The 111,989-nt window shown below is 64.6% G+C and carries 115 protein-coding genes and 5 tRNA genes (1 of these 120 cut by a window edge); 41 read left to right on the top strand and 79 right to left on the bottom strand.

From position 1 onward, the window contains the following. Positions 1 to 41: 41 nt before the first annotated feature. The 15 genes from rpoC to C380_RS02045 all read right to left on the bottom strand — a co-directional run bounded on the left by rpoC (position 42) and on the right by C380_RS02045 (position 14,850). Positions 42 to 4,277 (bottom strand): DNA-directed RNA polymerase subunit beta', encoded by a 4,236-nt coding sequence (gene rpoC / locus C380_RS02115; RefSeq protein ID WP_015012236.1) that lies wholly within the window; start codon positions 4,275 to 4,277, stop codon positions 42 to 44. Between the two features lie 21 nt (positions 4,278 to 4,298). After that, the gene (gene rpoB / locus C380_RS02110) at positions 4,299 to 8,411 is read right to left on the bottom strand and encodes a DNA-directed RNA polymerase subunit beta (RefSeq protein ID WP_015012235.1); all 4,113 of its coding nucleotides are present in this window, start codon (positions 8,409 to 8,411) and stop codon (positions 4,299 to 4,301) included. 266 nt (positions 8,412 to 8,677) lie between these two features. Then, positions 8,678 to 9,055: a 50S ribosomal protein L7/L12 gene (gene rplL, locus C380_RS02105; protein WP_015012234.1), complete on the bottom strand. Its 378-nt coding sequence runs from the start codon at positions 9,053 to 9,055 to the stop codon at positions 8,678 to 8,680. A gap of 40 nt (positions 9,056 to 9,095) precedes the next feature. After that, positions 9,096 to 9,620 carry a 50S ribosomal protein L10 gene (gene rplJ / locus C380_RS02100; RefSeq protein WP_015012233.1) on the bottom strand — a complete coding sequence of 175 codons (525 nt, stop codon included), beginning with the start codon at positions 9,618 to 9,620 and terminating at the stop codon, positions 9,096 to 9,098. A 240-nt stretch (positions 9,621 to 9,860) separates the two neighbouring features. Further along, positions 9,861 to 10,556, bottom strand: coding sequence for a 50S ribosomal protein L1 (gene rplA, locus C380_RS02095; protein WP_015012232.1), 696 nt, complete (start codon positions 10,554 to 10,556; stop codon positions 9,861 to 9,863). Beyond that, positions 10,557 to 10,988 (bottom strand): 50S ribosomal protein L11, encoded by a 432-nt coding sequence (gene rplK, locus C380_RS02090; RefSeq protein ID WP_008907082.1) that lies wholly within the window; start codon positions 10,986 to 10,988, stop codon positions 10,557 to 10,559. 162 nt (positions 10,989 to 11,150) lie between these two features. Then, the gene (gene nusG / locus C380_RS02085; protein ID WP_015012231.1) at positions 11,151 to 11,747 is read right to left on the bottom strand and encodes a transcription termination/antitermination protein NusG; all 597 of its coding nucleotides are present in this window, start codon (positions 11,745 to 11,747) and stop codon (positions 11,151 to 11,153) included. Continuing rightward, complete coding sequence (gene secE / locus C380_RS02080) at positions 11,744 to 12,130, bottom strand: preprotein translocase subunit SecE (RefSeq protein WP_015012230.1); 387 nt, start codon at positions 12,128 to 12,130, stop codon at positions 11,744 to 11,746. The genes nusG and secE overlap by 4 nt, the downstream gene beginning before the upstream one ends. Before the next feature lie 91 nt (positions 12,131 to 12,221). Further along, positions 12,222 to 12,297: transfer RNA gene (locus tag C380_RS02075), tRNA-Trp, on the bottom strand. Positions 12,298 to 12,312: 15 nt separating this feature from the next. Continuing rightward, entirely contained in the window at positions 12,313 to 13,503 is a 1,191-nt protein-coding gene (gene tuf / locus C380_RS02070; protein ID WP_015012187.1) for an elongation factor Tu, read from the bottom strand. Positions 13,504 to 13,577: 74 nt separating this feature from the next. Then, positions 13,578 to 13,652: transfer RNA gene (locus tag C380_RS02065), tRNA-Thr, on the bottom strand. 60 nt (positions 13,653 to 13,712) lie between these two features. After that, a tRNA-Gly gene (locus tag C380_RS02060) sits at positions 13,713 to 13,786 on the bottom strand. Between the two features lie 73 nt (positions 13,787 to 13,859). Next, positions 13,860 to 13,945, bottom strand: a tRNA-Tyr gene (locus C380_RS02055). Positions 13,946 to 14,048: 103 nt separating this feature from the next. Next, a tRNA-Arg gene (locus tag C380_RS02050) sits at positions 14,049 to 14,124 on the bottom strand. 69 nt (positions 14,125 to 14,193) lie between these two features. Then, a complete protein-coding gene (locus C380_RS02045; protein ID WP_015012229.1) occupies positions 14,194 to 14,850 on the bottom strand; it encodes a TetR family transcriptional regulator in 657 nt (218 codons plus the stop codon). Positions 14,851 to 15,038: 188 nt separating this feature from the next. Between C380_RS02045 and C380_RS02040 the strand changes: the two genes are divergently transcribed. From C380_RS02040 to C380_RS02025, 4 genes are all read left to right on the top strand, one after another. Next, positions 15,039 to 16,334 (top strand): efflux RND transporter periplasmic adaptor subunit, encoded by a 1,296-nt coding sequence (locus tag C380_RS02040; protein ID WP_015012228.1) that lies wholly within the window; start codon positions 15,039 to 15,041, stop codon positions 16,332 to 16,334. 13 nt (positions 16,335 to 16,347) lie between these two features. After that, positions 16,348 to 19,503, top strand: coding sequence for an efflux RND transporter permease subunit (locus C380_RS02035; RefSeq protein WP_015012227.1), 3,156 nt, complete (start codon positions 16,348 to 16,350; stop codon positions 19,501 to 19,503). Continuing rightward, positions 19,496 to 20,929 (top strand): efflux transporter outer membrane subunit, encoded by a 1,434-nt coding sequence (locus C380_RS02030; RefSeq protein ID WP_043565932.1) that lies wholly within the window; start codon positions 19,496 to 19,498, stop codon positions 20,927 to 20,929. Before C380_RS02035 ends, C380_RS02030 begins: the two co-directional genes overlap by 8 nt. 154 nt (positions 20,930 to 21,083) lie before the next feature. After that, positions 21,084 to 21,944: a cytochrome c5 family protein gene (locus C380_RS02025; RefSeq protein ID WP_015012225.1), complete on the top strand. Its 861-nt coding sequence runs from the start codon at positions 21,084 to 21,086 to the stop codon at positions 21,942 to 21,944. Positions 21,945 to 22,094: 150 nt separating this feature from the next. On the opposite strand, the gene C380_RS02020 is transcribed toward C380_RS02025, so the two are convergent. The 4 genes from C380_RS02020 to C380_RS25210 all read right to left on the bottom strand — a co-directional run bounded on the left by C380_RS02020 (position 22,095) and on the right by C380_RS25210 (position 24,352). Beyond that, a complete protein-coding gene (locus C380_RS02020; protein WP_015012224.1) occupies positions 22,095 to 22,643 on the bottom strand; it encodes a DUF2946 family protein in 549 nt (182 codons plus the stop codon). After that, positions 22,636 to 23,649 carry a YheT family hydrolase gene (locus C380_RS02015; protein WP_015012223.1) on the bottom strand — a complete coding sequence of 338 codons (1,014 nt, stop codon included), beginning with the start codon at positions 23,647 to 23,649 and terminating at the stop codon, positions 22,636 to 22,638. The genes C380_RS02020 and C380_RS02015 overlap by 8 nt, the downstream gene beginning before the upstream one ends. A gap of 67 nt (positions 23,650 to 23,716) precedes the next feature. Then, the gene (locus C380_RS02010; RefSeq protein ID WP_015012222.1) at positions 23,717 to 24,169 is read right to left on the bottom strand and encodes a nuclear transport factor 2 family protein; all 453 of its coding nucleotides are present in this window, start codon (positions 24,167 to 24,169) and stop codon (positions 23,717 to 23,719) included. Between the two features lie 6 nt (positions 24,170 to 24,175). Continuing rightward, positions 24,176 to 24,352: a hypothetical protein gene (locus C380_RS25210; protein WP_168162342.1), complete on the bottom strand. Its 177-nt coding sequence runs from the start codon at positions 24,350 to 24,352 to the stop codon at positions 24,176 to 24,178. A gap of 33 nt (positions 24,353 to 24,385) precedes the next feature. On the opposite strand from C380_RS25210, the gene C380_RS02005 reads away from it, so the two are divergent. The 5 genes from C380_RS02005 (at position 24,386) to C380_RS01985 (ending at position 27,715) form a co-directional block, all read left to right on the top strand. Then, entirely contained in the window at positions 24,386 to 24,997 is a 612-nt protein-coding gene (locus C380_RS02005) for a LemA family protein (protein WP_043565926.1), read from the top strand. A gap of 32 nt (positions 24,998 to 25,029) precedes the next feature. Further along, complete coding sequence (locus C380_RS02000; protein WP_015012220.1) at positions 25,030 to 25,950, top strand: YgcG family protein; 921 nt, start codon at positions 25,030 to 25,032, stop codon at positions 25,948 to 25,950. A gap of 104 nt (positions 25,951 to 26,054) precedes the next feature. Next, entirely contained in the window at positions 26,055 to 26,492 is a 438-nt protein-coding gene (locus C380_RS01995; protein WP_015012219.1) for a TPM domain-containing protein, read from the top strand. 548 nt (positions 26,493 to 27,040) lie between these two features. Then, positions 27,041 to 27,328: a hypothetical protein gene (locus C380_RS01990; RefSeq protein WP_015012218.1), complete on the top strand. Its 288-nt coding sequence runs from the start codon at positions 27,041 to 27,043 to the stop codon at positions 27,326 to 27,328. Between the two features lie 90 nt (positions 27,329 to 27,418). After that, the gene (locus C380_RS01985; protein ID WP_015012217.1) at positions 27,419 to 27,715 is read left to right on the top strand and encodes a hypothetical protein; all 297 of its coding nucleotides are present in this window, start codon (positions 27,419 to 27,421) and stop codon (positions 27,713 to 27,715) included. 301 nt (positions 27,716 to 28,016) lie between these two features. On the opposite strand, the gene C380_RS01980 is transcribed toward C380_RS01985, so the two are convergent. The 9 genes from C380_RS01980 to C380_RS01940 form a co-directional block, all read right to left on the bottom strand. Continuing rightward, positions 28,017 to 28,433 (bottom strand): F0F1 ATP synthase subunit epsilon, encoded by a 417-nt coding sequence (locus tag C380_RS01980; protein WP_015012216.1) that lies wholly within the window; start codon positions 28,431 to 28,433, stop codon positions 28,017 to 28,019. A 75-nt stretch (positions 28,434 to 28,508) separates the two neighbouring features. Beyond that, positions 28,509 to 29,915 (bottom strand): F0F1 ATP synthase subunit beta, encoded by a 1,407-nt coding sequence (atpD, locus tag C380_RS01975; RefSeq protein WP_015012215.1) that lies wholly within the window; start codon positions 29,913 to 29,915, stop codon positions 28,509 to 28,511. Between the two features lie 33 nt (positions 29,916 to 29,948). Then, positions 29,949 to 30,815 (bottom strand): F0F1 ATP synthase subunit gamma, encoded by an 867-nt coding sequence (atpG, locus tag C380_RS01970; RefSeq protein ID WP_015012214.1) that lies wholly within the window; start codon positions 30,813 to 30,815, stop codon positions 29,949 to 29,951. A gap of 18 nt (positions 30,816 to 30,833) precedes the next feature. Next, a complete protein-coding gene (gene atpA / locus C380_RS01965; protein WP_015012213.1) occupies positions 30,834 to 32,387 on the bottom strand; it encodes a F0F1 ATP synthase subunit alpha in 1,554 nt (517 codons plus the stop codon). A gap of 42 nt (positions 32,388 to 32,429) precedes the next feature. Beyond that, complete coding sequence (locus tag C380_RS01960; protein WP_015012212.1) at positions 32,430 to 32,972, bottom strand: F0F1 ATP synthase subunit delta; 543 nt, start codon at positions 32,970 to 32,972, stop codon at positions 32,430 to 32,432. A gap of 10 nt (positions 32,973 to 32,982) precedes the next feature. Then, a complete protein-coding gene (locus tag C380_RS01955; protein WP_015012211.1) occupies positions 32,983 to 33,453 on the bottom strand; it encodes a F0F1 ATP synthase subunit B in 471 nt (156 codons plus the stop codon). Between the two features lie 34 nt (positions 33,454 to 33,487). Then, positions 33,488 to 33,757, bottom strand: a complete 270-nt coding sequence (gene atpE / locus C380_RS01950; RefSeq protein ID WP_015012210.1) for a F0F1 ATP synthase subunit C — start codon at positions 33,755 to 33,757, stop codon at positions 33,488 to 33,490. A gap of 55 nt (positions 33,758 to 33,812) precedes the next feature. Next, entirely contained in the window at positions 33,813 to 34,691 is an 879-nt protein-coding gene (atpB, locus tag C380_RS01945) for a F0F1 ATP synthase subunit A (protein ID WP_015012209.1), read from the bottom strand. A gap of 19 nt (positions 34,692 to 34,710) precedes the next feature. Beyond that, on the bottom strand, positions 34,711 to 35,184 hold the full coding sequence (locus C380_RS01940) for an ATP synthase subunit I (RefSeq protein WP_015012208.1): 474 nt from the start codon (positions 35,182 to 35,184) through the stop codon (positions 34,711 to 34,713). Between the two features lie 287 nt (positions 35,185 to 35,471). Between C380_RS01940 and C380_RS01935 the strand changes: the two genes are divergently transcribed. The 5 genes from C380_RS01935 (at position 35,472) to C380_RS01915 (ending at position 39,305) form a co-directional block, all read left to right on the top strand. Further along, a complete protein-coding gene (locus C380_RS01935; RefSeq protein ID WP_015012207.1) occupies positions 35,472 to 35,789 on the top strand; it encodes a YbeD family protein in 318 nt (105 codons plus the stop codon). 22 nt (positions 35,790 to 35,811) lie between these two features. Then, positions 35,812 to 36,507, top strand: a complete 696-nt coding sequence (lipB, locus tag C380_RS01930) for a lipoyl(octanoyl) transferase LipB (RefSeq protein WP_015012206.1) — start codon at positions 35,812 to 35,814, stop codon at positions 36,505 to 36,507. 15 nt (positions 36,508 to 36,522) lie between these two features. Then, positions 36,523 to 37,503: a lipoyl synthase gene (gene lipA, locus C380_RS01925; protein ID WP_015012205.1), complete on the top strand. Its 981-nt coding sequence runs from the start codon at positions 36,523 to 36,525 to the stop codon at positions 37,501 to 37,503. Between the two features lie 39 nt (positions 37,504 to 37,542). Further along, the gene (locus C380_RS01920) at positions 37,543 to 38,256 is read left to right on the top strand and encodes an AraC family transcriptional regulator (RefSeq protein WP_015012204.1); all 714 of its coding nucleotides are present in this window, start codon (positions 37,543 to 37,545) and stop codon (positions 38,254 to 38,256) included. Between the two features lie 215 nt (positions 38,257 to 38,471). After that, positions 38,472 to 39,305, top strand: a complete 834-nt coding sequence (locus C380_RS01915; protein ID WP_015012203.1) for a DMT family transporter — start codon at positions 38,472 to 38,474, stop codon at positions 39,303 to 39,305. 115 nt (positions 39,306 to 39,420) lie between these two features. Here C380_RS01915 and ptsP read toward each other — a convergent pair whose 3' ends face one another. From ptsP to C380_RS01890, 5 genes are all read right to left on the bottom strand, one after another. Continuing rightward, a complete protein-coding gene (gene ptsP / locus C380_RS01910; RefSeq protein WP_015012202.1) occupies positions 39,421 to 41,190 on the bottom strand; it encodes a phosphoenolpyruvate--protein phosphotransferase in 1,770 nt (589 codons plus the stop codon). Between the two features lie 53 nt (positions 41,191 to 41,243). Beyond that, complete coding sequence (locus C380_RS01905) at positions 41,244 to 41,513, bottom strand: HPr family phosphocarrier protein (protein ID WP_015012201.1); 270 nt, start codon at positions 41,511 to 41,513, stop codon at positions 41,244 to 41,246. Then, positions 41,482 to 41,934: a PTS sugar transporter subunit IIA gene (locus C380_RS01900; protein ID WP_015012200.1), complete on the bottom strand. Its 453-nt coding sequence runs from the start codon at positions 41,932 to 41,934 to the stop codon at positions 41,482 to 41,484. Before C380_RS01900 ends, C380_RS01905 begins: the two co-directional genes overlap by 32 nt. 85 nt (positions 41,935 to 42,019) lie before the next feature. Next, entirely contained in the window at positions 42,020 to 43,300 is a 1,281-nt protein-coding gene (locus tag C380_RS01895; RefSeq protein ID WP_015012199.1) for an MFS transporter, read from the bottom strand. Next, on the bottom strand, positions 43,297 to 43,830 hold the full coding sequence (locus C380_RS01890; protein ID WP_043565070.1) for a hypothetical protein: 534 nt from the start codon (positions 43,828 to 43,830) through the stop codon (positions 43,297 to 43,299). Before C380_RS01890 ends, C380_RS01895 begins: the two co-directional genes overlap by 4 nt. A gap of 181 nt (positions 43,831 to 44,011) precedes the next feature. Between C380_RS01890 and C380_RS01885 the strand changes: the two genes are divergently transcribed. Next, complete coding sequence (locus tag C380_RS01885; protein ID WP_015012197.1) at positions 44,012 to 44,515, top strand: TlpA disulfide reductase family protein; 504 nt, start codon at positions 44,012 to 44,014, stop codon at positions 44,513 to 44,515. A gap of 150 nt (positions 44,516 to 44,665) precedes the next feature. On the opposite strand, the gene C380_RS01880 is transcribed toward C380_RS01885, so the two are convergent. Beyond that, a complete protein-coding gene (locus tag C380_RS01880) occupies positions 44,666 to 45,121 on the bottom strand; it encodes a cytochrome c (RefSeq protein WP_015012196.1) in 456 nt (151 codons plus the stop codon). Between the two features lie 170 nt (positions 45,122 to 45,291). On the opposite strand from C380_RS01880, the gene C380_RS01875 reads away from it, so the two are divergent. Both C380_RS01875 and C380_RS01870 read left to right on the top strand, forming a co-directional pair. Next, positions 45,292 to 45,969, top strand: a complete 678-nt coding sequence (locus tag C380_RS01875; RefSeq protein WP_015012195.1) for a cytochrome b/b6 domain-containing protein — start codon at positions 45,292 to 45,294, stop codon at positions 45,967 to 45,969. Positions 45,970 to 46,003: 34 nt separating this feature from the next. Further along, entirely contained in the window at positions 46,004 to 46,507 is a 504-nt protein-coding gene (locus C380_RS01870; RefSeq protein ID WP_015012194.1) for a GNAT family N-acetyltransferase, read from the top strand. Positions 46,508 to 46,576: 69 nt separating this feature from the next. On the opposite strand, the gene C380_RS01865 is transcribed toward C380_RS01870, so the two are convergent. The 21 genes from C380_RS01865 to C380_RS01765 form a co-directional block, all read right to left on the bottom strand. Beyond that, positions 46,577 to 47,086, bottom strand: a complete 510-nt coding sequence (locus C380_RS01865; RefSeq protein WP_015012193.1) for a peroxiredoxin — start codon at positions 47,084 to 47,086, stop codon at positions 46,577 to 46,579. Between the two features lie 197 nt (positions 47,087 to 47,283). Further along, positions 47,284 to 47,553: a 30S ribosomal protein S17 gene (gene rpsQ, locus C380_RS01860; protein WP_015012192.1), complete on the bottom strand. Its 270-nt coding sequence runs from the start codon at positions 47,551 to 47,553 to the stop codon at positions 47,284 to 47,286. Positions 47,554 to 47,562: 9 nt separating this feature from the next. Further along, positions 47,563 to 47,760 carry a 50S ribosomal protein L29 gene (rpmC, locus tag C380_RS01855; RefSeq protein WP_015012191.1) on the bottom strand — a complete coding sequence of 66 codons (198 nt, stop codon included), beginning with the start codon at positions 47,758 to 47,760 and terminating at the stop codon, positions 47,563 to 47,565. 17 nt (positions 47,761 to 47,777) lie between these two features. Beyond that, the gene (gene rplP / locus C380_RS01850) at positions 47,778 to 48,194 is read right to left on the bottom strand and encodes a 50S ribosomal protein L16 (protein WP_015012190.1); all 417 of its coding nucleotides are present in this window, start codon (positions 48,192 to 48,194) and stop codon (positions 47,778 to 47,780) included. A 2-nt stretch (positions 48,195 to 48,196) separates the two neighbouring features. Further along, positions 48,197 to 49,078 (bottom strand): 30S ribosomal protein S3, encoded by an 882-nt coding sequence (gene rpsC / locus C380_RS01845; RefSeq protein WP_015012189.1) that lies wholly within the window; start codon positions 49,076 to 49,078, stop codon positions 48,197 to 48,199. Positions 49,079 to 49,093: 15 nt separating this feature from the next. Beyond that, complete coding sequence (gene rplV, locus C380_RS01840; protein ID WP_007847806.1) at positions 49,094 to 49,426, bottom strand: 50S ribosomal protein L22; 333 nt, start codon at positions 49,424 to 49,426, stop codon at positions 49,094 to 49,096. Between the two features lie 9 nt (positions 49,427 to 49,435). Next, on the bottom strand, positions 49,436 to 49,711 hold the full coding sequence (rpsS, locus tag C380_RS01835) for a 30S ribosomal protein S19 (RefSeq protein WP_010467177.1): 276 nt from the start codon (positions 49,709 to 49,711) through the stop codon (positions 49,436 to 49,438). 10 nt (positions 49,712 to 49,721) lie between these two features. Then, positions 49,722 to 50,546, bottom strand: a complete 825-nt coding sequence (gene rplB, locus C380_RS01830) for a 50S ribosomal protein L2 (protein WP_008906426.1) — start codon at positions 50,544 to 50,546, stop codon at positions 49,722 to 49,724. 2 nt (positions 50,547 to 50,548) lie between these two features. After that, complete coding sequence (gene rplW / locus C380_RS01825) at positions 50,549 to 50,863, bottom strand: 50S ribosomal protein L23 (RefSeq protein ID WP_007847815.1); 315 nt, start codon at positions 50,861 to 50,863, stop codon at positions 50,549 to 50,551. Continuing rightward, positions 50,860 to 51,480, bottom strand: a complete 621-nt coding sequence (rplD, locus tag C380_RS01820) for a 50S ribosomal protein L4 (protein WP_008906425.1) — start codon at positions 51,478 to 51,480, stop codon at positions 50,860 to 50,862. The genes rplW and rplD overlap by 4 nt, the downstream gene beginning before the upstream one ends. After that, positions 51,480 to 52,154 carry a 50S ribosomal protein L3 gene (gene rplC / locus C380_RS01815; RefSeq protein ID WP_015012188.1) on the bottom strand — a complete coding sequence of 225 codons (675 nt, stop codon included), beginning with the start codon at positions 52,152 to 52,154 and terminating at the stop codon, positions 51,480 to 51,482. Before rplC ends, rplD begins: the two co-directional genes overlap by 1 nt. Before the next feature lie 220 nt (positions 52,155 to 52,374). Then, entirely contained in the window at positions 52,375 to 52,686 is a 312-nt protein-coding gene (gene rpsJ, locus C380_RS01810; protein WP_005796953.1) for a 30S ribosomal protein S10, read from the bottom strand. Between the two features lie 24 nt (positions 52,687 to 52,710). Next, complete coding sequence (gene tuf / locus C380_RS01805) at positions 52,711 to 53,901, bottom strand: elongation factor Tu (protein ID WP_015012187.1); 1,191 nt, start codon at positions 53,899 to 53,901, stop codon at positions 52,711 to 52,713. Between the two features lie 142 nt (positions 53,902 to 54,043). Then, positions 54,044 to 56,146, bottom strand: a complete 2,103-nt coding sequence (gene fusA / locus C380_RS01800; RefSeq protein WP_015012186.1) for an elongation factor G — start codon at positions 56,144 to 56,146, stop codon at positions 54,044 to 54,046. A 147-nt stretch (positions 56,147 to 56,293) separates the two neighbouring features. After that, positions 56,294 to 56,767: a 30S ribosomal protein S7 gene (rpsG, locus tag C380_RS01795; protein ID WP_005798541.1), complete on the bottom strand. Its 474-nt coding sequence runs from the start codon at positions 56,765 to 56,767 to the stop codon at positions 56,294 to 56,296. A gap of 175 nt (positions 56,768 to 56,942) precedes the next feature. Next, positions 56,943 to 57,320, bottom strand: coding sequence for a 30S ribosomal protein S12 (rpsL, locus tag C380_RS01790; RefSeq protein ID WP_015012185.1), 378 nt, complete (start codon positions 57,318 to 57,320; stop codon positions 56,943 to 56,945). A 271-nt stretch (positions 57,321 to 57,591) separates the two neighbouring features. Then, a complete protein-coding gene (locus tag C380_RS01785; protein ID WP_015012184.1) occupies positions 57,592 to 58,761 on the bottom strand; it encodes a D-alanyl-D-alanine carboxypeptidase family protein in 1,170 nt (389 codons plus the stop codon). Between the two features lie 97 nt (positions 58,762 to 58,858). After that, a complete protein-coding gene (locus C380_RS01780) occupies positions 58,859 to 59,509 on the bottom strand; it encodes an alpha/beta hydrolase (protein WP_015012183.1) in 651 nt (216 codons plus the stop codon). An 87-nt stretch (positions 59,510 to 59,596) separates the two neighbouring features. Next, a complete protein-coding gene (locus tag C380_RS01775; protein ID WP_015012182.1) occupies positions 59,597 to 59,956 on the bottom strand; it encodes a ferredoxin in 360 nt (119 codons plus the stop codon). A gap of 98 nt (positions 59,957 to 60,054) precedes the next feature. Further along, positions 60,055 to 61,158 (bottom strand): VanZ family protein, encoded by a 1,104-nt coding sequence (locus C380_RS01770; RefSeq protein ID WP_015012181.1) that lies wholly within the window; start codon positions 61,156 to 61,158, stop codon positions 60,055 to 60,057. Between the two features lie 18 nt (positions 61,159 to 61,176). Continuing rightward, complete coding sequence (locus C380_RS01765; RefSeq protein WP_015012180.1) at positions 61,177 to 61,605, bottom strand: CopD family protein; 429 nt, start codon at positions 61,603 to 61,605, stop codon at positions 61,177 to 61,179. A 288-nt stretch (positions 61,606 to 61,893) separates the two neighbouring features. On the opposite strand from C380_RS01765, the gene hemB reads away from it, so the two are divergent. Further along, positions 61,894 to 62,901: a porphobilinogen synthase gene (hemB, locus tag C380_RS01760; protein ID WP_015012179.1), complete on the top strand. Its 1,008-nt coding sequence runs from the start codon at positions 61,894 to 61,896 to the stop codon at positions 62,899 to 62,901. A gap of 58 nt (positions 62,902 to 62,959) precedes the next feature. Further along, positions 62,960 to 64,204 carry a magnesium transporter CorA family protein gene (locus C380_RS01755; protein ID WP_015012178.1) on the top strand — a complete coding sequence of 415 codons (1,245 nt, stop codon included), beginning with the start codon at positions 62,960 to 62,962 and terminating at the stop codon, positions 64,202 to 64,204. Positions 64,205 to 64,396: 192 nt separating this feature from the next. Here the strand turns inward: C380_RS01755 and C380_RS01750 are convergent, their stop codons facing one another. Then, the gene (locus C380_RS01750) at positions 64,397 to 65,257 is read right to left on the bottom strand and encodes an amidohydrolase family protein (protein WP_015012177.1); all 861 of its coding nucleotides are present in this window, start codon (positions 65,255 to 65,257) and stop codon (positions 64,397 to 64,399) included. Positions 65,258 to 65,364: 107 nt separating this feature from the next. Continuing rightward, a complete protein-coding gene (locus tag C380_RS01745) occupies positions 65,365 to 66,054 on the bottom strand; it encodes a dienelactone hydrolase family protein (RefSeq protein WP_015012176.1) in 690 nt (229 codons plus the stop codon). A 122-nt stretch (positions 66,055 to 66,176) separates the two neighbouring features. Here C380_RS01745 and C380_RS01740 point away from each other — a divergent pair, with 122 nt between their 5' ends. The 4 genes from C380_RS01740 to creC all read left to right on the top strand — a co-directional run bounded on the left by C380_RS01740 (position 66,177) and on the right by creC (position 69,985). Next, complete coding sequence (locus C380_RS01740; protein WP_015012175.1) at positions 66,177 to 66,923, top strand: SDR family oxidoreductase; 747 nt, start codon at positions 66,177 to 66,179, stop codon at positions 66,921 to 66,923. 176 nt (positions 66,924 to 67,099) lie between these two features. Then, positions 67,100 to 67,735, top strand: coding sequence for a MarC family protein (locus C380_RS01735; protein ID WP_015012174.1), 636 nt, complete (start codon positions 67,100 to 67,102; stop codon positions 67,733 to 67,735). Positions 67,736 to 67,741: 6 nt separating this feature from the next. Continuing rightward, entirely contained in the window at positions 67,742 to 68,452 is a 711-nt protein-coding gene (locus C380_RS01730) for a winged helix-turn-helix domain-containing protein (protein ID WP_015012173.1), read from the top strand. A 66-nt stretch (positions 68,453 to 68,518) separates the two neighbouring features. Further along, positions 68,519 to 69,985, top strand: coding sequence for a two-component system sensor histidine kinase CreC (gene creC / locus C380_RS01725; RefSeq protein ID WP_015012172.1), 1,467 nt, complete (start codon positions 68,519 to 68,521; stop codon positions 69,983 to 69,985). Here creC and C380_RS01720 read toward each other — a convergent pair. Then, on the bottom strand, positions 69,982 to 70,521 hold the full coding sequence (locus tag C380_RS01720) for a hypothetical protein (protein ID WP_015012171.1): 540 nt from the start codon (positions 70,519 to 70,521) through the stop codon (positions 69,982 to 69,984). The two genes, creC and C380_RS01720, sit on opposite strands and share 4 nt — an antisense overlap. Before the next feature lie 161 nt (positions 70,522 to 70,682). Between C380_RS01720 and creD the strand changes: the two genes are divergently transcribed. Both creD and C380_RS01710 read left to right on the top strand, forming a co-directional pair. Continuing rightward, positions 70,683 to 72,119: a cell envelope integrity protein CreD gene (gene creD, locus C380_RS01715; RefSeq protein WP_015012170.1), complete on the top strand. Its 1,437-nt coding sequence runs from the start codon at positions 70,683 to 70,685 to the stop codon at positions 72,117 to 72,119. Next, a complete protein-coding gene (locus tag C380_RS01710; protein WP_015012169.1) occupies positions 72,116 to 72,478 on the top strand; it encodes a hypothetical protein in 363 nt (120 codons plus the stop codon). The genes creD and C380_RS01710 overlap by 4 nt, the downstream gene beginning before the upstream one ends. A 105-nt stretch (positions 72,479 to 72,583) precedes the next feature. Here C380_RS01710 and C380_RS01705 read toward each other — a convergent pair whose 3' ends face one another. The 4 genes from C380_RS01705 to C380_RS01690 all read right to left on the bottom strand — a co-directional run bounded on the left by C380_RS01705 (position 72,584) and on the right by C380_RS01690 (position 75,475). Beyond that, complete coding sequence (locus C380_RS01705; RefSeq protein WP_015012168.1) at positions 72,584 to 73,630, bottom strand: sensor domain-containing diguanylate cyclase; 1,047 nt, start codon at positions 73,628 to 73,630, stop codon at positions 72,584 to 72,586. 203 nt (positions 73,631 to 73,833) lie between these two features. Beyond that, complete coding sequence (locus C380_RS01700; protein WP_015012167.1) at positions 73,834 to 74,370, bottom strand: hemerythrin domain-containing protein; 537 nt, start codon at positions 74,368 to 74,370, stop codon at positions 73,834 to 73,836. A 184-nt stretch (positions 74,371 to 74,554) separates the two neighbouring features. Further along, positions 74,555 to 75,136 carry a hypothetical protein gene (locus C380_RS01695; RefSeq protein ID WP_015012166.1) on the bottom strand — a complete coding sequence of 194 codons (582 nt, stop codon included), beginning with the start codon at positions 75,134 to 75,136 and terminating at the stop codon, positions 74,555 to 74,557. 120 nt (positions 75,137 to 75,256) lie between these two features. Next, positions 75,257 to 75,475 carry a CsbD family protein gene (locus C380_RS01690; RefSeq protein ID WP_015012165.1) on the bottom strand — a complete coding sequence of 73 codons (219 nt, stop codon included), beginning with the start codon at positions 75,473 to 75,475 and terminating at the stop codon, positions 75,257 to 75,259. A 370-nt stretch (positions 75,476 to 75,845) separates the two neighbouring features. Here C380_RS01690 and C380_RS01685 point away from each other — a divergent pair, with 370 nt between their 5' ends. From C380_RS01685 to C380_RS01675, 3 genes are all read left to right on the top strand, one after another. Continuing rightward, positions 75,846 to 77,729, top strand: coding sequence for a DUF1800 family protein (locus C380_RS01685; protein ID WP_015012164.1), 1,884 nt, complete (start codon positions 75,846 to 75,848; stop codon positions 77,727 to 77,729). A gap of 8 nt (positions 77,730 to 77,737) precedes the next feature. After that, positions 77,738 to 79,192: a DUF1501 domain-containing protein gene (locus C380_RS01680; protein ID WP_015012163.1), complete on the top strand. Its 1,455-nt coding sequence runs from the start codon at positions 77,738 to 77,740 to the stop codon at positions 79,190 to 79,192. An 86-nt stretch (positions 79,193 to 79,278) separates the two neighbouring features. Then, the gene (locus tag C380_RS01675; protein ID WP_015012162.1) at positions 79,279 to 80,655 is read left to right on the top strand and encodes an NAD(P)/FAD-dependent oxidoreductase; all 1,377 of its coding nucleotides are present in this window, start codon (positions 79,279 to 79,281) and stop codon (positions 80,653 to 80,655) included. 76 nt (positions 80,656 to 80,731) lie between these two features. Here C380_RS01675 and C380_RS01670 read toward each other — a convergent pair whose 3' ends face one another. The 4 genes from C380_RS01670 to C380_RS01655 are packed head-to-tail and all read right to left on the bottom strand — an operon-like array spanning position 80,732 to position 84,442. Next, complete coding sequence (locus tag C380_RS01670) at positions 80,732 to 81,421, bottom strand: ABC-type transport auxiliary lipoprotein family protein (protein ID WP_015012161.1); 690 nt, start codon at positions 81,419 to 81,421, stop codon at positions 80,732 to 80,734. A gap of 56 nt (positions 81,422 to 81,477) precedes the next feature. Beyond that, complete coding sequence (locus C380_RS01665; protein ID WP_015012160.1) at positions 81,478 to 82,446, bottom strand: MlaD family protein; 969 nt, start codon at positions 82,444 to 82,446, stop codon at positions 81,478 to 81,480. After that, entirely contained in the window at positions 82,446 to 83,321 is an 876-nt protein-coding gene (locus C380_RS01660; RefSeq protein ID WP_015012159.1) for an ABC transporter ATP-binding protein, read from the bottom strand. Before C380_RS01660 ends, C380_RS01665 begins: the two co-directional genes overlap by 1 nt. Beyond that, positions 83,318 to 84,442: an ABC transporter permease gene (locus tag C380_RS01655; RefSeq protein WP_015012158.1), complete on the bottom strand. Its 1,125-nt coding sequence runs from the start codon at positions 84,440 to 84,442 to the stop codon at positions 83,318 to 83,320. The genes C380_RS01660 and C380_RS01655 overlap by 4 nt, the downstream gene beginning before the upstream one ends. 286 nt (positions 84,443 to 84,728) lie before the next feature. Between C380_RS01655 and C380_RS01650 the strand changes: the two genes are divergently transcribed. Together C380_RS01650 and C380_RS01645 are read left to right on the top strand one after the other, a co-directional pair. Then, complete coding sequence (locus C380_RS01650) at positions 84,729 to 86,420, top strand: GMC family oxidoreductase (RefSeq protein WP_015012157.1); 1,692 nt, start codon at positions 84,729 to 84,731, stop codon at positions 86,418 to 86,420. A 339-nt stretch (positions 86,421 to 86,759) separates the two neighbouring features. Continuing rightward, positions 86,760 to 87,053, top strand: a complete 294-nt coding sequence (locus C380_RS01645) for an antibiotic biosynthesis monooxygenase (protein WP_051022454.1) — start codon at positions 86,760 to 86,762, stop codon at positions 87,051 to 87,053. 36 nt (positions 87,054 to 87,089) lie between these two features. Here C380_RS01645 and C380_RS01640 read toward each other — a convergent pair whose 3' ends face one another. Together C380_RS01640 and C380_RS01635 are read right to left on the bottom strand one after the other, a co-directional pair. After that, positions 87,090 to 87,419: a hypothetical protein gene (locus tag C380_RS01640; protein ID WP_015012155.1), complete on the bottom strand. Its 330-nt coding sequence runs from the start codon at positions 87,417 to 87,419 to the stop codon at positions 87,090 to 87,092. Between the two features lie 78 nt (positions 87,420 to 87,497). Beyond that, positions 87,498 to 88,850 carry an ammonium transporter gene (locus C380_RS01635; RefSeq protein WP_015012154.1) on the bottom strand — a complete coding sequence of 451 codons (1,353 nt, stop codon included), beginning with the start codon at positions 88,848 to 88,850 and terminating at the stop codon, positions 87,498 to 87,500. 519 nt (positions 88,851 to 89,369) lie between these two features. On the opposite strand from C380_RS01635, the gene C380_RS01630 reads away from it, so the two are divergent. The 5 genes from C380_RS01630 (at position 89,370) to C380_RS01610 (ending at position 93,784) form a co-directional block, all read left to right on the top strand. Beyond that, positions 89,370 to 90,128, top strand: coding sequence for a TSUP family transporter (locus C380_RS01630; protein WP_015012153.1), 759 nt, complete (start codon positions 89,370 to 89,372; stop codon positions 90,126 to 90,128). 262 nt (positions 90,129 to 90,390) lie between these two features. Then, positions 90,391 to 91,155 (top strand): ABC transporter substrate-binding protein, encoded by a 765-nt coding sequence (locus C380_RS01625; RefSeq protein ID WP_015012152.1) that lies wholly within the window; start codon positions 90,391 to 90,393, stop codon positions 91,153 to 91,155. Between the two features lie 127 nt (positions 91,156 to 91,282). Beyond that, positions 91,283 to 92,065 (top strand): amino acid ABC transporter permease, encoded by a 783-nt coding sequence (locus C380_RS01620; RefSeq protein WP_015012151.1) that lies wholly within the window; start codon positions 91,283 to 91,285, stop codon positions 92,063 to 92,065. After that, positions 92,062 to 92,817, top strand: a complete 756-nt coding sequence (locus C380_RS01615) for an amino acid ABC transporter ATP-binding protein (protein WP_015012150.1) — start codon at positions 92,062 to 92,064, stop codon at positions 92,815 to 92,817. Before C380_RS01620 ends, C380_RS01615 begins: the two co-directional genes overlap by 4 nt. Positions 92,818 to 92,896: 79 nt before the next feature. Then, the gene (locus C380_RS01610) at positions 92,897 to 93,784 is read left to right on the top strand and encodes a DMT family transporter (protein WP_015012149.1); all 888 of its coding nucleotides are present in this window, start codon (positions 92,897 to 92,899) and stop codon (positions 93,782 to 93,784) included. An 84-nt stretch (positions 93,785 to 93,868) separates the two neighbouring features. On the opposite strand, the gene mrdA is transcribed toward C380_RS01610, so the two are convergent. The 4 genes from mrdA to C380_RS01590 form a co-directional block, all read right to left on the bottom strand. Beyond that, positions 93,869 to 95,809: a penicillin-binding protein 2 gene (gene mrdA / locus C380_RS01605; RefSeq protein WP_015012148.1), complete on the bottom strand. Its 1,941-nt coding sequence runs from the start codon at positions 95,807 to 95,809 to the stop codon at positions 93,869 to 93,871. A 72-nt stretch (positions 95,810 to 95,881) separates the two neighbouring features. Beyond that, positions 95,882 to 96,400 carry a rod shape-determining protein MreD gene (gene mreD / locus C380_RS01600; protein ID WP_015012147.1) on the bottom strand — a complete coding sequence of 173 codons (519 nt, stop codon included), beginning with the start codon at positions 96,398 to 96,400 and terminating at the stop codon, positions 95,882 to 95,884. Positions 96,401 to 96,443: 43 nt separating this feature from the next. Beyond that, positions 96,444 to 97,367, bottom strand: coding sequence for a rod shape-determining protein MreC (gene mreC, locus C380_RS01595; protein ID WP_015012146.1), 924 nt, complete (start codon positions 97,365 to 97,367; stop codon positions 96,444 to 96,446). Between the two features lie 132 nt (positions 97,368 to 97,499). After that, entirely contained in the window at positions 97,500 to 98,543 is a 1,044-nt protein-coding gene (locus tag C380_RS01590; protein WP_008907364.1) for a rod shape-determining protein, read from the bottom strand. Between the two features lie 207 nt (positions 98,544 to 98,750). Between C380_RS01590 and gatC the strand changes: the two genes are divergently transcribed. The 3 genes from gatC to gatB are packed head-to-tail and all read left to right on the top strand — an operon-like array spanning position 98,751 to position 102,006. Continuing rightward, a complete protein-coding gene (gatC, locus tag C380_RS01585; RefSeq protein WP_015012145.1) occupies positions 98,751 to 99,050 on the top strand; it encodes an Asp-tRNA(Asn)/Glu-tRNA(Gln) amidotransferase subunit GatC in 300 nt (99 codons plus the stop codon). 12 nt (positions 99,051 to 99,062) lie between these two features. After that, entirely contained in the window at positions 99,063 to 100,556 is a 1,494-nt protein-coding gene (gene gatA, locus C380_RS01580; protein ID WP_015012144.1) for an Asp-tRNA(Asn)/Glu-tRNA(Gln) amidotransferase subunit GatA, read from the top strand. A gap of 1 nt (position 100,557) precedes the next feature. Next, positions 100,558 to 102,006 carry an Asp-tRNA(Asn)/Glu-tRNA(Gln) amidotransferase subunit GatB gene (gene gatB / locus C380_RS01575; protein ID WP_015012143.1) on the top strand — a complete coding sequence of 483 codons (1,449 nt, stop codon included), beginning with the start codon at positions 100,558 to 100,560 and terminating at the stop codon, positions 102,004 to 102,006. Between the two features lie 108 nt (positions 102,007 to 102,114). Here the strand turns inward: gatB and C380_RS01570 are convergent, their stop codons facing one another. After that, positions 102,115 to 102,813, bottom strand: a complete 699-nt coding sequence (locus tag C380_RS01570; RefSeq protein ID WP_015012142.1) for a DUF4124 domain-containing protein — start codon at positions 102,811 to 102,813, stop codon at positions 102,115 to 102,117. 5 nt (positions 102,814 to 102,818) lie between these two features. Then, positions 102,819 to 103,517, bottom strand: coding sequence for an orotate phosphoribosyltransferase (gene pyrE, locus C380_RS01565; RefSeq protein WP_015012141.1), 699 nt, complete (start codon positions 103,515 to 103,517; stop codon positions 102,819 to 102,821). Positions 103,518 to 103,527: 10 nt separating this feature from the next. On the opposite strand from pyrE, the gene C380_RS01560 reads away from it, so the two are divergent. Both C380_RS01560 and C380_RS01555 read left to right on the top strand, forming a co-directional pair. After that, complete coding sequence (locus tag C380_RS01560) at positions 103,528 to 104,331, top strand: exodeoxyribonuclease III (RefSeq protein WP_015012140.1); 804 nt, start codon at positions 103,528 to 103,530, stop codon at positions 104,329 to 104,331. Positions 104,332 to 104,356: 25 nt separating this feature from the next. Then, positions 104,357 to 106,264, top strand: coding sequence for a GspE/PulE family protein (locus C380_RS01555; RefSeq protein ID WP_015012139.1), 1,908 nt, complete (start codon positions 104,357 to 104,359; stop codon positions 106,262 to 106,264). 193 nt (positions 106,265 to 106,457) lie between these two features. Here the strand turns inward: C380_RS01555 and C380_RS01550 are convergent, their stop codons facing one another. From C380_RS01550 to C380_RS01535, 4 genes are read right to left on the bottom strand one after another with little or no spacing between them, the layout of a single operon-like run. After that, positions 106,458 to 106,847, bottom strand: a complete 390-nt coding sequence (locus C380_RS01550) for a response regulator (protein WP_043565921.1) — start codon at positions 106,845 to 106,847, stop codon at positions 106,458 to 106,460. A gap of 5 nt (positions 106,848 to 106,852) precedes the next feature. Continuing rightward, a complete protein-coding gene (locus C380_RS01545; protein ID WP_015012137.1) occupies positions 106,853 to 107,350 on the bottom strand; it encodes a GAF domain-containing protein in 498 nt (165 codons plus the stop codon). 51 nt (positions 107,351 to 107,401) lie between these two features. Then, a complete protein-coding gene (locus tag C380_RS01540) occupies positions 107,402 to 108,847 on the bottom strand; it encodes a chemotaxis protein CheW (RefSeq protein ID WP_015012136.1) in 1,446 nt (481 codons plus the stop codon). Positions 108,848 to 108,859: 12 nt separating this feature from the next. Then, positions 108,860 to 110,590 (bottom strand): PAS domain-containing methyl-accepting chemotaxis protein, encoded by a 1,731-nt coding sequence (locus C380_RS01535; protein ID WP_015012135.1) that lies wholly within the window; start codon positions 110,588 to 110,590, stop codon positions 108,860 to 108,862. A gap of 153 nt (positions 110,591 to 110,743) precedes the next feature. On the opposite strand from C380_RS01535, the gene C380_RS01530 reads away from it, so the two are divergent. Further along, a complete protein-coding gene (locus tag C380_RS01530) occupies positions 110,744 to 111,382 on the top strand; it encodes an MBL fold metallo-hydrolase (protein WP_015012134.1) in 639 nt (212 codons plus the stop codon). Between the two features lie 84 nt (positions 111,383 to 111,466). Here C380_RS01530 and C380_RS01525 read toward each other — a convergent pair whose 3' ends face one another. Next, positions 111,467 to 111,989, bottom strand: the 3' portion of a protein-coding gene (locus C380_RS01525; RefSeq protein ID WP_015012133.1) for a M48 family metallopeptidase. Its footprint extends 329 nt past the window's final position; 523 of the gene's 852 nt are visible here — the last part of the coding sequence; its start codon lies off the right edge, out of view; it ends in the stop codon at positions 111,467 to 111,469.

The following is a 111,989-nucleotide window of genomic DNA, read 5'->3' as shown; positions in this document are numbered from 1 at the left end:
GGCGACCGCAGCAGGGCCTGGGGAAGGCCTGCTGTTTGCTATCAGTCTGCCGCTGCGTCGGTGGCAGCGACGCTGCCACTGTCCACATCCGAGGCGTCCGACTGGGCGGCCATTTCGGCGGCTTCGGCTTCGGCGATGGCGCGGCGCTCGGCGTCGTCCATGGCGTCCTTGGCCTTGCGTGCCTGGTGGTAGGCCAGACCGGTACCGGCAGGGATCAGACGGCCCACGATCACGTTTTCCTTCAGACCGCGCAGTTCGTCCTTCTTGCCCATGATCGCGGCTTCGGTCAGCACGCGGGTCGTTTCCTGGAAGGAAGCAGCCGAGATGAACGAGTCGGTGGACAGAGATGCCTTCGTGATACCCAGCAGCAGGTTGCTGTAGGTCGCGGGGATCTTGCCCTCGGCCTGCAGTGCCTCGTTGGTATTGAGGATCTCGGAACGCTCGACCTGTTCGCCGGCAATGTAGTTCGACTCGCCGACGTTCTCAACCACGACGCGGCGCAGCATCTGGCGAACGATCACCTCGATGTGCTTGTCGTTGATCTTCACGCCCTGCAAGCGGTACACGTCCTGCACTTCATCGACGATGTAGCGCGAGAGTTCTTCGATACCCAGCAAACGCAGGATGTCTTGTGGGTCGGCCGGGCCGTCCACAATCGATTCACCCTTGTTCACCACCTGGCCTTCGTGCACCAGGATGTTCTTTTCCTTGGGCACGAGCTCTTCCCACACCTTGCCATCGGGGTCGGTGATCTGCAGGCGGACCTTGCCCTTGGTTTCCTTACCGAACGACACGGTACCGGTCATTTCGGCCAGCGTACCCTTGTCCTTCGGCGTACGGGCTTCGAACAGCTCGGCCACGCGGGGCAGACCGCCGGTAATGTCGCGGGTCTTCTGGCCTTCAACCGGAATACGCGCCAGCACTTCGCCGGGGCCCACGTCCTGACCGTCACGCACCTGGATCAGAGCGCCGACCTGGAAGCCAATGGTCACCGAGTGGTCGGTGCCAGGGATCTTCACTTCGTTGCCCTGGGCGTCGATCAGCTTCACCTGAGGACGCACCACCTTGGCGGCACCACGGCGCTTCGGATCGATCACCACCAGCGTGGACAGACCGGTCACTTCGTCGACCTGCTTGGCCACCGTCAGGCCTTCTTCGACGTTCTCGAACTTGGTCTGACCGGCGAACTCGGTGATGATGGGGCGCGTCAGCGGATCCCAGTTGGCCAGGATCGTACCGGCCTTGATCTGCTGGTCGGCCTTCACGGTCAGCGTCGCGCCGTAAGGCACCTTGTGGCGCTCGCGCTCGCGGCCATGCTCGTCCTGGATGATGATTTCACCCGAACGCGCAATCACCACCAGCTCGCCCTTGGTGTTGCTCACATAGCGCATCGTGGCGTTGAAGCCGATCACGCCGTTGGACTTGGCTTCCACGCTCGACGCGATGGCAGCACGCGAAGCGGCACCACCGATGTGGAACGTACGCATGGTCAGCTGCGTGCCGGGCTCGCCGATGGACTGGGCGGCGATCACACCCACGGCTTCGCCGAGGTTGATCAGGCCACCGCGGCCCAAGTCGCGGCCGTAGCACTTGGCGCACAGGCCGTAGCGGGTTTCGCAGGTCAGGGCCGTGCGCACCTTCACTTCGTCCACGCCAGCAGCTTCCAGCTCTTCGATCAGGTCTTCGTCCAGCATCACGCCAGCTTCGACCAGCACCGAGCGATTCTCGGGGTGCAGCACGTCCTCGGCCGCCGTGCGGCCCAGAATGCGTTCGCGCAGCGATTCGATCACTTCACCGCCTTCGACGATGGCGCGCATCAGCGAACCATTGGCAGTGCCGCAATCCTCTTCGGTCACGACCAGATCCTGCGTCACGTCCACCAGACGGCGGGTGAGGTAACCGGAGTTGGCAGTCTTCAGCGCCGTGTCGGCCAGACCCTTACGGGCACCGTGGGTGGAGATGAAGTACTCCAGCACGTTCAGACCTTCGCGGAAGTTCGCGGTAATAGGCGTCTCGATGATCGAGCCGTCTGGCTTGGCCATCAGACCCCGCATACCGGCCACCTGACGGATCTGGGCGGCAGAGCCGCGGGCACCGGAGTCGGCCATCATGTAGATGGAGTTGAAGGACTCCTGGTCCACTTCCTTGCCGTGGCGGTCGGTGACCTTCTGCTTGGACAGCTGGGCCATCATCACCTTGGACACTTCGTCGCCGGCCTTGCCCCAGATGTCCACCACCTTGTTGTAGAGCTCGCCAGCCGTGACCAGACCGGACACGTACTGCTGCTCGATCTCCTTCACTTCCTTCTCGGAGCGCTCGATGATGCCGGCCTTTTGAGGCGGCACCAGCATGTCGTCGATGGCGATGGAGATACCGGCGCGCGTGGCCAGACGGAAGCCGTTTTGCAGCAGCTTGTCGGCAAACACCACGGTTTCCTTCAGACCGCACTTGCGGAAGGACACGTTGATCAGGCGCGAGATTTCCTTCTTCTTGAGCGCCTTGTTCATGTTAGAGAACGGCAGGCCCTTGGGCAGGATCTCGGACAGCAGTGCGCGGCCCACAGTGGTTTCCACCAGCGAGGTCGAGGGCACGAATTCGCCCGTGGCCTTGTCCTTGGTCCACTCGGTCATGCGCACCGTGATCTTTGCAGCCAGTTCGACCTGGCCGGCGTCCAGCGCACGCTGCACTTCACCGGTGTCAGCGAACACCAGGCCTTCGCCCTTGCCGTTGATGCGGTCACGGGTGGCGTAGTACAAGCCCAGCACCACGTCCTGCGAAGGCACGATGGAGGGTTCGCCCGAGGCGGGGAACAGCACGTTGTTGGAGGCCAGCATCAGCGTGCGGGCTTCCATCTGCGCTTCCACCGACAGCGGCACGTGGACAGCCATCTGGTCACCGTCGAAGTCGGCGTTGAAGGCCGCGCAGACGAGGGGGTGCAGCTGGATGGCCTTGCCTTCGATCAGGATGGGCTCAAAGGCCTGGATACCCAAACGGTGCAGCGTAGGCGCACGGTTCAGCATCACGGGGTGCTCTTTGATGACCTCTTCCAGAATGTCCCACACCACGGGGGTGCCGGATTCCACTTCCTTCTTGGCGGCCTTGATCGTCGTCGCGATGCCCATGGCTTCGAGGCGCGAGAAGATGAAAGGCTTGAACAGCTCCAGCGCCATCAGCTTGGGCAGACCGCACTGGTGCAGCTTGAGCGTTGGGCCCACGGTAATCACGGAACGACCGGAGTAGTCCACGCGCTTGCCCAGCAAGTTCTGGCGGAAGCGGCCCGACTTACCCTTGATCATGTCGGCCAGGGACTTCAGGGCACGCTTGTTGGCGCCCGTCATGGCCTTGCCACGGCGGCCGTTGTCCAGCAGCGAATCGACAGCCTCTTGCAGCATCCGCTTTTCGTTGCGGGCGATGATTTCAGGGGCCTTCAGCTCCAGCAGGCGGCGCAGACGCGAGTTGCGGTTGATAACGCGGCGGTACAGGTCGTTCAGGTCAGACGTGGCAAAGCGGCCACCGTCCAGGGGCACCAGCGGACGCAGGTCCGGGGGCAGCACGGGCAGCACTTCGAGCACCATCCACTCGGGCTTGATGCCAGACTTCTTGAACGCCTCAAGCACCTTCAGGCGCTTGGCGTTCTTCTTGACCTTGACTTCGGAGCCGGTCAGGTCGCCGCGCAGCTTCTCGATCGACAGGTCGATGTCGATGGACTCCAGCAGGTCCTTGATGCCTTCGGCGCCCATCTTGGCGATGAACTCGTCACCGTATTCCTTGCGCTTGGCGTCGTAGTCGTCCTCGGACATGATGCTGAACTTCTTCAGCGGGGTCATGCCGGGGTCGGTCACCACATAGGCTTCAAAGTACAGCACACGTTCGATGTCGCGCAGCGTCATGTCCAGCACCAGGCCCAGGCGCGAAGGCAGTGACTTCAGGAACCAGATGTGGGCGCAAGGTGCAGCCAGATCGATGTGGCCCATGCGCTCGCGGCGCACCTTGGTCTGCGTGACTTCAACGCCGCACTTCTCGCAGATCACACCGCGGTGCTTGAGGCGCTTGTACTTGCCGCACAGGCATTCGTAGTCCTTGATGGGACCAAAAATCTTGGCGCAGAACAGGCCATCACGCTCGGGCTTGAACGTGCGGTAGTTGATAGTCTCGGGCTTCTTCACTTCGCCGAAAGACCACGAACGGATCTTCTCGGGCGAAGCCATGCCGATGCGGATGGCATCGAAATGCTCGTCCGGCGTGAATTGCTTGAACAGGTCGAGTAGCGATTTCATAGTGACTCTTTCCTTTTCTGCTTAGGAGCGTTCCAGCTCGATGTCCAGGCCCAGCGAACGGATTTCCTTGACCAGCACGTTGAACGATTCCGGCATGCCGGCTTCGATGGCGTGTTCGCCCTTGACGATGGATTCGTACACCTTGGTACGGCCCACCACGTCGTCGGACTTCACGGTCAGCATTTCCTGCAGCACGTAGGCGGCGCCGTAAGCTTCCAGCGCCCACACTTCCATTTCCCCGAAACGCTGGCCACCGAACTGGGCCTTGCCGCCCAGAGGTTGCTGCGTCACGAGCAAGTACGGGCCGGTCGAGCGGGCGTGCATCTTGTCGTCCACCAAGTGGTGCAGCTTCAGGTAATGCATGTAGCCGATGGTGGTCGGGCGCTCGAAGCGCTCGCCCGTACGGCCGTCATACAGATACGCCTGGGTGCGCGACTCGGTCAGGCCCTTGCGCTCCTTGATGTCGTCCGGGTAGGCGATCTTGAGCATGTCCTTGATTTCTTCTTCCGAAGCACCGTCGAACACGGGGGTGGCATAGGGCACGCCGTTGGTCAGGTTCTCGGCCATGGCCATCAGCTCGTCGTCGCTGAGCTGCGACAGGTCTTCCTTGCGGCCTCGGGAGTTGTAGACCTCTTCCAGGAACTTGCGCAGTTCAGCTGCCTTGGCCTGCTCCTGGAGCATGTTGCCAATGCGCTGACCAATGCCCTTACCAGCCCAGCCCAGGTGAACTTCCAGCACCTGACCGATGTTCATCCGCGAGGGCACGCCCAGCGGGTTCAGAACGATGTCGGCAGGCGTGCCGTCAGCCATGTAAGGCATGTCTTCGACCGGAACGATCTTGGACACCACACCCTTGTTACCGTGGCGGCCGGCCATCTTGTCACCGGGCTGCAGGCGGCGCTTGACGGCCAGGTACACCTTGACCATCTTCAGCACGCCAGCAGGCAGCTCGTCGCCTTGCGTGAGCTTCTTGCGCTTTTCTTCAAAAGCCAGGTCGAAGCTGTGGCGGGTTTGCTCCAGCGCGTTCTTGATGGATTCGAGCTGTGTGGCGACTTCGTCTTCCGCAGGGCGGATGTCGAACCAGTGGAACTTCTCGACGGAGGCCAGGTAGGCCTTGTCGATCTTCGTGCCCTTGGCCAGCTTTTGTGGGCCACCGTTGGCCACGCGGCCGGTCAGCAGCTTTTCGATACGGTCGAACGCGTCGGCCTCCACGATGCGCAGCTGGTCGTTGAGGTCCAGGCGGAAGCGCTTGAGCTCGTCGTCGATGATCTGCTGAGCGCGCTTGTCGCGCTGGATGCCTTCGCGGGTGAAGACCTGCACGTCGATCACAGTGCCCGACGAGCCTTGGTCCACACGCAGCGAGGTGTCCTTCACGTCCGAAGCCTTCTCGCCGAAGATGGCGCGCAGCAGCTTCTCTTCAGGCGTGAGCGTGGTTTCACCCTTGGGAGTGACCTTGCCGACCAGCGTATCACCAGGCTGCACTTCAGCACCCACGTAGATGATGCCGGACTCGTCCAAGCGGTTCAGTTGCTGTTCCGACAGGTTCGGAATGTCGCGCGTGATTTCTTCAGCGCCCAACTTCGTGTCGCGGGCCATGACCACGAGTTCCTCGATGTGGATCGAGGTGTAGCGGTCTTCCGCCACCACGCGCTCGCTGATCAGGATCGAGTCTTCGAAGTTGTAGCCGTTCCAGGGCATGAACGCGATCAGCATGTTCTGGCCGATGGCGATTTCGCCGAAGTCCGTCGATGCGCCGTCGGCGATCACGTCACCCTTGACCAGCATGTCGCCCTTTTTGACGATGGGACGCTGGTGGATGTTGGTGTTCTGGTTAGAACGCTGGTACTTGATCAGGTTGTAGATGTCCACACCGACTTCACCGGCCACGGCTTCGTCGTCGTTCACGCGCACCACAATGCGGGTGGCATCAACGTAGTCCACCACACCGCCGCGGGTAGCAGTCACCACGGTGCCCGAGTCCACAGCAGCCACGCGCTCGATGCCCGTGCCCACGAGAGGCTTCTCAGGACGCAGCACAGGCACGGCCTGGCGCGACATGTTGGCGCCCATCAACGCGCGGTTCGCGTCGTCGTGCTCCAGGAAAGGCACCAGCGAGGCAGCCACCGACACGATCTGCGCGGGCGACACGTCCATGTACTGCACACGGTCTGCACCGCACAGAATGGACTCACCCTTTTCACGGGCAGAGACCAGCTCACCCGTCAGGCGGCCGTCCTTGTCGAGCTGCGCATTGGCCTGCGCAATCACGTACTTGCCTTCTTCAATCGCCGACAGATAGTCGATGTCGTTGGTCACCTTGCCATCCACCACGCGACGGTAAGGGGTTTCGATGAAACCGTACTCGTTCAGGCGGGCATACAGAGCCAGCGAGTTGATCAGACCAATGTTGGGGCCTTCAGGCGTTTCGATAGGGCAAACGCGACCGTAGTGGGTCACGTGCACGTCACGCACTTCGAAGCCTGCGCGTTCGCGGGTCAGACCACCTGGACCCAGAGCGGACACACGGCGCTTGTGCGTGATTTCGGCCAGCGGGTTGGTCTGGTCCATGAACTGCGACAGCTGCGAAGCACCGAAGAATTCCTTCAGGGCGGCCGAGATCGGCTTGCTGTTGATCAAGTCGTGGGGCATCAGCGGCTCTTGCTCGGCCTGGCCCAGACGCTCCTTCACGGCCTTTTCGATACGTGCGAGGCCCGTACGGTATTGGTTCTCGGCCAGTTCGCCCACGCAACGCACGCGGCGGTTGCCCAGGTGATCGATGTCATCGACTTCGCCATTGCCGTTGCGCAGGTCCACCAGAATCTTGACCACGGCCAGGATGTCTTCGTTGGACAGCACCATGGGGCCGGTGGATTCGTCGCGGCCGATCTTGGCGTTGAACTTCATGCGGCCCACGCGCGACAGGTCGTACGTGTCGGGGTTGTAGAACAGGCGCTGGAACAGGGCCTGCACGGCGTCTTCGGTCGGTGGCTCGCCAGGGCGCATTATGCGGTAGATGGCCACGCGGGCAGCGAACTCATCCACGGTTTCATCGATGCGCAGGGTCTGCGAGATGTAAGCGCCTTGGTCCAGTTCGTTCGTGTAGATGACCTGCAGGTCTTGCACACCAGCAGAACGCAGCTTCTTGAGCAGCGCTTCGGTCAACTCTTCGTTGGCCTTGGCAATGATTTCACCGGTGTCGGCGTCCACAATGTTGCGGGCGACCACACGGCCGATCAGGAAGTCTTCAGGCACGCTGATGTGCGTGGTGCCAGACTGTTCCAGTTCGCGGGTGTGACGGGCGGTGACACGCTTGTCCTTGGCCACGACCACCTTGCCGGACTTGTCGGTGATGTCGAAGCGCGCGACTTCGCCACGCAGACGCTCGGGCACGAACTCCATCTGCGCGCCGCTGTCCATCAGGCGGAAGTTGTCGTTGACGAAGAAGTTCGCCAGGATGGACTCGGGGTTCAGGCCAATGGCCTTGAGCAGGATCGTGACCGGCATCTTGCGGCGACGGTCCACGCGGAAGTACAGGATGTCCTTGGGGTCGAACTCGAAGTCGAGCCAGGAACCACGGTAGGGAATGATGCGTGCCGAGAACAGCAGCTTGCCCGAGCTGTGGGTCTTGCCCTTGTCATGCTCGAAGAACACGCCAGGCGAGCGGTGCAGCTGCGACACGATCACACGCTCGGTACCGTTGATGATGAACGAGCCCTTGTCGGTCATCAGGGGCACTTCGCCCATGTAGACCTCTTGCTCCTTCACTTCCTTGACCACCTTGGACTGCGACGTCGAAGACTCGCGGTCATAGATGATCAATTGCACCTTGGCGCGCACGGCCGAGGCGAAGGTCAGACCACGGGTCTGGCATTCGCGCACGTCAAAAGCCGGCTTGGCCAGGTTGTATTCAATGAACTTCATCTCCACAAAACCGTTGTGGGAGACGATCGGGAAGGCAGCGTCGAATGCAGCCTGAAGGCCTTCGATGGTTCTTTTCTGGGGTGCTGTATCTGCCTGCAGGAAAGCGGTGTATGCGTCCTTCTGCATCTGCAGCAGATAAGGAACTTCGAGCACGCTATCGCGGGTGCCGAAACTTTTGCGAATTCGCTTGCGTTCGGTGTAGGAATAGGCCATGAGATCTCCGGGCAAAGACATGAGTCCTGGGTCTTCGACGACTGACCCGCAAGGAGCGTGGTCCTTGCGGGCTTGGCGGTTGGCCACTACCAACCATGGCGGACGGTGATGCGTTGCACATCACCCGAACCAAGGCGTCTTCTGCTGTCGGGATTGTCAGAAGACACTCGAAAGCCGCGTTGAGAACGGGGCTTGCGGGTGCGCTCTGAAAGCACCAAAGGCTGGAGGCCCTTTGAGGAGCACTCCAGCCCTTGGGCAAGACCAAATTACTTGAGTTCGGCCTTGGCGCCGGCTTCCACCAGCTTCTTGACGGCTGCTTCGGCGTCGGCCTTGGCAATGCCTTCCTTGACGTTCTTGGGAGCGCCGTCCACCAGGTCCTTGGCTTCCTTGAGGCCCAGACCGGTGATTTCGCGCACTGCCTTGATGACGGACACCTTGTTGGCGCCAGCGTCGGTCAGCACCACGTTGAATTCCGTCTTTTCTTCAGCAGCAGCTGCGCCGCCGCCGCCACCAGCGGCAGCAGGAGCAGCCATGGCTGCAGCGCTCACGCCAAACTTCTCTTCAATGGCCTTCACCAGGTCATTGAGTTCCAGGACCGTCATGCTGTCCAGCGCGGTCAAAAATGCGTCTTTATCGAATGCCATTTTGATTTCCTAACAATTGTGTTGGTTGACTGCCCAGCTATCAAGCTGCTGCAGGTTCGGCGGCCGGTGCGGCTACGCCTTCGCCTTTTTTCGCCGCCAGTGCGCCCAGCACGACGGCCGTACGCGACATGGGGGACATAAGCAAGCCACAAATCTGAGCCAGCAAAACTTCCTTGGAAGGAATGTTGGCCAGTTGCTTCACGCCATTGACGTCCAGGGCCTTACCACCGAAAGCGCCACCGCGAATCACCAACTTGTCGTTGGTCTTCGCAAAGTCGGACACCACTTTCGCGGCGGCCACAGCGTCTTCGGAGAAGCCATAGATCAGGGGACCAGTCATCTGGTCTGCCACCACGTCAAACTGGCTGCCTGCCACAGCACGGCGGGCCAGGGTGTTCTTCAGAACACTCAGGCTCACACCCTTGCTGCGAGCATCGACGCGCAGTTTGGTCATGTCGGCGACCGTGATGCCACGGTATTCCGCAATCACAAGCGTTTGAGCTTTAGCGGCGAGGCTGGTCACTTCACTGATGACCGCTTCTTTCTCACTGCGATTAAGACTCAAGGTCTACTCCTTAAATTGCGCATTCGGATTTGCACCCTTTTGCGCGCTCTTGTTGCAGCGACCAACTGTTTCGGAACGGATTCCATCTGCAGCGGGATCGCCATCTGCGTTGGCCCCAAGGAGGGATTAAGTGCGGCGAACCACACACCAACGGTCTTGGATGGCCTGCAGGCAGTTGTTACACCACCCACAGCCCACCACATCAGGCCCTTTGAAAGACCTGAAGATTTCTTATCGCAATTACGCTGCGATGGATTGCGTATCCACGCGGACGCCAACGCCCATCGTGGAGGACACAGCGACCTTGCGCAGGTACAGACCCTTGCTCGAAGCTGGCTTGGCCTTGTTCAGGGCGTCGATCAGTGCAGCCAAGTTGCCTTGCAGCTTTTCGTTGTCGAACGAACGGCGACCGATGGTGCTGTGCACGATACCGGCCTTGTCCACACGGAACTGCACTTGACCCGCTTTGGCGTTCTTCACGGCCGTAGCGACGTCAGGAGTCACGGTGCCCACCTTGGGGTTAGGCATCAGGCCACGGGGGCCCAGGATCTGGCCCAGGGTACCCACGACGCGCATGGCGTCAGGAGCAGCGATCACCACGTCGAACGGCATGTCGCCAGCCTTGACCATGGCGGCCAGGTCGTCCATGCCCACAACGTCAGCACCTGCGGCCTTGGCTTCTTCAGCCTTGGCGCCTTGTGCAAACACGGCCACGCGGGTCGTCTTGCCAGTGCCGTTGGGCAGCACCACAGCGCCACGCACCACTTGGTCCGACTTCTTGGCATCAATGCCCAGCTGCACCGCCACGTCGATGGATTCATCGAACTTGGCCGTTGCGGCTTCTTTCACCAGCGCCACTGCGTCTGCAAAAGCGTACAGCTTGGTGCTGTCAACCTTGCCCTGCAGGGCCTTTTGCTTTTTCGTCAACTTGGCCATTTACAAACCCTCCACCGTCACGCCCATCGAGCGTGCGGAACCAGCCAGCGTACGGACAGCAGCGTCAACGTTCGCGGCGTTCATGTCCTTCATCTTGGTCTTGGCGATTTCTTCGAGCTGTTCGCGCGTGATCTTGCCGACCTTGGTCTTCAGGGCATTGGAAGAACCCTTTTCGAGCTTGATGGCCTTCTTGATCAGAGTCGTCGCAGGCGGCGTCTTGATGATGAAGGTAAAGCTCTTGTCTGCAAACGCCGTGATGACCACGGGCAATGGCAGGCCGGGCTCCACACCTTGGGTCTGCGCATTGAATGCCTTGCAGAACTCCATGATGTTGAGGCCACGCTGACCCAGTGCTGGGCCGATAGGTGGGGATGGATTGGCCTTACCAGCTGGAACTTGCAGCTTGATAAAACCGACGATTTTTTTCGCCATGTTTTACTCCTGACGGGTCATAACGCTTGTGTTGCACAGTGCAACCACCAACTCCCCGGGGTTAACGACTCACTGTGACGATGTCCGCACCGAGCCGAAAAGTGCGGCACCCAAAAATTTTGTCCAGATCACCGAGGTCGAACGCCTCAATGATCACAGGACTTATGTCTTTTCGACCTGTCCGAATTCCAGCTCCACCGGGGTAGAGCGGCCAAAGATCATCACGGAAACGCGCACACGGCTCTTTTCGTAATTGACCTCTTCCACGGAACCATTGAAGTCTGTGAAAGGACCTTCCTTGACGCGCACCAGTTCGCCCACCATAAACTCGATCTTGTGGCGCGGCTTGTCGGTGCCTTCCTGCATCTGGCTGACGATCTTTTGCACTTCGTCTTCCGAGATGGGCGCCGGACGGTTCTTGGCCCCGCCCACAAAACCCGTCACCTTGTTGGTGTGCTTCACCAAGTGCCAGGTGTCGTCATCCATCACCATCTCAACGAACACATAGCCAGGGAACAAGCGACGCTCCGTCGTCTTGCGCTGACCGTTTTTCATTTCGACGACTTCTTCGGTCGGCACCAGAATGCGGCCGAATTTGTCCTGCATGCCAGAGCGGCCGATCCGCTCCTGAATATTGCGCTCCACCGCCTTTTCCATGCCTGAATAGGCATGAACGATGTACCAGCGCAAGTCGGGATTGGCCGAGGCCGAAGCGCCTGCAGGAGCCTGTGCTCCCGTGATTTCCGCAGCGGTCGTCATGACTTTCTCCAACCCAAAATCAAGTCGTACAAGACCCATTCCAGCGTCTTGTCCGTGAACCACAGGAAAAGCGCCATGATCACCACAAAGGCAAACACATAGGCCGTCATCTGCAAGGTTTCCTTGCGGGTGGGCCAGACCACCTTTTTCACTTCGCGCCATGCATCCTTGGCAAACGCGACAAACTGACGCCCGGATTCCGACACCAGAAACACTGCGGCAGCCGCGACCAGTCCGACGATCAGCGCAGCCCACTGCACAACAGCGCCCTGCTTGCCCAACAAATAAAAGCCCGCAACAGATGCAATGACCAAAGCCACCACCGCTGCGAGCTTGGCCTTGTCTGCGCCTGTATTGACAGTTTCAACCTGTGAAGTGGCCATCTTTGAGTATTTCCTGCTTCCGATTCACGGCATCACCTAAGACACCGAAGCCCGCCAGGGTCTGGCGGGCTTGTTGGGGGCCACATTCAAGTGGCAGGGGCAGTAGGAATCGAACCTACAACCTTCGGTTTTGGAGACCGACGCTCTGCCAATTGAGCTATACCCCTGTATACCTTGCTTGATTAAGCAATGATCTTGGCCACGACGCCAGCGCCCACGGTGCGGCCGCCTTCGCGGATAGCGAAGCGCAGACCTTCTTCCATGGCGATGGGGTTGATCAGCTTCACAGTGATCGACACGTTGTCACCAGGCATAACCATTTCCTTGTCGGCTGGCAGCTCGATGGCGCCAGTCACGTCGGTCGTGCGGAAGTAGAACTGGGGACGGTAGTTGTTGAAGAAAGGAGTGTGGCGGCCGCCTTCGTCCTTGCTCAGCACATACACCTCAGCCGTGAAGTGGGTGTGGGGCTTGATCGAGCCGGGCTTGCACAGCACTTGGCCGCGCTCCACGTCTTCGCGCTTGGTACCGCGCAGCAGCAGGCCGACGTTGTCGCCAGCTTGGCCTTGGTCCAGCAGCTTGCGGAACATTTCCACGCCGGTGCAGGTGGTCTTTTGCGTGTCGCGGATACCCACGATTTCGATTTCTTCGCCGACCTTGATGATGCCGCGTTCCACGCGACCGGTCACCACGGTGCCGCGGCCGGAGATGGAGAACACGTCTTCCACAGGCATCAGGAAGGCGCCGTCCACAGCGCGCTCAGGCGTGGGGATGTAGGTGTCCAGGGCTTCGGCCAGCTTCATGATGGCTTCTTCACCCAGCTTGCCCTTGTCGCCTTCCAGGGCGAGCTTGGCGGAGCCACGGATGATGGGGGTGTCGTCGCCTGGGAAGTCGTACTTGTCCAGGAGTTCGCGCACTTCCATTTCGACGAGTTCCAGAAGTTCTTCGTCGTCCACCATGTCGCACTTGTTCAGGAACACGATGATGTAAGGCACGCCCACTTGGCGGGCCAGCAGGATGTGCTCGCGGGTCTGGGGCATGGGGCCGTCAGCAGCGGAGCAAACCAGGATAGCGCCGTCCATCTGGGCAGCGCCGGTGATCATGTTCTTCACATAGTCGGCGTGGCCGGGGCAGTCCACGTGGGCGTAGTGGCGGTTGGCCGTTTCGTATTCCACGTGGGCGGTGTTGATCGTGATACCGCGGGCCTTTTCTTCGGGCGCAGCGTCGATCTGGTCGTAGGCCTTGGCTTCGCCGCCGAACTTGGAGGACAGCACCGTGGCGATAGCCGCCGTCAGCGTCGTCTTGCCATGGTCCACGTGACCGATCGTGCCCACGTTCACGTGGGGCTTGGTCCGCTCGAATTTTCCTTTTGCCATTTTTCCGACTCCGAAAAAAATCTATATCTACACAACAGGATCTCGGCGCAACCAGAACCGGACGCACCAGAAAGTGGTGCCCATGGCGGGAATCGGACCCGCGACCTCTCCCTTACCAAGGGAGTGCTCTACCACTGAGCCACATGGGCAATTGACACTGCTTGCACAGCACCAAAAATTTCTACTCAACAAACCAACGCAATGAACAATGGAGCGGGAGACGGGAATCGAACCCGCGTCATTAGCTTGGAAGGCTAGGGTTCTACCATTGAACTACTCCCGCGCAGACCACCGGCCTTTGCGAACTTGACCCCATCTTGCACGGCCAAGCAACACTCTCAACACTGCTCACTCACTGGTGGAGGGGACTGGATTCGAACCAGTGTAGGCGTAAGCCAACAGATTTACAGTCTGCCCCCTTTAGCCACTCGGGCACCCCTCCGGAGAATTTCGAATTATAGCACCAATTTTTTGCACGTTTAAAAAATTAAACGCACTTGACACCCATCACAAGCACTGGCAATGCTTGCTGCTGAATCTATCGTTGGCGCGGCTGGCGGGGATCGAACCCACGACCCTTGGCTTCGGAGGCCAATACTCTATCCACTGAGCTACAGCCGCACACCTCTGACTTACGCAGCCTTTGATTATTGCACGCGGCAGGATTCCTACCAAACAAAGCCCCAGCGTTCAACCACGACAGGGCCGCACGGACTCCTTCGACCCGTCCAGCGACAAGCCCACCCCCTGAAGAAATGCGTCAGTGCTGGCACCACCCACGCGAACGAGATCGAAGCCACCCTCATTGAGGATCCAGTTGCGAATCAATCCATCAAAAAGAGCGTGCAGGCTGATGGCCGCCTCCATGGCTGACATCGACAGCGCCACCCCCTGCGACTCCGCCGCCAACGCAAAGTCACGCGCTAACTGCTGCGTAAAACCCTCAGAGGCCGCCACGTGGCGCTCACGCAAGCCCATCAGCTCGCTCACGTACTCCACCTTGTACAAAGCAATTTCGAAAACCCGGCGGGTGTGCTCGTCCGAGGTCACACTGCGAAACACCAACGCCATCACCGCCCGCAGCCGCTGCACTGGATCAGCACAAGCACTGTCTTCAAAGCTGGCAAAACCCTGCTCCAGCGGCAGCGTGACCCGATCCATCATGGCGCCAAAAAGATCTACCTTGTCCTTGAAATGCCAGTAGATCGCGCCACGGGTAGCCCCCGCAGCCTGCGCAATATCACTTAGAGACGCCCGGGACACCCCCTTCTCCCGAAACACCAATTCAGCCGCATCGATCAACCCGTTACGGGTGGCGATTGCATCTTCTTTTGTCCGGCGCGCCATAGTCAAACACCTTGTTGAGTCTCCAAAACCCCTACAGCTGCGGAGGGGCATCTGTCGCAGTCAACAATTATACATTCATGTCTGTATGTATAATTTCCGATCAAACTGGCGGGACTTCGCGCAGCGCCCTGAGCCCGGCCTGGCCTAGTGGCTCCCTCCCTTTTCTGACGCACATCCAAAGGACTTCCATGCCCCAACTGCATGACGCATCCGGCACCCCGCAACTGCGTGCCACCACCACCCGACGAGTGCTTTCGCTGGCGGCCATCAGCGCAGCGGTACTGCTGGTATCCGCCTGCGGCAAGGCCGATGGACAGGCCGCCGGTGCGGGTGGTCCCAAACCCCCGCCCGTCGAAGTGGGCGTGGTCACCACCACCCCGGGCGATGTAGGCATGATCACCGAGTTGCCTGGCCGCGTGGAGGCATCGCGCGTGGCCCAGGTGCGCGCCCGGGCCGCAGGCATCCTCCAGCAGCGGGTGTTCAAGGAAGGCAGCGACGTCAAGGCGGGGCAAGTGCTGTTCCGCATTGATCCCGCTCCCTACGCAGCAGCGGCAGAAAGTGCACGCGCCAGCCTCGCCAAGGCACAGGCCAATCTGGCGCAGGCCAGCGCACAGGCAGAACGCTATCGCCCGCTGGTCGCCGCCAATGCCATCAGCAAACAGGACTTTGTGAATGCCGAAGCGGCTGAAAAACAAGCCCAGGCCGACGTGGCGGCTGCCAAGGCCGCTGTGCGCACCGCAGACATCAACCTCAGCTATGCCAGCGTGACCGCCCCCATCTCCGGCCGCATCGGTCGCGCACTGGTCACGGAAGGCGCCCTGGTGGGCCAGGGCGAAGCGACCGCCTTGGCCGTGGTGCAGCAGATCGACCCGGTGTACGTCAATTTCACCCAATCGGCCGCAGACGTGTTCCAGCTGCGCCGTGCCATGGAAAGCGGGCAATTCAAGCGCGCGGGCGGCGGACAGGGGGCCAGCGTCAAGCTGGTGCTCAGCGATGGCTCTGAATACGCACAAGCCGGCAAGCTGCTGTTCACAGATTTGTCGGTGGACTCCACCACCGGCCAGGTCACCCTGCGCGCCGAAGTGCCCAACCCCAAGGGCGAACTGCTGCCCGGCCTGTACCTGCGCGTGCGGATTGAACAGGCGCAGGCCAGCAACGCCATCACCCTGCCCCAGCAGGCTGTCACGCGGACCCAGCAGGGCGACACGGTCAGCGTGGTGGGCGAGGACGGCAAGGTGTCCCAACGCACCGTCAAGATCAGTGCCGCGCAGAACAACCGCTGGGTGGTGCTGGACGGACTGAAGGCGGGAGAAAAAGTGATGGTGGACGGGTTCCAGAAGCTGCAGATGCTGCCTCCCGGGACCCCGGTCAAGCCCGTTCCATGGCAAGCACCAGGCACGCCTGCGCCGGCAGCGGCGACTGCCTCAGCGCCCACCTCCGCAGAGGCGCCGACAGCGCCCGCTTCGGCCGCATCCAAGCCATAAGGGGCAATCCAGCATGGCCAAATTTTTCATTGACCGCCCCATCTTTGCGTGGGTGATTGCGCTGTTCATCATGGTGATGGGCGGCGTGGCCATCACGCAGCTACCCATTGCACAGTACCCGCCGGTGGCACCACCGTCCATCGTCATCAACGCGGCCTACCCCGGCGCATCGGCGCAAACCCTCGAAGACAGCGTGCTGTCGGTCATCGAACGCGAGATGAACGGCTCCCCCGGGCTGATCTACATGGAATCGGTCGCGCAAGCCGATGGTTCCGGCAGCATCACGCTGAGCTTCCAACCTGGCACCAATGCAGACCTGGCACAGGTGGACGTGCAGAACCGGCTCTCGCGCGCCTCGCCGCGCCTGCCGTCTGCCGTGACGCAACAGGGCGTGCGCGTGGACAAGTCGCGCTCCAACTTCCTGTTGTTCACCATGCTGTCGTCCACCAACCCGGCCACGGACACCGTGGCGCTGGGCGACTATGCCTCGCGCAACGTAGTGCCAGAACTGCAACGCCTCAAAGGCATTGGTCAGGCGCAACTCTTCGGCACCGAACGAGCGATGCGCATCTGGATCGACCCGGCCAAGATGCTGAGCTACAACCTGTCAGCCGCCGAGATCACCGCTGCCATCCGCGCCCAGAACGCCCAGGTGGCCAGCGGCACCATTGGCGACCTGCCCAACGTCGCGGGCCAGGGCATTGCTGCCACTGTGGTGGTCAACGGGCAACTGTCCAGCGTCGAGCAGTTCGGCAACATCGTGTTGCGTGCGAACACCGATGGCTCCACCGTTCGCATCAAGGATGTGGCGCGTGTGGAACTGGGCGGCCAGGCCTACGCCACCGCTGCGCGCCTGAACGGCAAGCCCGCCGTCGGCATCGGCGTTCAGTTGTCGCCCAGCGGCAATGCGCTGGAGGCAGCCAAGGATGTGCGCGCCAAGATGGACGAGCTGTCGCGCTACTTCCCGGAAGGCATGAGCTGGAGCATTCCTTACGACAGCTCGCGCTTCGTGGACATCTCCATCAAGCAGGTGGCTGAAACCCTGGTCGAGGCCGTGGTGCTGGTGTTCCTGGTGATGTTCCTGTTCCTGCAGAACTGGCGCTACACCATCATCCCGACCATCGTGGTGCCGATTGCGCTGCTGGGCACGTTTGCCACGCTGCTCGCGCTGGGCTTCTCGATCAACGTGCTGACGATGTTCGGCATGGTGCTGGTGATCGGTATCGTGGTGGACGATGCCATCGTGGTGGTGGAGAACGTCGAGCGCATCATGAGCGAAGAAGGCCTGTCTCCACTGGAGGCCACCCGCAAAGCCATGCGCCAGATCTCGGGCGCCATCATAGGCGTGACGGTGGTGCTGATCTCGGTGTTCGTGCCGCTGGCCTTTTTTGCAGGCTCCACCGGCAACATCTACCGCCAGTTCTCGGCGGTGATGGTGGCCTCCATTGGCTTCTCGGCCTTCATGGCGCTGTCGCTCACGCCAGCGCTGTGCGCCACGCTGCTCAAACCCGTAGAGGCTGGGCATCACCACGAGAAAACTGGCTTCTTTGGCTGGTTCAATCGCGGCTTTTCGCGCACCGCCAAGGGCTATGAAGGTTTTGTGGCGCGCATCCTCCGTCGCGCTGCGCGTTACCTCGTGATCTACGCCGCCATCATCGGCGCCGTGGCAGTGGTCTACATGCGCCTGCCCACATCGTTCCTGCCCAGCGAGGACCAGGGCAACATCATCGTCAACGTGCAGCTGCCACCCGGCGCCACGCAAGAGCGGACGCTGGCCGTGATGGAGCAGGTCGAAGGCTTCATCCTGAAGCAGCCTGAAGTGCAGAGCATGGTGGGCGTGCTGGGCTTCAGCTTCTCCGGCCAGGGGCAGAACGCGGCCCTCGCGTTTGTGACCCTCAAGGACTGGAGCGAACGCCATGGCCCCGGCCAGTCAGCGCAGGACGTGGCCAACCGGGCCTTTGGTGCGCTGATGGGCATTCGCGATGCGTTCATCTTCCCGTTGAGCCCGCCACCCATTCCCGAGCTGGGCAACGCCAGCGGCTTCACGTTCCGCCTGCAAGACCGGGGCGGCGCAGGGCACGAAGCCCTGGTGAAGGCCCGCAACCAGTTGCTGGGCATGGCCTCGCAGAGCAAGGTGCTGACGCAGTTGCGCCCTGATGGTCTGGAAGATGCTCCGCAGTTGCAGATCGACATAGACCGCGACAAAGCCAACGCGCTGGGTGTGCCGTTTGATGCTATCAACTCCGCGCTGTCCACCGCGCTGGGCTCCAGCTATGTGAACGACTTCCCGAACCAGGGCCGCCTGCAGCGGGTGGTGGTGCAGGCCGATGCGCCGGCGCGCATGCAGCCCGACGATCTGCTGCAGATCAATGCCACCAACAGCCAGGGCAAACCGGTGCCGCTGTCGGCGTTCGCAACCACGCGCTGGGTGACCGGCGCGCAGCAAACTGTGCGCTACAACGGCTACCCCGCCATGCGTATTTCCGGCTCGCCAGCGCCGGGCTACAGCACGGGAGCTGCCATGGCCGAGATGGAGAAGCTCGCTGGCCAACTGCCCCAAGGCTTCGGTTTTGAATGGACCGGCCAGTCGCGCGAAGAAAAGCTGGCAGGGTCGCAGTCGCTCATCCTGTATAGCTTTGCCATCCTGGCCGTGTTCCTGTGCCTGGCCGCGCTGTACGAGAGTTGGTCGATCCCGCTGGCCGTGATCCTGGTGGTGCCCCTGGGCGTGCTGGGCGTGCTGCTGGCCACCTTGCTACGCGGCTATGCCAATGACGTGTACTTCCAGGTGGGCCTGATCACCATCATTGGCCTGTCGGCGAAAAACGCCATCCTGATCATCGAGTTTGCCAAGGACCTGCAGGCCCAAGGCAAGGGCGTGATCGAGTCGGCGCTGGCCGCCGCGCACCTGCGGTTCCGCCCCATCGTGATGACCTCGATGGCGTTCGGCCTGGGTGTGCTGCCACTGGTGGTTGCGTCGGGCGCAGGCTCTGCCAGCCAGCGGGCCATCGGCACTGGCGTGCTGGGTGGCATGGTCACCGGCACCGCCCTGGCCGTGTTCTTTGTGCCCGTGTTCTTTGTGGTGGTGCGCAGCCTGTTCAAGGGCAGCGCACGCCAGCAGGAAATGAACCGCCGCCATGCAGAAGAAGCAGGAGTTGGAACCCATGACTAAACACCGCCGTACCCCCCTGGCACTGGCAGCGGCCGCAGCGGCGGCGCTGCTGGCGGGCTGCTCGTTCATTCCGACGTACGAGCGTCCTCAGCCTCCCGTCCCTCCCACTTACGCCGGCGCTGCAGCAACGACGGACGGCGCAGCGGTTCAGCCGGGCGCCACCGTGCCCTGGCAGAACTACTTTGCCGAGCCACGCCTGCAGCAGCTCATCGGCATTGCGCTGGCCAACAACCGCGACCTGCGGGTGGCGATGCTTAACATCGAGCAGGCCCGGGCCACCTACCAGGTGCGCCGTGCCGACCTGTACCCGGGTGTGGGACTGGCCGCCAATGCCAGCCGGGCCCCTGCCACGGGCACGGGCAACCTGACCAACTCATTCAGCGTGGGTCTGGCCGTATCCGCATGGGAAATCGACTTCTTTGGCCGCATTGCCAGCCTCAAGGAACAAGCGCTCGCCCAATACCTCGCCACGGAAGAAGGCCGCAGCGCCGCACAGGTGAGCCTGGTGGCGGCAGTGGCCAATGGCTGGCTGACACTGCTGGCCGACGAGGAGCTGCTGGACCTGTCGCGCCAGACCCTTGCCTCGCGCGAGGAGTCGGTGCGCCTGACCAAGATGCGCCTGGACGCGGGTGTGGCCTCCGAGCTTGACTTCCGCCAGGCAGAGTCGCTCACCCAGGCGGCGCGCGCCACGCTGGCACAGCAACAGCGCCAGCGCGCGCTCGACGAAAACGCGCTGGTTCTGCTGCTGGGCCAAGCACTGCCTCAGGACGTGCGCGCCAGTCTGGCGGGTGGCAAGCTGGCCGACGCGCCTGCGATGGCACCGCTACCTGCTGGCGTGCCGTCAGAGCTGCTCACCCGCCGGCCAGACATCCGCCAAGCGGAGCAGCAACTGATTGGCGCTAACGCCAACATCGGCGCAGCGCGGGCGGCGTTTTTCCCGCGCATCTCCCTGACAGCGCAGGCAGGCACCGCCAGCGGCGAGCTGTCCGGCCTGTTCAAGAACGGCTCCTGGGGCTTCACCATCGCGCCATCGCTGCTGTTGCCCATTTTTGACGCGGGCCGCAACCAGGCCAATCTGGACAGCGCCCGGGTCGGTCGGGAGATTGCCGTGGCGCAGTACGAAAAAGCCATCCAGACCGCGTTCCGCGAGGTCTCGGACGCGCTGGCCGGGCAAGCCACCCTGGGCGAACAGGCCCAGGCCCAGCAACAGCAGGCTCAGGCAGAAGCCGCGCGCCTGCAACTGGCCGACCTGCGATACCGCAACGGCGTGGCCAGTTATCTGGACTTGCTGGACGCACAACGCTCGCTGTTCACGGCCCAGCAGGCCGTGGTGCAAGTCCGGCTGGCGCAACTGCAAAACCAGGTGTCGCTGTACAAGGCGCTGGGGGGCGGAGCACCCGACACCAGCGCCCAGGCCCCCTCCTGACGCCCAGGGCTGAAGCGCGCGCAGCCCCCTGGGGCACTGCGCGCGCTGGGGCAAACCCGTGGTGGTCTGCATCAAGCGGGGATCGGAATAACCATCCCCGCAGATATAATTTAAGGTTGATTACACCGAAGCCCCCGATACACCTGAGGACGACATGAGCGACAACCACCACGAAGAAGCCCATACCGGCCCGATCAAGAACCCCAAGCAGTTGCTGGTCGCGGTACTTTTCTCGTTTGTAGTTCCGATCTTTGCCATCATTGGCTTGGTCCTGTATGTGACGTCGGCGGACAAGCCCGCTGCCGGTGCCGTCAACCCCGAAAAGGCCATCGCCGAACGCATCCAGAAGATCGGCATGGTCGAAGTGCGCGACGCCAACCGCCCCCTCAAGAGCGGCGAAGAAGTCTTCAAGGCCCAGTGCTCGGCCTGCCATGCCTCCGGTGCTGCAGGTGCCCCCAAGTTTGGTGATGCAGCTGCCTGGGCTGCGCGCATTGGCACCGGGTTTGAAGCCCTGGTGCAGTCCGCCCTGAAGGGCAAGGGCGCCATGGCCCCCCAAGGCGGCGGCGACTTCAACGACACCGAAATCGCACGCGCCGTGGCCTACATGGCCAACGCGGGTGGCGCCAAGTTTGCCGAACCTGCTGCTCCCGCCGCTGCGGCCCCTGCCGCCCAGGCAGACGCAGCCCCAGCGGCCGCTCCTGCACCAGCACCTGCCGCAGCCCCTGCAGCGGCTGCGCCCGCTGTAGCGGTAGCTGCCGCACCTGCAGCCGCCGCAGCAGGCGCTGGCGAGGCTCTGTACAAGCAGGCTTGCCAGGTGTGCCATGCTGCCGGTGTGGCCGGTGCTCCCAAGTTTGGTGACAAGGCCGCATGGGCCGCTCGCCTGCCCGCAGGCATCGATGCGCTGTACACCAGTGTCGCCAAGGGCAAAGGCGCCATGCCTCCCCGTGGTGGTACACAAGCCTCTGACGCCGATCTGCGCGCGGCGGTGGAGTTCATGGCAGCCGCCGCCAAGTAAGGCAGCCCCTTCACCCTGCCCAGGCGGGGTAGAAACTCAGTTCCAAAGCCGGTCCTTGCGACCGGTTTTGTCGTTTTGGACCCCATCCCGCTCAGCGATGAGCAGCAGTCAGTGCCTGCAACTCAGGGCGGAGGGCCGTGTAGCAGAGCGTCAGTTTGGCCGCGACGCCCCGGCTTGCGACCTGGCACCCGGGCTGCAGACATACCCGTAGCGCACCGGCAGGTCCTTCGCCTGCACGTCCTCGGGCATCCAGCGCCCATCGGTCACCGCCTCTGCAGCCAGTGCCACGTCCAGCGTGTGCACCAGCCCGAGGCCCAGGTCTGTCTCCAGGTACACACGGCCCAGTTCGTCCAGCAGGCAGCGGCGCACCAACGCCTCCCGACCGGTGTGGCTGACGGCACGCAGGTCCTGCGGCTGCAGGCGCCAGACCCAGGGCGTGGCCTCCAGTTCCACATACACGCGCTGGGGGCCGTTTTGAAAGAACCACTGCCCCTGGTCGTCATGCTCGTAATTGCGCGCGATGAAAGCCAGCAACTTGTCGTGCTGCAGCAGCGTGCCTTTGCTGTGCGGAAACGCGCCCGCCGCCTGCACGGCGTCGTCGCGCAGATACCAGTGGCCGCGCGCATCCAGGCCCAGCCAGCCATAGCAGTCGGGCACGTTGGGCCATTTGGCCAGTGCCTGTTTGACGATGTCATCCATGGGCGGATTGTGCTCCGTGCAGCGCCAGGGCCCCACTGTGCTCGGCCAGCCACCCTCCCACCGCATCGGGCATGGCGCGCACATGCCCGGGTGGCAACCCACGCGGGAACCCCACATGCCCGCCGTGCGCCGGCTGCCAGAGCGTCACATGGCGCCCTACCTCGCGCACGCCCGGCAGGCTGCCAGCGGGCACAAAGGGGTCGTTGCGCGCGTTCACCACCAGGGCCGGAATGCGGATGCGGTGCAGCAGCGGCTTGGCCGACGCGCGCAGCCAGTAGTCCTCGGTATTGCGAAACCCATGGACCGGCGCTGTGAACACGTTGTCGAACGCGTACAGATCCCGCGCGGCCAGCAGCGCCTGCCGGTCAAACAGCCCCGGGTGCTGGGCCAGCTTCTGCAGTGCCTTGGGCACCAGAGTGCGCATGAACATGCGCGTGTACACCAGCCGGTTGAAGCCACGCCCAATGGCATGGCCGCCCGCTGCCAGGTCGATGGGAGAGCACACGGCCGCCACCGCATCTGCGCTGCGCTCAGCGTCAGTGCCCACTTCGGCGGCCCAGCGCAGCAGGGCATTGCCGCCCAGTGACACCCCTACCGCCATCAGCGGCCCCTGGTGGCGCGCGCGCAGTTGCTCCAGCATCCAGCCGATCTCGGCGTAGTCGCCTGAGTGGTAGGCGCGCGGGGCGCGGTTGATCTCCCCACTGCACCCCCGAAAGTGCGGCAGCGCGCAGGCCCAGCCGCGCTCGCGGGCCAGGTCGGCAAAGGCTTCGCAGTAATGGCTGCGCGACGAGCCTTCCAGGCCGTGGAACACCACCAGCAGCGGCCGGGGAGCGTCAGCGACCACACCATCCTGCAGAAAGTCCACGTCGACGAAATCGCCGTCGGGGGTGTCCCAGCGCTCACGGCGGTACTCAGGACGCGGGCCGAACACCCGGCGCGCGTACAGCGCGGGCCAGATCGTTTGCAACTGACCCCCGGGCAGCCAGCGAGGCGCTATGTAGTTCATAGCTGTCAAGGTATGTTTTGTCGGCGCATACAGCCAATTGGGCCCAAAATCCTCACGCAGGAGCCTCTCAATGCAGAACGGGGCGCTGCGCCAGCACATCCACCTGGGCATCGGGCGCCACGCCAGGGCTGGCGTGGTGGGCCACCAAACGCCAGCCTTCGGGAGTCTTGTGGTACACGTTGGTGGCCATGACCACGGCCTGGTGCAGGCCATCGGGCAGCATCACCTCGACCTGCTCGACCACGCTGTGCACGGCACTCGACAGTGCCACCACGCGGTGCACCTGGGCCGGCCGGGCACGCACGGTGCCATGCGAGAACATGGCCTCGAACGCGGCACGGATGGCCGCAGGCCCCAGCAGGCGCGGCCCCCCCGGATGCACGCAGACGATCTCGTCGTCGTCTGCCCAGCACGACATCAGCAGATCGATGTCACCGCGCTGCAGCGCCTCATAGAACGCGGATTCGGTTTCATCCGAAGAGCCACCCAGAGTGGCTGCTTTTGATCGGGCGCGGGGCATGTGGATTCAGGGGGTAAGTGGGTTGGAATGGCGTGACAGGTGCAACGCGAGGCTGCTATTGTGCGGCGGCGGTGCAATGCCTTGCTGCGTACCGATTTTGTACGCGCTCTGGAGGTGCCCCCACTGCGACAGATCCTCCACAAATTTTGCTGTCTTGCGCATCGCGGTTTCTGGCACAGTCATCTCATTTCTCCATCGGCGGACTCCACCATCATGATGATCCAACGTCTACTTGCCCTCCTCACCCTGCTCGCTGCCACACTCACACTGAGCGGCTGCGGTTACAACGACTTCCAGCGCCTGGACGAGCAGTCCAAGGCCGCGTGGAGCGAAGTGCTCAACCAGTACCAGCGCCGTGCCGACCTGGTGCCCAACATCGTCGCCACCGTCAAGGGCGAGGCCAACTTTGAGCAAGAAACACTGACCAAGGTGGTCGAGGCCCGTGCCAAGGCCACCGCCATCCAGGTCACCCCCGAAACCCTGAACAACCCCGAGGCTTTCAGCAAGTTCCAGCAGGCCCAGGGCGAGTTGTCCAGCGCCTTGTCGCGCCTGATGGTCGTGTCCGAGCGCTACCCCACCCTGCAGGCCAACCAGGGCTTTCGCGACCTGCGGGTGACGCTGGAAGGCACCGAAAACCGCATCACCGTGGCCCGCAACCGCTACATCCAGACGGTGCAGGAGTACAACGTGCTGGCCCGCAGCTTCCCCACCAACCTCACAGCCATGGCCTTCAGCTACGCCCCCAAGCCCAGTTTTACCGTGGCCAACGAGGCCCAGATTGCCGTGCCGCCCACGGTGGACTTCTCCGCATCCAAGGCCAAACCCTGAACACCCCTTGCATGGCCTGATGTGAGCCAAAAATGCTGCTAGCGCCCATTCGACATGCCCTGATAGCTATATTTTTGATAGCTTCATGGCCCGTCTTTGGCTGGGCCCAATCGCAGCCGCTGGCGGTGCCCCCGCTGACCGGCCACGTCATGGATCAGACAGGCACGCTCAGCGCCAATGACATTCAGGCGCTGGAGGGCCAGTTGGTTGCGCTCGAAAAATCGCGCGGCTCGCAAGTCGTGGTGCTGATGGTGCCCACCACGGCACCGGAAGATATCGCCGCCTATGCCAACCGCGTCGGCAACCAGTGGAAGATCGGGCGCCGCGACGTGGGTGACGGTGTGCTGGTGGTGGTCGCCAAGAACGACCGCAAGATGCGCATTGAGGTCGCCAAATCGCTGGAAGGCGCCATCCCCGACATCGCAGCAGCGCGCATCATCGACGGCGCGATGAAGCCCCGCTTTCAGCAAGGCGACTTTGCGGGAGGCCTTGGTGCAGCGATCACGCAGATCGGCGCGCGCATCGCGGGCGAAGCCCTGCCCGCCCCGACTGAGGCACCCTCTCCTGCCGCCGGCGGCAGCAGTCATGGTCTGTTCGACTGGACGGACTTTGCCATCTTCCTGTTCTTTGGCGTCATGGTGGCCGGCCCGTTGGCTCGCAGCCTCCTGGGGGCTGCGCTGGGCGGACTGGCGGTAGGAGGCGGCGTAGGCGCCCTGGCGTTTGTGTTCACCTCCAGCCTGCTGCTGTCGGTGGGCGCGGGCGTGATTGCGCTGCTCTACACCTGGCTTTTCGGTGGCAGCAGCGGCCCTATCAGCCTGGGGCATGGCGGCGGAGGTTCCGGGGGCTGGAGCAGCGGCAGCTCGGGCGGATTCAGCAGCAGCGGTGACAGCGGCGGCTTCAGTTCGGGCGGCGGGGGCGATTTTGGTGGCGGCGGTGCATCGGGGGACTGGTGATGGGTGTTGAGAACAGCGGGCAACCAACGCACACGCTATGGCGTTCCATCTGGAGGCTCGTCCACCATCGCTGGCACGACGCCTTCGGCCGATCCGCCATCCCGTTGCAAGCACTGCAGCGCCTCGGCGCGCAGGTCGCTGCCAGCGAGCGGCAGCACACCGGGCAGATTCGCATCGTGGCGGAAGCGGGGCTCCCCTGGAGCTACCTGCGCCGTCACGCCAATGCACGCGAACGCGCGCTGATGCTGTTCAGCAAACACCGCGTGTGGGACACCGAACACAACAACGGCGTGCTGATCTACCTGCTGATGCCGGAACATGCGTTCGAGATCGTGGCCGACCGGGGCTTGGCACGGCATGTCCCACCCACCGCATGGCAGGAGATGGCGACGAAGATGTCGGCCCAGTTTCAGCAAGGCCACTACGAAGAAGGCCTGGCACAGGCCGTGGGCGCGGTAGGTGCCCTGCTGGTGGAGCACTTTCCGCGCGCCACCGATTCGCCTTCCGTCAACGAGCTACCCGACGCGCCGGTCGTGCGCTGAATACCGGCTGGCGGCCATCCCGAGCATCTACAACGCGACGCGAATCAGAGCGCCCAGAGGGCAGCCATTGTGTGTATGGGCGGGCTGCAGCTCAGCCAGACGACACGTGCAGTTCAGCCGCAAACTGCTTTCCATGGGCATTGAATTGAACACCCCACATCCAGCCCCAGCAGGCCACATTGCGGAGCTAACCCGCTGACTCTTCGCAGGTGCGCCCGTCACACGCCTTCGGCTCTACAGCCCTGCAACCCTGCAACCGTCCTGAATATGTATCCGGGTTATCCATCAGCAGGTAACTATCTCCGACCGAACCAGTGCCCCAAGCCAACGGACTGGCCCTCATCCCATCTTCATTGTTTCCAATACTGGAACAGTTAGTTCGCGACCCGGTGGTTTTTCTCTGCACCCCACCGGCGTACAGTTCATCCCATCGATGAGCCGAACCCGCAAGGCGACTCACCGAACCCGGTCCCAGGCAGCTTTCTTTGTTTTTGGCGCTTTGTCCCGGTTTTTTTGAGCCGCTTCTTTAACTTCAAGGATTTTTCATCATGAACAACACCGCACGTTTCCTGTCTATCGCCGCTGTCGCCGCTTTCGCTTCTTTTGGTGCCCAGGCTGATGAAGCCGATGCTTCGCAATTCGCCACCAAGTTTGAAACCAACCGCACCCGCGCTGAAGTGCAAGCCGAAGCCGCTACCGTGGCTCAGACCCGCTCGATCGAACCCGCTGGTTCGCGTGTGGTGACTTACAAGTCCACGGCTGACCGCGCTGCCGTGCGTGCCCAGGCTGCTGAAGCTGTGCGTACCGGCCAGATTTCTTCGGGTGAGCGCGGCTGATTGACCCGGGGCGGCTGAATCTGCCGCCCTGGTTGCGCCGTATCTCTCAGTACCCAAGTCCCTCTTTTTCAGATTTTCCGGAGTTTCACCATGAACAAGTCTGTCCGTTTCCTGTCCGTTGCTGCTGTTGCCGCTTTCGCCGCTTTTGGTGCCCACGCTGACGAAGCCGATGCTTCGCAGTTCGCCACCAAGTTCGAAACCAACCGCACCCGTGCTGAAGTGGCTGCTGAAGCCGCTACCGTGGCACAAACCCGCAGCCAAGAGCCTGCTGGTTCGCGTGTGGTGACCTACAAGTCCACCGCTGACCGCGCTGCTGTGCGTGCCCAGGCTGCTGAAGCCCTGCGCACGGGCCAGATCTCTTCGGGCGAAATCGGCAACGCGATGTAATTGCCACAGGCCCCGTGCGCACGGCATGGGGGCTTCGTGAAAGAGCTGTGCAAATGCAAAAGGCCGGGGCCCTGTGAAGGGCCCCGGCCTTTTTGTTTGTGCGTAAGCCTTTTGGAGCGGAGATCAAGTGACCAGCTTCGCAGAGGCCATTGCTGGTGAGTTGCTACGCCGTCGATAGGCCATACTGCGCCTCCGCTTATAGGAGTATGGCGGTGTACGTCTGGAGCGTTGTCACCGCGACAGAAACAAAAAAACCCGGCAATGCCGGGTTTTTTTGCCGCACCAGAGTGCTCGCGAAAGCTTACTTCTTCTGGCGGAACTTGCGCAGTGCGGCAATCTGGGCAGCCATGACGGCCAGCTCGGACTGGGCCTTGGCCAGATCGATGTCGCTCTTGGCGTTCTTGAGCGCTTCTTCGGCTGCAGACTTGGCCGCGTTGGCCTTCTCGTCGTCCAGATCCTTGCCACGGATGGCGGTGTCCGACAACACGGTCACGCAGTTGGGTTGCACTTCCAGAATGCCACCGGCCACGAAAACGAACTCTTCGCCACCGTCAGCCATTTCGATGCGCACCGAGCCCGGCTTGATGCGGGTGATCAGCGGGGTGTGGCGGGGGTAGATGCCCAACTCGCCAGCTTCGCCAGGCAGAGCGACAAAGCGCGCTTCACCGGAGAAGATGGACTCTTCGGCACTGACCACATCAACGTGGATGGTGTTCATCATTGCTCCTAGGAAAAGGTGGGTTGCTTGATTGCAGAAGGCCGGATCGCCACGGGCTGCCCGGCCGACGGCTCATCAGGCCACCTTCTTGGCCTTTTCGAAGGCTTCGTCAATGGTGCCCACCATGTAGAACGCTTGCTCTGGCAGGTGATCGCATTCGCCGTTCACGATCATCTTGAAACCACGGATGGTTTCGGCCAAGGGAACGTACTTGCCTGGGGAGCCCGTGAACACTTCGGCCACGTGGAAAGGCTGCGACAGGAAACGCTGGATTTTGCGAGCGCGGGCCACAGCCAGCTTGTCTTCAGGAGCCAGTTCGTCCATGCCCAGAATGGCGATGATGTCGCGCAGTTCCTTGTAGCGCTGCAGCGTACCCTGCACGGCGCGGGCCGTGGTGTAGTGGTCTTCGCCCACCACGTTCGGATCCAGCTGGCGGCTGGTGGAGTCCAGCGGATCCACGGCGGGGTAGATACCCAGCGAGGCGATGTCACGCGACAACACCACGGTGGAATCCAAGTGGGCAAACGTCGTAGCAGGCGAGGGATCGGTCAAGTCATCGGCTGGCACGTACACGGCCTGGATGGAGGTGATCGAACCGACCTTGGTGGACGTAATACGCTCTTGCAGGCGGCCCATTTCTTCGGCCAGGGTAGGCTGGTAGCCCACGGCGGAAGGCATACGGCCCAACAGAGCGGACACTTCAGTACCGGCCAGCGTGTAGCGGTAGATGTTGTCCACGAAGAACAGCACGTCACGGCCTTCGTCACGGAAAGATTCCGCAATGGTCAGACCGGTCAGGGCCACGCGCAGACGGTTGCCTGGAGGCTCGTTCATCTGGCCGTACACCATGGCCACTTTGGACTCGCCCAGGTTCTCCAGATTCACCACGCCGGAATCGGCCATTTCGTGATAGAAGTCGTTCCCTTCGCGGGTACGCTCGCCCACACCAGCGAACACCGACAGACCCGAGTGGGCCTTGGCGATGTTGTTGATAAGTTCCATCATGTTCACGGTCTTGCCCACACCGGCGCCACCGAACAGACCCACCTTACCGCCCTTGGCGAACGGGCACACCAGGTCAATCACCTTGATGCCGGTCTCCAGCAGTTCTTGCGAGGGCGACAGTTCGTCGTACGCAGGCGCCTTGCGGTGGATCGAAGCGGTCAGCTCCTGGCCCACAGGACCACGTTCGTCGATGGGGTTGCCCAGCACGTCCATGATGCGGCCCAGCGTCGCCTTGCCCACAGGCACGGTGATGGGGTTGCCGGTGTTGGTCACCATGATGCCGCGGCGCAGGCCGTCGGAGGAACCCAGGGCGATGGTACGCACCACGCCGTCACCCAGCTGCTGCTGCACTTCCAGCGTCAGGGCAGAGCCTTCCAGCTTCAGGGCGTCGTAAACCTTGGGCATCTGGTCGCGTGGGAACTCAACGTCCACCACGGCGCCGATACATTGAACAATCTTGCCTTGCACTTGAGCCATTTTTCGCTCCAATAAAGTAGTTTGTTGAGCTGCTTACACAGCAGCGGCGCCAGCCACGATTTCCGAAAGTTCTTTCGTGATCGCTGCCTGGCGCGTCTTGTTGTAGACCAGCTTCAACTCGCCAATGACGCTGCCGGCGTTGTCGGTGGCGGCCTTCATGGCCACCATGCGTGCCGACTGCTCGGACGCCATGTTTTCCGCAACCGCCTGGTAAATCAGGGACTCGACATAACGGACCAGCAGCTCGTCGATGACGCTTTGCGCATCGGGCTCATAGATGTAGTCCCAGCCGTGTTCCGTCTTCTCAGCCTGCATCTGCTCGGAGGACAGGGGGAGCAGCTGCTCCACCACCGATTCCTGCTTCATGGTGTTGATGAACTTGGTGTAGCTCAGGTACACCGCGTTGATCTTGCCTTCTGCGTATGCATCGAGCAGCACCTTCACCGGGCCGATTAGCTTGTCCAGGTGGGGGGTGTCGCCCAGGCCCGTCACGTGCGAAACCACCTTGGCGCCCACACGGTTCAGGAAACCCAGGCCCTTGTTGCCAATCGCCACGGCTTCGGTCGAGACACCAGCACCTTGCAGCTCACGCAGCTTGGTCGTCACGGCACGCAACACGTTGGTGTTCATGCCGCCGCACAGGCCCTTGTCCGTGGTGATGACGATCACACCAGCGGTCTTGACATCGTTCACCTTCATGAACGGGTGCACGTACTCCGGATTGGCCTTGCCGAGGTTGGCTGCAATGTTGCGGATCTTCTCGCTGTATGGGCGGGCAGCCCGCATCCGGTCCTGCGCCTTGCGCATTTTGGATGCGGCCACCATTTCCATGGCTTTGGTGATCTTCTTGGTGTTTTCCACCGATTTGATCTTGCCGCGTATTTCCTTGCCTGCTGCCATGATGGCTCCTCGTCCGGTTTAAGCGAACGACTTCTTGAACGCGGCGATCGCTGCGGTCAATTCGGCTTCTGCATCCTTGTCCATGGCCTTGGCCTGTTCCAGCTTGGCCAGCAAAGCGGCGTGGCTGGTCTTCAGGAACTGGTGCAGGCCGTGTTCGAAGTCGAGCACCTTCTTGACATCGATATCGTCCATGAAGCCCTTGTTCACAGCGAACAGCGTGGCGGCCATCAGGGAGATGGGCAGCGGGCTGTACTGTGCCTGCTTCAGCAGTTCGGTCACGCGGGCACCGCGATCCAGCTGCTTGCGGGTGGCTTCGTCCAGGTCGGAAGCGAACTGCGCGAACGCAGCCAGTTCACGGTACTGGGCCAGGTCGGTACGGATACCGCCGGACAGGTTCTTCACCAGCTTGGTCTGGGCAGCACCACCCACGCGCGACACCGAGATACCGGCGTTGATGGCGGGACGGATACCGGCGTTGAACAGGCTGGTTTCCAGGAAGATCTGGCCGTCGGTGATCGAGATCACGTTGGTAGGCACGAAAGCGGACACGTCGCCAGCTTGCGTTTCGATGATCGGCAGTGCGGTCAGCGAACCGGTCTTGCCCTTGACTTCACCCTTGGTGAAGGCTTCGACGTAGTCGGCGTTCACGCGGGCTGCGCGTTCGAGCAGACGGCTGTGCAGATAGAACACGTCGCCAGGATAGGCTTCTCGACCTGGTGGGCGACGCAGCAGCAGCGACACTTGGCGGTAGGCCACGGCTTGCTTGGACAGGTCGTCGTACACGATCAGGGCGTCTTGGCCGCGGTCGCGGAAGTATTCGCCCATCGTGCAACCCGAGTAGGCCGACACGTACTGCATGGCAGCCGATTCGGAAGCCGATGCGGCCACCACAATCGTGTACTCCATGGCACCGGCTTGTTCCAGAGCGCGCACGACGTTCTTGATCGACGATGCCTTCTGACCGATGGCGACGTAGATACAGGTCACGCCTTGGCCCTTCTGGGCGATGATGGCGTCGATGGCCACGGCGGTCTTGCCGGTCTGGCGGTCACCGATGATCAGCTCGCGCTGGCCACGGCCCACGGGCACCATCGAGTCGATGGACTTCAGGCCGGTCTGCAGAGGCTGGTCCACAGACTTACGGGCGATCACACCGGGAGCGACCTTTTCGATCACGTCGGTGAGCTTGGCGTTGATAGGGCCCTTGCCGTCGATCGGCTGACCCAGGGCATTCACCACGCGGCCGACCAGTTCGGGGCCCACGGGCACTTCCAGAATACGGCCCGTGCACTTGACGGTGTCGCCTTCGGAGATGTGCTCGTACTCGCCCAAAATCACGGCGCCGACGGAGTCGCGCTCGAGGTTCAGCGCCAGACCGTAGGAAGGCTGGCCGTCCTTGGTCGCGGGAAACTCGAGCATTTCGCCCTGCATCACGTCCGACAGGCCATGAACGCGCACGATACCGTCGGACACGGACACCACGGTACCCTGGTTGCGGATATCGCTGCTGGCGGCCAGACCTTCGATGCGGCTCTTGATGAGTTCAGAAATTTCTGCGGGATTGAGTTGCATGACTCTTTCCTTCTTTCTTTGGTTCGCTGTCCTCGTCGCGCGTTACGCAACGAGGGCCGCTTTCATTTGTTCAAGACGGGCCTTGACCGAAGTGTCCAGCACCTCGTCACCCACCACTACGCGAATACCACCGATCAGGGACTCATCCAGCTGTACAGCGAGATTGAGCTTGCGGCCGAAGCGCTTTTCCAGCGCTGCGCTGACCTCGGACAGTGCAGCACTGTCCATTGGAAATGCGCTGTACACGACGGCATCCGAGGAGCCGTTGCGACGATTCACGAGGGCACGAAACTGCGCAGCCACTTCCGGGAGCGCATCGATGCGTCCGTTGTCGATGACTGTGCGCAGGAAATTTTTGGCCATATCCGGCAGGGCCGAGCGGGCGACCCCGGTGAATACGGCGAACACCTGGTCTGCCGTCACCTTGGGGTTGTCCGCCAACTGACGCAGCTGGGGGTTGGCGGCAATCGCCGCCAGTTCGTCCATCCAGGCAGCAGTGCTGCCCAGATCGACGCCCGCGCCCGCAGTGGCAGCCTTGAACAAGGCATCGGCGTAAGGGCGGGCAATGGTGGCGAGTTCAGCCATGTGTGTCCCCTTACAGCTCGGTCTTCAGGCGGTTGAGCAGGTCGGCATGGACGCCAGCATTGACTTCCTTGCGGAGAATCTGCTCGGCACCCTTGACGGCCAGCGCTGCCACCTGCTCACGCAGGGCTTCGCGGGCTTGGACCGTCTGCTGCTCGGCTTCGGCGCGGGCTGCAGCAACAATCTTGTTGCCTTCCTCTGTGGCGCGGGCCTTGGCTTCTTCGATGATGGCCTGGGCACGACGGTCGGCGTCCGCAAGACGCGAGGCCGTTTCGTTGCGCGCCTGTGACAGTTCCTTTTCAACGCGCTGGTTGGCAGCGGTCAGTTCGGATTTGGCACGGTCGGCAGCTGCGAGGCCATCGGCGATTTTCTGGGCTCGTTCATCCAACGCCTTCGCGATCGGAGGCCACACGAATTTCATCGTGAACCACACGAGGATCAGGAAGACGATGGCCTGAATGAACAGGGTCGCATTGATACTCACGGCAACACCTTTCTAAAGTGGCGTTGAACGGGAATTACTTGGGCAGGTTGGCCAAGAGCGTGGAAACGAAGGGGTTGGCGAAAGCGAACAGCAGGGCGATAGCCACACCGATCAGGAACGCAGCGTCGATCAGACCAGCCAAGATGAACATCTTGGTTTGCAGTTCGTTGATCAGTTCAGGCTGACGTGCCGACGATTCGAGGAACTTGCCACCCATCAGGGCGATGCCGATGGAAGCGCCGATAGCGCCCAGACCAACGATCAGACCACAAGCCAGAGCGACGAGACCGAGAATGTTTTCCATGATGACTCCTGAGTTAAAAAAGAAAAGTTAAGGAAAGAAAAAACGAAAGAGAAACTTAGTGCGCGTTGTGCGCCTGACCAAGGTAGATCAGCGCGAGCATCATGAAGATGAATGCTTGCAGCGAGATCACCAAAATGTGGAACAGCGTCCAGATGGTGCCAGCGATGACGTGGCCCACAGGCAGCAGCACACCCGACAGCGACAGGGCCGCAGCACCACCCATGAGGGCGATGAGCATGAACACCAGTTCGCCAGCGTACATGTTGCCGAACAACCGCATGCCATGGGACACGGTGTTGGCGACATATTCAATGATCTGCATGAGCAGATTCACCACGCCCAGGATCAGGGCGAAGATAGGATTCTTGCTGGTGCCGAAAGGAGCCGACACCAGTTCGTGCGCCCAGCCGCCGGCGCCCTTGATCTTGACGCTGTACCAGAAGCGCAGGATCAGGATGGCGAAAGCGAGGCCCAGCGTGGTGGACAGATCGGCTGTGGGCACAACACGCAGATAAGCGTGGTGGGGGTCGTGACCTGCAGCGCCGTAGATCTTGGCCCAGATGGCGGGCAGCAGGTCCACAGGCAGCATGTCCATGAAATTCATCAGGAAGATCCAGACGAACACCGTCAGACCCAGGGGAGCGATGAACTTGCGGCTTTCGGCGTTGTGGATGTTGGCCTTGGCCTGGTTGTCCACCATCTCGACCAGCATCTCGACCGCAGCCTGGAAGCGACCGGGCACACCCGAAGTTGCCTTACGGGCAGCTGACCACAGAATCAAAAGGGTGAGCGCCCCCAGAACCAAACCGACGATGATCGAGTCGTAGTTGATGACCGTGAAATCAACGATCTTGGTCTGGTTGACGTTTTGAAGATGCTGCAGGTGGTGAACGATGTATTCACTTGCAGTCGGAGCGTGCGCTTCTGCGGCCATCGGACAACTCTTCTCTCTATCAATCGGTTTTTCGGACACCAGGCCGCACCAACAGTGCCACCCAGTACGTTTTCATTGCGGCCACCATGCCAATCAGCAAGGCAATCCAGCTCAAGCCCGGCACCAGCCGAGGTGCCGCCGCCAGCAGCGCCACCGTCAACATGATCTTGGCGATTTCCCACCCAAAGAACCCCACCATGGCAGCCCGCGGATTGGATGACGCCTTGTGGCGCAACACACCGCGGGCAAACAGCGCGGCCGGAGCCACCACTGCCAGAGCGCCGTAGGCTGCAGACCAGCCCACCACCGCCCTGCCCGTCAGAACCCAGGCCACCAGGGCCACCAGCATTCCGACCAGCGCCTGACCTGCCACCACCTTCCACACCGAGAGGGGCGGATGGCGACTGCGCCACTGCTGCGCCTCTTGGGCCGTCAGGGGCTTGAAGTCAGATTCTTCAGCCTCAATTTCAGTCTCTGGCGGGATTGTTTTCATTGATGAATGACGCCCGCGTTACAGACCGCAACTTTTACAAAGCCTCTAATTATAAGTAAAAACCCATGACACCAGACAAAAACCCGCAAACGTGCCTGTGGGCTTCGTGTGCGCCTGCTCTGTTGTGGTGATGCGCCAACGGCTTTTGCGCTCCAAAAACCTCGTGCAATGCACCGATCTGGCGCACGCCAAACACACAATTCAGACACCCTCATCAGCCCGTGGCGCACAATGACAGTGCATGCCTAGCTATTGAAACTGCAGCATCCCTACCACCGCGATCCACCATGACATCCTCCAATCCGCCGCCCGCCAACGGCCTCGATACCCAGGCCGCCGATCCACGCAAAGACTCGCTGATCGAATACCCCTCCAAGTTCCCGATCAAAGTCATGGGCGCCAAGGTGGACGGCTTCGTGCATGCCGTGACCGAAGTGGCGCGCCAGTTCGACCCTGCCTTCGACGCCGCCACCATTGAACTGCGCGACAGCCGCGCGGGCAATTACCTCGGAGTAACCATCACTATCACGGCGACCAGCCGCGAGCAGCTGGACGACCTGTACCGCGCGCTGTCCTCGCACCCGATGGTGAAAGTGGTGCTGTAACCGCCCGCTTGCAGATTGCGCCATGACGATTGACATCCGCCTGCTGGGCCGCGTGGACTACGCCAGCACCGTGCAGGCCATGCAGGACTACACGGCCACGCGTACGCCTTCCGACCCGGATACGCTCTGGATTTGTGAGCACCCACCGCTTTACACCCAGGGCATAGCAGGCAAAAGCGACCATGTGCTAGACCCGGGCGAGATCCCCGTCATCGCCACCAACCGGGGCGGACAGGTGACCTTCCACGGCCCCGGTCAGGTGGTGGCCTACCCGCTGATCGATCTGCAACGCGCGGGCTATTTCGTCAAGGAATACGTCTACCGTGTCGAAGAGGCCGTGATCCGCACGCTGGCGCACTTCGGCATCACAGGCCACCGGGTTGCCGGTGCACCCGGCATTTACGTGCGTCTGGATGACCCGCACAGCCACGCCATGCTGCCCCAACGCCCCCAAAAACGCACGGGCGCCGAGGCGCCCACGCCCGACTTCGAAGGCCTGGGCAAAATTGCGGCGCTGGGCATCAAGGTCAGCCGCCACTGCACTTACCACGGCGTGGCGCTGAACGTGGACATGGACCTGGAGCCTTACGACCGCATCAACCCTTGCGGTTACGCAGGATTGAAAACGGTGGACCTTTCTACAATCGGGGTCCACACCACCTGGGAAGAAGCCGCGCAGGTGCTGGGCCAGCAGCTCAGCATCCGGTTGGCGCCCTGAACTCTGCCTACAGCCATGAGCACCCCTGAAGTCGTCCGCGAAGCGCAATCCACCGAAGCCTACAACCCGCTGGCCAAGCAAAAGGCTGCGGCCAAGCTGTCGCGTATTCCGATCAAGGTGGAGCAAGGCGAAGTGCTCAAGAAGCCCGAGTGGATCCGCGTGAAGGCGGGCAGCCCCACCACCCGCTTCTACGAGATCAAGGACATCCTGCGCGAGCACAAGCTCCACACGGTGTGCGAAGAAGCCTCGTGCCCCAACATCGGCGAGTGCTTTGGCAAAGGTACAGCCACCTTCATGATCATGGGCGACAAGTGCACGCGCCGCTGCCCGTTCTGCGACGTGGGCCATGGCCGCCCCGACCCGCTCGACAAGGACGAGCCGCTGAACCTGGCCAAGACCATCGCCGCGCTCAAGCTCAAGTACGTGGTGATCACCAGCGTGGACCGCGACGATCTGCGCGACGGCGGCAGCGGCCATTTTGTGGAGTGCATCCAGAACATCCGCGAGCTGTCGCCCCAAACGCAGATCGAAATCCTGGTGCCCGACTTCCGTGGCCGCGATGACCGCGCGCTCGAAATCCTCAAGGCAGCCCCCCCGGATGTGATGAACCACAACCTGGAAACCGCGCCCCGCCTGTACAAGGAAGCGCGTCCCGGTTCGGACTACCAGTTCAGCCTGAACCTTCTGAAAAAGTTCAAGGCGCTGCACCCCAACGTGCCCACCAAGAGCGGCATCATGGTGGGCCTGGGCGAGACGGACGAAGAGATCCTGCAGGTGATGCGCGACATGCGCGAGCACAACATCGACATGCTGACCATTGGTCAGTATCTGGCGCCCAGCAACAGCCACCTGCCCGTGCGCCGCTACGTGCACCCCGACACCTTCAAGATGTTCGAGGAAGAGGCCTACAAGATGGGCTTCAGCCACGCAGCCGTGGGCGCCATGGTGCGCTCCAGCTACCACGCGGACCAGCAGGCGCACGCAGCTGGCGTGTAAGTAAGCCCGCAGGGACTGTCCGGTCCGCAGGTCTCGCCCATGGGCCCGAATGGTCTGCTCTCGTTGCGACACTACGGCGCCTCGCCGGGCAGCCACAGCCACGACCATTTCCAGATTCTGCTGGGACTCTCCGGAGCGCTGGACCTGGAGGTGGCGGGCCGTGGCGTGCGCGTGGAGCCCGGTGGCGGCTGCGTGATCGCCCCGGGCGACCGGCACGACTTTGAATCCACCCGCGGCAGCATCTGCCTGGTACTCGACAGCGCCCACCCCGACTGGGCGCGGTGCGCCAGCCCACGCCGTGCGACCACGCCGCCGGCAGACGCTTTGCCCCTGGCCCACTACCTGGCCAGTGCTTTGCGACAAGGCCGCCCGCTGGCGCAAGCCCATGGCCCCGCCCTGCTGCTGGAAGCCTGGCTCACCAGCGCCCGCGCCGACGCATCCGCGCCCGGCCCCACGCGCGGGCGCGCCATCGACTGGGCCGCTCTGCAGCAGTGGGCCGCCCAGCAGTGGCACCGGGAACTGACCGTGGCCGACCTGGCTGCGCAGGTGCACCTGAGCCCCAGCCAGTTTGCCGCGCGCTGCCGGGACGACCAGGGCATGGGCGCCATGGCCTGGCTGCGCGGCTTGCGCCTGGCGCAGGCGCGGGTGCTGCGCAGCACCGGCATGGCGGTGGCTGAGGTGGCCCAGCGCACAGGGTACCGCTCGCCTTCCGCCCTCACTGCGGCCTTGCGCCGGGCCGAGCACAACGCATAACGACACATCACGGCAGGCGACTGCGGGCAGCACCCTCTCATTCCATTTCCAAATCATTTGTGTCTAGGCGCGAAGCCGCAGGCAGTGCTGTAGCACGGCTAGGCGAAGCAACAACGACACGGATGATTGAGAAATGGAATCAAAACCTCGGCGCGCGACGACACACCGGTGTTGCGCGACGATCCACCACAGCAGGTGAGCGTAAGCTCGGCGCCATGCAAGCCAACCTCTATGCCCTGGGCGCTATTGCGCTGTGGGCTTCTCTCGCCTCGCTGGGGGTGTCCCTCACCCACATTCCGCCCTTCCTGCTCACGGGCATTGCGCTCATCATCGGCAGCGTGCCCGCATGGCCCTTTGTGCTGCGTGATCCGTCGCAGTGGCGCATTCCGCTGCGCACGCTGGCGCTGGGGGTGTACGGCCTGTTCGCCTACCACTTTCTGCTGTTCATCGCGCTGCGCCACGCGCCGCCGGTGGAGGCGAACCTCGTCAACTACCTGTGGCCGCTGTTCATCGTGGTGCTCTCGCCGGTGGTGCTGCCCGGTGTGGCGCTGCGCTTGCCGCATGTGCTGGCGGCGCTGCTGGGTTTTGGCGGCGCGGCCATCGCCATTGCAGGCGGACGCGAGTTGAGCGGCACGCTGGCCTGGGGCTACCTGCCCGCGCTGGCTGCCGCCTTCATCTGGGCCACCTATTCGCTCATGACCAAGCGCGTGGCGGCATTCCCCACCACGGCGATTGGCCTGTTCGGGCTGGTGTCTGGTGCGCTGTCGCTGCTGTGCCATGGGGTGCTAGAGCCCGCCGTGGCGCTACAGCCGCGCGACTGGGGGCTGCTGGCGGTGTTGGGTCTGGGGCCCTTGGGAGCGTCGTTCTTTATGTGGGACAAGGCACTGAAGCTGGGGGACGCACGGCAAATCGGCATCCTGAGCTACATCACGCCACTCGCCTCCACCGCGCTGCTGATTTTGGTGAGTGGCCGCACCTTCACCTGGAGCATTGCCCTGGCCACCGCCATGATCATCAGCGCAGCGGTGATGGGAATGCGGGCGCATTGACGGTAAAGGATCAACGCACCTGCGGCAGTAAAAATATAGAAAAATAGGCCGATAGCGCTAGTGGAATATGCCCCAGCAGCTATCAATTTTGAAGTAGCTACTGCGTCCCAGGGCGTCAGCCTTTGAGCAGCACGGCGGGCTCGTCGCCGTCCAGTACCTGCTGGGCCCAGGGGGCGAGCTTGCGCGTGTCGGCGCGCAGCACCTCCTGCTTGACGGCCAGGATCTGCGCCGGGTGCATGGAGAAGCTGCGCAGGCCCAGTCCCAGCAGCAGGCGCGTCATGGTCACGTCGCCCGCCGTCTCGCCGCACACACACACGCTTTTGCCCTGGCGCTCGCCCTCGGCGATCACATCGCCAACCAGGCGGAGCACGGCAGGGTGCAGCGGGTCGTACAGGTGCGCCACGGCCTCGTCGGCACGATCGATAGCCAGGGTGTACTGGATCAGGTCGTTGGTACCGATGGAGAGGAAGTCGAAGTATTTGAGGAAGGTGCGCACCATGAGCGCGGCAGCGGGTACCTCGATCATGGCGCCCAATTGCACCGGGCCGTAGGGCTCGCCACGCGCATCCAGCTCACCCCGGGCCAGATCGACCTGAGCGAGCGTCTGCTGGATCTCGTGCGTGTGCGCGAGCATGGGGAACAGCAGGTTGACCTTGCCATGCGCCGCGGCGCGCAGCACGGCGCGCAGCTGGGTGCGGAACATGGCCGGGTCGGCCAGGCTCCAGCGGATGGCGCGCAGGCCCAGGGCCGGGTTCAGGTAGCTGTCCTTGTGGGCCTTGTTATCCAGAGGCTTGTCCGCGCCCACGTCGATGGTGCGGATGGTGACGGGCAGCCCCTGCATGCCGTCGATGGCCTCGCAGTATGCACGGTACTGCTCGTCCTCGCCGGGCAGGTTGCCGCTTTTGCCCATGAACAGAAATTCGCTGCGGAACAGGCCCACACCCACGGCGCCAGCGCGCACGGCAGCGGCGGCGTCGCCGGGCTGTTCGATGTTGGCCAGCAGCTCGATCTTGTGACCGTCGATGGTGATGGCGGGGGTGTGGCGCAGGCGCGCCAGGCGCTCACGCTCCAGCTCGACCTGGCGCTGGCGAAAACCGTATTCGGCCAGGATGATGGGCGAGGGATCGACAATGACCACGCCCGCATCGCCGTCGATGATGACCCAGTCGTCCTGCCGCACCAGCTGGCTGGCGGCGCGCGCACCCACCACGGCAGGGATGTCCATGCTGCGCGCGACGATGGCCGTGTGGCTGGTCTTGCCGCCCACGTCAGTGACAAAGCCCGCGAACACGCTTTGCTTGAACTGCAGCATGTCGGCGGGTGAGAGGTCGTGCGCCACCAGTACCAGGGGAACGTCCACCGTGTCGTCCAGCAGCAGGTCTTGCTGCAGGCCCAGTTGCTTGTGGCGGCGTGGGCTGCTGGCCGGTGGCGCCACGGGGCTGGCCACGCCCTTCATGTGGCGCAGGATGCGCTCGACCACCTGCTCCAGGTCGGCCTTGCGCTCTCGCAGGTACTCGTCCTCCATCTCGTCGAACTGGCGCGCAATCACTTCGAGCTGGGTGGTGAGCGCCCACTCGGCGTTGTACAGGCGCTCGGTGATCCAGTGCTTGACGCCACCCGTGAGGGCCTCGTCCTGCAGCAGCATCAGGTGCACGTCCAGCAGCGCGGTCAGCTCGTGCGGCGCATCAGCGGGCATGTCGGTCTGCAGGCGCTGCAGCTCCTCGACCACCGCATTGCGACCCTGGCGCACGCGCTCAATCTCACCCTCGACCTGGGAGGGCTCGACAAAGTAGTGCGCCACATCCACCCGGCTGGACGCCACCAGCACGGCCCGGCCAATGGCAATGCCGCGTGCAACTGCGAGGCCGTGGACGGAGAAGGTCATGGTGGTGCGATCAAAGGTTCGGCGGGGTCAGGACAGGGGCGAGGTGGGCAGGCTTATTCACCCTCGCCAAACTTGTCGGCAATGAGCGCCAGCAGGGCGTCCATGGCCTCCTGTTCGCGATCTCCGCTGGTTTCCAGCTCCACTTCGGAGCCGAGCCCGGCGGCCAGCATCATCACGCCCATGATGCTCTTGGCGTTGATGCGGCGCTCTCCCTTGCTCATGAAAACGTCACACGGGAAGCTGCCGGCCAGCTTGGTGAGCTTGGCCGACGCACGGGCGTGCAGGCCCAGTTTATTGCTGATGGTCGTACGGGTCTTGATCATGTCGGTTACGGCGGTTCTGGTTCTGCGGCGCGGAAATGGCCACCTGCATCACCCCTTGGGTACCACCCACCACGGCGCGGCTCACCACGGAATCGAGCGGCTCGGCCCGGTAGCTCACGGCGCGCAGCAGCATGGGCAAATTGACGCCCGTCACCAGGCGCGAGCGCACGCCATCGACCAGGCGCTGCGCCACGTTGCAGGGTGTGGCGCCGAACACATCGGTCAGCACCAGGGTGGTGTCGGTGCCCAGCTGGTCCAGCATGATGCGCGCCTGGGCCAGCGATTCTTCGGGGGGTTGGTTGGGCTGCACATCGAGCGCAGCCACGCTGCTGCCGCAGTCGGCAAACACGTGCAGCGCACATTCGCGCAGCGCATGGGCCAGCGGGGCGTGGGCAATGATGAGGATGCTGGTGGGGCTCATGGTCACGACTCACGCCACGCGGAGATCAACGACGGGCCAGTCATGCAGAGGCGGCCGGTGGTTGCATCGGTGGTTGCGCAAGTGTTCATGGTGTGGGGGTTGTCAGCACATTATGGCGCCGCCCCCGAAGCAGGAACCACGCGTAGGCGCCAGCGTTGCATGCCAGGTACACCGCCATGGCCGCCTGAAACGCGGGCACGGTGGCCAGCCCCGCGGCCGCAAACGCGTCCACCGCCAGCCCGATGCCCCACTGCACCACAAACACGCCCACAAAAATCACGAGGTTGTAGGCCGACAGCGCCCGCCCAGCGAGCGCCTGCGGAAACGCCATGGCCACGGCGGGCTGCGACAAAGACACGAAAGTGCATGACACGCAGAACAGCGCCCAGGCGCCTCCCCCGGCCTGGGGCCCGGCCAGGATGATGCCCAGCAGCACGACCGAACACAGCGGCAGCCCCATGGCCATCAGTCGGTCGGCCCCAAACCCCTTGCGCAGCAGCCAGGGGTTGACCATGCCCCAGGTCCAGAAGGTGCACAGCATCGAAACGTTGATCCAGAACAGGCCTGTGGCCGACTCCAGCGCGGTGTAGCCCGCCACACGCTGCATCCACGGCCCGGCCCAGAGCGTCTGCATGGCCACCATGCCGCCGTAGCAGAAGAACCCCAGCGGCGCGAGGCGCTGGAAATAGGGGTGCCGCCATACCACGCCATAGCCCTGGGGCACGGCCTCTGCAGCGCCGGACTCGGCCTGCGCCCGCCCCGCCGGGCCCCACCCTGGCACCCACAGGGCAATCACGACCATCGACACCGCGATCAATACTGCCAGCCCCCAGAAGAGCGGGCGCCAGCCCACCAGCGGCAAGGCCCATTGCACCGGCAGCGTGGAGGCCACCATGCCGAGCGAGCCCGTCATCAACATCCACGAATTCGCCCGCATCTGCGCCACCGGCTCCAGCCACCGGCGGTAGCCGGTGAGCGGCGCCATCAGGCAGGCACTGACGCCCGCGCCGCACAACACGCGCCCGGCCAGCAGCCCCGAAAACCCTGTGGCCGCCGAAAACACCAGGCTGCCCACCACGGCCACGCCCAGAAAACCCAGTGCGACCTTCTTGGGCCCGTGCCGATCCAGCCAGGTGCCCAGCGGCAACTGCGTGGCCGAAAAGCCCAGGAAGTAGCCTCCCGCCAGCAGCCCCAGATCCCGCGCGTGCAGCGAGAACTCCTGGGCCAGCGTGGGCGCCAGGGTGGCCGTGACGGCACGCACCAGCGCCGACAAGAAGTAGGCAAAGGCAAATGCCAGAAAGACGATGACGGCCGCCCGCCGTGGCAATACGCCGCCGCTGCCGCTGCCGCTGCCGCTCATCGTCATGGCAGCGCCAGGCCGGCGAAGAACTGGTCGGCCACCTCCGGCCGGGGCTTGGTGGTGTAGACGACGGCGTGGTACAGCCGCACCTGCGGCCCTGCGGCACGCGCAAACCACACGGCCTGCGCCACCACCGCACTGCCATCGGGCCGCTGCCCCTGCGCCACCGTGCGCACCGACTGCGGCAGGGGCATGGTGCCGCGCGGCGCGTAGGGCACGTCTTTGGCGCCCGCTTCGGCCCCTGCCCCCAGGCGTGCCAGCATCGCAGCCCGCCAGTGGGTGAGCGCCGCGCCCACCTGGGCGGGGTCGGCCAACGCAGCATGGGACACGGCAAAGGTTGCGCCATCGGCGTCACAGCCCACCATGGACAGCTCCACCGGGGCACCGGCCAGCTCCACCGTGCGGGTGGCCTGGTCGGGCTTGCACGGCAGGGTGATGGTCAAATCCGCTTCGGGCAGCGGCACGGTCCGCCAGTTCAGCGCGGGACTGCAGCCCGCAATCAGCAGGGCGGCAGCCCCGGTCAATGTCCATTTCATCGGGGCATTATCGGCAGAGTCCCCCATGCTGGCTCTGCACCGCGTTTGGAGGCGAACTTTTCCCCGCAATTCGAGTCCAGCCTAGGGTTGCAGGGACTGCTGGCACGGCACACAGGCGGCTCCGGCACAATGTGGGGTGGGGCACAGGCCCCGTGTTTCTTTTGGGATGGGTGGTGAAGTCATGGCGATCAAGCAATGGGCAGCAGGTGTGGCGGTGGCAGCGTTTGCTGCCGTGGGCGCCTATGTGTACCTGGACACGGGCCGCGCCGAAGCGCCCGCATCGACCTTTGTGCTGCTGGACGGCTCCAGCAAATCCACCGCCGACTTGAAAGGCAAGGTCACCCTGGTCAACTTCTGGGCCACGAGCTGCACCACCTGCGTGGCCGAAATGCCCGAGATCATTGCGACTTACAACAAGTACAACAGCAAGGGTTTTGACACCCTGGCGGTGGCCATGAGCTACGACCCCCCCAGCTACGTGGTGAACTTTGCCGAGACACGCAAGCTGCCCTTCCAGGTGGCCATCGACAACACCGGCAAAGTGGCCAAGGCCTGGGGCGATGTGCAACTGACGCCCTCCACCTTCATCGTGAACAAGCGGGGCGAGATCGTGAAGACCTATGTGGGCGCCCCCAATTTCCCGGAGCTGCACCAGCTGATCGAGAAGCTGCTGGCAGAAACCTGAGCAGCGCGGCGGACACACCGCCCTCACACGAACCACAGCCCGTTCAGGGCATCAAAAAGGCCAATTTCGAGAGAAATTGGCCTTTTGCGCTAGTGGATCATGCCTTGCATGCTACTTAAAACATAGCAACGCATTTCCTCACCGTCTGTTTTACTTCGCGCGGAAGCTGTCGTGGCAGGCCTTGCAAGTGCCTGCAGTGGCCCCAAAGGCGGTCTTGAGGTTGTCCAGGTTGCCCGTCTTGGCGGCGGCGGCAAGTTTCACGGTCTCGGCCTCCAGCTTCTCGGAATGCTCCTTGAACTTGGCCTGCTCGGTCCAGATTTCTGGCAGCGCCTTGGTGGGCGCGCCCTTGTCGGTGCCGGCGCCAAAGCCAGCCCAAGGCAGCTTGGCCATCTGGGCCACGATATCGGCATTCTCCTGCGCCACCTTGGCGTCGAACGGCGCGCGGCCATTGGCCATGGCGCCCAGGCGTCCGAAATGCTGGCCCATCACGAACAGCGCGCTCTGGCGGTATTTGATGGCGTCTTCGGCTTTGGCAAATTGGGCGGAGGCGGGGGCGGACAGGGTCAGGGCCGCAGCCGCCAGGGTCAACGCAGCAAATGCTTTCATCGGAACTTCCTTTTTCGTGGGTGGAACAGAATGGTGCCTTCCAAGCCTGCGCAGTATGCCGGTTTGGGCGCTGTTGTGCTGTGGCGGGGTGGTTACAGCCCGGGCCGCCCTGTCGCACAATGCCGCTGGCACCTCCGTCCCCATCACTCTGGCGCAAAGCCCTGACCACCATGACGCAGCACACCGTACGCATCTGGGACCTTCCAACCCGCATTTTTCACTGGGCCCTGGCCGCCTGCATCGTGGGACTGGTCATCACGGCCAATGTGGGGGGGAACGCCATGGTCTGGCATTTCCGCCTGGGCTACACGGTGCTGGCGCTGCTGGTGTTCCGGCTGGTCTGGGGCTTGGTGGGGGGGCGCTGGTCGCGTTTTTCGGCGTTTCTGTACTCGCCCGCGCGGCTGCTGCAATACCTGCGTGGCGCGCCCCATCCGGAGGACGGCATCGGACACAGCCCGCTGGGCGCGCTGGCCGTGTTCGTGCTGCTGGCCGTGCTGGCAGCCCAGGTGGGCACCGGCCTGCTGAGCGACGATGAGATCGCCTTCGCCGGGCCCTTGACCCAATATGTCTCCAACGCCGTCGTGGGGTTGGCCACGAACTACCACAAGGACATCGGGCAGTTCCTGGTGCTGTCGCTGGTGGGCCTGCATGTGCTGGCCATCATCTTCTATGTGCGCGTACGCAAGCAGCAGCTCATTCGCCCCATGCTGGACGGCGACAAGACGCTGCCCGAGGCGGCAGCACCATCGCGGGATGACGCCCTCAGCCGCATCGCAGCCTTGGTGGTGTTGGCGCTGAGCGCTGGCGTGGCGTGGTGGGTGTCGTCCCTGGCGGTACCGGCGTTCTGAACGAAGTCGCTACACTGGCGGCTCTTTTGTTTGCATGCCTTGCGCTTTGGACAAGCCCTCCATCTCCCTGAGAACCCCCTCCTCGCCCGCCGAGTGGGACGCGGTCCGAGACATCTTTCGCGAGTACGCCAGCACCCTCGGTGTTGACTTGTGCTTTCAGGACTTTGAGTCCGAACTGGCACAACTGCCGGGCGACTACGCCGAACCCCGTGGCGCCCTGCTGATCGCCGAAGTGGAAGGCGCCTTGGCAGGCTGTTGTGCCCTGCGCCCGCTCGATAACGCCGATTACCCCAACGCCAGCGAGATGAAGCGGCTGTATGTGCGCAAGGCGTTCCGTGGCTTTGGCCTGGGCCGCGAGCTGGCCGAAGCCATGCTGGACCGGGCGCGGCAGGCCGGTTACGCCTGCGTGTTGCTCGACACCCTGGACGATATGGAGTCAGCCCGCGCGCTGTACACCGATCTGGGCTTTGAAGAAATCCCGCCCTACTATCACAACCCCATACCCGGGGCGCATTACCTCAAGGTCGATATTTTTTGACCATTTGAGGCGCTAGCGCAGGATTTACATGCGCTAGCAGCTATCGATTCAATAGCAATCAGTGGCGCGTCACGCCGCCTTGGCCTGGGCCAGCAGGGTGTCAGCGTCGCTCACTTCAAACTTGCCTGGCGCTTCGACGTTGAGCGTCACCACCTTGCCATCGCGCACCAGCATCGAATAGCGGTTGCTGCGCAGGCCCATGCCCTTCGAGGTCAGGTCCAGAGTCAGGCCGGTGGCTTGTGCGAAGGCGGCGCTGCCGTCGCCCAGCATGCGCACTTTGCCATCGGTCTTCTGGTCGCGGGCCCAGGCACCCATCACGAACGCGTCGTTCACGCTCACACACCAGATCTCGTCCACACCGGCCGCCTTGAACTCGGCAGCCTTCTCCACATAGCCGGGCACATGCTTGGCCGAGCAGGTGGGCGTGAAGGCACCAGGCAGGGCAAACAGCGCAATCGTCTTGCCGGCCGTGGCCTTGTCGACCGCTACGGGGTTCGGACCGATGCTGCAGCCTTCGCCCTCGACTTCGGAATATTCCATCAGCGTGGCTGCGGGCAGGGTGTCACCGACTTTGATCATTGTTTTCTCCTTGGGATGTTGGGATGGGGTGTTGAAACCCGAGAACGCCATGCCTTGCAAAACTCCTCCTGGACACGGCCTGTGCACCGTTCGCATCAAAAGGAGGCCCACAAAGCAAAACGACCCACATTGTGGGTCGTTTTGAAGGGCCTTGCCGCCCAGGGGTTTGCGCCCCCGGAGCAGGCTTGGAAAGCTGATTACAGCAGACCGGCCTTTTGCACCAAGCGGGTAGCCACCCAGTTCTTGGTCTTGGAGAGCGGACGGCTCTCGGTGATTTCGATCACGTCGCCCAGCTTGTACTCGCCCTTTTCGTCGTGGGCGTGGTACTTGCTCGACTTCGCAACGATCTTGCCGTAGAGCTCGTGCTTCACACGACGCTCGACCAGCACGGTCACAGTCTTTTGACGCTTGTCGCTGACCACCTTGCCAATCAAGGTGCGCTTGAGGGATTTTTTAGGTTCCGTCATATGGGCTCCTTACTTGGCGGCTTGCTTTTCAGCAAGGATGGTCTTGGCACGTGCGATATCACGGCGGGTGGTGCGCAGCGTGTTGGTGTTACCCAGTTGCTGCGTAGCCTTTTGCATGCGCAGGCCGAAGTGGGCTTTTTGCAGCGCCTTGATTTCGGCTTCGATGCCAGCAACGTCTTTTTGGCGCAGTTCAGTAGCTTTGGTCATTTTCATGGTCTCCTGAATTACGCGCCGAGGTGACGGCTGACGAACGTGGTGCGCAGCGGCAGCTTGGCGGCAGCCAGGCGGAACGCTTCGCGGGCCAGTTCTTCGGGCACGCCAACGATTTCGAACACGATCTTGCCGGGCTGGATTTCAGCCACGTAGTACTCGGGGTTGCCCTTACCGTTACCCATACGCACTTCTGCGGGCTTGGTAGAGATTGGCTTGTCCGGGAACACGCGGATCCAGATACGGCCGCCACGCTTGACGTGACGGGAAATCGCACGGCGTGCAGCTTCGATCTGGCGGGCCGTCAGACGGCCACGATCGGTGCACTTCAGACCGAAATCACCGAAGGCAACGGAGGCACCCCGCGTTGCGACGCCAGTGTTACGGCCCTTTTGCTCCTTGCGGTATTTACGGCGAGCAGGTTGCAGCATCTTTATTCTCCTTTACCGTCCGCTGCTGTAGCGGGCGCGGCGACCTTGCGTACGCGCTTAACGGCATTGTTATCAGCGCCACCAGCTTCCGCTGGCTTGTCGCTGCCGTCGGCCGGAGCGGTGTTGCCACCGACAGGACGACGTGGGCCACGGCCGGCGCCTGGACGATCGCCACCTGGGCGGCCGTCACGGCGTGGACCGCGTGGGCGGCGCTCTTCGTCTGGACGAGGCGTTTCCACGGCTGGCAGGTCGTTACGACCCAGCGTGTCACCCTTGTAGACCCAGACCTTGACGCCGATCACACCGTAGGTGGTCTTGGCTTCAGAGGTGCCGTAGTCGATGTCCGCACGCAGCGTATGAAGTGGCACGCGGCCTTCACGGTACCACTCGCAGCGAGCGATTTCGATACCGTTCAGACGACCGGACGACATGATCTTGATGCCCTGGGCACCCAGACGCATGGCGTTCTGCATGGCGCGCTTCATGGCGCGGCGGAACATGATGCGCTTTTCGAGCTGTTGCGTGATGCTGTCGGCGATCAGCTTGGCATCGATTTCAGGCTTGCGCACTTCTTCGATGTTCACTGCGACGGGCACGCCCAGACGCGACGCGAGTTCCTTCTTCAGGTTCTCGATGTCTTCGCCCTTCTTGCCGATCACCACACCAGGACGTGCCGAGTAAATGGTGATGCGGGCGTTCTTGGCAGGACGCTCGATCAGGATGCGCGACACAGCCGCATTCTTGAGCTTGGCCTTCAGGTACTCACGCACCTTGATGTCTTCGGCCAGCATGCCCGCGAAGTCGCGGTTGCTGGCGTACCAACGGCTGGACCAGTTGCGGCTGACCGCAAGGCGGAAGCCGGTAGGATGGATTTTCTGTCCCATAGTCTTCCCGAGCCTTTAGTTGCCAACCGTCACGTACACATGGCACGTGGGCTTGCTGATGCGGTTGCCGCGGCCTTTGGCGCGCGCGGTGAAGCGCTTGAGCGTGGTGCCTTGTTCGACGTAGATGGTCTTGACCTTCAGTTCGTCGATGTCAGCGCCATCGTTGTGTTCGGCGTTGGCGATGGCCGACTCCAGAACCTTCTTGACGATTCCCGCAGCTTTTTTCTGCGTGAAGTTCAGGATGTTCAGAGCCTGGTCCACTTTCTTGCCGCGGATCAGGTCGGCGACCAGACGGCCCTTGTCGACCGACAGACGGACGCCCCGGAGGACTGCACGTGTTTCAGACATGGTCGTTCCTTACTTCTTCGCTTTTTTGTCAGCGGGGTGACCCTTGAAGGTGCGCGTCAGGGCGAATTCGCCCAGCTTGTGGCCCACCATCTGGTCGGTGACATAGACCGGCACGTGTTGCTTGCCGTTGTGCACGGCGATGGTCAGACCGATGAACTCGGGCAGAACCATGGAGCGACGCGACCAGGTCTTGACTGGTTTCTTGTCCTTGGTGGCAACGGCCTTTTCGACCTTGGCCAGCAAGTGATGGTCAACAAATGGACCCTTTTTGAGAGAGCGAGTCATCTGTTACCCCTTACTTCTTGCGACGCGACACGATCATGATCTGTGTGCGCTTGTTGTTACGGGTGCGATAACCCTTGGTCAGATTGCCCCAAGGATCGACTGCATGGCGGCCTTCGCCGGTGCGGCCTTCGCCACCACCGTGAGGGTGATCCACAGGGTTCATGGCCACGCCGCGAACCGTAGGACGAATACCCATCCAGCGCTTCACACCGGCCTTGCCCAGTTGGCGCAGGCTGTGCTCTTCGTTGGCCACTTCACCAATGGTGGCGCGGCATTCGATGTGGATCTTGCGCACTTCGCCGGAGCGCATACGCACTTGAGCGTAAACGCCTTCGCGGGCCAGCAGCGTTGCCGAAGCACCTGCCGAACGGGCGATCTGAGCACCGGCACCGGGCTTGAGCTCGATGCAGTGGATGGTCGAACCCACGGGGATGTTGCGGATAGGCAGCGTGTTGCCAGCGCGGATCGGGGCTTCCGAACCGGACAGCAGGGTTGCGCCCACTTCCAGGTTGCGGGGAGCGATGATGTAGCGACGTTCGCCGTCGGCATAGCACACCAGAGCGATGTGGGCCGTACGGTTGGGGTCGTACTCAATGCGCTCAACCTTGGCCGGAATGCCGTCCTTGTTGCGCTTGAAGTCCACCACACGGTAGTGGTGCTTGTGGCCACCGCCCTTGTGGCGGGTGGTGATGTGACCATTGTTGTTACGGCCGGCCTTCTGGAATTGTGGCTCCAGCAGGGGGGCGTAAGCTTCACCCTTGTACAGGTGGTCACGCGTGACCTTCACCACGGCACGTTGGCCGGGCGAGGTAGGTTTCATCTTAACGACAGCCATGATTACGCGGCCTCCCCGGAGAGGTTCAGCTCTTGACCTGGCTGCAGCGTGACGTATGCCTTGCGAACATTGTCGCGGCGGCCGACAGTCTTGCCGAAACGCTTGGTCTTGCCTTTGGTGTTCACCACAGAAACGCCCTTGACTTCCACCTTGAACATCAATTCCACAGCGGCCTTGATTTCGGGCTTGGTAGCGTTCTGCAGCACCTTGAACGTCACTGCATTGGACTTCTCAGCAACCATGGTGGCCTTTTCGGACACGATGGGAGCGACCAGAACTTGCATCAGACGACCTTCGTCAAACTTGAGTGTGCTCATGCGAACATCTCCTTGAGTTTGTCGATTGCACCCTTGGTGACGAGCACTTTCTTGAAACGCACCAGCGACACGGGATCGGCGTAACGGGGCTCAACGACGAGCACGTTCACCAGATTGCGCGAGGCCAGGTACAGGTTTTCGTCCACTTCGTCGGCAATCACCATCACCGATTGCAGGTTCATCGCCTTGAACTTGTCGGCCAGGACCTTGGTCTTGGGGGAGTCAAGCTTCAGCGAGTCGACCACAGCCAGACGGCCTTCGCGGGCCAGCTGCGACAAGATGGCAGACATACCGGCGCGGTACATCTTCTTGTTGATCTTCTGCGTGAAATTTTCGTCAGGCATGTTCGGGAAAATCCGACCGCCCCCACGCCACAGTGGCGAGGAAGTCATACCTGCACGTGCGTTACCCGTACCCTTTTGCTTGAAAGGCTTCTTGGTCGAGTGACGGACTTGCTCGCGGTCCTTCTGGGCGCGAGTGCCTTGGCGTGCGTTGGCCTGGTAGGCCACCACGATCTGGTGCACCAGATCTTCGTTGTATTCACGACCGAACACGGTTTCGGGAACATCCAGCTTGGATGCGCCTTGGCCTTGGTCATTCAGGAGTTCGAGCTGCATTAGTTCGCTCCTTTGGAGGCTTTGGCCTTGATGGCGGGACGCACGGTCACGAACCCACCCTTGGAGCCCGGAATCGCGCCCTTGATCAAGAGCAGTTGACGCGCTTCGTCGATGCGGATGACATCGAGGTTTTGCGTGGTCTTGGTGACATCGCCGAGGTGGCCCGTCATGCGCTTGCCGGGGAACACGCGACCGGGGTCTTGTGCCATACCGATCGAGCCAGGCACGTTGTGCGAACGGCTGTTACCGTGCGACGCGCGCTGCGAGCTCATGTTGTGACGCTTGATGGTACCGGCGTAGCCCTTACCGATGGAGGTGCCTTGCACGTCCACCTTTTGGCCGACAGCAAACACATCAGCCACAGGCACTGCAGCACCCGCGGCGTACTTGCCGGCGGTTTCTGCGGTCACGCGGAATTCCTGGATGATTTCACCGGCTTCCACACCTGCCTTAGCAAGGTGGCCGGCTTCTGGCTTGGTCACGCGCGATGCTTTGCGCGAACCGAACGTGACCTGCAGGGCCACGTAGCCATCGTTCTCTTGGGTTTTGACCTGGGTAACGCGGTTGTTGGACACATCCACCACCGTGACAGGCACTGCGTCCCCATCATCGGTGAACAGACGCATCATGCCCACTTTGCGACCCAGCAACCCGAGGGAGTTGCTCAGACTCATTTGTTTCTCCAAAACTTCCACCGCCGCAACTTCAATTGGCCACGGCGTTGCACTCGCGTGCATGAAAGAGGGTTATTAAAACTCCACCCACCGACGCGCGAAAACGCACGCAAATTAGGCGAAGCCCTAAAGTATAACGCGAACCGCTTTTTCAAGCAAGTTCGCGTTATGTCAGTCACCACAAGGCGGAGGAGCCCGCCTTGCAGCAGCTACGGCTACATCACTGCAGCTTGATTTCGACGTCCACGCCAGCGGGCAGGTCGAGCTTCATCAGGGCGTCCACGGTCTTGTCCGTAGGGTCCACGATGTCCATCAGACGCTGGTGCGTGCGGATTTCGAGCTGGTCGCGGCTGGTCTTGTTGACGTGGGGCGAACGCAGGATGTCGAAACGCTTCATGCGCGTCGGCAGGGGCACGGGACCCTTGACGATGGCGCCGGTGCGCTTGGCGGTGTCAACGATCTCGGCAGCGGACTGGTCGATCAGCTTGTAGTCAAACGCCTTCAGGCGGATGCGGATTTTTTGCTTGGACATGGCAAGTTCCTTTTCTGCTTATGATTAAGCAATGATCTTGGCCACGACGCCAGCGCCCACGGTGCGGCCGCCTTCGCGGATAGCGAAGCGCAGACCTTCTTCCATGGCGATGGGGTTGATCAGCTTCACAGTGATCGACACGTTGTCACCAGGCATAACCATTTCCTTGTCGGCTGGCAGCTCGATGGCGCCAGTCACGTCGGTCGTGCGGAAGTAGAACTGGGGACGGTAGTTGTTGAAGAAAGGAGTGTGGCGGCCGCCTTCGTCCTTGCTCAGCACATACACCTCAGCCGTGAAGTGGGTGTGGGGCTTGATCGAGCCGGGCTTGCACAGCACTTGGCCGCGCTCCACGTCTTCGCGCTTGGTACCGCGCAGCAGCAGGCCGACGTTGTCGCCAGCTTGGCCTTGGTCCAGCAGCTTGCGGAACATTTCCACGCCGGTGCAGGTGGTCTTTTGCGTGTCGCGGATACCCACGATTTCGATTTCTTCGCCGACCTTGATGATGCCGCGTTCCACGCGACCGGTCACCACGGTGCCGCGGCCGGAGATGGAGAACACGTCTTCCACAGGCATCAGGAAGGCGCCGTCCACAGCGCGCTCAGGCGTGGGGATGTAGGTGTCCAGGGCTTCGGCCAGCTTCATGATGGCTTCTTCACCCAGCTTGCCCTTGTCGCCTTCCAGGGCGAGCTTGGCGGAGCCACGGATGATGGGGGTGTCGTCGCCTGGGAAGTCGTACTTGTCCAGGAGTTCGCGCACTTCCATTTCGACGAGTTCCAGAAGTTCTTCGTCGTCCACCATGTCGCACTTGTTCAGGAACACGATGATGTAAGGCACGCCCACTTGGCGGGCCAGCAGGATGTGCTCGCGGGTCTGGGGCATGGGGCCGTCAGCAGCGGAGCAAACCAGGATAGCGCCGTCCATCTGGGCAGCGCCGGTGATCATGTTCTTCACATAGTCGGCGTGGCCGGGGCAGTCCACGTGGGCGTAGTGGCGGTTGGCCGTTTCGTATTCCACGTGGGCGGTGTTGATCGTGATACCGCGGGCCTTTTCTTCGGGCGCAGCGTCGATCTGGTCGTAGGCCTTGGCTTCGCCGCCGAACTTGGAGGACAGCACCGTGGCGATAGCCGCCGTCAGCGTCGTCTTGCCATGGTCCACGTGACCGATCGTGCCCACGTTCACGTGGGGCTTGGTGCGTTCAAACTTACCTTTTGCCATTTCAATTCTCCAAAGAGCAATCCCTGTGTAGTGGTTTTACGTCTGCATCTGGTTGCTGATTCACTCCGCACAGGGAACAGAGTGGCACCGGATCGCAGACAAAACAAAGCCCGGACCAAAACGGCCCGGGCGAAATGCTTAATTACTTGGCGCGTGCTGCCATGATGGCTTCAGACACGTTGCGAGGTGCTTCGCTGTAGTGCTTGAATTCCATCGTGTAGGTGGCGCGACCTTGCGACATGGAGCGCAGGGTCGTGGAGTAGCCGAACATTTCGGACAGGGGCACTTCAGCCTTGATGGCCTTGCCGCCACCGACCATGTCGTCCATGCCTTGCACCATGCCGCGACGGCTGGACAGGTCACCCATCACGTTACCGGCGTAGTCTTCAGGCGTTTCCACTTCCACGGCCATCATGGGTTCCAGAATGACCGGACCGGCCTTCTTGCAACCTTCCTTGAAGCCGAAGATGGCAGCCATCTTGAACGCCAGTTCGTTCGAGTCCACATCGTGGTACGAACCGAAGTGCAGCGTGACCTTGACGTCCACCACGGGGTAACCAGCCAGCACGCCTTGCGTCACGGCTTCGTTGATACCCTTTTCCACCGCTGGGATGAATTCGCGAGGCACCACACCGCCCTTGATCGCGTCCACGAACTCGATGCCCTTGCCGGCTTCGTTGGGTTCGATCTTGAGCACGACGTGACCATACTGACCCTTACCACCGGACTGGCGCACGAACTTGCCTTCGGCTTCTTCCACCGTCTTGCGGATGGTTTCGCGGTAGGCCACCTGGGGCTTGCCCACGTTGGCTTCCACGCCGAATTCACGCTTCATGCGGTCCACGATGATTTCGAGGTGCAGCTCGCCCATACCACCGATGATGGTCTGGCCGGATTCTTCGTCGGTCTGCACGCGGAACGATGGATCTTCTGCAGCCAGGCGCGACAGGGCGATGCCCATCTTTTCCTGGTCGGCCTTGGACTTGGGTTCCACAGCCTGACGGATCACAGGCTCGGGGAACACCATGCGCTCCAGCGTCACCACGGCGGCGGGATCACACAGGGTTTCACCCGTGGTCACGTCCTTCAGGCCCACGCAAGCAGCGATGTCACCGGCGCGGATTTCGTCCACTTCCTGGCGCTCGTTGGCGTGCATCTGCACGATACGGCCGATACGTTCCTTCTTGCCACGCACAGGGTTGTACACGGTGTCGCCCTTGGAGAGCACGCCGGAGTACACACGCACGAACGTCAGCTGACCCACGAACGGGTCGGTCATCAGCTTGAACGCCAGGGCCGAGAACTTCTCGTTGTCGTCCGCCTTGCGGGTGACTTCCTTGTCGTCTTCGTCGAAGCCAGGCACGGGAGGCACGTCCAGGGGCGAAGGCATGAGTTCGATCACGGCGTCCAGCATGCGCTGCACACCCTTGTTCTTGAACGCCGTGCCGCACAGCATGGGCTGGATTTCGCCGTTGATGGTGCGCGTGCGCAGGCCTTGGGTGATCTCTTCTTCCGACAGATCGCCCTCTTCCAGGTACTTGTTCATCAGGTCTTCGGAGGCTTCAGCAGCCGCTTCGACCATCTTCTCGCGCCATTCCTTGGCCACTTCGACCAGGTCTGCCGGGATGTCTTCGAAGGTGAACTTCATGCCCTGGGAGGCTTCGTCCCAGATGATGGCCTTCATCTTGCGCAGGTCGACCACGCCCTTGAAGTTGTCTTCAGCACCGATCGGGATCACGATGGGCACAGGGTTGGCCTTCAGGCGCAGCTTCATCTGGTCCACGACCTTGAAGAAGTTGGCACCGGTACGGTCCATCTTGTTCACAAAGGCCAGACGAGGCACCTTGTACTTGTTGGCCTGGCGCCAGACGGTTTCCGACTGGGGCTGCACGCCACCCACGGCGCAGTACACCATGCAGGCGCCGTCCAGCACGCGCATGGAACGCTCCACTTCAATCGTGAAGTCCACGTGGCCGGGGGTGTCGATGATGTTGATGCGGTGCTCGGGGAAGGACATGTCCATGCCCTTCCAGAAGCAGGTGGTAGCCGCCGAGGTGATCGTGATGCCACGCTCTTGCTCTTGCTCCATCCAGTCCATGGTGGCCGCGCCGTCGTGCACTTCACCAATCTTGTGGTTCACGCCGGTGTAGAAAAGAATACGCTCGGTTGTGGTGGTCTTGCCAGCGTCAATGTGGGCCGAGATACCGATATTGCGGTAACGCTCGAGGGGGGTCTTGCGAGCCATGGTGGATCCTTGGATGGTTCGTGTTTTCGGGGGCGGGCCCAGCATTCTGGCGCTGCAACCCGTCAATTTTGTGACTGCCTGAAATCGACACAAGGCTGCAGGCAAAACGCCAGCAGCCTTGGGCCTATATCAGGGCAAATCCGCGTTTTAGAAGCGGAAGTGGCTGAATGCCTTGTTGGCTTCGGCCATGCGGTGCACTTCGTCACGCTTCTTCATGGCGCCGCCACGGCCTTCGGTGGCTTCCAGCAGTTCGTTGGCCAGGCGTTGGGCCATCGACTTTTCACCGCGCTTGCGGGCGGCTTCCTTGATCCAGCGCATGGACAGGGCCAGACGACGGACGGGACGCACTTCCACAGGCACCTGGTAGTTGGCACCGCCGACGCGGCGGGACTTCACTTCCACCATGGGCTTCACGTTGTTGATGGCAACGGTGAAGGCTTCCAGAGGGTCCTTATCGGGGTGCTTCTTCTCGATCAGCTCCAGGGCGCCGTAAATGATGCGCTCTGCAACCGCCTTCTTGCCGCCTTCCATGATCACGTTCATGAATTTGGACAGCTCTACATTGCCGAACTTGGGATCCGGCAGGATTTCACGTTTGGGGACTTCGCGACGACGTGGCATTTTTTACCTCTATCTTTGCTTCAGTTGGCATCTTTTCAGACACCGCGAGAGCCAATCTCTGGACTCCCACTTACTCGACCCGCGCAGAACACCTGCGTTTGGGGTCACTACGCTGCAACTCCGCGCCACGCGGAAAAACAGCACCGAAAATTCTTCAGACCGAAAGGGCCAGGGCTTACTTGGCCTTTGGCTTCTTCGCGCCGTACTTGGAGCGGGCTTGCTTGCGGTCTTTCACGCCTTGCAAGTCCAGCGAACCACGCACGATGTGGTAACGCACACCGGGCAAGTCCTTCACACGACCGCCGCGAACCAGCACCACGCTGTGTTCTTGCAGGTTGTGGCCTTCACCGCCGATGTAGGAGATCACCTCAAAACCGTTGGTCAGGCGCACCTTGGCGACCTTACGCAGAGCGGAGTTAGGCTTCTTAGGCGTCGTGGTGTACACACGGGTGCACACGCCACGGCGCTGTGGAGAGTTTTCCATCGCAGGGCTCTTGGACTTGGTCTTTTCGACCTCGCGCCCCTGACGGACCAGTTGATTAATGGTTGGCATGAAATACGTCCCTAAACGTGAATTTGCTTCGTGAAAGCGAAAACGTGAATCCCTTCGGAAATTCCGAAAAGCCTTCTAATGTAGCAGGATGCCCCCTGGAAGGCAAGCCTGCTGCGGCTTGCGGCGACCCAAGGCACCTGCTGCGATTCCGGTAACTGGCAGGTATTGGCTGCAAAAACAGAGGCCAAAACCAGGCCCGGCGCTTGCCGGACCTGCGCAGCCAGCTATGGTTTCAGAAGTAGTTGGCTTACTTTACTTCTGCAACCCGGCGTTACCTGATCCAGAGGCGAATGGCGTCCCATGCACGGCCCAGGATGCCGGCCTGCTCCACGGCCTCCAGCGCCACCAGAGGCACTTCGCCGATGGACTGGTCGCCCAGCATGACCTTGAGGGTGCCGATGGCCTGGCCCTTGGTGTAGGGCGCGACCAGCGGATCGGGGCGGGCGATCTGGGTGGTGATCTTGCCGGCGCTGCCGGACGGCACCGCCACCACGATGGCTTCTTCGCGGCCGATCTTGAGGGTGCTTGCAGTGCCCTTCCAGACGGCTGGCGTTGCAACCGGCTTGCCAGCGTCAAACAGCTTGACCGCCTCGAACGCGGTGTAGCCCCAGTTCAGCAGCTTCTGGCTTTCGTTCGCGCGCGCGTTTTCGCTTGCGGCACCCAGCACGATGGACAGCAGGCGGCGCTGGCCCACACCGGGGAATTCACGCTTGGACGTAGCCACCAAACAGTAGCCCGCAGCGGCGGTGTGGCCGGTCTTGAGGCCGTCCACCGTGGGGTCGCGGAACAGCAGCGAATTGCGGTTGCTGCCGTTCGATGCCGGGGTGCCGGGGTAGCTGTACTGCTTGGTGGAGTAATAGTGCATGTACTCCGGGAAGTCCTTCATCAGCCGCATGGCCAGCACGGAGAGGTCGCGCGCCGTGGTAGTGTGGCCGGGCTCGGTCAGGCCTTCGGGGTTTTTGTAGCTCGTGCCCTTCATGCCCAGCGCCTGCGCTTGGTCGTTCATGAGCTTGACGAAGTTCTCGGCCGTGCCGCCCACGCCTTCGGCCAGGGCCATGGTGGCGTCGTTGCCAGACTGCACGATCATGCCCTTGATCAGGTCTTCGACCGGCACCTGCATCTTGGGGTCGATGAACATGCGCGAGCCGGGCATCTTCCAGGCGCGCACGCTCACGGGCAGCTTCTGGTCCAGCGAGATCTTCTTGGAGCGCAGCGCGTCAAACACCAGGTAGCCCGTCATGAGCTTGGTGAGCGAGGCCTGCTCCACCGGCGCGTCGATGTCCTTGGCGGCCAGCACCTGGTTGGCAGTGACATCCACCAGCATGTAGGTGCGCGCGGCGATTTCGGGGGGCTGGGGCGCCTGGGCAAAAGCGCCAAAGGCAGCCGGGGCCACCGCAGCAAAGACGGCCAGGGATCGCAACGCAGACAGGATTCGTTTCATGGGGCAGGAGGGGGCTGGAGAGGCTCGAAAAAAGGATGGGAGAAAAGGCGGCAGAGGGAGGACGGCAGACGGCCGGAGCCGGTCCGGGCGGCGCCCCTCAGGCGCCCGATTGCAGGTGGCGGACCACCAGGTTCTTCAGAAGCGGCAATTGTCCGTGAAAGAAATGACCGCCCGAGGGGACGACTGTGACAGGCAGTATCTGGGGCCGGGCCCAGTCCATCACGGCCGACAGCGGCACGGTGTCGTCCTGCTCGCCGTGCACGACCAGCGTGCGCAGGTGGGCGTCGGGCGGCACCGGGGCCACCGTGAAGCGGCTGGCGGCCGTGCCGACCAGCACGGCCTTTTCCACGCGCTGCGTGGGCCAGAGGGCCTCCAGGGCGTGGCTGGTGACAAACGCCCCGAAAGAAAACCCCGCCAGCGCCAGGGGTTGGCCCACAGCGGCGGGCGCCACCTGCTCCACCACGGCCAGCAGGTCCTGCAACTCGCCCCGGCCTTCGTCGTACACGCCGGCCGTGGCGCCCACGCCGCGGAAGTTGAAGCGCACCGCCGTCCAGCCACACTGCACAAACGCGCGCGCCAGGGTCTGCACCACCTTGTTGTCCATGGTGCCGCCAAACAGCGGGTGGGGGTGGGCAATGATGGCGACGCCGCGGGGCGCCGCGCCATCGGCCAGGGTGGCGCTGTCGCGCACGGCCTCGATGGCGCCTGCGGGGCCGGACAGGGTCAGGCGTTCGGTCTGGGCATTCACGGATTTGCTACTCAATCAATAGCAACAGGGGCATGATCCACTGGCGCCTGCTGCCAAAATCGTTCCAAGACAGGGATGGAGCCGCGCTCAGCGGCCAAGTTCCGCGGGCGTGACCAGGCGTTCCACCACCTGGCCGTTCTTGAGGTGCGATTCGACGATTTCGTCGATGTCCGCCGCGTCCACATAGGTGTACCAGGTGCCCTCTGGGTAGACCACGGCCACGGGGCCGCCCGCGCAGCGGTCCAGGCAACCGGCCTTGTTCACACGCACCTTGCCGGCACCCGCCAGCCCGGCGGCCTTGACCTGGGCCTTGCAGCGGTCAAAACCCGCCTGCGCGTTGTGGTGGGCGCAGCTGTCTTCACCGTTGGTGCGCTCGTTGAGGCAAAAGAAGATGTGGCGCTGGTAGTAACCGGGCGCTGCGGCCGGTGCGGAAGGGGTGTCGCTCATCCCCGCATTTTAAGGACACCCACCTTCCAGACCGGGCGGAGCGCAGCCCCAAACCCCTGCGCGGCCATACAGAACGCCAGAGGCCGTAGCCCGGCGTCTCAGGCCCCGCCCTCTCGCCGCGACACCCGAAACACCACATACAGCAGCGTCACATAGGGCCACAGCCAGCCCAACCACTGGCCCAGGCCATAAAAACGGATGAACCGGCCCTGCTCCCAGATCTGCAGCGTCTGGGCAAAGTAGGCACTGGTGGGCGCCTGGTTCAGCAGTGCCAGGTGCCAGGTCAGCGCCAGCAGCAGCACGGCAGCGCAGGCACGGCGCGGCAGGGCCAGCATCAGCAGGGCCAACGCCAGCGCCGCCCACACGCCCACGCGCACGGGCAGGTCCATCCACTCCCAGGCGTGCACGGGGCCCCAGCTGAGTGCGGCGGACAGCGCAGTCAGCACAATGCCCACCCCCACCACCGCCAGCGCAAACAGGGCGCGCCGCCCCATTTGGCGGATCACGCAATACCCCAGCAGGCAGGGAATCAGCAGCCCCAGGGTGACGCAGAGCAGCTCACCACTGGGCGACAGCGGGTCCAGCTCGGTCTCGCGCAAGGGCAGCCACTCCAGGAACGGCGTATCGGCCAGCAGGTCGATGAGTGCGGCCTCCAGCCGCTCCAGCACCTGGCCCAGGCCAAACGGCACGGCGGCCGGAAACAGCAGCGCCAGCGGCCACAGCGCCAGCAGCACCATGCCGCCGGTCGCGTCGGACACGAACCAGCGCGCCCTGAAGTTGCTCCAGCGGTCCAGCGCGCCCAGCCGCTCCAGCAGCGCGGCGCTCAACGCACCGGCCAACGTGCCCAGCGCGTTGAGCACCAGGTCCAGGTTGGAGGGCACACGCCGGGGCAGGTAGATCTGCAGAAACTCCATGCACAGCGACAGCAGCGTGCCCACCAGCGTGGCCAGCGCCACCGCCCACAGCACATGCCGCCAGCCCGAGCGCAGCAGGCCCAGCACCAGCAGGAAGCCCAGGGGCGCGTAACCCACGAGGTTGGTGACCACGTCAAACCCCGTCCAGTACGGCGGGGGGATCCGCGCAAACAAAAAGACCAGGGGGTCAATGCCCTGTTCGCGCCACCCGTCGAACGGGAACAGGCTGGCAAAAACGATCAGCGCCGTGTACGTCAGCGCGAGCGGCCAGGCAGAGGTTTTGTGCATGCGCCCTCTGCGTCTCCGTCAGAAGGGTTTGACCACCACCAGCACCACGGCCACCAGCAGCAACAGCACCGGTGCTTCGTTGAACCAGCGGAACCACACATGGCTGCGGCGGCTGGTGCCGTCGGCCAGCTTGCGCAGCAGCACGCTGCACGCGTGGTGGTAGCCGATGACCAGCACCACCACGGCCAGCTTGGCGTGCATCCAGCCATTGCCCGGGCCCCGGCCAATGCCGTAGCCCAGCCACAGCCACAGCCCCAGCGCAATGGCGGGCACGGCCAGCAGGGTGGTAAAGCGCATCAGCTTGCGCGCCATGAGCAGCAGGCGGTCGCGCTCGGCGGCCGAGCCGGGCGCCACCATCGCCAGATTGACGAAGATGCGCGGCAAATAGAACAGGCCCGCAAACCAGCTGGCCACGAAAACGATGTGAAAGGCTTTGACCCAGAGCATGGGGGCAGTTTACGGGCCTACGCCACTCTGACGGGACAACCCCAAAAAAAAGCCCGGCAGATCCGCCGGGCCGGGAAAGCCTGTGCCGCATGGCTGCAGCCCAGGTCCCGCTCAGGGAGGAAAAGCGGGGGGCGGCAAGCCGCCCGGCACCAATCTAGCACTGGGCCTGGGCGGTTACAAGCGGCTTTTCCACAGCGCGCCCAAAGCGCCAACCACCGCCGCACGTCCCCCTGCCACCGGGGCGCGAGCCGGTACACAGCGCCACAGGGAGGGCTTCATAATCCGATGATGCACCTCCAAAGCCCTGCCCCCTTCCCCCAGAACCGCCCCCGCCGCCTGCGCCGCGATGCCTTCACCCGCCGCCTGGTGCGCGAGAACGTGGTTACCACCGACGACCTGATCTACCCCGTGTTTGTGCACGAGGGCACCAACCGCAGCGAGGCCGTGACCTCCATGCCCGGCGTGGACCGCCTGAGCCTGGACCTGCTGCTGCCCGTGGCCGAAGACTGCGTGCGCCTGGGCATCCCGGTGCTGGCGCTGTTCCCGGCGATTGACCCGTCGCTCAAGACACCGGACGGCAAGGAAGCCCTGAACCCCAGCGGCCTGATCCCGCGCGTGGTGCGGGCGCTGAAGAAGGAATTTCCCGACCTGGGCGTGATGACCGATGTGGCGCTGGACCCCTACACCAGCCACGGCCAGGACGGCGTGCTGGACGAGACCGGCTACATCATCAACGACGAGACGGTGGAGATCCTCACCGGCCAGGCGCTCACGCATGCCGAGGCGGGCGTGGACATCGTCGCGCCCAGCGACATGATGGACGGCCGCATCGGCGCCATCCGCGAGGCGCTGGAAGTGCAGGGCCACATCCACACCCGCATCATGGCCTACAGCGCCAAGTACGCCAGCGCCTTCTACGGCCCGTTCCGCGACGCTGTGGGCACGCGCGGCGCTTTAGGCAAGGCCGACAAGAACGTGTACCAGATGGACCCGGGCAACAGCGACGAGGCCCTGCGCGAGGTGGCCATCGACATCGCCGAAGGCGCCGACATGGTGATGGTGAAACCCGGCATGCCCTACCTGGACATCGTGCGCCGCGTGAAGGACGAGTTCAAGGTGCCCACCTTCGCCTACCAGGTGAGCGGCGAGTACGCCATGATCAAGGCCGCCGCCGCCAACGGCTGGCTGGACCACGATGCCGTGATGATGGAAAGCCTGCTGGCCTTCAAGCGCGCAGGCGCCGACGGCGTGCTGACCTACTTTGCGCGCGACGTGGCACGCAAGCTACAAAAATAATAGCTGTCAGCGCATATTCCACTGGCGCCACGGGCGCTTTTGACTGAAAACGGTGTCCATGCGCATCTTTCACATCCACAGCAGCGGCGTGCAGGAGCTGACCGCCCTGCCCGCCCAGATGCCGGCGCAGGGCTTTCTCTGGGTGGCCTGCGCCCGTCCGGCCTTCCAGGCGCGGCTGGCCGAGATCCAGGGCCGCCTGCAGGCGCTGATCGGGCTGCAGCTGGTGGACCTGCATGTGTCCGACCTGCTCAACGCGCAGCTGCCCTCGCACTACGACTACACCTCGCAGTACGACCTGCTGGTGTTCCGCCGCCTGGCCACGGTGCAGGGCGATGCTGCGCCGCCCGAGCAGCTGGTGACGGCTGCGCCCGCCACACCAGCCGTGGCAACCGAGCCCGACAACCCCCACGCCCCCGCCAAGCGCAGCGGCCCGCCCGTGCTGCGGCGCATCGACACCAGCCCCGTGGGGTTTGCGGTGTTCGACCAGCTGCTGCTGACCGTGCACCCCACCGACTGCGCCGTGCGCGATGCCTACGCGACGCGGCTGCTGGCAGCCACCCCGGCCAACAGCAATGGAATCGGCAACGGAACCAGCAGCGCCAACAACGCCAGCCACGCTCACGGCAACGCCCACGCCAGCCCCGGCATGGGCGAGGGCCGCAGCAGCCCGATCTCGGGCGCACGCCTGCCCACCAGCCCCGCCGACCTGATGCTGCGCGTGGTCAACCAGATGGTGGACGGCTACCTGGACCTGCGCCGCGAGCTCACCCGCCAGCTGGACCACTGGCAGACCGAACTGCTCAAGCCCCGCGCGCGGTACGTGAACTGGACCTCGCTGCTCGAAGCGCGCCTGTCGCTGCACATGCTCGACGAGATCTGCGAAGACCAGCGCACCGCCGTGCAGGACTGGATCGACGCGCTGGAAACCTGGGCCCTGCCCGACACCCCGGCGGGCCTGCGCGAGCTGGACCTGCTCAAGGTGCGCAGCCGCGACGTGCTGGAGCACATCGAGCGCGTGGTGCACCACGTGCGGCGCCTGGAGCAGAGCACCGAAACCGCCGTGCAGATGCACTTTTCGGTGCAGAGCAACCGCACCAACGACATCATGCGCACCCTCACGGCGCTCACGGCCGTGTTTTTGCCGCTGAACCTGATTGCGGGCATTTTCGGAATGAACTTCGAGTTCATCCCCCTGGTGCACAAGGCCGATGGGTTCTGGTGGGCCATGGGGTCGATGGTGTTCATCGCGGTGGCCCTGGTGCTGCTGTTCTGGCGCAAGCGGTATCTGGCCAGGACAAGATAGGAACATCCCCCTGAGGCCCTTCGGGCCTTCCCCCTTCTCTCGACTCGCTGGCGCGATTCGGGAAGGGGGACACCGCCAGTGCGGCGGGGCGGCCCTTGCACGGCGGTCGCTGGTAGGGGCAGCGCCAGTTTCAATGACTGCCAGCTAGAAGGCCGCCAGGGCACAAGCCTCAATGCACCGGCGATGGCCCACTCACGGCCGGGCCACCCCAAACAGCCCCGCCGCGTTGTCCCACGCCACCTTGCGCGCCACGTCGGCGGGCAGGCCGCCCAGCCACTGGCGGTAGCCCTGCATCAGGCCTTCGTAGTGCTGCCAGCGCTGGTTGACCCAGGTGTCCGAGCCGATCACGAAGCGCGTGGGGAAATTGAGCAGCAGCGCGCGCCAGGCGGGGCACAGCTGGTTGTCGTCGCACACCAGGCCGGGGCGGTACGAGAGTTCGCCCACCAGGCCCGGGTAGCGGGCCATCAGGGCGTCCACCCGCTCCACCGGCGCGCCGCCGATGCCGGTGTGGGCCCAGATCAGCCGGGCCTTTTGGCCCTTGGACGGGGTGTTGGCCATCAGCAGGTCGATGGCGGTGTCGTCCACATGGGCCAGCACCACCAGGTCCCGCTGCTCGGCCAGGGCCATGAGCTTTTTGGCCACGGGGCCGTTGGCGTTGGCACTGTCGTACAGGTGGAATTCGCCCAGGCCTCGGTAGGGGCCGGCGGGTGTGCCCCGGGCCAGCTCGGTCTGCACCATGTCGTAGATGGTGTCGTCGGCAAACCAGCCGGTGTAGTCCGCGCGGTTGCGGTACAGCCGCACAAACGGCACCACCGTCACGCCGGCCTCGCGGGTCTGCGGCAGGCCCGCAAGGGTGAGCGACCCGGCATTGGGCCGCGAGTTGGCCACGATGGCGCGCACGCCGCTGGCCTTCATGCGCGCCAGCACGTCGGCAGGTGGGTGCGGGCCTGCTTTGCCGTCCCAGGCTTCCTCGTTGTAGTGCAGGTGGGCGTCGAACAAGGGGCCGGTGTAGTCGGCCGCATGGACACTAGCGCACAACGCTATCAAACCCATAGCTGCCAGCGCATGACGGACTAGCGCTTGGGGCCAAAAACGCCTGAAATCCGCCATGATCACCCCCGTTGGTCGTTCGCTATCGTGTCGCGGTCACCGGGGCGGTCTCAGCCCAGGTGCTTGGCAAAAAAGGCCAGGGTGCGCTCGCGGGCCGTGTTGGCAGCGGCCTCGTCGTAGCTGCCGCGCTGGTCGCAGTTGAAGCCGTGGTCGGCGGCGTACACATGCACTTCGACCTCCGGGTGGGCCTTGCCGAAGGCCTGCACGCTGTCGAGCGGAATCCAGTGGTCACGCTCGCCAAAGTGGGCCAGCACCGGCACCTTGGGGGTGCGGGCCACTTCTTCCGGTGTGGTCACGCCACCGCCGTAGTACGGCACGGCGGCCGACAGGCCCTGCAGCTGGCAGGCCGAGCGCCAGGTCAGCAGGCCGCCCCAGCAGTAGCCCACGATGCCCACCTTGCCGCCGCTTTGCTGCGCGGCGTAGTCGATGGCGGCCTGGATGTCGGGCATCACGCCCGGCGCGGGCAGGGCCTCGACGGCAGCCTTCAGGCCCATGCCGGCCTGCATGTCGTCACCGGTGTAGCCCAGCTCCACGCCCTGCTTGACGCGGTGGAAGGTGGAGGGCGCCACAGCCAGATAGCCGCTGGCGGCATAGCGGTCGGCCACCGAACGGATGTGCGAGTTCACGCCAAAAATCTCTTGCAGCACCACCACGGCGCCACGGGGCGTGCCTTCGGGCCTGGCGACCCAGGCGGGGGCCACAAAACCGTCACTCGATGTCAGATCAACAAACTGTCCCATGCTGAATGCTCCTTGGATTTGGTACGTATGGTGCGCAGAGGGTCCGCGCTATGGGTGCGGGCGCTGCGCGGCGGGGGGCAGAACCTGTTCCAATGCGCCATTCTTGCAGGAGACCCCACCCCATGGAGAAGATCGCCCTAATCACTGGCGCCAGCCGGGGCATTGGCAGCGCCACCGCACGGCTGGCCGCAAAACATGGCTGGGCTGTGGCCGTCAACTACCTCGCCAACGAGGCGGCCGCGCAGAGCGTGGTCGATGACATTCGGGCAAACGGCGGCACCGCCATCACCGTGCAGGGTGACGTGGCGAACGAGGCCGACATCCTGGCCATGTTCCAGGCCGTGGACACGCAGCTGGGCCGCATCAGCGCCCTGGTCAACAACGCCGGCGTGGTGGACGTGACCGCCCGGGTGGACGAGATGGGCACCGAGCGCCTGCGCCGCATGTTCGACACCAACGTGATCGGCAGCATCGTCTGCGCCCGCGAAGCCGTGCGGCGCATGAGCACGCGCCACGGCGGCAGCGGTGGCGCCATCGTCAACGTGTCCAGCGCCGCCTCGCGCCTGGGCTCGGCCCACCAGTATGTGGACTACGCGGCGGCCAAGGGCGCCATCGACACCTTCACCATCGGCCTGGCGCGCGAGGTGGCGGCCGAGGGCATCCGCGTGAACGCCGTGCGCCCGGGCCTGATCGAGACCGACATTCACGCCAGCGGCGGCCTGCCCGACCGCGTGCGCGACCTCTCGCACCAGGTGCCCATGTTGCGCGGCGGCACGGCCGACGAGGTGGCCGAGGCCATCGTCTGGCTGATGTCGCCCGCAGCAAGCTATACCACCGCCACCTTGATGGATGTGTCGGGCGGGCGTTAGAAGAGAAGGCCCGGCGCCACGCTGTCGCAGGCACGCTGCAGCGCAGCATGCCCGACCGCCAAACGGCGCAGAAAACACCGCATACTCGCGCACAGCCCGGGCTGCGCCACCCTCATCGGCCGTTGGCCTGAGCCCCCCGAAGAACCACCCGCCCACTTGCCCTTGGGAGCGCCCTGATGGACCTCAAACCCCTGATCACCCTGCTGGCCATCGTGAACCCGCTGGCCATCGTGCCGTTCTTCATCCACTACACGCAGGGCTTCTCGTACCCGCAGCGGCGCCGCACCATCCAGGTGGCCAGCTTCAGCGTGTTTTGCGTGATTGCCGCCTGCGCTCTGCTGGGCCTGCAGATCCTCGACTTCTTCAACATCTCGCTGCAGAGCTTTCAGGTGGGCGGCGGCATGCTGCTGCTCATCAGCGCGATGAACATGCTCAACGCCCAGCCCGCCGAGGCCAAGCCCAGCACCAACGAGTTTGAAGAAGGCGCCGAAAAGGCCGCCGCCGGCAGCAGCATTGCCGTGGTGCCGCTCACCATCCCGCTGCTCACGGGCCCGGCCAGCATGTCCACCGTGGTGATCTACGCCGACCGCGCCCAGGGCGTGTGGCAGACGCTGGCGCTGGTGGGCTACGGCGTGGTCATCGCGCTGGCCACGGCCGTGTGTTTTGCGCTGGCCGACCCCATCGCGCGCGTGCTGGGCAAGACCGGCATCAACGTGATGACCCGGCTCATGGGCCTGATCCTCGCTGCGCTGGCGGTGGAGGTGATGGCGGACGGGCTGGGCAAGATTTTCCCGGTCCTCATTGCGCGCTGACCGCCCATGTCTGCCCGCCTGCTGCTGCTCGAAGACGACCCCGCCATCGCCCGCACCGTGGCCTATGCGCTGGAGCGCGACGGCCTGACCGTCACACACAGCCTGCTGGTGTATGACGCGCGCCAGCAGTTGCAGCGCACCCGTTTTGACCTGCTGGTGTTGGACGTGGGCCTGCCCGACGGCAGCGGCCTGGACCTGCTGCGCGATGTGCGCAATGCGCCGGTCACCGCCGCCCTGCCCGTGCTGATGCTCAGCGCCCACGGCGAAGAGATCGACCGCGTGCTGGGCCTGGAGCTGGGCGCGGACGATTACCTGACCAAACCCTTCAGCCCCCGCGAGCTGGCCGCCCGCGTGAAGGCGCTGCTGCGCCGCGCCGGCCACGGGAACGGAAACGGCAATAGCCACCCTGCAGCACCCGCCACTTCGGCCGCTGCGCCTTTCCACGACGACGAGGCCGGCCAGCGCATCAGTCTGCGCGGCCAGGCACTGCCACTGACCCGGCGCGAATACCGCCTCTTGTCCCACCTGCTGCGCGGCGCAGGCCGCATCCACTCGCGCGACGCCCTGCTCGCCGCCGCCTGGGGCGACGACAGCGAAAGCACCGACCGCACGGTGGACACCCACATCAAGACCCTGCGCGCCAAGCTGCGCGAGGTGGACCCGGCCCGCGAGTACATCAGTACCCACCGGGGCATGGGTTACTGCCTGGACATCTGAAGCCAAATTGGCCACTAGCGCCCATCCATAAAGCGCTAACAGCTATTGTTTTTGAAGTGACACCCCATGCGCCTCGGCATCCGCCTGCTGTTCGCCTTCTTCCTCATCAACGGCATCGCCGCGTTCTTTGTGCTGCGCGTGTTCATGGCCGAGATCAAACCCAGCGTGCGCGAGGTGATGGAGGACATGATGGTGGACACGGCCAACATCCTGGCCGAGCTGGCCAGCGAAGACCTGGCCGCCGGGCGGCTGGCGGCGGAGGCCAACAACAGCAGCACCAGCCCGTTTGCCCAGCATGTGCGGCGCTATGCCACGCGACCCATCGACGCGGCGATCTGGGGCTTTTCCAAGCAGTCGCTCGACTACCGCATCTACGTGACCGACACCACGGGTCGCGTGCTGTTCGACTCGGAAAACCGCGCCGTGGGCGCCGACTACTCGCGCTGGCGCGATGTGGCGCGCACGCTGCGCGGCGAATACGGCGCGCGCTCCACGCGCGATGTGGAGGACGACGACACCAGCGGCGTGATGCATGTGGCGGCGCCCATCTACGTGAGCAGCCAGATTGCGGGCGTGCTAACCGTCGCCAAGCCCACGCGCACGGTGCAGCGCTTCATCGACCGGGCCGAGCGCAAGGTGTTCATGGGCGGGCTGTTGCTACTGGCGCTATCGGCCGCTGTGGGCGTGGCGGTGACGCTGTGGATGGTGTGGAACGTGCGCCGCCTGCGCGACTACGCCCTGAGCGTGCAGGGCCCCGCCGACGGCGAACGCCACGACCCGAACCTGCCGCCCCCCACGGCCCTGGCCGTGCCCGAGGTGCCCGGCGAGCTGGGCGACCTGGCCCGCGCCATGGACCGCATGCGCGCGCGGCTGGAGGGGCGCGACTACATCGAAGGCTACGTGCGCGCGCTCACGCACGAACTCAAAAGCCCCGTGGCCGCCATCCGGGGCGCGGGCGAGCTGCTGCAGGACGAGCTGCCCGCTGCCGACCGCGCCGAGTTTGCAACCCAGGTGGTGCAGCAAAGCGAGCGCCTGCAGCGCATCATCGACCGGCTGCTGGAGCTGTCCAAGCTGGAGCAGCGCCAGCACGCCGAAGGCCGCGCGCCCGTGGCGCTGCACGACTGCGCCGAGGCCGCCATCGCCCAGACCCGCGCCCGCGCCGGGCAGCGCGGCATCACCCTGGCGCTGCAAGGGCACGGCACTAGCGGCCCGTGGGAGGCCGAACTGGTGACGCTGGCGCTGACCAACCTGCTGGACAACGCGATCGACTTTGCGCCCACAGGCAGCACGGTGCGGGTGGAACTGGACGGCGCCACGGTGGCTGTGCAGGACAGCGGCCCCGGCGTGCCCGACTACGCACTGCCGCGACTGGGCGAGCGCTTCTTCACCACCGCGCGGCCGGGCGGCGAGCGCAGTGGATCAGGGCTGGGGCTGGCGATTGTGCAGCGCGTGATGGCGCTGCACGGCGGGCAGATGGTGGCGCGCAATACGGCGCCGGGGCTGCGGGTGGCGCTGGAGTTCCGCAGGGCCTAAACGGCGCAGGTCGGGAGGCGGGGCTGGGCCTGGAGAAATTCGACCAGATCGCCCACCGTGGTCACTTTGCCGAACAAGGGGTTGGCCGATGTGTCGGCCAGGCTGCGGCGGGCCCGCTGGGCCATGTCTGCGACCAGGTCATCCAGGTCGTCAGCGTCCAGACGCAGGTCGCACTGCAGGTTGTCGGTCAATTTCAAAGGCACGGCAACTGCGGCAGACAGGCTGCGCTGCAGTTCCTCGTACACCGCGCGCACCACCCAGGTGTCCACCCGGCGGCAGTCGATGGAGCGGGCAAACTGGCAAATCGACTCCCCCGCCCGGCTTTGCGCCATGCGGGCCAGGCGCAGGGCCTCGCGCCGGCTCAGGACGGCCACCAGACTGCCGAGCGCCAGGAGCGAGCCGCCCACCGCCACGGGATGCGTCCAGAACACGGCCATGAAGGCCACCGCCATCACGGCCAGAAAGCACCGCGCCGGCCAGCGCAAGGGCGGGCGGACAGCCACCGGGGGTATGAAGCGGGACGCTGTATTTCGCATGGCACTCCCCAGGTGGATGACACAGGCGGTCGATTCTGCCAGCGCCCCACTTCGCACTTCGCACGTCACCCCCGCCACTTCACACTGGCCTCACAAACTTCATAGCGCCCTCACAGCGCGCCACAACACTGCCCCCACAACAGTCACTTGTGGAGGATCTTTTGTTCAAACACCCCTTGTTCACCAAGCTGGCGGCGCTGACCGCTATCACCGTGTTGCTGCTCTTTGGCCTGGGCCTGATCGAAGACGTGGTGCGCGACCGGCTGCGCTACCGCAGCATCACCGCGCAAAGCGTGGCCGAGAGCCTGGCCGGGCCGCAGACGCTGATGGGCCCCATGATCCACAGCGCCTGCGTGGAAAGCTGGGATGAAGAAGTCGGCAAGGGCGACGAGCGCCGCATGGTCGAAAGGCGCCGCGAGTTCATCCTGACCGCCATGCCCGAGCAGCTCAAGCTCACCACCGGCGCCGCGATGGAAGAACGCGCACGCGGGCTGCACAAGGTGAACACCTACAACCTCAAGGCCAACGTGACGGCGCAATGGGGTTCGCTGGCCAGCCTGCTGCCGCAGAGCAGCATGAAGAATTCGCGCATGCACTGCGGCGCACCCATCGTGATGATGGCCGTGGGCGACGCGCGCGGCATCCGCACCGCGCAGTTCACCATGGGCAGCCAGGCGCTGGCGCTCAAGCCCGGCACCTTCCACCCCACCTACAGCCGAGGCCTGCACGCGGTGCTGCCCGAATCCGTGCGTGGCAAGGCCGATGGCCTGACCGCCACGCTGGACCTGGAACTGGTGGGCACCGAGCGCCTGGCCATCGTGCCGCTGGGGGGCAACACCGAGGTGCTGATGACCAGCAGCTGGCCCCACCCGTCGTTCGCCGGGCGCTTTCTGCCTTCGGAACGCGAGGTCAAGAAGACCGGCTTTTCGGCCCAGTGGCGCCTGTCGTCGCTGGCCACCACGGCGCAGGCCGACATTGCGAATGGCAAGCGCATCTGCCTGGGCGCCGATGAGGGCAGCGACTATGCACACAGCGGGGCCACGCCGGGCGACTGCGCCGACAGCTTCAGCGTGGCCTTCATCGACCCGGTGAACCCCTATTCCCTCTCTGACCGCGCCACCAAGTACGGCGTGCTGTTCATCGCCCTCACCTTCGTGGCCGTGGGCCTGTTCGAGCTGATGAAGAAGCTGCGTGTGCACCCGGTGCAGTACCTGCTGGTGGGCAGCGCGCTGTGCAGCTTCTTCCTGCTGCTGGTGAGCCTGTCGGAACACCTGCCGTTTGGCATCTCCTACGCGGTGGCCGCCAGCGCATGTGTGCTGCTGCTGGCCTACTACGCCAGCCACATGCTGGGTGGGCTCACGCGCGGGGTGCCGCTGGGGGCGGGCATTGCGCTGCTGTATGGCCTGCTGTACGTGCTGCTGCAGCTGGAGCAGACGGCGCTGGTGGTGGGGGCGATTGCACTCTTCCTGGTGCTGGCGGCGGTGATGGTGCTGACGCGCAAGGTGAACTGGTACGGGCTGTCGCAAGGTGGCACGCCCCCGCGCCCCACCATGCCACCGGTGCAGCGCCCTGCAGCGCCCCGCACGGAGGCTGCATGAACGCCACCGCCACCCACACCACACGCTGGGCCCAGTACCTGGCGCAGGCCCAGGCCCTGACGCCGCCCGCCAGCACGGGCCCCGCGAGGGGCCCCGCGCTGACCGCCGCCGAAGCGGCCCGCGTGCAGCGCCACCGCGATCAGTTGATGGCGGCCCTGCGATCGCAGGACCGGCTGGCCTTGCACTGTGCCAAGCAGCAGGTGCTGGACGCAGCCTTTTGCCCCCGCCGCACCGAGGCGGACCTTGACCCCGGAGGGTCTGTGGCCGGCGCTGCAGATTCGCCCGCCCTGCGCCGGGCGCTGCGCGACCTGGCGTGGCGCACGGCGGCATTGCTGTTGCCGCGCAGCCCGGAGTGCTGAAGATGCCCCAGGAGGCCGTACGCAGGCCCCTGGGCGCAATTTTTAATAGAAATGGCCGGTAGCGCTAGTGCAATATGCGCCAACAGCTATCAAAAAACAGAGCGCTTACACCACTACGGTGCGGCTGCGCCCCTCGCGTTTGGCGGTGTAGAGCGCAGAGTCGAGCAGGCGCAGGGTGATGTCCAGCGGCCGCAGCGGGTCGAACAGCGTGAGCCCCATGCTGACCGACAGCACCAGCGCCGGCTCGATACCGGGCAGCGGGTGGGCAGCCAGCGCCGCATGCACACGCTCGGCCACCACCTGTGCCTGGTCGAGCCCGGTGGCGGGCAACAGGGCCAAAAACTCCTCGCCGCCCCAGCGCCCCAGCACATCGGCCGCACGGAAGACATCGCGGCACAGGGTGGCAAACAGCTGCAGCGCCTGGTCACCCACATGGTGGCCGTACACATCGTTCACGCGCTTGAAGTGGTCCAGGTCCATCATCAGCAGGCTGGCTGGCTCATTGCCGCGCTGCAGCAGTGCCCATTCCTGGCGCAGGCGATCGGTGAACGAGCGGCGGTTGGCCAACCCGGTCAGCACATCGGTGTGGGCCAGCACCGCCATCTGGTGGCGCGCCGCCTCCAGCTCCATCAGCATCTGGCCCTGGCGGTCGTTGGCACGCTTGAGCTCCAGCAGCCGGATCACCTGGCGCGCCAGGGCGGACAACAGGTCCTGCACCTTGGCTGACAGCTCGCGCGGCCGGTGGTCCAGCACGCACAGCGTGCCCAGCACAAAGCCATCGGGCGTGACCAGCGGCGCCCCGGCGTAAAAGCGCAGGGGGTTCTTCTGCGTGACGATCGCATAGTGCGCAAAGCGCGGGTCTTGTGCCAGGTCGGGCACGATGAAGACGCCGGACTGGCGGATGGCATAGCGGCACACCGACTCGCTCAGCGGGGTTTCGCGCAGCGCAAACCCCCGGGCGGCCTTGAACCACTGGCGCTGGCTGTCCAGCAGGCTGATCAATGCCACCGGCGCTTCGCACACGTAGCCCGCCAGGTCGGCCAGCTCGTCGTAGGCGGGCTCCATGGGCGTGTCGAGAATGCCGTAGCGCTGCAGGGCCTGGAGACGGGCCGTGTCGTCGCAGGGGTCGTCGGGAGGGGTGGTGTCGGCCATGATGCGAAGCGGCCGCGCCGCCCCCAATTGCCTTGAGATGGGGCAGCATGCCACACAAGCAGGACGGCTGCACGGGTGGAAGCCCGATGGCCCCTGGGTCACGCCAGAGTGGTGCTCTGGCCCTGCAGTGCCTGCCTCTCGTTTGTTCGTTCAGCGTCTGCTGGCGCTTGCCGCTGCGGGCGGACAGCGCAGCTGTGTCGCGGTCAGGCAGCCACAGCGGGCGCGATATCGCGTTGGGCAGCGGGCTCGCTGGCACCCGCGGCGTCGGCGTCCGAACACGTGGCCCCACCGCAACCGTGGATCAACGCACCCGGCAACGCGCCGGGAGCGTGCACCACGCCGGTCACAGGGTCAAACCCCACGCGACGCAGGTGCAGGGCCAGCGAGGCATCCATGCTCTGGGCATGCTGCGGAAACCACAGCGCCAGCTCGCTGGCCATGACGCGCAGCACCTTCAGGTCGCCCTGCTCGGCGCGGGCAGTGCCTTCACGCATCACCTGCAGCACCACCTTGTGCTGCATGCTGTGACAGTTGCCCGATGCAAATCGGGTGGAGGCCATCCAGTCGTCTTCCTGCCCGAAATGCTGCTCGGTGTGCTCCACCAGCGTACGCCAGCGGGGCAGCAGCTCTGCGTCGCGGGCCTGGTCCACGGCGGCCAGCAGGTCGACAAACTCCCGGTGGGTGTCATCCATCAGGGGCAGGTCGAGGTTCAGTGCATCAGACCATTCGAGGTGGGCCATGGGACTCCTTGGGCGGGCGGCAGATCAAACGAAGCTGCGAGCTTAGAAGCCCCGGCCCGGCCGGGTGTTGATGCAGGTCATGGCATCCCCATACGCAGCCAAACCCTGCGCCGCGCGCAGCGGGCAGGGCCTGGTACAGCCTGGTAGGGCAAGCGATCAGGTCAGGCGCTCAGCGCCTGGCCGATCAGCTCTGGCCGTACATGCGCTTGGCGTCGTCCACACACTTGGACTTGAGGTCGCCACTCATGGCATCGCAGCGCTCCTTGGCGGCCTTGTAGTTGGCTTCGTTCTTCTCGGCGGCGGCATCCTTGCGGGCCTCGGCCACGTTGGCAGCCTTCTCGGCGGCCGTGTCTGCAGGCTTGGCCTGGGCGGCGGCCACCTTGGCGTTTTCCTTGGCCTTCACGTGTTCGGCCTTGGCATCCTTCACGCACACGTCCTTGGCATTGCCGGTCAGGTCGTCGCACTTTTCCTTGGCGACGGCGTAGGCGGCATCGGCGCGGGCTTCAGCGACCTTCTGGCTGGCCTTGGCGCTGGGCTTGTACTGGGCTTCAAGTTCCGCCTTGGCCACGTCTTCCGCGCCCTTGGCTTCCTTCACGCAGATGTCCTTGGCGTTGGCCTTGAGGGCATCGCACTTTTGCTTGTTCATCTTGTAGTCTGCCGAGATGCTTTCCTTGGCGGCCTTGTGTTCCGCAGGGGTCATGGCAAAAGCGGTGGTAGCCATCAGACCAGCTGCGCAGGCGGCGATCAGTGTGCGTTGGAATGTCATGGTTTTCTCCTCGATGAAATTGAATGCAATGGATGTGAATCTTGTGGGGGCGGTATGCCAGGGGTGGCCTGGCCGGGCGCGGGGCGAAGGCCCCGCAGCGCGGTCGCGCTGTTTGCGCTATCAGTCGTTGAAGCGGAAGTCGGGGTGGCGGTCTTGCCATTCCTTGAGCTGCTTTTCAGCCGCATCGCGTGCGATGCCCTGGCGCTCTTGCAGCTTGCCCAGGAACTGTTCGCGCTTGCCGTCGATGACATCGAAATCGTCGTTGGTGAGCTTGCCCCACTGTTCGATCATCTTGCCCTTGAACTGCTTCCAGTTGCCCTTGATGGTGTCTTCATTCATGGTGTGACTCCTTGTGCGAATTTCGCTTCAGCCATCCACTCGAAGTGCGTGGAACCTTTGCGTGATGCGATGGAGTTCACTGTAAAAATGATCTGGCGCCGACGCCGTAGTCCGCTCCACGCAGCACGCGTCAGCACAGGACTACGGGCGTGACGGACATCGCCGATGCAGTGGCTCTGGCCCTCTGGCGAAGGCCCAACGCCGCCCCTGCAAGGTACAAAGTGTTGCAATGGCCCATCATTCAGACCCTGGGCGCGGCAGGCATTGCTGAGGCGTGTTTCGCTTGGTAACACTTGTGTTTCCAGGCGAGCGCGGCGTGTGATTTAGTCACGGCTGTGCTGCCAGCGGCAGACTTTTGACCACGACCACCATGACACATCCATACGAGGAGACTCTGACAACTGCGGTTGCAGAGGCACCTGAGGGCCAGCCCCTTCCCAACGAATCAACAGCCACCAGCAGTCGGGCCCATGCGCCCCTGCTGACGACGCTGTTCGCGTCCACTGCCTTGGCCGCCTGTGGCGGGGGCGGGGGCGACAGCACGCCGGGTACGGGCGCACCCGGCACCCCAGGCACACCCGCACCCACCACCCCGCCCCTGGGCAACTACGCACACCCTTCAGCCACGTCGGACAACGAGGCCGCCCGCTTTCTGCTGCAGGCCCAGTTCTCGGCATCGACCGCCGAAATCGCGGCGCTGCGCGCCACCACCTATGCAGACTGGCTGGAGAGCCAGTTCAATGCGGGCCCCAGCCAAGGCGGCTGGGACTGGCTGAACCAGCGCGGCTACGCAGACATCAGCAATGACACGGCCTACTACGACAACTCCTACCCCGCCGACTACATGATCTGGTACCAGCTCATGAAGTCGCCGGACGGACTGCGCAAACGGGTGGCACTGGCGCTGTCCGAGATCTGCGTGGTCTCGCTCAGCGGCGTGGACATCACCTGGCGCTGCCACGCCATGGCCTGGTACTGGGACCAGCTGGTGAACAACGCTTTCGGCAACTACCGCTCCGTACTGGAGAACGTGACGCTGAACGCGGCCATGGGTTACTACCTCAACACCCGTGGCAACCAGAAGGAAAACCCCGCCACGGGCCGTCAGCCCGACGAAAACTATGCCCGCGAGGTCATGCAGCTCATGTCCATCGGGCTGGTCGAACTGAACATCGACGGGACTCCCAAGAAGGACGGCTCGGGCAAGCCCATTGACAGCTACACCATGAACGACGTGACCAATCTGGCGCGCGTGTTCACGGGCTACGACTACGACCAGACGCAGAACGTGCCCACCACCGTGCCAGGCACCACACGGGTGGTTTCCAACACCACCTTTGCCCGGCTGCCCATGGCACTCAATGCCTCGCGCCACTCCACGCTGGCGGCGACATTCCTCGGAACGACGATCCCCGCCAACACGCCCGGCGCTGCGGCCCTTAAGACCGCGCTGGACACCTTGTTCAACCACCCCAACGTGGGGCCGTTCATCGGCAAGCAGCTCATCCAGCGGCTGGTCACCAGCAACCCGTCTCCCGCCTACGTGGCGCGCGTGGCGGCAGCCTTCAACAACAACGGCGCCGGTGTGCGGGGTGACCTGCGCGCTGTGGTCAAGGCCATCTTGCTGGACGACGAAGCCCGCTCGCCCGCAGGCCTCACCCAGCCCGGCTTTGGCAAGCTGCGCGAGCCCATGCTGCGCTTTGTGCAGTGGGGCCGCACCTTCGGCATCAACTCGGCACAGGGCAGCTGGAAGATCGGCGACCTGAGCGACCCCGGCTCGCGCCTGGGCCAGAGCCCGCTGCGTTCGCCCTCGGTGTTCAACTTCTTCCGCCCGGGCTACATTCCGCCATCCACCGCATTGGCCGCCGCAGGCGCCGTGGCCCCCGAGTTCCAGCTGGTCAACGAAAGCAGCGTGGGGGGCTACCTCAACTACATGCAGGGCGTGATCCGCAACGGCATCTACGTGAACGCCCCCGAGCTGCCCAACAACGCCAGCACCTCCAACAACGGCTACGACATCAAGGCCACCTATACCAACGAGCTGGCCATCGTGACCGATGCCGACGCGCTGGTGGCCCGCATCAACCTGCTGATGTGTGCAGGCCAGCTGTCTGCCGCCACCGTCAAGCTCATTGCGGATGCACTCAAGGCGACGCCCGTCACCAACGCCAGCACCGACTCCGTCAAGCTCGACCGCGTGGCGGCAGCCGTTTTCCTGGTCATGGCTTCGGCCGAATACCTCGTTCAAAAGTAAGCCCTGCCATGCACCTGCTTCAACCCGAACTCCACACCCGCCGCGCGTTCCTGCGCCGCTCCACCCAGCTGGGCCTGGCGGGCACGGCCCTGCCCTTTGCCCTCAACCTGGCCGCCATGGGCGAGGCGGCAGCCTTCAATGCCACCGACTACAAGGCGCTGGTCTGCGTGTTCCTGTACGGCGGCAATGACTACGCCAACACCGTGGTCACCTACGACGATGACAGCTACAACCGCTACAACACCATCCGGGGCGGTGGCGCAGGCCAGACGGCCGGCGGCATCGCGCTGGCCAAGGCAGCCCTCACCCCGACGCTGCTGACGCCCACCACGCCGCTGCCGGGCGGTCGCCAATACGCGCTGCACCCGGCCATGACGGGGCTGGCCGGCCTGTTCAACAGCGGCAAGGCGGCCGTGCAGCTCAACGTGGGCCCGCTGGTGGTGCCGCTGACCCGCGCGCAGTACAACAGTGCCGACCGCGCCACCTACCCCGTGCCGCCCAAACTGTTCTCGCACAACGACCAGCAATCGGTGTGGCAATCGTCGTCGCCCGAGGGCTCCACCGTGGGCTGGGGCGGCAACATCGGCGACCTGGCGCTGTCGTCCAACGGCAACTCGCTGTTCACCTGCATCTCGGTCACCGGCAATGCGGTGTTCCTGTCGGGCGACTCGGCCTTGCAGTACCAGGTCAGCACCAATGGCGCCGTGGCCATCAACGGGGTGAAGAACCGGGTCTACGGCTCATCGGCCGTGCAAAGCGCACTGACGTCGCTCATCCAGCAACCGCGCACGCAGACGCTGGAGAACGAATACAACCGCGTGACCACCCGCGCCGTGACGGCAGAAAGCCAAATCACCAACGGGCTCGCGGGCGTGACGCTGTCCACCACCTTCCCCAACAACAACTCGCTGGCCAACCAGCTCAAGATGGTGGCCCGCCTGATTGGCGCGCGCACCAGCCTGGGCAGCAAGCGCCAGGTGTTCCTGGTGTCGCTGGGCGGCTTTGACCTGCACGACAACCTGATCTCGCAACAGCCGGTGCTGATGCAGCGTGTGAGCGAGGCCATGACCGCGTTCTACAACGCCACGGTGGAGCTGGGCGTGGCCGACAAGGTCACGGCGTTCACCGCGTCGGACTTTGGCCGCACGCTCAGCTCCAACGGCGATGGCTCGGACCACGGCTGGGGCAGCCACCACCTGGTGGTCGGCGGTGCGGTGAAAGGCAAGGCGTTTTATGGCAGCGCGCCGCCAGTCAGCATCACCAACACGGCCGCCCCTGAAGACCAGTGGCATGTGGGCCAGGGCCGCCTGCTGCCGTCCACCTCGGTAGACCAGTACGCGGCCACCCTGGCCAAGTGGTTCGGCGTGGCCGACAACGAAATGGCGGGTGTGCTGCCCAACATCACGCACTTTGGCGCAGCGGCGGGGCGGCCGGACTACCCGGTGGACCTGGGGTTCCTGTAACGCATTGAGCCCCCGCAGCCTGGGGGCCGCAGGTCAGGCCCAGGTCACGAGGCCGGGTCACCACCCGGCTCCCCAATAATGGCGGCATGACGACTCCCTCTGCTCCCCCGCTTCGCCCGCGCGTGGTCATCATCGGTTGCGGGTTCGGCGGCCTCGAAGCCGCCCGCGCCCTGCGGGGCGCAGCGGTGGAGGTGACCCTGGTGGACAAGACCAACCACCACCTCTTCCAGCCCCTGCTCTACCAGGTGGCCACGGCCGGGCTGTCGGCCCCGGCCATTGCGGCGCCCATCCGGCATCTGTTCCGCCAGCAGCGCAACGTGACCACCTTGCTGGGCGAGGTCACCCGCATCGACGTGGGCCAGCGCACCGTGCACCTGGCAGACGGCGCCACGCTGCCGTACGACCACCTCATCGTGGCCGCCGGTGCCACGCACAGCTACTTTGGCCGCGACGACTGGGCGGCCTATGCGCCCGGCCTCAAGACGCTGGACGATGCGTTCGAGATCCGCCGCCGCGTGCTGCTGGCGTTCGAGGCGGCCGAGAAAGAGCCTGACCCCGCTCGCCGCGCAGACTGGCTCAACTTTGTCGTCGTGGGCGCGGGCCCCACGGGCGTGGAAATGGCCGGCACGCTGGCAGAGATTGCGCGTCACACGCTGCCCGGCGAGTTCCGCCACATCGACCCCGCCAGCGCGAAGATCATCCTGCTCGAAGGCGGTGCGCGCGTGCTGCAGGCCATGCCAGAGGCTCTGAGCCAGCGCGCCAAGGAACAGCTGGAAAAGCTGGGCGTGGACGTGCGCCTGGGCGCGCGTGTCACCGCCATCGACAGTGATGGATTGAAGGTCGAATCACCCGCAAGCGCCACTACATCAAGCGCAAATAGCTATCATATAAATAGCAAATGCATTGTGTGGGCAGCGGGCGTGGCAGCATCACCCCTGGGTCGCCACCTGGCAGACGCCACCGGCGCCAGCACCGACCGCGCGGGCCGCGTGGTGGTGGAGCCCGACCTGACGCTGCCCGCCCACCCCGAGATCAGCGTGATCGGCGACCTGGCAGCCGCCAAGAGCCATGCCCCCGGCCACGAGCCCACGCCCGTGCCCGGCGTGTCGCCCGGCGCCAAGCAGATGGGCCGCGCCACGGCGGCCAACATCCTGCGGCGCCTGGCGGGCCAGCCCACGCAGCCGTTTTGTTATCGCGACTACGGCAACCTGGCCACCATCGGCCGCAACTCTGCCGTGGTGGACCTCACCTCGCCCGCCGGGCCAGTGCGGTTTTCAGGCTACTTTGCGTGGCTGTTCTGGCTGTTTGCCCACGTGTACTTCCTGATCGGCTTTCGCAACCGGCTGGTGGTGTTGCTGGACTGGGCCTGGGCGTACTGGAGCTTTGCGCGCTATGCGCGGGTGGTGACGGGCATTGAACGCCATGAGACCACACCCACGTCCCTTTCGCCGCCCGGCACCTGACGGCCAGCCGCGCTGCGTGGCGCCACGGCCAAGGCCGGCGCCCGCTGGCACGGGCGGTCCACAAAGACCTGGGGCGTTACTGCCCCACCTGCTCCACCCAGGCCGCCAGTTCCCCCGCCAGTTGGCTTGATGCCGCTGCCAGCGCGGCCACGCCGCCCGCCGCATCGGCCGACTTGGCGGGCTGCTGCACGATGAACACTCGCTGGCCGCGCAGGGATTCGCCCGACGGGGTCAGCTCGACCACCGTGGCGCGCAGGCGCACCATGCCCGCGCTGTCGCTGGGGCTGGTGAACAGGTGGCTGAACTCCTCCAGCTCGGTGCGCAAAACCAGGGGCAGCTTGTTGCCCTGGGCCGGTTCGCGGGCCTGGGCGGCGCCGTCGTCGGCCTTGAGCACGGCGCGGCGCAGGCCCAGTTGTTCGCGCAGGCGCTGCTGCAGCAGTTGTGCGGGTGGTTGGCTCCAGCGGGCCTGGCTGTAGGGGCGCAGCTGCTGGGCGTCGGCATAGGCCAGGCGGTACAGCACCGCGTTACCGCCCTCGGGCAGGCCAGGGGCATCCATGTCGGCCAGCGCCAACGGCGCCAGGGGCGCGCGCCGGTCGGTGGGCACGGTGACCAGCGGGCCGGGGCCAAAGTCATACAGCACGGGGCGGGTGGGGGCAGCCGGCAGGGCCGAGCAGCCCGTGAGCACCAGCGCTGCGACCAACCCACAACCCCACAGGGCGGTAGCGCTAGATGTATATGCCTTGGTTGCTATTTTTTTGATAGTCATCACATTCATTCCTCACAAGGCCCACGCTGCCCATGCGGCGCGGTCGGAGACACCCATCATCGGCCACCACCAAAACCGGGCTCACCCGGCCCGGGCGGGATGCGGCCCGAGCCGTAGATGAAAAGCTGCGGGTTATCGCTGATGCCACCGGCCGCGCGGCCCATCTGGCGGGCGGCGCGGGCCGTGTCGTCGGCGGCGCGGTTCACCCGGGGCAGGGTCGCGGTGCTGAACTGGTCCGCCGCGCGCGCCAGGGACTGGGTGCCAGCGGTGATCTGGTCGATGGCGCCGCCCTCGGCATTGAGCCGCTGGTTGGTCTTGCCCAGGTCCACCGCCAGGGCGGACACGCTGGCACCCGCCTGCTGCAGCGACTGCAGCGTCTGGCGCGCGTCGCTGGCCAGGGGCGGCAGCGCGGCCAGGGCCGGGTCCAGGCGCTGGGACACGGTGGCATCGAGCCGCTGGGTCAGGGTGTTGACGCTGCCTGCGGCCTGGCCGATGTTGGACAGCGCCTCGGTGAGCTTTTGCTGGTTGCCGTCGCCCAGCAGCTGGTTGATGCGGCGCGTGGCCTCTTCGACCTGGCCCAGGATGGCCGGCGCCTGCTCGGCCAGCTTGCCAAACGGCGAGGGCTTGAGCGGCAGGCGTGGCAGCCCGCTAGGGCCGGGGGGCAGCTCGGGGTAGGGCTGCTCGGCGTCGTCCAGCAGCACATGGGCCAGGCCGGTGACGCCCTGGTAGCCCAGCACGGCAAAGGTGGTGGGGCTGATGGGCGCCTGCTCGTTGACGGCGATGCGGATCAGCACGTTGCCGTTGACCTGCGGATCAAAGCCGATGCGCGTGACCTTGCCCACGGCCACGCCCTTGTAGCGCACGGCGGCCTGGGGCTGCAGGCCGCTCACGCCATCGCGGGTGGAGAGTTCGTACTGCTCGTAGTTGGCGTTGTCGCGCGTGAGCCAGACGGCCAGGCCCGCCAGCATGGCGGCGACCACCAGCACAAAGATGCCTGCGGCGAGGGCGTGGGATTTGTTTTCCATCAGGGGTGTTCCTTGTGGGGCGCGGGCGGTGTGGCGGCGTGCGCCGGAGCCTGCTGCACAGAAGGCACGGGCGCCATGGCGCGTTGGCCACGCTCGCCCATGAAGAAGTGCTCGATGAACGGGTGCGAAAAGTGCGCCACCTCGTGCGGTGGGCCGGTGACGATGACCTTTTTATCGGCCAGCACGGCCACGCGGGTGCTGAGCGCGAACAGCGTATCCAGATCGTGCGTGACCATGATGACCGTCAGCCCCAGCGCTGCACGCAGCTCGCGCAGCAGCGCGCAAAAATCGTCGGAGCTGCTCGGGTCCAGGCCCGCCGTGGGCTCATCGAGCAGCAGCAGCGGCGGATCCATGATGAGCGCACGGGCCAGTGCCACACGCTTGACCATGCCACCCGACAGGTCCGCCGGCATGCGCGTGGCGTGCTCGGGCTTCAGCCCCACCATCTGCAGCTTGACCAGTGCGGCGTCGCGCACCAGTTCGGGCGGCAGCGTGCCCTGCTCGCGCAGCGCAAAGGCCACGTTGTCGAGCACGTTGAAGGCCGAAAACAGCGCGCCGTGCTGGAACAACATGCCCACCCGGCTGGCCGCGCCCTCGCGCCCCATCTCGGACGCAGGCCGGCCCAGCACCGTGACCTGCCCACGTGTGGGCCGGGCCAGGCCCAGGATCTGTCGCAGCAGCACCGTCTTGCCCGTGCCCGAGCCCCCCACCAGCGAAAGCATCTCGCCGCGCTGCACGGTGAAGTTCAGGTCCCGGTGCACGGTGAAGGTTTCATCGCCCTTGCCAAACTGCGTCCAGAGGCCTTGCACGTCCACGATGGGCGGCTCGCCGGGCGCGACGGCGATGTGTTCGGGCTTGGCGATGCGCTCAGTCATATGCCGATGTTCTTGAACGCTATGGCAAACAGCGCGTCCACGATGATCACCATGGTGATGGACGACACCACCGACGCCGTCGTGCCTTCGCCCAGGCTCTGGGTGTTGGGCTTGACGCGCAGGCCCCAGTGGCAACCGATGAGCGCAATGAACGCACCAAACACCACCGACTTGGCCATGGCCAGGCCCAGGTTGCCGATCTTCACCGCAGCAGGCAGTGCCTGCACAAAGTACGACGGCGAGATGTCCATGGAGATGTCGGCCGCCAGCATGCCGCCTGCCAGCGCGGCCAGCGTGGTCCACACGCTGATGAGCGGCATGGCCAGCGCCAAGGCCAGCGTGCGCGGCATCACCAGCCGGAACCCATGCGGGATGCCCATCACGCGCATGGCATCGAGCTCTTCGGTCACGCGCATCACGCCGATCTGCGCGGTGATGGACGAGCCCGAGCGGCCCGCCACCAGAATGGCCGCCAGCATGGGCCCCAGCTCGCGGATCAGCGAAATACCCAGGATGTTGACGATGAACGACTCGGCACCAAACTGCCGCAGCTGCAGGCTCATCAGGTAGGCCAGTACCACCCCGATGAGGAAGCCCACCAGCGCCGTGATGGGCAGCGCCGTGGCGCCCATGCGGTACAGATGGCCGGACACATCGCGCCACGGCCCCTTGCGCGGCGCACGCGCCAGGCGGCCCAGGTCCAGCACCAGCTGGCCCACCATCTCCAGCAGGTGGCGGGCATGGTCCACGCCATGCAGCACCAGCACACCCAGGTGGTCGATCTGTTCGCCCAGCCGCCAGGGCTCGGGCGGCGGTGCCACGCAGGTGAACTGGGCCACGCGGGTGAGCATGGTGCGCTGGCTGTCGGTGCAGGCCAGCTGTGCGGGCCAGGCGTGCTGCCAGTGGTTCCACAGCAGCTGGGCGCCCACATGGTCCAGCCACTGCAGCTCCCGCAGGTCCCAGCCCAGGGTGGGTGCGGGCGGTGCGCCCCGCAGCTGGTCCGACACGGCCTGCCACTGCTTCGCATTGCCCAGCTCGGCCGCACCCCAGCGCCCACGCAGCTGCGCGCACGGCCCTTGGGGCGTATCGGCGCGAACGATGTGGGGGGCGTGGTCGGTCATGGGTCAGGCCACCAGGGCAGCCGCAGGGGTAGGGTCGTCAAGAAGCAGCAAGGAAGAGCGTGCATGGTAGCGGAGCGAATCCTGCACGCGCTGTCGGACACCAGCCTGTCAAGCACAGACAGGCGGCGAAGCATGTAATTATTATCAAATCGACGCCAAGCGCAATATTTACAAGCACCAGCAGCTACTAAAAATGTAGCAATAGGCACACACCCTATCGACAGGGCCTGCCCCATCCGCACAATGGCCCACCGTTACCACCCTTGATCGGCACCGCCCCTTCTCCATGAGCGACACCACGTTTGACACCATCATCATCGGCGGGGGCACGGCCGGCTCCCTGCTGGCCAACCGCCTGAGCGCCGACGGCCGCCACCGCGTGCTGCTGATCGAAGCGGGCCGCAAGGACGACTACCACTGGATCCACATCCCCGTGGGCTACCTGTACTGCATCGGCAACCCGCGCACCGACTGGCTCTACAACACCGAACCCGACGCGGGCCTGAACGGCCGCACCCTGCGCTACCCGCGCGGCAAGACGCTGGGCGGCTGCAGCAGCATCAACGGCATGATCTACATGCGCGGCCAAGCACGCGACTACGACCAGTGGGCCGAACTGACGGGCGACGCCAGCTGGCGCTGGGACAACGCCCTGCCCTACTTTCGCCGCCACGAAGACCACTGGCGCCTGGACCAGCCCGGGGGTGTGAACGAAAATTTCAAACGCCTGCACGGCAACAAGTCCACCGGCAGCACCGGCGAGTGGCGGGTGGAAAAACAACGCCTGCGCTGGGATGTGCTCGACGCCTTTGCCCACGCCGCCCAACAAGCGGGCATCCCGGCCACCGACGACTTCAACAGCGGCAGCAACGAGGGCGTGGGCTACTTCGAGGTCAACCAGAAAAGCGGCTGGCGCTGGAACACCGCCAAGGCCTTCTTGCGGCCTACCTGCTACGGCCGCCCCAACTTCGAGATGTGGACCAGCGCACAGGCGTCCAAGCTCATCCTCGAAACCCAGCCCGACGGCAGCCAGCGCTGCACGGGCGTGTTGGTGTGGGATGGCAACGAGATGGTCACGGCCCGCGCAACGGGTGAGGTGATCCTGAGCGCGGGCGCCGTCAACTCGCCCCAGCTACTGCAGTTGTCGGGTATCGGCCCCGCCGCGCTGCTGCGCCAGCACGGCGTGGAGGTGAAGGTGGACCTGCCCGGCGTGGGCGCCAACCTGCAGGACCACCTGCAGATCCGCGCGGTGTTCAAGGTGCAGGGCGTGCAGACGCTCAACACCATGGCCAGCTCGCTGGTGGGCAAGGCCAAGATCGGGCTTGAGTACGCGCTCAAACGCAGCGGGCCCATGAGCATGGCGCCCTCGCAGCTGGGCGCTTTCACCCGCAGCAGCCCTGACCAGCCCTACCCGAACATCGAATACCACGTGCAGCCCCTGTCGCTCGATGCGTTTGGCGAGCCGCTGCACAGCTTCCCCGCCTTCACGGCCAGCGTGTGCAACCTCAACCCCACGAGCCGGGGCACGGTCAACATCAAGAGCGCCGACTTCAAGGCCGCCCCCGCCATTGCGCCCAACTACCTCAGCACGCCCGAAGACCGCCAGGTGGCGGCCGACAGCCTGCGCGTCACGCGCCGCATCGTGGCGCAGCCCGCGCTGGCCAAGTACCAGCCGCAGGAGTGGAAGCCCGGCGTGCAGTTTGAAAGCGACGAGGACTTGGCGCGATTGGCGGGCGACATTGCCACCACCATCTTCCACCCCGTGGGCACCACCAAGATGGGCCGCGACGGCGACCCGATGGCCGTGCTGGATGCGCAACTGCGCGTGCGCGATGGGCGTGGTGGTGTGGTGGCCGGCCTGCGCGTGGTGGATGCGGGCGCCATGCCCACCATCACCAGCGGCAACACCAACTCGCCCACGCTGATGATGGCGGAGAAGGCCGCGGAGTGGATCATCCAGGCCCGGCAGGCGGCGTGAGTACCATCGCGCCGATGTATTCCTCCACCTTCATCTTTGCGACCAAGAACCTGTTCAAGCCATGTTCGGGGTCGCGCAAGCGCCTTTCCGGGATGGGGTGCTAGGCGCGGTGCGCAGCCAATAGCTCGGCTATTGGCAAGCGCCGCAACGCCGCAGACCGCCCGGCAAGGCACTTGCCCGAAGGGTTGGAGTGAAATCGGGCGATTGGACGCCCCGGCTGCTTGCATGGGCATGAGCCCATGCGGCGCATCCGAAGCATCCACTCATCCCGATTGCACTCCAACGCGATCCCCAAACATAGCTTGAACAGGTTCTCAATTCGACGACGCCTTCCACCGTCTGGACGAGGCCATCGCCACCGCCGCACGCGCTATCGACGGCTACCTGGGCGAGGAGTCGTGGACGGACACCGGCAACGGCCTGGTATCCAACGTGTACTACTGGCAGTCGCTGGAGGCGCTGCAGACGCTGATGCAGCACCCCGCGCACCTGAAAGCCAAGGCCGCACAGGCGCAGTGGCTCAATGGCTACCAGGTGGTGATTGCTCAGGTGCTGCGCACCTACGGAGACAACCAGCTCGCCGGGCTGCTGCCCACGGCCGCGCTGTTCACACAGGGCACTGCGCCCCACTAGTTTTTTCAAGTCACGGCGCAGAAGCCGCTTGGCAGGTCAGCGGATGCCACCCACATAGCGCGGCACCTCGGGGGCAGGCTCGGGGGGCGGTGCGGGGCGCGCACGCACCGCCTGCGCCGCTGCATCCAGCAGCGGTCGGCGCTGGGCGGAAGGGGGCGCTGCGTGCAGGGCCTGCTCCAGGCGGTCGGCCCATTCGGCCAAGTCGGGCGCGTTGTCTTCGGTGGCGCGCTGGCGCGCAAATCGCACGATCTCCTGCGCGTAATCCGCATTGGCCGCCATCCATTCGGTATCGGTCACGCGCCCTGTCTTGCGCCGCAACAGCACATGCAGGTGGGCGGCAATCGCCAGCTTGTCGGAATCGGACATGTTCGGCTCCTTACTGCATTGGGGTCATCCATCGGACTGCATTCGCTGGCCCGCACATCACAGGACGCGGCGACACATTCAGCCGCCCAGGCGCTCGCGGTGCTGGGCAATGTCCAGCCCGGTCTGCTCGCTTTGCTCGTCCACCCGCAGGCCCATCGCAAAGTTGACGACCCACAACAGGGCCGCCGTCACCACCAGGCTGTAGGCCGCCACGGCGCCCACGTCGATGGCCTGGGTCAGCAGGCTGCCCGTAGCCCCCCCGACGGTCTTGCTGGCCAGCACGCCTGTCAGCAGCGACCCCACGATGCCCCCAACGCCGTGCACGCCAAACACATCGAGCGAGTCGTCCACCCGTAGCAGCCGCTTGAGCCCCGTGGCGCCCCAGTAGCAGGCCAGCCCGGCCACCAGACCAATCACGACAGCCGAGCGCAGCGTGACAAAACCGGCGGCGGGTGTGATGGCCACCAGCCCCGCCACCAAGCCAGAGCACAGCCCCAGCAGCGACGGGCGCCCGCGCACCACCCACTCGCCCAGCATCCACGACAGCGCTCCGGCTGCGGCGGCCAGGTGCGTCACCGCCATGGCGAGCCCGGCGCGCCCGTCGGCCGCCACCGCAGAGCCTGCGTTGAAGCCAAACCAGCCCACCCACAGCATGCCCGCGCCCGCCATGGTGAGCCCCAGGTTGTAGGGTTCAAACGGCTCGCGCCCATACCCCGCGCGGCGGCCCAGAAACCACGCACACACCAGCCCCGCCACGCCCGCATTCACGTGCACCACCGAGCCGCCCGCAAAGTCCAGCGCGCCCATCTGCGCCAGCCAGCCCCCGGGCTCCCACACCCAGTGCGCTACGGGCGCGTACACCACCAGTGTCCACAGCCCAATGAAGACCAGCATGGCCGAGAACCGCATGCGCTCCACAAACGCGCCCACCAGCAGAGCGGCCGTGATGATGGCGAAGGTGAGCTGGAACATGGCGTACACCGACTCGGGAATCAGCGGCGCAATGTGGCTCACGGCCAGCTTGCCCGCCTCCAGCTGAAAGTCGAGCCCGGCAAAGCCGGCGCGGTCCCAGCCCCCCAGCCAGGCACTGCCGGGTGTGAACGCCAGCGAATACCCCGCCGCAAACCACAGCAGACTGACCAGCCCCGCGATGGCCACCACGCAGGCCATGGTGTTGAGCACGTTCTTTCTTCGCACCATGCCTGCGTAGAACAACGCAATGCCGGGCAGCGTCATCAGCAGCACCAGAGCAGTGGAGGTCATCATCCAGCCAGTGTGGGCCGCATTCACGGTGTCCTGGGCCACCAGGGCGGGGCGTGTGAGGGGCGCCGCTATGGCGGGAGCCTCTGGCACGCTCTGGGCCAGCGCGCAGGTGCACAGCCCCAGACACAACGACACGACCGCAAAAACCCGGTGGTTGACTGCACGCATGCACGCTCCCTTTCGCAATTTGTTACAAGCGCATTGCACGAGCCATGCCAGCCAGTTGCCACCGAATCGGGGCACAGAACGCCCACCGAGAGCCATCCGGCGCCCAACAACGGGGGGCGGGAAACCCCCAATGCACCAGCAGGGTGCAGCCGTTACAGTCACGGCACTCGAAAGCGCGCTTCGGTGTGCCAAGCGAGGGGCCCGAGGAGACAACCTTTCTACCAAGAACCACATTCAAAACACCCAACGAGGTGTGAACCCTTTCAGGCGCTGGCGATCCCAGCGCCTTTTTCTTGCCTGCTAGGGATGGCCTGCATAACCCTCGCGAGTCGGTGGTAGTGCGGATCGGGATGGGCCGCAAGGCGCCTTTTCACAGCCAATAGCCGGGCTATTGGCGAGAAAAGCAACGCAGCGGACCGCGCGACGCCGCGCTATCACCGACCGCAGGGAGTTATGCAGGCCATCCCTAGATCCTGAGCGGTCCTGAATCGATAGCAGGCCCGGTGCGACAATCCTGCGATGGAATGGATTTTGATGACCCTGGCCTCGCTGCTCGCGGGCTTTGTGGATGCGATCGTGGGAGGCGGTGGACTGGTGATGGTGCCCGCGCTGTTTGCGGCTTTTCCGGGCGCGCCCCCGGCCACGCTGCTGGGCACCAACAAGGCGGCCTCGGTCTGGGGCACGGCCATGGCCACCTGGCAATACAGCCGCAAGGTGCAGATCCGCTGGTCGGCCATGCTGCCGGCCGCAGCCGCCGGTTTTGCCGGCTCGTTCGTGGGCGCCTGGGCCGTCACCGTGGTGTCCGCCGACTTCCTGCGCAAGCTGCTGCCCCTGGTGCTGCTGGGCGTTCTGCTCTACACCCTGGCCAAGAAGGAGCTGGGGCGGCACCACACCCCCCGGTTTGCCGGCCGGGCCGAGGTGATCGCCGCCTGCCTGATTGGCGTGCTCATCGGCTTTTATGACGGGTTCTTTGGCCCGGGTACGGGCAGCTTCTTCGTTTTCTTGTTCGTGCGGCTGCTGGGCTACGACTTTCTCAATGCATCGGCCTCGGCCAAGCTGCTCAACTGCGCCACCAACATTGCTGCCATTGCGCTGTTTGCCGCCAAGGGCCATGTGTGGTGGCACTTTGCGGTCACGCTGGCCGTGGCCAACGTGCTGGGCAGCCTGCTGGGCACACACATGGCGCTCAAGCATGGCACCGGCTTTGTGCGGGGCATCTTCATCGTGGTGGTGAGCACGCTGATCCTGAAGACGGGGTACGACGCCTTCCTGCGGTAGGCCTGCTCTTCACGCTCCAGGCGTCGCTTGCCAGGGTGGCACCCAACTTGCAACGCGCTGCACGGCCTACCACCAGGGCGCCCCGAGGTCATCGGGGTTGCCCTGCATGGCCCGAATGTGAACGCGCGTCCTATAATTTCCGCACGTTTCCGTTTGATGACGAGGCCCATCGCCAACGGCGATGTCCGCATCCACCCGCTCCGGCCTGCCTACCCGCAGGCCGGATTTTTTGTACCTGAACCACCCCCCACAGGAACCTGTCATGCAATTTTTCAAGTCTGCCGTTGTCACCGCCGTGGCGCTGTGCGCTGCCCTCGCCGTCCAGGCCCGCACGCTGGACGAAATCAAGAAGGACGGCAAGATCATCGTGGCCACCGAGGGCCAGTTCGCCCCCTTCAATTACTTCGAAGGCACCAAGCTGACGGGTTTTGAGGTGGAAGTGGCGGAGCTGGTGGTCAAGAAGATGGGCCTCAAGCTCGAATGGAAGACCCTGGGCTTTGACGCCCTGCTGACTGGCCTGGGCCAGAACCGCTGGGACGCCGTGATCGCCTCGCACGGCGTGACCGACGAGCGCTCCAAGGCCGTGACCTTTGCCAACCCCCACTACTGCTCGGGCGGCATCATCGTGGCCATGGACGACAAGATCCGCAACGCCAAGGACCTGACCGGCAAGGTCGTGGCCGTGCAGACCGGCACCAGCTACCTGGAGCAGGTCAAGAAGGTCAGCGGCGTGAAGGAAGTGAAGAACTTCCCGCAAGACACCGACGCCCAGCGCGCCCTGATCTCCAAGCGCGTGGACGCCTGGGTCAGCGACAAGTTCGTGGCCAAGGAAGCCGCCGCCAAGAACGCCAAGGCCGGCTTCAAGCTGGGCGACATGCTGTTCATCGAGCGCATCGCCCCCGCCATGGCCAAGGGCAACACCGGCCTGGCCGATGCCTGGAACAAGGCGTTCACCGAAGTGCTGGCCGATGGCAGCTACGCCGCCGTCTCCAAGAAGTACTTCAACGAAGACGTGCGCTGCAACTGATGTGATGGCCCATGGGGTGCGCAGAGGGCCCAGGCCTGCTGCGCACCCTTTGCCGTTTCTGGTGGCGGGTGCATGATCGCCCCGCCCCAGTCCGATTTCCAACCAAGACCGTATGGTCGTCTGATCCATGCTTCTCGCTCTTTGGCCACAAGGCTGGTCCCGACAGCAGCGCAGCAATGCCACGCTGGTCGCTGCACTGGTCGTGATGGTGCTGGCCCTCTCGCTGCTGGGCCAATTGCTATCGTTCTTTCCCGACCCCATCGGCCCCAACGCCCAGGCGTTTTCTGAAGGTGCGCGCACCACGCTGTGGCTCACGCTGGTCAGCGGTGCCGTGGGCCTGGTGCTGGGCACCGCAGCGGCGCTGGCCCGCACGGCCCGCTGGACGCCCGTGCGCTGGGTGGCTGGCGTGTACATCTGGGCCATTCGCGGCACACCGCTCTTGGTGCAGATCCTGTTTGTGTACTTTGCCCTGCCGGTGCTGGTGCCGGGGCTCAACCTGCCCGACTTTGCCGCCGCCGTCGTGGCCCTGGGGCTGAACGTGGGCGCCTACAACGCCGAAGCGCTGCGCGCCGGCCTGCTGGCCGTGCCGCGCGGGCAGACCGAGGCCGCCCGCGCATTGGGCCTGGGCCGCATGCACGTCTTCCTGGACGTGGTGTTTCCGCAGGCGTTCAAGATTTCGCTGCCGCCGCTGGTGAGCAACTTTGTGGCGCTGCTCAAGGACTCGTCGCTGGCCTATGCCATTGGTGTGGTGGAGCTGACCAACGTGGGCAACCGCATCCAGTCGGCCACGTTCCAGCCCATCGCCACGCTGACCACGGTGGCCATCACCTATCTGCTGCTGACCACGCTGGTGACCCAGATCTCCAACGCCGTCGAATACCGCTTTGACGTGGAAGGGCGCAACCGATGACCGCGACGACGAACCAGCCCAAGCCCTACATCGTGGCCGAGCGGGTGTGCAAGTCGTTTGGCGCACACCAGGTGCTCAAGGACGTGTCCACCGTGTTCCACACCGGCGAGGTCACGGTGATCATCGGCGCCTCCGGCTCGGGCAAGAGCACGCTGCTGCGCGCCATCAACCGACTGGAGCCCCACGACAGCGGGCGCATCACCATTGACGGCGTCGAGGTGAGCGACGACCACGCCACTCTGCAGCGCCAGCGCTGCGAGGTGGGCATGGTGTTCCAGCAGTTCAACCTGTTCGGTCACATGAGCGTGCTGGACAACGTGACGCTGGCGCCCCGCCGCATTCGCAAAACACCACGCCCGCAGGCCAACGACGAAGCCATGCAGCTGCTGCGCCGCGTGGGCATGCAGGACCACGCACACAAGTACCCGTGGCAACTATCGGGCGGGCAGCAGCAGCGGGTGGCCATTGCCCGCGCGCTGGCCATGCAACCCAAGGTGATGCTGTTTGACGAGCCCACCTCGGCGCTGGACCCCGAGATGGTCAAGGAAGTGCTGGACGTGATGCGCAGCCTGGCTCGTGGCGGCATGACCATGATCGTGGTCACCCACGAAATGGGCTTTGCGCGCGAGGTGGCCGACCGGGTGATGTTCTTCGACCAGGGCCGCATCGCGCACGATGCGCCGCCGCAGGAGTTCTTCAGCAACCCGGCCAACGACCGCATCCGCGCGTTCCTGGGCCAGGTCAGCCACTGATCAGAATCCGCGCCGCACTGCAAAGGCCGCCCGGGCAACCGGCGGCCCTTTTTTCTTTTTGGTATTGAGGAATTTGTCGATGCGTACTGAACGCTGGGGCCTGATGGCCCTGCTGGCCGTGACCGTGGTGTGGGGCACCACCTTCCCGGCCATGAAACTGCTCTCGGCGCACCTGGACGCGCTGCAGATCATCTGGCTGCGCTTCGTGATTGCGCTGCTGGTGCTGGCACCGCTGTGGCGCGGCATGCTGCGCCACGAGCGGCGCTGGGGCTGCGCTTTGGGCTTGCTGCTGTTCCTGGCGTTCTGGCTGCAGATCGAGGGTCTCGCGCGCACCAGCAGCAACCGCAATGCGTTTGTGACCGGCCTGAACGTCCTGGTGGTGCCGCTGATCGCCATGGCCTTCCTCGGGCGGCGCTATGGCTGGCGCCTGTGGGCCGCCTGCGGGATGGCGCTGGCGGGCATGGCACTGATGTTCCACGAGAACGAGCCCTGGAACCTGGGCGATACGCTGACGCTGGCCAGCACCGTGTTCTATGCGCTGTACATCCTGGCGCTGGAAGAATGCGCGCGCCGCACGGCCGCACAGCCCCTGCGCGCCACCCGCATGGCCGCCGCCCAGGCCACGGTGATGGCCCTGGCCTCCACCGCGCTGCTGCTGGTGCAAAGCGGCAACATGGACTGGCTGCGCGCTGCGGCCCATTTGCCGGTGGACGCCCTGCTGGCCTTGCTGTACCTGGGCCTGCTGGCCAGTGTGGTGGTGGTGACGCTGCAGGCCTGGGGCCAGCAGCGCGTGGACGCCATGCGCAGCGCTATCGTGTTCGGGCTGGAGCCGGTGTTTGCCGCGCTCACGGCGTGGGTGTTGCTGGGCGAACAGCTGGGCTGGGCCGGGCTGAGCGGTGCGGCGCTGATTGTGGCGGCGCTGGTGTTCAGCCATATCCAGCCGTCACCGCGCACCGCCGGTGCTTAGGCACCCTCTGCAAGCAAAAACGGCCGGTAGCGCTAGTCGATATTGCGCCAACAGCTATGATTTTTAGAGCAACCTAGCGTCTGATCAGGGCGCCAGCAGCGGCACCTCGCTGGCCTTGCGGGGCTTGCCGATGGGCGCACTGGCCTGGCCCTTTTGTACGGCGGCAATGTCTTCTTCGCTGGGGTATTCGCCCATCAGCCAGTAGTCAAACACGCGTCGCGCAATCGGGGCCGCATGGGCGGCGCCAAAGCCGGCGTTCTCCACAATGGCCGCCAGGGCGATGGTGGGGTTTTCGGCCGGTGCGAACGCGGCGAACAGCGAGTGGTCGCGCTGGTGCTCTTCCAGCGCCTTGGCGTTGTACTTCACGTTCTGGCCCAGGCTCACGGCCTGGGCGGTGCCCGTCTTGCCCGCCGAGGTGTAGGGCGCGCCCATGAACACCCGCGTGCCCGTGCCGCCCTTGTTCACGGCCACGAGGGCATTGCGCACCAGTTCCACGTTCTTGGGCAGGTAGCCCAGGTTGACGCCGGGGGGCTGCACGATTTCGGTGATGGCGCCAGTGACCGAGTTCTTCACCGCCTTGGCCATGTGCGGGCGGTAGCGGATGCCGCCGTTGGCCAGCGTGGCCTCGGCCAGCGCCAGCTGCAGCATGGTGAAGTTGTTGTAGCCCTGGCCAATGCCCAGCGACACGGTTTCGCCCGGGAACCAGCGCTTCATGTCGGCACGCTTATAGGTGTTGCGCTTCCACTCGGTGCTGGGCAGCGTGCCCCGCACTTCGCCGTTGAGGTCGATGCCCGTGGACTGGCCGAAACCCAGCGGCTTCATGAAGTCGTGGATCGCATCCACGCCCATGTCCACGGCCAGCGAATAAAAGTAGGTGTTGCTGGAGAACTGGATGGCGCGGTGCATGTCCACACCGCCCAGGCCGCCTTCGTGGCTGCGGAAGGTGTGGCCGCCAAAGGTGTAGAAGCCGGGGTCGTTCACCACCAGGCTGGGCGAGCGCTTGTTCAGCTGCAGGGCCGCCAGGGCCATGAAGGGCTTGTAGGTGGAGCCGGGCGGGTAGGTGCCGCGCAGGGCGCGGTTGAGCAGTGGCTTGTCGATGGACTCGTTGAGTGCGGCCCAGTTTTCAGCGTCGATGCCCTCCACGAACAGGTTGGGGTCGAAGGTGGGCTTGCTCACCAGCGCCAGGATCTCGCCATTGCGCGGGTCGATGGCCACCAGCGCGCCCCGGCGGGTGCCATACAGGTCTTCGATGAGTTTTTGCAGCTTGATGTCGATGGACAGCATCACGCTGTCGCCCGGTGTGGCTGCGTGGCTGGAGAGCTTGCGCACGGCACGCCCACCCGCCGAGGTTTCCATCTGCTCCACGCCCGTGGCGCCATGCAAGGCCGACTCGAAGCTGTGCTCGATGCCCAGCTTGCCGATGTACTCCGTGCCCCGGTAGTTGGCCTCGTCTTCCGAGTCCTGGATGCGCGCCTTCTCGGTCTGGTTGATGCGGCCAATGTAGCCAATGGCATGGCTCGCTACGTCGCCCAGCGGGTAGTTGCGGAACAGCCGCGCCTTGATGTCCACGCCCGGAAAGCGGTAGCGCTGGGCGGTGAACCGCGCCACCTCCTGGTCGGTCAAGCGGGTGCGGATGGGCAGGGATTCGAAGTTGCGCGACTCTTCCATGAGTCGCTTGAACCGGCGGCGATCGCGCGCCTGGATGTCTACCACCTTGGACAGGGCGTCGATGGTCTCGTCCAGCACCCCCGCGCGCGAGGGCGTGATCTCCAGCGTGTAAGCCGAGTAGTTGGTGGCCAGCACCACACCGTTGCGGTCCAGGATGAGCCCCCGGTTGGGCACGATGGGCACCACGGCCGTGCGGTTGCTTTCGGCCTGGGCAGCCAGGTCCTCATGGCGCACCACCTGCAGGTACACCAGGCGCGCCGCCACCAGGCAGAACGCTGCCATCACCACCAGGCCCACCACCACGGCGCGGACCCGGAACCGCGAGGCGTCGGCTTCGCTGCTGCGCACCTCGGTCATGCGCCAACTCCCGGGCGCCACCAAGCCGCAGCACAGCACAACGACGCGAAGCAGCTCATACGGTGCGTCATGTCACAAAGGCCGGTTCTGGTCGCTGTCAGGCGGGCGGCGCTGGGGTGCCAGCAGCACCCAGCTGGCCAGGGGCCACAGCAGCGCCTCCAGGAACGGGGCCAGAAAGCTCCAGAACCCCGGGAAAATTCCGCCGGCCGCCATGCGCAGCATCAGCTCGATGGCATGGGCAATCGCAAACAACGGAAACACCTGCAGCGCCTGCGACGGCACACTGAACCACAGCAGGCGGCGGTGGATGGCGATGGCACCGAACGACAGCACGGTGTAGGACAGCGCATGCTGACCCAGCAGCGCAGACTGGCTCACGTCCATGCACAGGCCCAGCACAAACGCTGCCCCCATGCCAATACGCAGCGGCTGGTGCACACCCCAGAACACCAGCAGCACCATCAGCAGATCGGGCATCCACACCACACGGCCCAGCGGCAGCATGTTGATGGCCAGGCCCGCAGCCAGACTGGCCCAGATGAATACCGGGTTCACCGGCATCAACAGGGGCTCACCCCGCGGCATGATCATCGCGGGCCTCCTTGTGTGGGGGTCATCAGGGTGAAGCGGTGGCTCATTTGCGGCCTCCGCGTTTGGTCGCAGGCGCGGCCGGGGCCGCATCCGGGCGGGGCAATTCGTTGTCGCCCAGCGGCTTAAGCACCACCACGTGGCGCGCGCCCTGCACCTGGGCCAGTGGCGCGCAGTAGATGCGCGCAAAGGCAGAGTCGGCCCGGCGCTCCACCTTCACCACGCGTGCCACGGGCAGGCCGGGGGCGTACAAGCCGTCCACGCCGCTCGTGGTCAGCAGGTCGTCTTCGCGGATGTCAGCGTTGGCTGGCATGAAGCGCAGTTCCATGCCGCCGCCATGGCCCGCCACCGGGTCGCCATAGGCCACGCCGCGCACGCCGGTGCGGATGTTCAGCACCGGAATCGCCTGGTCACGGTCCACCAGCAGCGTGACTTCGCTGACCAGCGGAAACACGCGGGTGACCTGGCCCAGCACGCCCGCTTCGTCCATCACGGGAGCGCCCAGCTCCACGCCGCCCAGCTGTCCCCGGTCCAGCACCACGCGGCGCGTGTAGGGATCGGCGGTGTCGTAGATCACCTCGGCCGCCTGCGCAGGGGTCAGCAGCCGGTCGCGCAGTTCCAGCAGTTTGCGCAGCCGCTGGTTTTCCATGGCCAGCTGGTCGGCCTGGTTGGCGCGCTGGCCCATCACGGTCATCTTCTTGCGGGCAGCGTCCAGGTCTTCTTGCGCGGTTTGCAGCGACTGGAAATAGCTGCGCCCGTGGCTCGCAAATTCCACCGGCTGCAGCATGAGCCACTGCACCGGGTACAGCACCGTAGCCACAGCCTGGCGAAAGGGGCCGGTGATCTGGAAGCGTGCGTCGGCCACCATGAGAAACAGCGCCAGCGCACTGAACACGGCCAAACGCGACAGGGCCGAAGGGCCCTGTTTGAAGAAAGGGGGAGCGCTGCGCTCCAGAGTACCCAGGGGCATGGTGCGCAGCGGTCAGTGTCTGCCGCGGGGAGCGGGCTCCACGGGCGGGTGCTCAGAAACAAGCATTGGAGCAGGGGCAGTCATGCAATTCGGAGCGCAAAAAAAGTGCCTGCAGCATACAGGCCTGCCGGCTTATTCGCTCGTGAAAATGCTGCCCAGGCGGTCCATGCGCTCCAGGGCGATGCCGCAGCCGCGCACCACGCAGGTCAGCGGGTCTTCGGCCACCAGCACGGGCAGGCCGGTTTCTTCGGCCAGCAGGCGGTCCAGGTCACGCAGCAGCGCGCCGCCGCCGGTGAGCATCATGCCGCGGTCGGCAATGTCGGCGCCCAGCTCGGGGGGGGTTTGTTCCAGCGCGTTCTTCACGGCTGAGACGATCTGGTTGAGCGGGTCAGTCAGGGCTTCCAGCACTTCATTGCTGGAGATGGTGAAGCTGCGTGGCACGCCTTCGGACAGGTTGCGGCCTTTGACTTCCATCTCGCGCACTTCGGAGCCCGGGAAGGCCGAACCGATGTTCTTCTTGATGGCTTCGGCCGTGGGCTCACCGATCAGCATGCCGTAGTTGCGGCGGATGTAGCTGATGATGGCTTCGTCGAACTTGTCACCACCCACACGGACGCTGCCCTTGTAGACCATGCCGCCCAGCGAGATCACGCCCACCTCGGTGGTACCGCCGCCGATGTCCACCACCATGGAGCCCGAGGCTTCCGAGACGGGCAGGCCGGCGCCGATACCGGCCGCCATGGGTTCTTCAATCAGGTACACAGCCGTGGCGCCTGCAGCCTCGGCGGCGTCCTTGATGGCGCGGCGCTCGACCTGGGTGGAGCCACAGGGCACGCAGATGATGATGCGCGGGCTGGGGGTGAACAGCGTGCGCGGGTGCACCATCTTGATGAACTGCTTGATCATCTGCTCGGTGATCACGAAGTCGGCGATCACGCCGTCCTTCATCGGGCGGATGGCTTCGATGTTGCCGGGCACCTTGCCCAGCATGGCCTTGGCCTCGTGGCCTACGGCCTGGATGACTTTCTTGCCGTGGGGGCCGCCTTCGTGGCGAATGGCGACGACGGAGGGTTCGTCGAGGACGATGCCTTTGTCGCGGGCGAAGATGAGGGTGTTGGCTGTGCCAAGGTCAATGGCCAGGTCGGTGGAGAAGTACCGACGGAAAGCTCCGAACATTCAAAAGTCCTCTCGGGCACGGCATGCGCGTCGGCCTGCCATCGCCAGGTATTTCAGGGGGTGTTTATTGGCTTTTTTCACGCAATTGACTCCCATTCCGGGAGCTTTGCGGCAAAGCCGGGATAATACCCCATCCCCTGTGAATAACTCCCTCCGGCGCGGGCCGGATCACAGCTTTACGTCTGGTTTCTTTAGATTTTCCTCCCTATGGCACTGACCCCCCAGGACATCGGCCGCATTGCCAACTTGGCGCGGCTTGAGCTGACACCTTCCGAAAGTGAGCGCATGCTCACCCAGCTCAACGGCTTCTTTGACATCGTGGAACAGATGCGGGCTGTGGATACTTCGGGCGTCACGCCCCTGGCACACCCCGTGGCCGCCATCCAGGACGTGCAGCTGCGCCTGCGCGACGACGTGGCCAGCGAGCCCAACCAGCGCGAAGCCAACCAGCAAAGCGCCCCCGCCGTCGAACGAGGCCTGTTCCTCGTGCCCAAAGTGATCGAGTAAGAACCCCGCCGCATGACTTCCACCGCATTGCATGACCTGGGCGTGGCCCAGCTGGCCACCGAGCTGCGCGAGCGCCGCGTCTCGGCCGTCGAGGCCGCCCAGCATTTCCTCGACCGCGCACAAGCCCACCAGAACCTGGGCGCCTACGTGGCCGTGAACCCCGACATCACCCTGGCCCAGGCCCGCGCCCAGGACGCTGCCATTGCAGCTGGCACCGCAGGCCCCCTGGCTGGCGTGCCGATTGCGCACAAGGACATCTTCGTCACCAAGGGCTTCCCCAGCACCGCCGGCTCCAAGATGCTCGCGGGCTACCAGTCGCCGTTTGACGCCACCGTGGTCACCAGGCTGGCCGATGCGGGCACCGTGACACTGGGCAAGCTCAACTGCGACGAGTTCGCTATGGGCTCGGCCAACGAAAACTCGGCCGTCGCCCCCGTGGGCTTTGACGCCCCCGCCCCCGTGCGCAACCCCTGGGCCACCGACCGCATTCCGGGCGGTTCGTCCGGCGGCAGCGCCGTGGCCGTGGCTGCGCGCCTGGCCCCGGCCGTCACCGGCACCGACACGGGCGGCTCCATCCGCCAGCCCGCCTCGTTCTGTGGCATCACCGGCATCAAGCCGACCTATGGCCGCGCCAGCCGCTACGGCATGATTGCTTTCGCCTCCAGCCTCGACCAGGCGGGCCCCATGGCCCGCTCGGCCGAAGACTGCGCGCTGCTGCTGTCCGCCATGTGCGGCCCCGACCCGGACCGCGACTCCACCAGTCTGGACGTGCCGGCCGAAAACTTCAGCGCCAAGCTCAATGACAGCATCGACGGCCTGCGCATCGGCATCCCCGCCGAGTTCTTTGGCGAAGGTCTCGCGCCCGATGTGCGCGCTGCCGTGGACGGTGCCCTGAAGGAATACGAGAAGCTCGGCGCCAAGCTCGTACCCATCAGCCTGCCGCGCACGCAGCTGTCCATCCCGGTCTACTACATCATTGCCCCGGCCGAGGCGTCGTCCAACCTCTCCCGCTTTGACGGTGTGAAGTTTGGCCACCGCGCCAAGGATTACACCGACCTGGTGGACATGTACAAGAAGACCCGTGCCGAAGGCTTTGGTGACGAGGTCAAGCGCCGCATCATGATTGGCGCCTATGTGCTCTCGCACGGCTACTACGACGCCTACTACCTGCAGGCGCAAAAAATCCGCCGCATGATCGCCGACGACTTCCAGAACGCGTTCAAGGAGTGCGACATCATCGCCGGCCCGGTGGCACCCACCGTGGCCTGGAAGCTGGGTGACCACGGCAACGACCCGCTGGCCGACTACCTGGCCGACATCTTCACCCTGCCCGGCTCGCTGGCTGGCCTGCCCGGCATGAGCGTGCCCGCTGGTTTTGGCGAAGGCGGTATGCCTGTGGGCCTGCAGCTGCTGGGCAACTACTTCCAGGAAGCCCGCCTCTTGAACGCTGCGCACCGCCTGCAGCAAGCCACCGACTTCCACCTCCGCCGTCCGGAGGGCTTCTGACATGACCGCCAAACTGATCCATGGCTACGAAGTCGTCATCGGCTTCGAAACCCACACCCAGCTCGCCACAAAGAGCAAGATCTTCAGCCGCGCCGCCACCGCGTTTGGCGCCGAGCCCAACACCCAGGCCTGCGCCGTGGACCTGGCCCTGCCCGGCACCTTGCCTGTGATGAACCGCGAGGCCGTGGCCTGCGCTATCAAATTGGGACTTGCCCTCGGCTCCCACATTGCGCCAGTGAGCATTTTTGCGCGCAAGAACTACTTCTACCCCGACCTGCCCAAGGGCTACCAGATCAGCCAGTTCGAGATCCCGGTGGTGCAAGGCGGCGAGGTGTCGTTTTTCCTGGGTGACGAGAAGAAGACCGTGCGCCTGGTGCGTGCCCACCTCGAAGAAGACGCCGGCAAGTCGCTGCACGAAGACTTCATCGGTCAGTCGGGCATCGACCTGAACCGCGCGGGCACCCCCCTGTTGGAGATCGTGACCGAGCCCGATATCCGCAGCAGCGAAGAGGCCGTGGCATATGCCAAGGAACTGCACAAGATCGTGACCTGGATCGGCATCTGCGACGGCAACATGCAGGAAGGCAGCTTCCGCTGCGACGCCAACGTGTCGGTGCGCAAGCCCGGCCAGCCACTGGGCACGCGCCGCGAGATCAAGAACCTGAACTCGTTCAAGTTCATGCAGCAGGCCATCGACTACGAGATCCGCTGGCAGATCGAGCAGATCGAAGACGGCCACGCGATCCAGCAGGCCACCGTGCTGTTCGACCCCGACACGGGCGAAACGCGTGCAATGCGCACCAAGGAAGATGCTGCGGACTACCGCTACTTCCCCGACCCCGACCTGCCTCCGCTCCACATTTCAGAGCAGTGGGTGCAGGAAGAACGTGCGCAGATGGCCGAATTGCCCCGCACCATGGCGGCACGCTTTGTGGCGGACTATGGCCTGCCCGAGTACGACGCCACCACGCTCACGCAGAGCAAGGCGATGGCGGCGTACTTTGAAGCGGCCGCCAAAGCCTGCAGCCAGCCCAAGCTGGCCAGTAACTGGATCATGGGAGAGGTGTCGCGCCGCCTGAATATGGCGGAGACCGGTATCGAGCAAGCTCCTGTGACTGCAGCGCAGCTGGCCACGTTGATCGGCCGCATTGCCGACGGCACAATCTCCAACAACGCCGCCAAGCAGGTGTTTGATGCGCTGTGGACCGGGGAGTCGAACGACGTGGACGCCGTCATCGAATCCAAGGGCCTCAAGCAGATGAACGACTCCGGCGCGCTAGAGAAGATCATCGACGAGGTGATTGCCGCCAACCCCGACAACGTGGCGCAGTTCCGCGCGGGCAAGGACAAGGCCTTCAATGCGCTGGTGGGCCAGATCATGAAAGCCAGCAAGGGCAAGGCCAACCCGACGCAGGTCAACGAGCTGCTGCGGGCCAAGCTGGCGGGCTGACGCACGTCGATTGGCAACAACACTAACAACAAAGGGCCGCGAGGCCCTTTGTTGTTTGGATCTTTTGGTGAGCGGCGCAGGCTAAAGGAGCGCTCTCAGCGCATGGCCTCACCGCGTGGCGGCCGGAGCGGAGGCGTCGCTGGCGGGCGTTGCGCCCGGCAGGGGCATGCGCTGCGCCTCCCACAGCTTGCGCAACTGGGCCAGCTCCACGTCAAACCGCTGGTGCACGCGGCGCTTTTCCTGGTCTTGCCCGGCAATGAACCGCTGCTGCTCGGCAATGCTCTCTTCGTTCTCGGCAATCTTGCGGCGCAGCGACATCGGCGCCTTGCTGGGGTCCTTCTTGTAGAACTCCATCTCGACGTCAAAGGCCTTGCGCTGCTGTGTCAGCTCGACCAGGCGCTTTTCGGCAGTGGCGGTCACATCGTCCACCAGTTGGATGGCCGCAGCGCGCTCCACATCGTGTGCTGCCTTGTCCGGGTAACGGGCGGTCAGCGCGCGTTCGCGGCGGCGCTCCTCCAGCTCGCGGGCACGGGCTTCGGCCTCCTTGCGGCGCTGGGCCTCTTGCGCGGCGCGCTCCTGCTCGGTCAGCGAAGGGCCAATTTGCCGCCGCACAATGCCCGAGGGCCCGAGTTCGCGCTGCTCGCGGTCCAGGCATTCAGCAATCGGACGGTCGGCCGTCAGGCGCCGGCCATTGCGGTCCACGCACGTGTAGATGCCACCCGACGGACTGGGGGCTTGCGCCCACGCCAAATCAGCGCCCAGGGTGGCCAACAGAACCCCGCCCACGATCCACGCCGATTTGCTCAATCCGTCTACCCCTCGTTGACGCCGTATCGCCGGCGATAGGCCAGCACCTTTTCGTGATGGGAACGCATCCCCTCTTCCCCGTTTTGCTCCAAGAAGAGCAATAAGTCTGCCAGCCGTGCAATGGCACACACCTGCATGCCCAGTTGGTTGCGTACGTACTGCACCGCGCTGTGGTCTACGTCCTGGCCATTCTCGGTGGCTTTTTCCTGGCGGTCCAGCGCAATGGCCACTGCATGGGGCGTGGCGCCGGCCGCCTTGATGATGGCGATGGACTCCCGGGCGGCCGTGCCAGCCGACATCACATCGTCCACGATGAGCACCCGGCCTTTGAGGGGCGCGCCCACCAGGGTGCCGCCTTCGCCATGGTCCTTGGCCTCCTTGCGGTTGTAGGCAAAGGGCACGTTGCGCCCCAGGCGCGCCAGCTCCACGGCCACGGTGGCAGCCAGCGGAATGCCCTTGTACGCGGGGCCAAACACCATGTCGAATTCGATGCCGCTGGCCAGCAGGGCTTTTGCATAGAATTCCGCGAGGCGGCCAATCTTGCGGCCATCGTCAAACAGTCCGGCGTTGAAAAAATAGGGGCTCAGGCGCCCGGCTTTGGTCTTGAATTCGCCAAACCGCAGCACGCCCGACTCCACCGCAAAACGCACGAAATCCTGCGCCAGCTGGCCCTGTTCGGGGGTTTGCACGCCAACATCCACCATGGGGAAATCCTTGTTCAAGTTAACCAGCCTCAATCTCAATGGCATCCGCTCTGCCACCAGCAAAGGCGTGGAAAGCTGGATGGCAGCCACGCGGCCGGATTGTATTTGTGTGCAGGAAGTGAAGGCCCAGGCGGCCGACATGGCCAACCGGTTCGAGCGCCTCGCGGACCTGCAGGGGCACTTTCACTTTGCCCAGAAAAAGGGCTATTCGGGCGTGGGCATCTACACGCGGCACGAGCCGTCGGATGTAGTCGTTGGCTATGGGTCTGCCGAGTTCGATGCAGAAGGCCGATATGTCGAGCTGCGTTTTGACACGCCCGAGCGCAAGCTGTCGATCATCAGTGCGTACTTTCCGAGTGGCTCGTCCGGCGAAGAGCGCCAGCAGGCCAAGTTCCGCTTTCTGGCCGAATTCCACCCCCACCTCATGCGCCTGAAAGCCGAGCGCGACTTCATCCTGTGTGGCGACATCAACATTGCGCACCAGCAAATCGACCTCAAAAACTGGCGCAGCAACCAGAAGAACAGTGGTTTTTTGCCCGAAGAACGCGCCTGGATGACAAAGTTGTTGCACACAACTGATGAAGGCGGCGGCATCATAGACGTTTACCGTCAGTTACAACCTACCGCCACCGACACCGCCTACACCTGGTGGAGCAACCGCGGGCAGGCCTATGCCAACAACGTGGGTTGGCGGCTGGACTACCACCTGGCCACCCCTGCGATCGCGGCGCTGGCGCGCGCTGAACACATTTACAAGGGCGAAAAGTTCTCGGACCACGCACCCATCACGGTGGATTACGCACTGACCCTATAAGCCCCGCCCCAGCCCCTTTGCCCCGATGACCGACGCCAGCACCTCCGCCCCGCCTCCCGCCCACAGTTTCCGCCCCCAAAGCGCCGAGGCGCTGTGGCGTCAGATCTCCACCCCTCACCCCACGGTGGGCAAGGCGCGGCACCTGGGCGAGGCGCTGGTCCACGCGGGGCTGCTGTCCACACCGGACCTGGCAGAGGGCCTGCAGGCGCAGCAGGAGGAGCGCGGCAACGGCGTGCAGCGACCCATCGGCCAGATCCTGGTGGACCGGGGGGCGCTCACCCAGGACCAGCTGCGCAGCGTGATTGCCACCTGGCTGGGCGAATACACCGTGCACCCCGGCGACATCACGCCCGAGGCGTCGGCCCTGGCCCTCATCCCCCGTGCCGTGGCCGAGCGAGAGTCCGTGCTGCCCCTGATCGCGCGCGACGACGCGCTGGTGTTGCTGATGGCCGACCCCTGGGACCGGGTGCTGATCGACGAGATCCGGTTTCTGACCCAACGGCGTCTGATTCCGCTGCGGGCATCGCCCGGCACGCTGATGCCCGCCATCCACAAGGCCTACCGCACCCGCCCTGCCGACGCAGGCGGCGCGGCAGCCGGCGCACGCGCCACCTCGCAGGAGCTGCTGACCAACCTGGCCACCGCGTCGCCAGACGCCGATACCGAGCAGGCCGACGTGATCAGCGAGTCGGACAACACCCTGGTGCGACTCATCAACTCGGTGATCGACGAGGCCATCAGCCACCGGGCGTCAGACATCCACATCGAGACCGAACCCGCCCCGCACAACGTGCGCGTGCGCCTGCGCATCGACGGCGACCTGGTGCCTTACCTGGAGCTGCCCGCGCGCTATCGCTTCGCGATGGTGGCGCGCATCAAGATCATGGCCAGCATGGACATCTCGGAGCACCGCAAACCGCAGGACGGCAAGATCGACTTTGCGCGTTTTGGTGGCCCGCCGGTGGAGCTGCGCGTGGTCACAGTGCCCACCTCGCGCGGGCTGGAGGACGTGGTGCTGCGCCTGCTGGCGGGTGCCAAGCCGCTGCCGCTGGAGAACATCGGCCTGAGCCAGCCCAACCTGCTGGCGCTGCGCGCGGTAGTGCAAAAAAGCTATGGTCTGGTGCTGGTGTGTGGCCCCACGGGCTGCGGCAAGACGACCACGCTGCACTCGGTGGTGCGCGACATCAACACCGCAGGCCGCAAGATCTGGACGGCCGAAGACCCCATCGAGATCACCCAGGAGGGCCTGCGCCAGGTGCAGGTGAACCCGCGCATCGGCTGGACCTTTGCCGCCGCCATGCGCACCTTTTTACGCGCCGACCCGGACGTGATCATGATCGGCGAGATGCGCGATGAAGAGACGGCGCGCATCGCCATCGAGGCCTCGCTCACTGGGCACCTGGTGCTGTCCACCCTGCACACCAACTCCGCGCCCGAAAGCATTGCGCGCCTGCTCGAAATTGGCCTGGACCCGTTCAACTTTTCGGACTCATTGCTGGCCATCCTGGCGCAGCGCCTGGTGCGCCGCCTGTGCACCTCTTGTCGCGAGCCGCGCGTGGCCGACGACGAGATGCTGACGGGCCTGGCGTCGCAGTACCTGGACAGTGGCACCCACAACACCGCCGAAGCGCGCCAGGCACAGATCGGGCGCTGGCGCCAGCAGTACGGCGGTGCCCAGGGCGAGCTGCGGATGTGGCGCCCCGTAGGCTGCGCCAAATGCGAAGGCCACGGCTACCACGGCCGTCTGGGCATCCACGAGCTGATGATGAGTGACGAAACCATTCGCCAGCACATCCGCCACCGGGCCCCGGCCTCGGACATCCGACACTCCGCCCTCACCGCCGGCATGCTCACCCTGCGCCAGGACGGCATCGAAAAAGTGTTGCAGGGCCTGACCGACATGAGTGAGGTGGTGGCGGCGACCAACCTCTGACGTGCGCGCATTCTCGCGCGCCGGGCACCAAAATTTTTGATTCGAAACAGGCTCCAGCGCTTATCTGATAAGCGCCGGCAGCTATCGATAAATGAGCAATTCGCCAGATCCAACGGTCCGTTCGCCGTGGGATGCGCTGGCAATGATCTGCCAGCGCCCATGCGCATGGCCCCCTGCGGGTGAGATGGCCGCGTCAGGCGGCGGGCGCGCCCTCTTCCTGCACGCCCGCCACGGCGTCCAGCAGCTCGCTGATGCGCACCGGCTTGCCCAGCACGCGGGCCACGCCCAGGCCTTGCAGGCGTTCGGTGTCCAGCTGGCTGCCGCCGCCTGCCAGCACCACCACCCGCGTATCGCGCGGCGTGGCAAACCGGCCCTGCCGGAGCTCGCTGAGCAGTTCCAGGGCCTGCGGCCCCTCCTGCAGGTCCAGCACCACGCCCTCATAGGCGTCGGTTGCCAGCAGCGCGCGGGCCCGGCCCACGCTGCTGGCCTCCTGGAAGTCCACCATGCCGAGGTCACGGGCCACCATGACCATGGTGCGACGCAGCACGAACTGGGGTTCGACCAGCAGGATCCGGGGCCGCATCGCGCTCATTCCTCGTCCTCTTGACCTGCCAGGGTCTCGTTGGCCAGCCGCCGCAGCGCATCCAGAATCGACCGCTCCACCGTTCCGAGCGTGCGGGGCACGGTGTCGATCACGCACAGCGTGCCGATGCGATGCCCGCCCGGCGCACTGAGCGGCGCCCCGGCATAAAAGCGGATGTGCGGGTCACCGGTCACCAGCGGGTTGTCGGCAAAGCGCGGGTCGCGGCTGGCGTCCTCGACCACAAACAGTTCGTTCTTCAGGATGGCATGCCCACAGAAAGAAATTTCACGCGGGGTTTCCGTGGCCTCCAGGCCCATGCGCGACTTGAACCATTGCCGCTGGCCGTCCACCAGCGTGAGCAGGGCAATGGGGGTGTCCAGCTGCTCGGCTGCAAAGCGTGCGAGGCGGTCAAAGCGCTCCTCGGGCGGCGTGTCGAGCAGCAGCAGTTCGCGCAGGGCGGCTAGGCGCTCGTCCTCATCGGCGGGCATGGGTGCGGGTGTCATGGTCAATCCTGTGGTGAGGGTATGTATGGTTTGTGGGTGGGTTGATGCAACTCAGCCCAGCAGATAAGCCATTTGTGCCAGGTCCACAACGACCAGGTTGGCATGGTCGGCCACCGCGCCCTTTGCATTGATGAGCCCCAGCTCCCCCATGGCACCCATGCGCATGCCGCTGCGCCGCGCGGTGTGCGCGGGCAGCCAGTCGCACAGGCTGCGGATGGCGATGCCGATAGGTGCTGCAAGGTCCCCGGGTGCCTGGACAAGCACTACCAGCAGCGGTTCCGACGTCGCTGCCGACCGGGCAATGGCAGGCAGGTTGACCACGCGCACCGTCTGGTCACGCCACGCCAGAACGGCGCGCCGCCCCTGGCGAAGGTCATCGCGGGCCTGGGGCGGGAGCTCCACCACACCCACGATGCCCTCGACCGGCGAGGCATAGCGCTGGTCGGCGTCGAACACCAGATAGGGCACAGGCTCGGCCACCTCCGCGCCCGCACCGGCGCCCGGCACGATGCCATCGGCGGCAACGCGGCTGATGGACGCGCCGGGGGTCAGGCCGAAGAGCTTGTCCACATCCAGAATCTGCAACCGACCCAGATCGGGGCTCAGCACCACACCGGCCAGCAAGGCATCCTCGGGCGTGCGGGCTAGCCCCTCGGGGGCCACATCGACAAACTGCTCGCACTCCGACACCGTGAGCCCGAGCACGAGCGGGCCCTGGCCCACCAGCACCATCCACGGCGCCGCCTGCCGGTCGCTGGCCTGGCGGCCCTCGCTGATGTCCACCAGCGGCAGCTTGCGCCCGCGCCACTGGCCGATAGCCCAGGTGCGGTCGTTGCGCCCGAGCGCCAGATCTGTGGCCGGCAGGGGCACCACCTGTTGCACGGCCGCCACCGGCACGGCCCAGCGCTCCTGCCCGATCCGGAACACCGCAAAGCGTTGCGTTCCTGACCCCTGCCCTGGCGCTGCCAATGTCGCCGCACTGGCAGCCTTAGCGGGGGCCAGCTCTGCCGCCGCACACCAGGCCTGGGCGAGGCGCATCAGCCGCGCCACCTCCAGAATGCACAGCATGGGCGCCGTCGCAGACCCGGGCACCACGGACTCGAACAGCTCGCTGTCGTCGGGCGTGTGGTGCACCGTGCGCACGGCCCGGGTGGCCACGGGCTTCACGCCCAGCACGGCGTCCACCCGTACCCCCACCAGGGCACCTGCGTGCTGGAGCACCAGCAGCCTTGGCGCGCCGGTGTCCTCGTCGCCAGCGTCAGGCAAGGGCAGCCAGCGCTCCAGCGCCACGATGGGCACGGCCGCACCCGCGACATCGGCAACCCCCAGCAAGGCGCCACTGCGTCGCGGCAGCACCGCAAGGCCCTGCGGCGGCAGCGGCAGCGCCTGACCAACCTGTTCAATGGGGATCGCGATGTCGCAGCCGCCCGCGCGCACATGCACATGCGGCACCACCGCAGGGCTGGCAGAGGCCAAGGGCGGTTTCACGTCCTGCATCGCAAGCAAGGCTCAATCCGCCTGGCGCGGACTGCCACGGCCCTGCAGGTCTTCCAGCAGCCGGGCCACGTCCTGGGTCGAATGCTCCTGCTCTTCGGTGGCAATGCGGATCTCGCTGATGGAGCGCGTGGTGGCCTCGACCGCGCCCAAGATGCGCGAGAACGCCGCGTCCACTTCCTCCGACAGGCGGCTGCCCTCGGCCACGCGGCTCACGGTCTGGTGGATCAGCTTGGCAATCTCGCGCGCGGCGAGCGACGACTTTTCGGCCAGCTTGCGCACCTCGTCCGCCACCACCGAAAACCCCACGCCCTGCTCGCCCGCGCGCGCGGCCTCGATGGCCGCATTGAAGGCCAGCAGGTGCGTCTGGCTGGAAATCTCGCTGATCGTGTCCACGATCTCATGGATGTCGGACGACGAGCGCTCGATGGCGAGGATCGCGTCCCGCGAACGGCGCACCAGCCCGCTGCCGTCGCCCGCCTCGCGCTGGGTCTGCTCGGCCAGCTCGGTGGAGCGGCCCGCACTGCGCGCCAGCCGCTTGATGGCATCGCTCATGGCATGCAGCACGGCGGTGATGTCCTGCACCTTCTGCGCCACCGCCCGCTCGCGCTGCACCTGCGCCGTGATGTCGATCGCGTACTTGACCACCTTGTAGGGCCGGCCATCGACATCGAGGATAGGGTTGTACGTGGCCTGGATCCAGACCTCGGCCCCGTGCTTGCCGATGCGGAGGTAGCGCGCGCTCTGGAACTTGCCCTCGCCCAGGTCGGCCCAGAAGTCGCGGTAGGCCTGGCTTTGCACCAGGCCCGGCTCGCAGAACATGCTGTGGTGCTTTCCCCGGATCTCTGCCAGGGTGTAGCCCATGGTGCGCAGAAAGTTCGGGTTGGCCGTCTGCACGTTGCCTTCCATGTCGAACTCGATCACCGCCTGCGACAGGCTGATGGCATCGATCTTGCCCTTGGTTTCGGCGGCCGACGTCATGTCGTGCGAGATGTCCACGGCAAACTTGACGACCTTGTAAGGCTTGCCGGTGACGTCCAGGATGGGGTTGTACGAGGCCTGCAGCCAGATCTCCTGGCCCGCCTTGGACAGGCGGCGGTAGCGCCCGGAGAAGAATTCGCCCCGGCCCAGGCGGGCCCAGAGGTCTGCGTATTCGCTCGACGCCGCAAACTCCGGCTGGCAGAACATGCGGTGGTGCTGGCCCACGACCTCGTCGCGCGCATAGCCAAAGGTGTTCAGGAAGTTGGTGTTGGCGTCCAGGATCCGGCCGGTGAGGTCGAATTCGATCACCGCCTGCACGCGGTGGATGGCAGCAATCTTGCCTTCAAAGTCGGCCTGCTGCGCCCGCTGCGCGGTGATGTCGGTGGCCAGCTTGACCACGCCCACCGCGCGGCCCTCGGCGTCCCGCACGGGGTTGTAGGAGGCCTGCAGCCACACCGGCCGGCCCGCCTTGGTCACCCGCAGGAACACATCCTCGCGCACCTGCCCGGCGCGCAGCCCCTCCCACAGCGCCCGGTACGACTCGCTGGCCGTCACCTCGGGCGGACAGAACATGCGGTGGTGCTGGCCCAGGACCTCATTGGCGCTGTAGCCCATCAGGTCCAGAAACAGGCTGTTGGCCCGCAGCACACGGCCCTCCAGGTCAAACTCGACCACGGCCTGCACATGCTCTAGCGCCGCCAGCAAAGCAGCAGTGCGCGCGGCCTCCTGGGGGGCGGACGGGAGAGTTTCGGTAGAAATGTTCATGGTGAAGTGTCGGTTGGGGCCCCAAGCGCCACGGGCTGATCGCCTGGATGAGGGATTCGGGGTAGCGCCCTTTGCGCGGTGACGGCAAATGCAACCAGATGAAACGCCCGGACGAGTATGGCTTAATTTTGCTTTTCTGGCACAACCAACCCCATGCTCCGGTACCTCACCATCCCCGTCACCGCGTTCCAGCAAAACTGCTCCCTTGTCTGGTGCGACGCCACCCACAAAGCCGCCGTGATCGACCCCGGCGGCGACCTGGAGGTGCTGCTCGCTGCAATAAAACGTCTTGACCTCACGCTCGAACAGATCTGGCTCACCCACGCCCACATCGACCACGCAGGCGGCACAGGCGAGCTGGCCCAGCGCCTGGCGCTGCCCATCGTCGGCCCGCACCCGGGCGACCAGTTCTGGATCGATGGGCTGCCGCAGCAAAGCGCGATGTTCGGGTTTCCGCCCGCGCAGCACTTCACGCCCACGCGCTGGCTGCACGATGGCGACACGGTGCAGATCGGCAACGAAGTGCTGAACGTGCGCCACTGCCCCGGCCACACACCGGGCCATGTGGTGTTCCACGCGCCGCAGATTGACCGGGTGTTTGTGGGCGACGTGCTGTTTGCGGGCAGCATCGGCCGCACGGATTTCCCCCAGGGCAACCACCAGCAGCTCATCGACAGCATCACCCAGCGCCTGTGGCCCATGGGAGACCAGACGGTGTTCATCCCCGGGCATGGGCCGGAGAGCACGTTGGGGCGCGAGCGTCAGAGCAACCCGTATGTGGGTGGAACCTGAAAATTTGGGTGTTTTTGACCTCCAGCGCTTATCCATCAAGCGCTTACAGCTCTCAAAAACAGAGCGCCGTGGGGTGCAAGGCGGTCAGCCGTTGCGCCGGGCCGCTTCGTAGAGCCCCTGCACCTTGGGCACGTTCGCCTGCAGCTCCTTGATGCGCGCAGGCCCCGATGGGTGGGTGGACAGGAAAGCCAGCCCCCCCTGCTTGCTGCCGCTGGCATTGCCCATCTTCTGCCACAGGCTCACGGCGGCCGATGGCTGGTAGCCCGCGCGCGCGGCCAGCTCCAGCCCCACCAGGTCGGCCTCGCTCTCGTCGGACCGGCTGAACTGCAGCGTGAGCAACTGCCCGCCCAGGCCCGCCGCCGCCTGCCCCAGGTCGCCCAGCCCCAGCAGCTGCGAGCCCAGTCGCAACGCCAGGTTGGTGCCCTGCGTCTTGGCGATGCGCTCGCGTGCGTGCTCACGCAGCGCATGGGCCATCTCGTGGCCCATGATCATCGCGGCCTCGTCATCGGTGAGCTTGAGCTGGTCGAGGATGCCGGTGTAGAACGCAATCTTGCCGCCGGGCATGCAAAACGCGTTGATCTGCGAGCTGCCGATCAGGTTGACCTCC

Source organism: Acidovorax sp. KKS102 (assembly GCF_000302535.1).
Lineage (GTDB): Bacteria > Pseudomonadota > Gammaproteobacteria > Burkholderiales > Burkholderiaceae_C > Acidovorax.
This window is presented reverse-complemented; position numbering and strand designations above follow the sequence as displayed.

Coding starts and splice junctions, on each gene's coding strand:
- rpoC (WP_015012236.1), bottom strand. CDS start 4,277: ATGAAATCGCTACTCGACCTGTTCAAGCAATTCACGCCGGACGAGCAT.
- rpoB (WP_015012235.1), bottom strand. CDS start 8,411: ATGGCCTATTCCTACACCGAACGCAAGCGAATTCGCAAAAGTTTCGGC.
- rplL (WP_015012234.1), bottom strand. CDS start 9,055: ATGGCATTCGATAAAGACGCATTTTTGACCGCGCTGGACAGCATGACG.
- rplA (WP_015012232.1), bottom strand. CDS start 10,556: ATGGCCAAGTTGACGAAAAAGCAAAAGGCCCTGCAGGGCAAGGTTGAC.
- rplK (WP_008907082.1), bottom strand. CDS start 10,988: ATGGCGAAAAAAATCGTCGGTTTTATCAAGCTGCAAGTTCCAGCTGGT.
- nusG (WP_015012231.1), bottom strand. CDS start 11,747: ATGACGACCGCTGCGGAAATCACGGGAGCACAGGCTCCTGCAGGCGCT.
- secE (WP_015012230.1), bottom strand. CDS start 12,130: ATGGCCACTTCACAGGTTGAAACTGTCAATACAGGCGCAGACAAGGCC.
- tuf (WP_015012187.1), bottom strand. CDS start 13,503: ATGGCAAAAGGAAAATTCGAGCGGACCAAGCCCCACGTGAACGTGGGC.
- C380_RS02045 (WP_015012229.1), bottom strand. CDS start 14,850: ATGGCGCGCCGGACAAAAGAAGATGCAATCGCCACCCGTAACGGGTTG.
- C380_RS02040 (WP_015012228.1), top strand. CDS start 15,039: ATGCCCCAACTGCATGACGCATCCGGCACCCCGCAACTGCGTGCCACC.
- C380_RS02035 (WP_015012227.1), top strand. CDS start 16,348: ATGGCCAAATTTTTCATTGACCGCCCCATCTTTGCGTGGGTGATTGCG.
- C380_RS02030 (WP_043565932.1), top strand. CDS start 19,496: ATGACTAAACACCGCCGTACCCCCCTGGCACTGGCAGCGGCCGCAGCG.
- C380_RS02025 (WP_015012225.1), top strand. CDS start 21,084: ATGAGCGACAACCACCACGAAGAAGCCCATACCGGCCCGATCAAGAAC.
- C380_RS02020 (WP_015012224.1), bottom strand. CDS start 22,643: ATGGATGACATCGTCAAACAGGCACTGGCCAAATGGCCCAACGTGCCC.
- C380_RS02015 (WP_015012223.1), bottom strand. CDS start 23,649: ATGAACTACATAGCGCCTCGCTGGCTGCCCGGGGGTCAGTTGCAAACG.
- C380_RS02010 (WP_015012222.1), bottom strand. CDS start 24,169: ATGCCCCGCGCCCGATCAAAAGCAGCCACTCTGGGTGGCTCTTCGGAT.
- C380_RS25210 (WP_168162342.1), bottom strand. CDS start 24,352: ATGACTGTGCCAGAAACCGCGATGCGCAAGACAGCAAAATTTGTGGAG.
- C380_RS02005 (WP_043565926.1), top strand. CDS start 24,386: ATGATCCAACGTCTACTTGCCCTCCTCACCCTGCTCGCTGCCACACTC.
- C380_RS02000 (WP_015012220.1), top strand. CDS start 25,030: ATGCTGCTAGCGCCCATTCGACATGCCCTGATAGCTATATTTTTGATA.
- C380_RS01990 (WP_015012218.1), top strand. CDS start 27,041: ATGAACAACACCGCACGTTTCCTGTCTATCGCCGCTGTCGCCGCTTTC.
- C380_RS01985 (WP_015012217.1), top strand. CDS start 27,419: ATGAACAAGTCTGTCCGTTTCCTGTCCGTTGCTGCTGTTGCCGCTTTC.
- C380_RS01980 (WP_015012216.1), bottom strand. CDS start 28,433: ATGAACACCATCCACGTTGATGTGGTCAGTGCCGAAGAGTCCATCTTC.
- atpD (WP_015012215.1), bottom strand. CDS start 29,915: ATGGCTCAAGTGCAAGGCAAGATTGTTCAATGTATCGGCGCCGTGGTG.
- atpG (WP_015012214.1), bottom strand. CDS start 30,815: ATGGCAGCAGGCAAGGAAATACGCGGCAAGATCAAATCGGTGGAAAAC.
- atpA (WP_015012213.1), bottom strand. CDS start 32,387: ATGCAACTCAATCCCGCAGAAATTTCTGAACTCATCAAGAGCCGCATC.
- C380_RS01960 (WP_015012212.1), bottom strand. CDS start 32,972: ATGGCTGAACTCGCCACCATTGCCCGCCCTTACGCCGATGCCTTGTTC.
- atpE (WP_015012210.1), bottom strand. CDS start 33,757: ATGGAAAACATTCTCGGTCTCGTCGCTCTGGCTTGTGGTCTGATCGTT.
- atpB (WP_015012209.1), bottom strand. CDS start 34,691: ATGGCCGCAGAAGCGCACGCTCCGACTGCAAGTGAATACATCGTTCAC.
- C380_RS01940 (WP_015012208.1), bottom strand. CDS start 35,184: ATGAAAACAATCCCGCCAGAGACTGAAATTGAGGCTGAAGAATCTGAC.
- C380_RS01935 (WP_015012207.1), top strand. CDS start 35,472: ATGACATCCTCCAATCCGCCGCCCGCCAACGGCCTCGATACCCAGGCC.
- lipB (WP_015012206.1), top strand. CDS start 35,812: ATGACGATTGACATCCGCCTGCTGGGCCGCGTGGACTACGCCAGCACC.
- lipA (WP_015012205.1), top strand. CDS start 36,523: ATGAGCACCCCTGAAGTCGTCCGCGAAGCGCAATCCACCGAAGCCTAC.
- C380_RS01920 (WP_015012204.1), top strand. CDS start 37,543: ATGGGCCCGAATGGTCTGCTCTCGTTGCGACACTACGGCGCCTCGCCG.
- C380_RS01915 (WP_015012203.1), top strand. CDS start 38,472: ATGCAAGCCAACCTCTATGCCCTGGGCGCTATTGCGCTGTGGGCTTCT.
- ptsP (WP_015012202.1), bottom strand. CDS start 41,190: ATGACCTTCTCCGTCCACGGCCTCGCAGTTGCACGCGGCATTGCCATT.
- C380_RS01905 (WP_015012201.1), bottom strand. CDS start 41,513: ATGATCAAGACCCGTACGACCATCAGCAATAAACTGGGCCTGCACGCC.
- C380_RS01900 (WP_015012200.1), bottom strand. CDS start 41,934: ATGAGCCCCACCAGCATCCTCATCATTGCCCACGCCCCGCTGGCCCAT.
- C380_RS01895 (WP_015012199.1), bottom strand. CDS start 43,300: ATGACGATGAGCGGCAGCGGCAGCGGCAGCGGCGGCGTATTGCCACGG.
- C380_RS01890 (WP_043565070.1), bottom strand. CDS start 43,830: ATGAAATGGACATTGACCGGGGCTGCCGCCCTGCTGATTGCGGGCTGC.
- C380_RS01885 (WP_015012197.1), top strand. CDS start 44,012: ATGGCGATCAAGCAATGGGCAGCAGGTGTGGCGGTGGCAGCGTTTGCT.
- C380_RS01880 (WP_015012196.1), bottom strand. CDS start 45,121: ATGAAAGCATTTGCTGCGTTGACCCTGGCGGCTGCGGCCCTGACCCTG.
- C380_RS01875 (WP_015012195.1), top strand. CDS start 45,292: ATGACGCAGCACACCGTACGCATCTGGGACCTTCCAACCCGCATTTTT.
- C380_RS01870 (WP_015012194.1), top strand. CDS start 46,004: ATGCCTTGCGCTTTGGACAAGCCCTCCATCTCCCTGAGAACCCCCTCC.
- C380_RS01865 (WP_015012193.1), bottom strand. CDS start 47,086: ATGATCAAAGTCGGTGACACCCTGCCCGCAGCCACGCTGATGGAATAT.
- rpsQ (WP_015012192.1), bottom strand. CDS start 47,553: ATGACGGAACCTAAAAAATCCCTCAAGCGCACCTTGATTGGCAAGGTG.
- rpmC (WP_015012191.1), bottom strand. CDS start 47,760: ATGACCAAAGCTACTGAACTGCGCCAAAAAGACGTTGCTGGCATCGAA.
- rplP (WP_015012190.1), bottom strand. CDS start 48,194: ATGCTGCAACCTGCTCGCCGTAAATACCGCAAGGAGCAAAAGGGCCGT.
- rpsC (WP_015012189.1), bottom strand. CDS start 49,078: ATGGGACAGAAAATCCATCCTACCGGCTTCCGCCTTGCGGTCAGCCGC.
- rplV (WP_007847806.1), bottom strand. CDS start 49,426: ATGTCTGAAACACGTGCAGTCCTCCGGGGCGTCCGTCTGTCGGTCGAC.
- rpsS (WP_010467177.1), bottom strand. CDS start 49,711: ATGACTCGCTCTCTCAAAAAGGGTCCATTTGTTGACCATCACTTGCTG.
- rplB (WP_008906426.1), bottom strand. CDS start 50,546: ATGGCTGTCGTTAAGATGAAACCTACCTCGCCCGGCCAACGTGCCGTG.
- rplW (WP_007847815.1), bottom strand. CDS start 50,863: ATGAGCACACTCAAGTTTGACGAAGGTCGTCTGATGCAAGTTCTGGTC.
- rplD (WP_008906425.1), bottom strand. CDS start 51,480: ATGCAGCTCGAACTCCTGAATGACCAAGGCCAAGGCGCATCCAAGCTG.
- rplC (WP_015012188.1), bottom strand. CDS start 52,154: ATGAGTCTGAGCAACTCCCTCGGGTTGCTGGGTCGCAAAGTGGGCATG.
- rpsJ (WP_005796953.1), bottom strand. CDS start 52,686: ATGTCCAAGCAAAAAATCCGCATCCGCCTGAAGGCGTTTGACTACAAG.
- tuf (WP_015012187.1), bottom strand. CDS start 53,901: ATGGCAAAAGGTAAGTTTGAACGCACCAAGCCCCACGTGAACGTGGGC.
- fusA (WP_015012186.1), bottom strand. CDS start 56,146: ATGGCTCGCAAGACCCCCCTCGAGCGTTACCGCAATATCGGTATCTCG.
- rpsG (WP_005798541.1), bottom strand. CDS start 56,767: ATGCCACGTCGTCGCGAAGTCCCCAAACGTGAAATCCTGCCGGATCCC.
- rpsL (WP_015012185.1), bottom strand. CDS start 57,320: ATGCCAACCATTAATCAACTGGTCCGTCAGGGGCGCGAGGTCGAAAAG.
- C380_RS01785 (WP_015012184.1), bottom strand. CDS start 58,761: ATGAAACGAATCCTGTCTGCGTTGCGATCCCTGGCCGTCTTTGCTGCG.
- C380_RS01775 (WP_015012182.1), bottom strand. CDS start 59,956: ATGAGCGACACCCCTTCCGCACCGGCCGCAGCGCCCGGTTACTACCAG.
- C380_RS01770 (WP_015012181.1), bottom strand. CDS start 61,158: ATGCACAAAACCTCTGCCTGGCCGCTCGCGCTGACGTACACGGCGCTG.
- C380_RS01765 (WP_015012180.1), bottom strand. CDS start 61,605: ATGCTCTGGGTCAAAGCCTTTCACATCGTTTTCGTGGCCAGCTGGTTT.
- hemB (WP_015012179.1), top strand. CDS start 61,894: ATGCACCTCCAAAGCCCTGCCCCCTTCCCCCAGAACCGCCCCCGCCGC.
- C380_RS01755 (WP_015012178.1), top strand. CDS start 62,960: ATGCGCATCTTTCACATCCACAGCAGCGGCGTGCAGGAGCTGACCGCC.
- C380_RS01750 (WP_015012177.1), bottom strand. CDS start 65,257: ATGGGTTTGATAGCGTTGTGCGCTAGTGTCCATGCGGCCGACTACACC.
- C380_RS01745 (WP_015012176.1), bottom strand. CDS start 66,054: ATGGGACAGTTTGTTGATCTGACATCGAGTGACGGTTTTGTGGCCCCC.
- C380_RS01740 (WP_015012175.1), top strand. CDS start 66,177: ATGGAGAAGATCGCCCTAATCACTGGCGCCAGCCGGGGCATTGGCAGC.
- C380_RS01735 (WP_015012174.1), top strand. CDS start 67,100: ATGGACCTCAAACCCCTGATCACCCTGCTGGCCATCGTGAACCCGCTG.
- C380_RS01730 (WP_015012173.1), top strand. CDS start 67,742: ATGTCTGCCCGCCTGCTGCTGCTCGAAGACGACCCCGCCATCGCCCGC.
- creC (WP_015012172.1), top strand. CDS start 68,519: ATGCGCCTCGGCATCCGCCTGCTGTTCGCCTTCTTCCTCATCAACGGC.
- C380_RS01720 (WP_015012171.1), bottom strand. CDS start 70,521: ATGCGAAATACAGCGTCCCGCTTCATACCCCCGGTGGCTGTCCGCCCG.
- C380_RS01710 (WP_015012169.1), top strand. CDS start 72,116: ATGAACGCCACCGCCACCCACACCACACGCTGGGCCCAGTACCTGGCG.
- C380_RS01705 (WP_015012168.1), bottom strand. CDS start 73,630: ATGGCCGACACCACCCCTCCCGACGACCCCTGCGACGACACGGCCCGT.
- C380_RS01700 (WP_015012167.1), bottom strand. CDS start 74,370: ATGGCCCACCTCGAATGGTCTGATGCACTGAACCTCGACCTGCCCCTG.
- C380_RS01695 (WP_015012166.1), bottom strand. CDS start 75,136: ATGACATTCCAACGCACACTGATCGCCGCCTGCGCAGCTGGTCTGATG.
- C380_RS01690 (WP_015012165.1), bottom strand. CDS start 75,475: ATGAATGAAGACACCATCAAGGGCAACTGGAAGCAGTTCAAGGGCAAG.
- C380_RS01685 (WP_015012164.1), top strand. CDS start 75,846: ATGACACATCCATACGAGGAGACTCTGACAACTGCGGTTGCAGAGGCA.
- C380_RS01680 (WP_015012163.1), top strand. CDS start 77,738: ATGCACCTGCTTCAACCCGAACTCCACACCCGCCGCGCGTTCCTGCGC.
- C380_RS01675 (WP_015012162.1), top strand. CDS start 79,279: ATGACGACTCCCTCTGCTCCCCCGCTTCGCCCGCGCGTGGTCATCATC.
- C380_RS01670 (WP_015012161.1), bottom strand. CDS start 81,421: ATGACTATCAAAAAAATAGCAACCAAGGCATATACATCTAGCGCTACC.
- C380_RS01665 (WP_015012160.1), bottom strand. CDS start 82,446: ATGGAAAACAAATCCCACGCCCTCGCCGCAGGCATCTTTGTGCTGGTG.
- C380_RS01660 (WP_015012159.1), bottom strand. CDS start 83,321: ATGACTGAGCGCATCGCCAAGCCCGAACACATCGCCGTCGCGCCCGGC.
- C380_RS01655 (WP_015012158.1), bottom strand. CDS start 84,442: ATGACCGACCACGCCCCCCACATCGTTCGCGCCGATACGCCCCAAGGG.
- C380_RS01650 (WP_015012157.1), top strand. CDS start 84,729: ATGAGCGACACCACGTTTGACACCATCATCATCGGCGGGGGCACGGCC.
- C380_RS01640 (WP_015012155.1), bottom strand. CDS start 87,419: ATGTCCGATTCCGACAAGCTGGCGATTGCCGCCCACCTGCATGTGCTG.
- C380_RS01635 (WP_015012154.1), bottom strand. CDS start 88,850: ATGCGTGCAGTCAACCACCGGGTTTTTGCGGTCGTGTCGTTGTGTCTG.
- C380_RS01630 (WP_015012153.1), top strand. CDS start 89,370: ATGGAATGGATTTTGATGACCCTGGCCTCGCTGCTCGCGGGCTTTGTG.
- C380_RS01625 (WP_015012152.1), top strand. CDS start 90,391: ATGCAATTTTTCAAGTCTGCCGTTGTCACCGCCGTGGCGCTGTGCGCT.
- C380_RS01620 (WP_015012151.1), top strand. CDS start 91,283: ATGCTTCTCGCTCTTTGGCCACAAGGCTGGTCCCGACAGCAGCGCAGC.
- C380_RS01615 (WP_015012150.1), top strand. CDS start 92,062: ATGACCGCGACGACGAACCAGCCCAAGCCCTACATCGTGGCCGAGCGG.
- C380_RS01610 (WP_015012149.1), top strand. CDS start 92,897: ATGCGTACTGAACGCTGGGGCCTGATGGCCCTGCTGGCCGTGACCGTG.
- mrdA (WP_015012148.1), bottom strand. CDS start 95,809: ATGACCGAGGTGCGCAGCAGCGAAGCCGACGCCTCGCGGTTCCGGGTC.
- mreD (WP_015012147.1), bottom strand. CDS start 96,400: ATGATCATGCCGCGGGGTGAGCCCCTGTTGATGCCGGTGAACCCGGTA.
- mreC (WP_015012146.1), bottom strand. CDS start 97,367: ATGCCCCTGGGTACTCTGGAGCGCAGCGCTCCCCCTTTCTTCAAACAG.
- C380_RS01590 (WP_008907364.1), bottom strand. CDS start 98,543: ATGTTCGGAGCTTTCCGTCGGTACTTCTCCACCGACCTGGCCATTGAC.
- gatC (WP_015012145.1), top strand. CDS start 98,751: ATGGCACTGACCCCCCAGGACATCGGCCGCATTGCCAACTTGGCGCGG.
- gatA (WP_015012144.1), top strand. CDS start 99,063: ATGACTTCCACCGCATTGCATGACCTGGGCGTGGCCCAGCTGGCCACC.
- gatB (WP_015012143.1), top strand. CDS start 100,558: ATGACCGCCAAACTGATCCATGGCTACGAAGTCGTCATCGGCTTCGAA.
- pyrE (WP_015012141.1), bottom strand. CDS start 103,517: ATGGTGGATGTTGGCGTGCAAACCCCCGAACAGGGCCAGCTGGCGCAG.
- C380_RS01555 (WP_015012139.1), top strand. CDS start 104,357: ATGACCGACGCCAGCACCTCCGCCCCGCCTCCCGCCCACAGTTTCCGC.
- C380_RS01550 (WP_043565921.1), bottom strand. CDS start 106,847: ATGCGGCCCCGGATCCTGCTGGTCGAACCCCAGTTCGTGCTGCGTCGC.
- C380_RS01545 (WP_015012137.1), bottom strand. CDS start 107,350: ATGACACCCGCACCCATGCCCGCCGATGAGGACGAGCGCCTAGCCGCC.
- C380_RS01540 (WP_015012136.1), bottom strand. CDS start 108,847: ATGCAGGACGTGAAACCGCCCTTGGCCTCTGCCAGCCCTGCGGTGGTG.
- C380_RS01535 (WP_015012135.1), bottom strand. CDS start 110,590: ATGAACATTTCTACCGAAACTCTCCCGTCCGCCCCCCAGGAGGCCGCG.
- C380_RS01530 (WP_015012134.1), top strand. CDS start 110,744: ATGCTCCGGTACCTCACCATCCCCGTCACCGCGTTCCAGCAAAACTGC.